114 protein-coding genes and 1 pseudogene (2 of these 115 only partly in view) are annotated in these 109599 nt (G+C 71.7%); 53 read left to right on the top strand and 62 right to left on the bottom strand.

What is annotated here, in order from left to right; genetic code table 11:
* Positions 1 to 172 carry the 5' end (the start) of an MSMEG_1061 family FMN-dependent PPOX-type flavoprotein gene (locus ACIRSS_RS22045; RefSeq protein WP_400897726.1) on the bottom strand. Its footprint begins 467 nt before the window's first position, so 172 of the gene's 639 nt are visible here — the first part of the coding sequence; its start codon is at positions 170 to 172; its stop codon lies off the left edge, out of view.
* A gap of 67 nt (positions 173 to 239) precedes the next feature.
* Between ACIRSS_RS22045 and ACIRSS_RS22050 the strand changes: the two genes are divergently transcribed.
* On the top strand, positions 240 to 857 hold the full coding sequence (locus ACIRSS_RS22050) for a TetR/AcrR family transcriptional regulator (protein ID WP_400897728.1): 618 nt from the start codon (positions 240 to 242) through the stop codon (positions 855 to 857).
* 4 nt (positions 858 to 861) lie between these two features.
* Here the strand turns inward: ACIRSS_RS22050 and ACIRSS_RS22055 are convergent, their stop codons facing one another.
* The 3 genes from ACIRSS_RS22055 to ACIRSS_RS22065 all read right to left on the bottom strand — a co-directional run bounded on the left by ACIRSS_RS22055 (position 862) and on the right by ACIRSS_RS22065 (position 3492).
* The gene (locus ACIRSS_RS22055) at positions 862 to 1758 is read right to left on the bottom strand and encodes a hypothetical protein (protein WP_400897730.1); all 897 of its coding nucleotides are present in this window, start codon (positions 1756 to 1758) and stop codon (positions 862 to 864) included.
* A gap of 91 nt (positions 1759 to 1849) precedes the next feature.
* Complete coding sequence (locus ACIRSS_RS22060; protein WP_400897732.1) at positions 1850 to 2656, bottom strand: NAD-dependent epimerase/dehydratase family protein; 807 nt, start codon at positions 2654 to 2656, stop codon at positions 1850 to 1852.
* A 26-nt stretch (positions 2657 to 2682) separates the two neighbouring features.
* Positions 2683 to 3492, bottom strand: a complete 810-nt coding sequence (locus ACIRSS_RS22065) for an IclR family transcriptional regulator (RefSeq protein ID WP_400897734.1) — start codon at positions 3490 to 3492, stop codon at positions 2683 to 2685.
* Between the two features lie 153 nt (positions 3493 to 3645).
* Here ACIRSS_RS22065 and ACIRSS_RS22070 point away from each other — a divergent pair, with 153 nt between their 5' ends.
* The 7 genes from ACIRSS_RS22070 to ACIRSS_RS22100 all read left to right on the top strand — a co-directional run bounded on the left by ACIRSS_RS22070 (position 3646) and on the right by ACIRSS_RS22100 (position 14044).
* Positions 3646 to 5151, top strand: coding sequence for a sodium:solute symporter family protein (locus ACIRSS_RS22070; protein WP_400897737.1), 1506 nt, complete (start codon positions 3646 to 3648; stop codon positions 5149 to 5151).
* A gap of 52 nt (positions 5152 to 5203) precedes the next feature.
* Entirely contained in the window at positions 5204 to 6139 is a 936-nt protein-coding gene (locus ACIRSS_RS22075; protein ID WP_400897739.1) for a 5-dehydro-4-deoxyglucarate dehydratase, read from the top strand.
* Complete coding sequence (locus ACIRSS_RS22080) at positions 6139 to 7395, top strand: glucarate dehydratase family protein (RefSeq protein WP_400897741.1); 1257 nt, start codon at positions 6139 to 6141, stop codon at positions 7393 to 7395. Before ACIRSS_RS22075 ends, ACIRSS_RS22080 begins: the two co-directional genes overlap by 1 nt.
* Positions 7396 to 7399: 4 nt before the next feature.
* On the top strand, positions 7400 to 8527 hold the full coding sequence (locus tag ACIRSS_RS22085; protein WP_400897743.1) for a hypothetical protein: 1128 nt from the start codon (positions 7400 to 7402) through the stop codon (positions 8525 to 8527).
* Positions 8528 to 8542: 15 nt separating this feature from the next.
* A complete protein-coding gene (locus ACIRSS_RS22090) occupies positions 8543 to 9997 on the top strand; it encodes an aldehyde dehydrogenase (NADP(+)) (RefSeq protein WP_400897745.1) in 1455 nt (484 codons plus the stop codon).
* A 149-nt stretch (positions 9998 to 10146) separates the two neighbouring features.
* Positions 10147 to 12507, top strand: a complete 2361-nt coding sequence (locus tag ACIRSS_RS22095) for a polysaccharide lyase 8 family protein (protein WP_400897747.1) — start codon at positions 10147 to 10149, stop codon at positions 12505 to 12507.
* 67 nt (positions 12508 to 12574) lie between these two features.
* Entirely contained in the window at positions 12575 to 14044 is a 1470-nt protein-coding gene (locus ACIRSS_RS22100) for a flavin-containing monooxygenase (protein ID WP_400897749.1), read from the top strand.
* A 171-nt stretch (positions 14045 to 14215) separates the two neighbouring features.
* On the opposite strand, the gene ACIRSS_RS22105 is transcribed toward ACIRSS_RS22100, so the two are convergent.
* The 6 genes from ACIRSS_RS22105 to ACIRSS_RS22130 all read right to left on the bottom strand — a co-directional run bounded on the left by ACIRSS_RS22105 (position 14216) and on the right by ACIRSS_RS22130 (position 21578).
* A complete protein-coding gene (locus ACIRSS_RS22105; protein WP_086684836.1) occupies positions 14216 to 14338 on the bottom strand; it encodes a ribosomal protein bL36 in 123 nt (40 codons plus the stop codon).
* Between the two features lie 75 nt (positions 14339 to 14413).
* A complete protein-coding gene (locus tag ACIRSS_RS22110) occupies positions 14414 to 15583 on the bottom strand; it encodes a VWA domain-containing protein (RefSeq protein WP_400897751.1) in 1170 nt (389 codons plus the stop codon).
* Positions 15580 to 17760, bottom strand: a complete 2181-nt coding sequence (locus ACIRSS_RS22115) for a DUF5682 family protein (protein WP_400897753.1) — start codon at positions 17758 to 17760, stop codon at positions 15580 to 15582. The genes ACIRSS_RS22110 and ACIRSS_RS22115 overlap by 4 nt, the downstream gene beginning before the upstream one ends.
* Complete coding sequence (locus tag ACIRSS_RS22120) at positions 17757 to 18842, bottom strand: AAA family ATPase (protein WP_400897755.1); 1086 nt, start codon at positions 18840 to 18842, stop codon at positions 17757 to 17759. Before ACIRSS_RS22120 ends, ACIRSS_RS22115 begins: the two co-directional genes overlap by 4 nt.
* Positions 18839 to 20224: a DUF5691 domain-containing protein gene (locus ACIRSS_RS22125; protein WP_400897757.1), complete on the bottom strand. Its 1386-nt coding sequence runs from the start codon at positions 20222 to 20224 to the stop codon at positions 18839 to 18841. Before ACIRSS_RS22125 ends, ACIRSS_RS22120 begins: the two co-directional genes overlap by 4 nt.
* A gap of 34 nt (positions 20225 to 20258) precedes the next feature.
* A complete protein-coding gene (locus ACIRSS_RS22130) occupies positions 20259 to 21578 on the bottom strand; it encodes an SWIM zinc finger domain-containing protein (RefSeq protein ID WP_400897759.1) in 1320 nt (439 codons plus the stop codon).
* 101 nt (positions 21579 to 21679) lie between these two features.
* Between ACIRSS_RS22130 and ACIRSS_RS22135 the strand changes: the two genes are divergently transcribed.
* A complete protein-coding gene (locus tag ACIRSS_RS22135) occupies positions 21680 to 22183 on the top strand; it encodes a PadR family transcriptional regulator (RefSeq protein ID WP_400897761.1) in 504 nt (167 codons plus the stop codon).
* Positions 22183 to 22782, top strand: a complete 600-nt coding sequence (locus ACIRSS_RS22140) for a GyrI-like domain-containing protein (protein ID WP_400897763.1) — start codon at positions 22183 to 22185, stop codon at positions 22780 to 22782. Before ACIRSS_RS22135 ends, ACIRSS_RS22140 begins: the two co-directional genes overlap by 1 nt.
* On the opposite strand, the gene ACIRSS_RS22145 is transcribed toward ACIRSS_RS22140, so the two are convergent.
* The 3 genes from ACIRSS_RS22145 to ACIRSS_RS22155 form a co-directional block, all read right to left on the bottom strand.
* Positions 22767 to 23030 carry a hypothetical protein gene (locus tag ACIRSS_RS22145; RefSeq protein ID WP_400886749.1) on the bottom strand — a complete coding sequence of 88 codons (264 nt, stop codon included), beginning with the start codon at positions 23028 to 23030 and terminating at the stop codon, positions 22767 to 22769. The genes ACIRSS_RS22140 and ACIRSS_RS22145 overlap by 16 nt on opposite strands.
* The gene (locus ACIRSS_RS22150; RefSeq protein ID WP_400897765.1) at positions 23030 to 25096 is read right to left on the bottom strand and encodes an AMP-binding protein; all 2067 of its coding nucleotides are present in this window, start codon (positions 25094 to 25096) and stop codon (positions 23030 to 23032) included. The genes ACIRSS_RS22145 and ACIRSS_RS22150 overlap by 1 nt, the downstream gene beginning before the upstream one ends.
* A gap of 265 nt (positions 25097 to 25361) precedes the next feature.
* Entirely contained in the window at positions 25362 to 26294 is a 933-nt protein-coding gene (locus ACIRSS_RS22155; protein WP_400897767.1) for a helix-turn-helix transcriptional regulator, read from the bottom strand.
* Positions 26295 to 26390: 96 nt separating this feature from the next.
* On the opposite strand from ACIRSS_RS22155, the gene ACIRSS_RS22160 reads away from it, so the two are divergent.
* Positions 26391 to 26771 (top strand): VOC family protein, encoded by a 381-nt coding sequence (locus tag ACIRSS_RS22160; protein ID WP_400897769.1) that lies wholly within the window; start codon positions 26391 to 26393, stop codon positions 26769 to 26771.
* On the opposite strand, the gene ACIRSS_RS22165 is transcribed toward ACIRSS_RS22160, so the two are convergent.
* Positions 26725 to 27165 (bottom strand): hypothetical protein, encoded by a 441-nt coding sequence (locus ACIRSS_RS22165; RefSeq protein WP_400897771.1) that lies wholly within the window; start codon positions 27163 to 27165, stop codon positions 26725 to 26727. The two genes, ACIRSS_RS22160 and ACIRSS_RS22165, sit on opposite strands and share 47 nt — an antisense overlap.
* An 86-nt stretch (positions 27166 to 27251) precedes the next feature.
* Between ACIRSS_RS22165 and ACIRSS_RS22170 the strand changes: the two genes are divergently transcribed.
* From ACIRSS_RS22170 to ACIRSS_RS22195, 6 genes are read left to right on the top strand one after another with little or no spacing between them, the layout of a single operon-like run.
* Entirely contained in the window at positions 27252 to 28103 is an 852-nt protein-coding gene (locus ACIRSS_RS22170; protein WP_400897773.1) for a helix-turn-helix transcriptional regulator, read from the top strand.
* Complete coding sequence (locus ACIRSS_RS22175) at positions 28100 to 28288, top strand: DUF397 domain-containing protein (RefSeq protein ID WP_400897775.1); 189 nt, start codon at positions 28100 to 28102, stop codon at positions 28286 to 28288. The genes ACIRSS_RS22170 and ACIRSS_RS22175 overlap by 4 nt, the downstream gene beginning before the upstream one ends.
* 49 nt (positions 28289 to 28337) lie before the next feature.
* Positions 28338 to 29087, top strand: a complete 750-nt coding sequence (locus ACIRSS_RS22180) for a 3-hydroxybutyrate dehydrogenase (RefSeq protein ID WP_400897777.1) — start codon at positions 28338 to 28340, stop codon at positions 29085 to 29087.
* A 35-nt stretch (positions 29088 to 29122) separates the two neighbouring features.
* Entirely contained in the window at positions 29123 to 30451 is a 1329-nt protein-coding gene (locus ACIRSS_RS22185; RefSeq protein ID WP_400897779.1) for an MFS transporter, read from the top strand.
* Position 30452: 1 nt separating this feature from the next.
* The gene (locus ACIRSS_RS22190) at positions 30453 to 32321 is read left to right on the top strand and encodes a helix-turn-helix domain-containing protein (protein WP_400897781.1); all 1869 of its coding nucleotides are present in this window, start codon (positions 30453 to 30455) and stop codon (positions 32319 to 32321) included.
* A 42-nt stretch (positions 32322 to 32363) separates the two neighbouring features.
* Positions 32364 to 33098 (top strand): SAVMC3_10250 family protein, encoded by a 735-nt coding sequence (locus ACIRSS_RS22195; protein ID WP_400897783.1) that lies wholly within the window; start codon positions 32364 to 32366, stop codon positions 33096 to 33098.
* Here the strand turns inward: ACIRSS_RS22195 and ACIRSS_RS22200 are convergent.
* Positions 33087 to 34235 carry an MFS transporter gene (locus ACIRSS_RS22200; protein WP_400897785.1) on the bottom strand — a complete coding sequence of 383 codons (1149 nt, stop codon included), beginning with the start codon at positions 34233 to 34235 and terminating at the stop codon, positions 33087 to 33089. The two genes, ACIRSS_RS22195 and ACIRSS_RS22200, sit on opposite strands and share 12 nt — an antisense overlap.
* A 30-nt stretch (positions 34236 to 34265) precedes the next feature.
* On the opposite strand from ACIRSS_RS22200, the gene ACIRSS_RS22205 reads away from it, so the two are divergent.
* Entirely contained in the window at positions 34266 to 35276 is a 1011-nt protein-coding gene (locus ACIRSS_RS22205) for a LacI family DNA-binding transcriptional regulator (protein WP_400897787.1), read from the top strand.
* Here the strand turns inward: ACIRSS_RS22205 and ACIRSS_RS22210 are convergent.
* Positions 35266 to 36159: an NADP-dependent oxidoreductase gene (locus tag ACIRSS_RS22210; protein WP_400897789.1), complete on the bottom strand. Its 894-nt coding sequence runs from the start codon at positions 36157 to 36159 to the stop codon at positions 35266 to 35268. The genes ACIRSS_RS22205 and ACIRSS_RS22210 overlap by 11 nt on opposite strands.
* Positions 36160 to 36232: 73 nt before the next feature.
* Here ACIRSS_RS22210 and ACIRSS_RS22215 point away from each other — a divergent pair, with 73 nt between their 5' ends.
* The 3 genes from ACIRSS_RS22215 (at position 36233) to ACIRSS_RS22225 (ending at position 39097) form a co-directional block, all read left to right on the top strand.
* On the top strand, positions 36233 to 36769 hold the full coding sequence (locus tag ACIRSS_RS22215; protein WP_400897791.1) for a TetR/AcrR family transcriptional regulator: 537 nt from the start codon (positions 36233 to 36235) through the stop codon (positions 36767 to 36769).
* 73 nt (positions 36770 to 36842) lie between these two features.
* Positions 36843 to 37022, top strand: coding sequence for a hypothetical protein (locus tag ACIRSS_RS22220; protein WP_400897793.1), 180 nt, complete (start codon positions 36843 to 36845; stop codon positions 37020 to 37022).
* On the top strand, positions 37019 to 39097 hold the full coding sequence (locus tag ACIRSS_RS22225) for a TOMM precursor leader peptide-binding protein (protein ID WP_400897795.1): 2079 nt from the start codon (positions 37019 to 37021) through the stop codon (positions 39095 to 39097). The genes ACIRSS_RS22220 and ACIRSS_RS22225 overlap by 4 nt, the downstream gene beginning before the upstream one ends.
* On the opposite strand, the gene ACIRSS_RS22230 is transcribed toward ACIRSS_RS22225, so the two are convergent.
* On the bottom strand, positions 39094 to 40296 hold the full coding sequence (locus ACIRSS_RS22230) for an alpha/beta hydrolase family esterase (protein ID WP_400897797.1): 1203 nt from the start codon (positions 40294 to 40296) through the stop codon (positions 39094 to 39096). The two genes, ACIRSS_RS22225 and ACIRSS_RS22230, sit on opposite strands and share 4 nt — an antisense overlap.
* Positions 40297 to 40485: 189 nt before the next feature.
* On the opposite strand from ACIRSS_RS22230, the gene ACIRSS_RS22235 reads away from it, so the two are divergent.
* From ACIRSS_RS22235 to ACIRSS_RS22245, 3 genes are all read left to right on the top strand, one after another.
* On the top strand, positions 40486 to 41814 hold the full coding sequence (locus ACIRSS_RS22235; protein WP_400899756.1) for a 3-hydroxybutyrate oligomer hydrolase family protein: 1329 nt from the start codon (positions 40486 to 40488) through the stop codon (positions 41812 to 41814).
* Positions 41815 to 42089: 275 nt separating this feature from the next.
* Positions 42090 to 42539, top strand: coding sequence for a hypothetical protein (locus ACIRSS_RS22240; RefSeq protein ID WP_400897799.1), 450 nt, complete (start codon positions 42090 to 42092; stop codon positions 42537 to 42539).
* Positions 42540 to 42602: 63 nt separating this feature from the next.
* Positions 42603 to 43187 carry a dihydrofolate reductase family protein gene (locus ACIRSS_RS22245; protein WP_400897801.1) on the top strand — a complete coding sequence of 195 codons (585 nt, stop codon included), beginning with the start codon at positions 42603 to 42605 and terminating at the stop codon, positions 43185 to 43187.
* On the opposite strand, the gene ACIRSS_RS22250 is transcribed toward ACIRSS_RS22245, so the two are convergent.
* Genes ACIRSS_RS22250 through ACIRSS_RS22260 form a run of 3 tightly spaced genes read right to left on the bottom strand, consistent with a single transcriptional unit; the run spans position 43162 to position 46272 of the window.
* Positions 43162 to 44157, bottom strand: a complete 996-nt coding sequence (locus ACIRSS_RS22250) for a hypothetical protein (protein ID WP_400897803.1) — start codon at positions 44155 to 44157, stop codon at positions 43162 to 43164. The genes ACIRSS_RS22245 and ACIRSS_RS22250 overlap by 26 nt on opposite strands.
* Positions 44154 to 45395, bottom strand: a complete 1242-nt coding sequence (locus ACIRSS_RS22255) for an MFS transporter (protein ID WP_400897805.1) — start codon at positions 45393 to 45395, stop codon at positions 44154 to 44156. Before ACIRSS_RS22255 ends, ACIRSS_RS22250 begins: the two co-directional genes overlap by 4 nt.
* 4 nt (positions 45396 to 45399) lie before the next feature.
* Complete coding sequence (locus ACIRSS_RS22260) at positions 45400 to 46272, bottom strand: alkaline phosphatase family protein (RefSeq protein ID WP_400897807.1); 873 nt, start codon at positions 46270 to 46272, stop codon at positions 45400 to 45402.
* Between the two features lie 236 nt (positions 46273 to 46508).
* Here ACIRSS_RS22260 and ACIRSS_RS22265 point away from each other — a divergent pair, with 236 nt between their 5' ends.
* From ACIRSS_RS22265 to ACIRSS_RS22290, 6 genes are all read left to right on the top strand, one after another.
* A complete protein-coding gene (locus ACIRSS_RS22265) occupies positions 46509 to 46763 on the top strand; it encodes a hypothetical protein (RefSeq protein WP_400897809.1) in 255 nt (84 codons plus the stop codon).
* Positions 46760 to 47713: an FAD:protein FMN transferase gene (locus tag ACIRSS_RS22270; protein WP_400897811.1), complete on the top strand. Its 954-nt coding sequence runs from the start codon at positions 46760 to 46762 to the stop codon at positions 47711 to 47713. Before ACIRSS_RS22265 ends, ACIRSS_RS22270 begins: the two co-directional genes overlap by 4 nt.
* Positions 47713 to 48270, top strand: a complete 558-nt coding sequence (locus ACIRSS_RS22275) for a ferric reductase-like transmembrane domain-containing protein (RefSeq protein WP_400899758.1) — start codon at positions 47713 to 47715, stop codon at positions 48268 to 48270. Before ACIRSS_RS22270 ends, ACIRSS_RS22275 begins: the two co-directional genes overlap by 1 nt.
* Entirely contained in the window at positions 48267 to 49400 is a 1134-nt protein-coding gene (locus ACIRSS_RS22280; protein WP_400897813.1) for an NADH-ubiquinone oxidoreductase-F iron-sulfur binding region domain-containing protein, read from the top strand. Before ACIRSS_RS22275 ends, ACIRSS_RS22280 begins: the two co-directional genes overlap by 4 nt.
* Positions 49397 to 49591, top strand: a complete 195-nt coding sequence (locus ACIRSS_RS22285; RefSeq protein WP_400897815.1) for a ferredoxin — start codon at positions 49397 to 49399, stop codon at positions 49589 to 49591. The genes ACIRSS_RS22280 and ACIRSS_RS22285 overlap by 4 nt, the downstream gene beginning before the upstream one ends.
* A 72-nt stretch (positions 49592 to 49663) precedes the next feature.
* On the top strand, positions 49664 to 50428 hold the full coding sequence (locus ACIRSS_RS22290) for an SIR2 family NAD-dependent protein deacylase (protein WP_400897817.1): 765 nt from the start codon (positions 49664 to 49666) through the stop codon (positions 50426 to 50428).
* Between the two features lies 1 nt (position 50429).
* Here ACIRSS_RS22290 and ACIRSS_RS22295 read toward each other — a convergent pair whose 3' ends face one another.
* Positions 50430 to 50810 (bottom strand): MerR family transcriptional regulator, encoded by a 381-nt coding sequence (locus tag ACIRSS_RS22295; RefSeq protein WP_400897819.1) that lies wholly within the window; start codon positions 50808 to 50810, stop codon positions 50430 to 50432.
* A gap of 73 nt (positions 50811 to 50883) precedes the next feature.
* On the opposite strand from ACIRSS_RS22295, the gene ACIRSS_RS22300 reads away from it, so the two are divergent.
* On the top strand, positions 50884 to 51210 hold the full coding sequence (locus ACIRSS_RS22300) for a hypothetical protein (protein WP_400897821.1): 327 nt from the start codon (positions 50884 to 50886) through the stop codon (positions 51208 to 51210).
* Here the strand turns inward: ACIRSS_RS22300 and ACIRSS_RS22305 are convergent.
* The 6 genes and pseudogenes from ACIRSS_RS22305 to ACIRSS_RS22330 form a co-directional block, all read right to left on the bottom strand.
* Positions 51207 to 52412 (bottom strand): glycosyltransferase, encoded by a 1206-nt coding sequence (locus ACIRSS_RS22305; protein ID WP_400897823.1) that lies wholly within the window; start codon positions 52410 to 52412, stop codon positions 51207 to 51209. The two genes, ACIRSS_RS22300 and ACIRSS_RS22305, sit on opposite strands and share 4 nt — an antisense overlap.
* A gap of 103 nt (positions 52413 to 52515) precedes the next feature.
* Positions 52516 to 53129, bottom strand: a pseudogene (locus ACIRSS_RS22310) (aldehyde dehydrogenase family protein); the annotation flags it as partial.
* Positions 53053 to 53868, bottom strand: a complete 816-nt coding sequence (locus ACIRSS_RS22315; protein ID WP_400897825.1) for an aldehyde dehydrogenase family protein — start codon at positions 53866 to 53868, stop codon at positions 53053 to 53055. The pseudogene ACIRSS_RS22310 and the gene ACIRSS_RS22315, both read right to left, overlap by 77 nt.
* Positions 53869 to 53904: 36 nt before the next feature.
* Entirely contained in the window at positions 53905 to 54216 is a 312-nt protein-coding gene (locus ACIRSS_RS22320; RefSeq protein ID WP_400897827.1) for a hypothetical protein, read from the bottom strand.
* A gap of 196 nt (positions 54217 to 54412) precedes the next feature.
* Entirely contained in the window at positions 54413 to 56125 is a 1713-nt protein-coding gene (locus tag ACIRSS_RS22325) for a serine/threonine-protein kinase (RefSeq protein WP_400897828.1), read from the bottom strand.
* Positions 56126 to 56169: 44 nt separating this feature from the next.
* Entirely contained in the window at positions 56170 to 57129 is a 960-nt protein-coding gene (locus tag ACIRSS_RS22330; protein ID WP_400897830.1) for an SDR family NAD(P)-dependent oxidoreductase, read from the bottom strand.
* A 102-nt stretch (positions 57130 to 57231) separates the two neighbouring features.
* Between ACIRSS_RS22330 and ACIRSS_RS22335 the strand changes: the two genes are divergently transcribed.
* Positions 57232 to 57777, top strand: coding sequence for a DUF6069 family protein (locus ACIRSS_RS22335; protein ID WP_364464553.1), 546 nt, complete (start codon positions 57232 to 57234; stop codon positions 57775 to 57777).
* A 2-nt stretch (positions 57778 to 57779) separates the two neighbouring features.
* Positions 57780 to 58205: a nitroreductase/quinone reductase family protein gene (locus tag ACIRSS_RS22340; protein ID WP_400897832.1), complete on the top strand. Its 426-nt coding sequence runs from the start codon at positions 57780 to 57782 to the stop codon at positions 58203 to 58205.
* Positions 58206 to 58231: 26 nt separating this feature from the next.
* On the opposite strand, the gene ACIRSS_RS22345 is transcribed toward ACIRSS_RS22340, so the two are convergent.
* The 6 genes from ACIRSS_RS22345 to ACIRSS_RS22370 form a co-directional block, all read right to left on the bottom strand.
* Complete coding sequence (locus tag ACIRSS_RS22345) at positions 58232 to 59035, bottom strand: ABC transporter permease (RefSeq protein WP_400897834.1); 804 nt, start codon at positions 59033 to 59035, stop codon at positions 58232 to 58234.
* On the bottom strand, positions 59032 to 60003 hold the full coding sequence (locus tag ACIRSS_RS22350) for an ATP-binding cassette domain-containing protein (protein ID WP_400897836.1): 972 nt from the start codon (positions 60001 to 60003) through the stop codon (positions 59032 to 59034). Before ACIRSS_RS22350 ends, ACIRSS_RS22345 begins: the two co-directional genes overlap by 4 nt.
* Positions 60004 to 60081: 78 nt before the next feature.
* Entirely contained in the window at positions 60082 to 60591 is a 510-nt protein-coding gene (locus ACIRSS_RS22355) for an OsmC family protein (protein ID WP_400897838.1), read from the bottom strand.
* 82 nt (positions 60592 to 60673) lie between these two features.
* Positions 60674 to 62959, bottom strand: coding sequence for a M4 family metallopeptidase (locus ACIRSS_RS22360; protein ID WP_400897840.1), 2286 nt, complete (start codon positions 62957 to 62959; stop codon positions 60674 to 60676).
* 316 nt (positions 62960 to 63275) lie between these two features.
* On the bottom strand, positions 63276 to 63791 hold the full coding sequence (gene msrA / locus ACIRSS_RS22365; protein WP_400897841.1) for a peptide-methionine (S)-S-oxide reductase MsrA: 516 nt from the start codon (positions 63789 to 63791) through the stop codon (positions 63276 to 63278).
* A gap of 91 nt (positions 63792 to 63882) precedes the next feature.
* Positions 63883 to 64089, bottom strand: a complete 207-nt coding sequence (locus ACIRSS_RS22370) for a tautomerase family protein (RefSeq protein WP_400897842.1) — start codon at positions 64087 to 64089, stop codon at positions 63883 to 63885.
* A gap of 116 nt (positions 64090 to 64205) precedes the next feature.
* Between ACIRSS_RS22370 and ACIRSS_RS22375 the strand changes: the two genes are divergently transcribed.
* Together ACIRSS_RS22375 and ACIRSS_RS22380 are read left to right on the top strand one after the other, a co-directional pair.
* Complete coding sequence (locus ACIRSS_RS22375; protein WP_400897843.1) at positions 64206 to 64877, top strand: TetR/AcrR family transcriptional regulator; 672 nt, start codon at positions 64206 to 64208, stop codon at positions 64875 to 64877.
* A gap of 130 nt (positions 64878 to 65007) precedes the next feature.
* Entirely contained in the window at positions 65008 to 65391 is a 384-nt protein-coding gene (locus tag ACIRSS_RS22380) for an STAS domain-containing protein (RefSeq protein WP_400897844.1), read from the top strand.
* Between the two features lie 238 nt (positions 65392 to 65629).
* Here ACIRSS_RS22380 and ACIRSS_RS22385 read toward each other — a convergent pair whose 3' ends face one another.
* On the bottom strand, positions 65630 to 66496 hold the full coding sequence (locus tag ACIRSS_RS22385) for a LysR family transcriptional regulator (protein ID WP_400897845.1): 867 nt from the start codon (positions 66494 to 66496) through the stop codon (positions 65630 to 65632).
* An 87-nt stretch (positions 66497 to 66583) separates the two neighbouring features.
* Here ACIRSS_RS22385 and ACIRSS_RS22390 point away from each other — a divergent pair, with 87 nt between their 5' ends.
* Positions 66584 to 67030, top strand: coding sequence for a nuclear transport factor 2 family protein (locus ACIRSS_RS22390; protein WP_400897846.1), 447 nt, complete (start codon positions 66584 to 66586; stop codon positions 67028 to 67030).
* Position 67031: 1 nt separating this feature from the next.
* Here ACIRSS_RS22390 and ACIRSS_RS22395 read toward each other — a convergent pair whose 3' ends face one another.
* Together ACIRSS_RS22395 and ACIRSS_RS22400 are read right to left on the bottom strand one after the other, a co-directional pair.
* Positions 67032 to 67337: a hypothetical protein gene (locus tag ACIRSS_RS22395; RefSeq protein WP_400897847.1), complete on the bottom strand. Its 306-nt coding sequence runs from the start codon at positions 67335 to 67337 to the stop codon at positions 67032 to 67034.
* 35 nt (positions 67338 to 67372) lie between these two features.
* The gene (locus ACIRSS_RS22400) at positions 67373 to 67600 is read right to left on the bottom strand and encodes a three-helix bundle dimerization domain-containing protein (protein WP_400897849.1); all 228 of its coding nucleotides are present in this window, start codon (positions 67598 to 67600) and stop codon (positions 67373 to 67375) included.
* Between the two features lie 150 nt (positions 67601 to 67750).
* On the opposite strand from ACIRSS_RS22400, the gene ACIRSS_RS22405 reads away from it, so the two are divergent.
* On the top strand, positions 67751 to 68671 hold the full coding sequence (locus ACIRSS_RS22405) for a hypothetical protein (protein WP_400897851.1): 921 nt from the start codon (positions 67751 to 67753) through the stop codon (positions 68669 to 68671).
* 81 nt (positions 68672 to 68752) lie between these two features.
* Positions 68753 to 69178: a L,D-transpeptidase gene (locus ACIRSS_RS22410; protein WP_400897853.1), complete on the top strand. Its 426-nt coding sequence runs from the start codon at positions 68753 to 68755 to the stop codon at positions 69176 to 69178.
* Here ACIRSS_RS22410 and ACIRSS_RS22415 read toward each other — a convergent pair.
* Together ACIRSS_RS22415 and ACIRSS_RS22420 are read right to left on the bottom strand one after the other, a co-directional pair.
* On the bottom strand, positions 69133 to 69591 hold the full coding sequence (locus tag ACIRSS_RS22415) for a hypothetical protein (RefSeq protein WP_400897855.1): 459 nt from the start codon (positions 69589 to 69591) through the stop codon (positions 69133 to 69135). The genes ACIRSS_RS22410 and ACIRSS_RS22415 overlap by 46 nt on opposite strands.
* Positions 69588 to 70043 carry a hypothetical protein gene (locus ACIRSS_RS22420; RefSeq protein ID WP_400897857.1) on the bottom strand — a complete coding sequence of 152 codons (456 nt, stop codon included), beginning with the start codon at positions 70041 to 70043 and terminating at the stop codon, positions 69588 to 69590. Before ACIRSS_RS22420 ends, ACIRSS_RS22415 begins: the two co-directional genes overlap by 4 nt.
* Before the next feature lie 111 nt (positions 70044 to 70154).
* Here ACIRSS_RS22420 and ACIRSS_RS22425 point away from each other — a divergent pair, with 111 nt between their 5' ends.
* Entirely contained in the window at positions 70155 to 71516 is a 1362-nt protein-coding gene (locus tag ACIRSS_RS22425; protein ID WP_400897859.1) for an NAD-dependent succinate-semialdehyde dehydrogenase, read from the top strand.
* A 38-nt stretch (positions 71517 to 71554) separates the two neighbouring features.
* Here the strand turns inward: ACIRSS_RS22425 and ACIRSS_RS22430 are convergent, their stop codons facing one another.
* The 13 genes from ACIRSS_RS22430 to ACIRSS_RS22490 form a co-directional block, all read right to left on the bottom strand.
* The gene (locus tag ACIRSS_RS22430) at positions 71555 to 72649 is read right to left on the bottom strand and encodes a tyrosine-type recombinase/integrase (RefSeq protein WP_400897861.1); all 1095 of its coding nucleotides are present in this window, start codon (positions 72647 to 72649) and stop codon (positions 71555 to 71557) included.
* Positions 72650 to 72960: 311 nt separating this feature from the next.
* On the bottom strand, positions 72961 to 73173 hold the full coding sequence (locus ACIRSS_RS22435; protein WP_400897863.1) for a helix-turn-helix transcriptional regulator: 213 nt from the start codon (positions 73171 to 73173) through the stop codon (positions 72961 to 72963).
* Positions 73174 to 73187: 14 nt separating this feature from the next.
* A complete protein-coding gene (locus ACIRSS_RS22440) occupies positions 73188 to 74783 on the bottom strand; it encodes a replication initiator (RefSeq protein ID WP_400897865.1) in 1596 nt (531 codons plus the stop codon).
* A complete protein-coding gene (locus ACIRSS_RS22445) occupies positions 74783 to 75169 on the bottom strand; it encodes a hypothetical protein (RefSeq protein ID WP_400897867.1) in 387 nt (128 codons plus the stop codon). The genes ACIRSS_RS22440 and ACIRSS_RS22445 overlap by 1 nt, the downstream gene beginning before the upstream one ends.
* Entirely contained in the window at positions 75166 to 76719 is a 1554-nt protein-coding gene (locus tag ACIRSS_RS22450; RefSeq protein WP_400897869.1) for a cell division protein FtsK, read from the bottom strand. Before ACIRSS_RS22450 ends, ACIRSS_RS22445 begins: the two co-directional genes overlap by 4 nt.
* Before the next feature lie 333 nt (positions 76720 to 77052).
* The gene (locus ACIRSS_RS22455) at positions 77053 to 77304 is read right to left on the bottom strand and encodes an AMED_5909 family protein (protein WP_400897871.1); all 252 of its coding nucleotides are present in this window, start codon (positions 77302 to 77304) and stop codon (positions 77053 to 77055) included.
* On the bottom strand, positions 77285 to 77551 hold the full coding sequence (locus ACIRSS_RS22460) for a hypothetical protein (RefSeq protein ID WP_400897873.1): 267 nt from the start codon (positions 77549 to 77551) through the stop codon (positions 77285 to 77287). Before ACIRSS_RS22460 ends, ACIRSS_RS22455 begins: the two co-directional genes overlap by 20 nt.
* Positions 77552 to 77797: 246 nt before the next feature.
* Positions 77798 to 78250 carry a hypothetical protein gene (locus tag ACIRSS_RS22465; RefSeq protein ID WP_400897875.1) on the bottom strand — a complete coding sequence of 151 codons (453 nt, stop codon included), beginning with the start codon at positions 78248 to 78250 and terminating at the stop codon, positions 77798 to 77800.
* 35 nt (positions 78251 to 78285) lie between these two features.
* A complete protein-coding gene (locus ACIRSS_RS22470; RefSeq protein WP_350602121.1) occupies positions 78286 to 78450 on the bottom strand; it encodes a hypothetical protein in 165 nt (54 codons plus the stop codon).
* A 211-nt stretch (positions 78451 to 78661) separates the two neighbouring features.
* A complete protein-coding gene (locus ACIRSS_RS22475) occupies positions 78662 to 79219 on the bottom strand; it encodes a flavoprotein (protein WP_400897877.1) in 558 nt (185 codons plus the stop codon).
* Between the two features lie 4 nt (positions 79220 to 79223).
* Positions 79224 to 80459 (bottom strand): helix-turn-helix domain-containing protein, encoded by a 1236-nt coding sequence (locus ACIRSS_RS22480; RefSeq protein ID WP_400897879.1) that lies wholly within the window; start codon positions 80457 to 80459, stop codon positions 79224 to 79226.
* Positions 80460 to 80517: 58 nt separating this feature from the next.
* Positions 80518 to 82395 (bottom strand): pentapeptide repeat-containing protein, encoded by a 1878-nt coding sequence (locus tag ACIRSS_RS22485; RefSeq protein WP_400897881.1) that lies wholly within the window; start codon positions 82393 to 82395, stop codon positions 80518 to 80520.
* 632 nt (positions 82396 to 83027) lie between these two features.
* Positions 83028 to 84314: an ABC transporter substrate-binding protein gene (locus tag ACIRSS_RS22490; RefSeq protein ID WP_400897883.1), complete on the bottom strand. Its 1287-nt coding sequence runs from the start codon at positions 84312 to 84314 to the stop codon at positions 83028 to 83030.
* Between the two features lie 126 nt (positions 84315 to 84440).
* On the opposite strand from ACIRSS_RS22490, the gene ACIRSS_RS22495 reads away from it, so the two are divergent.
* Complete coding sequence (locus ACIRSS_RS22495; protein WP_400897885.1) at positions 84441 to 85463, top strand: LacI family DNA-binding transcriptional regulator; 1023 nt, start codon at positions 84441 to 84443, stop codon at positions 85461 to 85463.
* Between the two features lie 102 nt (positions 85464 to 85565).
* Entirely contained in the window at positions 85566 to 85934 is a 369-nt protein-coding gene (locus ACIRSS_RS22500; RefSeq protein WP_400897887.1) for a DUF742 domain-containing protein, read from the top strand.
* On the opposite strand, the gene ACIRSS_RS22505 is transcribed toward ACIRSS_RS22500, so the two are convergent.
* Positions 85921 to 86751, bottom strand: a complete 831-nt coding sequence (locus ACIRSS_RS22505) for an alpha/beta fold hydrolase (RefSeq protein WP_400897889.1) — start codon at positions 86749 to 86751, stop codon at positions 85921 to 85923. The genes ACIRSS_RS22500 and ACIRSS_RS22505 overlap by 14 nt on opposite strands.
* 21 nt (positions 86752 to 86772) lie before the next feature.
* A complete protein-coding gene (locus ACIRSS_RS22510; RefSeq protein ID WP_400897891.1) occupies positions 86773 to 87396 on the bottom strand; it encodes a TetR/AcrR family transcriptional regulator in 624 nt (207 codons plus the stop codon).
* Positions 87397 to 87428: 32 nt separating this feature from the next.
* Between ACIRSS_RS22510 and ACIRSS_RS22515 the strand changes: the two genes are divergently transcribed.
* The 7 genes from ACIRSS_RS22515 (at position 87429) to ACIRSS_RS22545 (ending at position 96255) form a co-directional block, all read left to right on the top strand.
* Positions 87429 to 88289 (top strand): SDR family NAD(P)-dependent oxidoreductase, encoded by an 861-nt coding sequence (locus tag ACIRSS_RS22515; protein ID WP_400897893.1) that lies wholly within the window; start codon positions 87429 to 87431, stop codon positions 88287 to 88289.
* A 105-nt stretch (positions 88290 to 88394) separates the two neighbouring features.
* Complete coding sequence (locus ACIRSS_RS22520; protein WP_400897895.1) at positions 88395 to 89723, top strand: purine-cytosine permease family protein; 1329 nt, start codon at positions 88395 to 88397, stop codon at positions 89721 to 89723.
* An 11-nt stretch (positions 89724 to 89734) separates the two neighbouring features.
* Positions 89735 to 91276: a hydantoinase/oxoprolinase N-terminal domain-containing protein gene (locus ACIRSS_RS22525; RefSeq protein ID WP_400897897.1), complete on the top strand. Its 1542-nt coding sequence runs from the start codon at positions 89735 to 89737 to the stop codon at positions 91274 to 91276.
* A complete protein-coding gene (locus ACIRSS_RS22530) occupies positions 91276 to 92346 on the top strand; it encodes a DUF917 domain-containing protein (RefSeq protein ID WP_400897899.1) in 1071 nt (356 codons plus the stop codon). Before ACIRSS_RS22525 ends, ACIRSS_RS22530 begins: the two co-directional genes overlap by 1 nt.
* Complete coding sequence (locus ACIRSS_RS22535) at positions 92343 to 93446, top strand: DUF917 domain-containing protein (RefSeq protein ID WP_400897901.1); 1104 nt, start codon at positions 92343 to 92345, stop codon at positions 93444 to 93446. The genes ACIRSS_RS22530 and ACIRSS_RS22535 overlap by 4 nt, the downstream gene beginning before the upstream one ends.
* Before the next feature lie 28 nt (positions 93447 to 93474).
* Positions 93475 to 94545: a DUF917 domain-containing protein gene (locus tag ACIRSS_RS22540; protein ID WP_400897903.1), complete on the top strand. Its 1071-nt coding sequence runs from the start codon at positions 93475 to 93477 to the stop codon at positions 94543 to 94545.
* A 234-nt stretch (positions 94546 to 94779) separates the two neighbouring features.
* Positions 94780 to 96255: a helix-turn-helix domain-containing protein gene (locus ACIRSS_RS22545; protein WP_400897905.1), complete on the top strand. Its 1476-nt coding sequence runs from the start codon at positions 94780 to 94782 to the stop codon at positions 96253 to 96255.
* Here the strand turns inward: ACIRSS_RS22545 and ACIRSS_RS22550 are convergent, their stop codons facing one another.
* The 3 genes from ACIRSS_RS22550 to ACIRSS_RS22560 are packed head-to-tail and all read right to left on the bottom strand — an operon-like array spanning position 96256 to position 98872.
* On the bottom strand, positions 96256 to 98043 hold the full coding sequence (locus ACIRSS_RS22550; RefSeq protein WP_400897907.1) for a hypothetical protein: 1788 nt from the start codon (positions 98041 to 98043) through the stop codon (positions 96256 to 96258).
* Complete coding sequence (locus ACIRSS_RS22555) at positions 98043 to 98357, bottom strand: hypothetical protein (RefSeq protein ID WP_400897909.1); 315 nt, start codon at positions 98355 to 98357, stop codon at positions 98043 to 98045. The genes ACIRSS_RS22550 and ACIRSS_RS22555 overlap by 1 nt, the downstream gene beginning before the upstream one ends.
* Entirely contained in the window at positions 98354 to 98872 is a 519-nt protein-coding gene (locus tag ACIRSS_RS22560) for a YbaB/EbfC family nucleoid-associated protein (protein ID WP_400897911.1), read from the bottom strand. Before ACIRSS_RS22560 ends, ACIRSS_RS22555 begins: the two co-directional genes overlap by 4 nt.
* A gap of 182 nt (positions 98873 to 99054) precedes the next feature.
* Here ACIRSS_RS22560 and ACIRSS_RS22565 point away from each other — a divergent pair, with 182 nt between their 5' ends.
* Positions 99055 to 100065 carry an aldo/keto reductase gene (locus ACIRSS_RS22565; protein WP_400897913.1) on the top strand — a complete coding sequence of 337 codons (1011 nt, stop codon included), beginning with the start codon at positions 99055 to 99057 and terminating at the stop codon, positions 100063 to 100065.
* On the opposite strand, the gene ACIRSS_RS22570 is transcribed toward ACIRSS_RS22565, so the two are convergent.
* Entirely contained in the window at positions 100062 to 100526 is a 465-nt protein-coding gene (locus ACIRSS_RS22570) for a hypothetical protein (RefSeq protein WP_400897915.1), read from the bottom strand. The two genes, ACIRSS_RS22565 and ACIRSS_RS22570, sit on opposite strands and share 4 nt — an antisense overlap.
* A 101-nt stretch (positions 100527 to 100627) precedes the next feature.
* Here ACIRSS_RS22570 and ACIRSS_RS22575 point away from each other — a divergent pair, with 101 nt between their 5' ends.
* The 3 genes from ACIRSS_RS22575 to ACIRSS_RS22585 all read left to right on the top strand — a co-directional run bounded on the left by ACIRSS_RS22575 (position 100628) and on the right by ACIRSS_RS22585 (position 103177).
* On the top strand, positions 100628 to 101317 hold the full coding sequence (locus tag ACIRSS_RS22575; protein WP_400897917.1) for a response regulator transcription factor: 690 nt from the start codon (positions 100628 to 100630) through the stop codon (positions 101315 to 101317).
* Positions 101314 to 102591 (top strand): sensor histidine kinase, encoded by a 1278-nt coding sequence (locus ACIRSS_RS22580; RefSeq protein ID WP_400897919.1) that lies wholly within the window; start codon positions 101314 to 101316, stop codon positions 102589 to 102591. Before ACIRSS_RS22575 ends, ACIRSS_RS22580 begins: the two co-directional genes overlap by 4 nt.
* Positions 102592 to 102664: 73 nt before the next feature.
* Positions 102665 to 103177 (top strand): hypothetical protein, encoded by a 513-nt coding sequence (locus ACIRSS_RS22585; RefSeq protein ID WP_400897921.1) that lies wholly within the window; start codon positions 102665 to 102667, stop codon positions 103175 to 103177.
* Between the two features lie 56 nt (positions 103178 to 103233).
* Here the strand turns inward: ACIRSS_RS22585 and ACIRSS_RS22590 are convergent, their stop codons facing one another.
* Positions 103234 to 103794: a DinB family protein gene (locus ACIRSS_RS22590; protein ID WP_400897923.1), complete on the bottom strand. Its 561-nt coding sequence runs from the start codon at positions 103792 to 103794 to the stop codon at positions 103234 to 103236.
* Positions 103791 to 107060 carry a glucodextranase DOMON-like domain-containing protein gene (locus ACIRSS_RS22595; protein ID WP_400897925.1) on the bottom strand — a complete coding sequence of 1090 codons (3270 nt, stop codon included), beginning with the start codon at positions 107058 to 107060 and terminating at the stop codon, positions 103791 to 103793. Before ACIRSS_RS22595 ends, ACIRSS_RS22590 begins: the two co-directional genes overlap by 4 nt.
* Before the next feature lie 122 nt (positions 107061 to 107182).
* Between ACIRSS_RS22595 and ACIRSS_RS22600 the strand changes: the two genes are divergently transcribed.
* Positions 107183 to 107593, top strand: a complete 411-nt coding sequence (locus tag ACIRSS_RS22600; protein WP_400897927.1) for an ATP-binding protein — start codon at positions 107183 to 107185, stop codon at positions 107591 to 107593.
* 3 nt (positions 107594 to 107596) lie between these two features.
* Here ACIRSS_RS22600 and ACIRSS_RS22605 read toward each other — a convergent pair whose 3' ends face one another.
* From ACIRSS_RS22605 to ACIRSS_RS22615, 3 genes are all read right to left on the bottom strand, one after another.
* Positions 107597 to 108322 (bottom strand): ANTAR domain-containing protein, encoded by a 726-nt coding sequence (locus ACIRSS_RS22605; protein WP_400897929.1) that lies wholly within the window; start codon positions 108320 to 108322, stop codon positions 107597 to 107599.
* Positions 108323 to 108518: 196 nt separating this feature from the next.
* Positions 108519 to 108821, bottom strand: a complete 303-nt coding sequence (locus ACIRSS_RS22610) for an STAS domain-containing protein (RefSeq protein WP_400897931.1) — start codon at positions 108819 to 108821, stop codon at positions 108519 to 108521.
* A protein-coding gene (locus tag ACIRSS_RS22615) for a SpoIIE family protein phosphatase (RefSeq protein WP_400897933.1) crosses the window boundary here: on the bottom strand, positions 108818 to 109599 show its 3' end. Its footprint extends 3301 nt past the window's final position; only the last 782 of its 4083 coding nucleotides appear in the window; its start codon lies beyond the right edge, outside the window; it ends in the stop codon at positions 108818 to 108820. Before ACIRSS_RS22615 ends, ACIRSS_RS22610 begins: the two co-directional genes overlap by 4 nt.

Below are 109599 nucleotides of genomic sequence, written 5' to 3' on the forward strand. Positions count from 1 at the left end.
CGGAGGTGGCCAGCGCGAGGAACGGCGAGTGGGCGATGAAGCGGCGGGCGTGCTTGTCGATGTGGTCGAGCTTCTTGCCCTCGAGCATCTCTTCGGGCGCGCCCAGCCGGCTCCGGACCTCGGCCATGGATACCCGCCGGTACCGGCGGGTCAGCGTGTTTGTGCTGGTCATGCCATAATTATGAGCAAATACTCAGGTCTTGACTACTCGCTTTCCACGCTCACCGGAGGGAGGGGCTGTGACGCCGGACCAGCGCCGCATCCAGCCACGTAAACAGCCGCGCCAGGTCCGCGCCGAGCTGACCCGGCAGCGGATCCTGACCGCGGCTGCTCACGTTTTCGCCGACCACGGCTACGCCGCCGGCACCACCAACCGCATCGCCGAGCAGGCCGGGATCTCGATCGGCTCGCTGTACCAGTACTTCCCGAACAAGGACGCGATCCTGGCCGAGCTGCTGATCCGCCACCTCGACGACGGCACGGCGGCCGCGGCGAAGGTCCTGACCGGCCCGCTGCCGGATTCGATCGAGGAGACCTTCCGCGTCTTCGTCCGGCTCGCCGTCGAAGCCCACCTCGACGACCCGCACCTGCTGCGCATGCTGCTCGAGCAGGCCCCGCGGTCGAACGAGCTGCTCGAGCGGATCGGCCGGGTGAAGCGGGACATGGTCGGCCACACCCGCGCCCTCCTGGAGGGCCACCCCGAGGTGCGCGTCGCCGATACGGCCACGGCGGCCCGCCTGGTCATCGCGACGGTCGAGCTGGCCGTCCACGACCTGCTGGCCGAGCCCGACCCGATCGACGCCCGGCGGCTCGAGGACGAGATGGTCGCGATGCTGACCCGCTACGTCAAGGGGTGAACGGTCAGGCGCGGGCGCGCCGGAGGCGTTCGGCCGCCTGGACGCGGACGGCCTCGCCGCACACCGGGCGATCGCCGTGCAGTGCCTCCCACCGTGCGTTGTGCACGGCCGTCCAGAGGCTCGCCGCCCACGCGATCTCCAGCTCCTCGGTGGTGAACCGGCGGCCCCGGAGTTCCTGGTAGGCGGCCAAGAACGCGGCGGAGCTCGCGACGGGAGCCAGAGCCGGCGGCGAAGCGTTGGCGAACGTCGCCGAGGCCGCTCCCACGAGGGCGGCTTCCGGTTGCCACGCCAGGCTGTCCCAGTCGTGCACGGCCCGGATCTCGCCGTCGTGCCAGCGGAGGTTCTGGGCCTCGAAGTCGGCGTGGCCCAGCACGCACGGCAGATCCGCGGCCAGCAACCGCTCGCCGGCCCGCCTCGCCGTCTCCACGACGTGCGCGGGCACGGCGCGCTGGTCCCGCTCGTCCAAGAACCCGATCGCGGGCCACAGCCCCGGATCCCGGTGATCCCAGCGGGCCCAGCGCGGGTTCGGCAACGGCGGCGGCACGACGACGTCGGCCAGCTCGCTCATCAGCCACGCGAACACCGCCGCGTAGCGCTCGGCGACGTCCGGGGTGTCGCCGGGCAGCAGCTCGCCGCCGGGCAGGAGCTCTTCCGCGTGGACGGCCAGCGAGCCGACCCTGGTGACCGGCGTAAGCGGCCGCGGGCAAGGGAAACCGCGCTCCGCCAGCCGCGCCTGGGCCGCGACGCAGGACGCCTCCCGGCCTTCGTCGTCGCGCGCCTTCACGACGACTTCGCGGCCGTCGGCCAGCCGCAGCCCGGTCACCTCGGACAGCGACTTGCGTTCGAAGAGCACTTCGGCCGGGACGCTTCCGAGGTGCTCCGCGCACCAGGACCGGATCACCGGTCGGTCGTGGGACGCCAGGTGGTGCGGCAGGGCGAAGAGCTTCTTGTCGTTCGGCGGCCGGAACAGGATCTCCCCCCCCCCGCAACGGTCAGATCGGGTTGAACACGCCCAGCGGAGCGGTGCAGAACGGGCCGCCGACGTACTCGGCCGCGATCCCCGTCGGTGCGGGCTTCGACGCCAGCTGGTCCGCGTACACCTCGGCGTCGTCCAGGGACTTGTAGCCCAGTGCCTCCGCCTCCTCCAGCGAGTAGATCCGGCGCGTGTTGTCCGAGACGCCCCAGATCAGCCGGTACCCCGGCGACGGCGCCGCGAGGCACGCCTCGAACAGGCGGGCGCCGTCGTCCGGCGAAAGCCACGTCGTCAACCCGCGCGGGCCCAGCGGCAACGGCGTCTCGAAGCACGAGCCGATCCGGATCACGATCACGTCCATGCCGAACCGAGAGTGGTACAGGCTCCCGAGCGCCTCGATCGCCGCCTTCGAGACGCCGTAGTACGTGTCCGGGCGCGGGGACGAGTCCGCCGGCAGGTCCGAATCCACCCGGCGGAAGCCCACCGCGTGGTTGCTCGACGCCAGGATGACGCGCGGAACGCCCGCCGCCCGCGCCGCCTCCAGCACCGTGTGCGTTCCGTTGATGTTGACGTCGAGCGTCGCTTCCCACGAGTTCTCGCGGCTGTGCCCGCCGAGGTGGATCAGCGCGTCGACGCCTTCGCACGCCGAAGCCATCGCCGCCGCGTCGGTGACCGACGCCGTCACGATCTCTTCGGAGGCGTCCGACGCCGTCTGCGGGACGACGTCGAGCAGGCGCAGCACGCGGCCTTCGCGCTTCAAGCGGGGGCGCATCAGGGTGCCGACGACACCCGCCGACCCGGTGATGAGCACGCGCTGGTCCGTCATTGTGGTCCTCTCGGTAAGGGCGGCGGTCAGCGAATGCCGGCCCGGCGCAGCTGCTGCCCGAGCTCGGCGGTGATTTCGGCGAGCAGCTCGCCGACGCGCTGCGCGTCGGCGTCGGTCACCTGGGCGATCGGCATCGAGCAGCTGATCGCGTCCGTGCCCGGGATCCGGTAGGGGATCACCGCGGCGACGCACCGGACGCCCAGCGTGCCTTCCTCGACCTCGGAGGCGTACCCGCGCTCGCGGGTCGCTGCGCACTCGGCGTGCAGGCCTTCGAGCGTGGTGATGGTGTTCGGGGTCAGCGCGGTCAGCGACGCCGGCATCAGCGTCTCGATCTCCTCGTGCGTCAGCTCGGCCAGCAGCGCTTTGCCCAGCGCCGTCGCGTGCGTGGGCAGCGTGCGCCCGACGCGGGAGACGAGGTGCGTCGACCGCTGCGACTCGCGCGTCTCCAGGTAGACGACCTCGGTGCCGTTGCGGCGCGCGAAGTGCGCGGTGAAGCCCGTCTTCTCCCGGATCCGCTCCAGCGCCTCGGTGGCGAACGGGACGACGGCGTCGCGGTCCAGGTACGCCGTGCCGCAGATCAGCGCGCGGACGCCGAGGCGGTAGCGGGCGGTGTTGGCGTCGGCCTCCAGCCAGCCGGCCTCCAGAAGCGTCCGCAGCAGGCCGTGCAGCGACGAGCGCGGGAAGCCCGTGCGCGCGTGCAGATCGGACAGCGACAGCCAGACGTCGTTGGCCGCGAACGTCTCGATGAGGTCGACGGCCCGGCGCGCGGACTTAACGCCGGACGACTCGGCGGGAGCGCCGTCGGCCGCGGCCGGGTTGTCCACCTTCTGCGGCATTTGTGCGCCTCCGTCCGGCCGTTGACTTGTGACTCCGGCCATATTAGCGTCCCGAACAACGTTCTTATGGATGAACATAATCACTATAACAGACTCCGTTCATAGATGTGAACAGGTGAACCACATCGACGTGGACGCGGAAGGGAGCCTGCGGTGCACGCACTCGACTGGACGATGGTCTGCGCGTACTTCGCGCTGATGATCGTGATCGGCTGGTGGTCGCACAAACGGGTCAGCGACGTGAAGGACTTCTTCACCGCCGGCGGCAAGATGCCGTGGTGGCTGGCCGGCATCTCGCACCACATGTCCGGCTACAGCGCCGTGCTCTTCGTCGCGTACGCGGGCGTCGCGTACACCAGCGGCGTCACCGTGTACTTCTGGGGCTTCGCCAGCATCGGCATCGGCGTGGGCATCGGCAGCTGGCTGTTCGCCGCGCGCTGGAACCGGTTGCGCTCGAAGCTCGGCGTCGCGTCGCCGCTGGAGTACCTCGCGAAGCGGTACAACGTGCCGACGCAGCAGGCGCTCGCCTGGAGCGGCAGCCTGCTGAAGATCTTCGACATCGCGGCCAAGTGGTTCGCCGTCGCGACGCTGCTGCACGTCTTCGCCGGGCTCGACTACAACCTCGGCATCCTCATCACCGGCGCGGTCACCCTCGTCTACTGCACCATCGGCGGCCTGTGGGCCGACGCGCTCACCGACTTCGGCCAGTTCGTCATCCAGGCCATCGCCGCGATCGTGATGATCGTCGTCGTCCTCGGCAAGCTGGGCGGGATCTCCGCGCTCTGGACGATGTGGGACAAGCTGCCCGAGAACCACGTCAACCCCGTGACGTCCAAGTACACCACGATCTTCCTCCTGGTCTACGTGCTCGTGAAAACGCTGGAGTACAACGGAGGCATGTGGAACCTGGCGCAGCGCTACATGGCGGCGCCGAACACCCACGAGGCCCGGCGCGGCGCGCGGCTTTCGTCGGCGCTGTACCTTTTGTGGCCGCTGGTGCTCATGTTCCCGATGTTCGCGGCGCCGCTGCTCATCCCCGGCATCAAGGACCCGACGCAGTCCTACGCCATCATGACGACGACGTTCCTGCCGCCGGGCCTGATCGGCCTGGTGCTGGCCGGCATCTTCTCGCACACCATGGCGATGGTCTCCTCCGACGCCAACGCGATCTCCGCGGTGATCACCCGCGACATGATCCCGGCGATGGTCCGCCGCACCCGGCAGTGGACCGACGTCCAGGGCCTGAAGGCCGCCCGGATCACCACCGTCATCTTCGTGGCGCTGACCATGCTGGTGGCCACCCAGGCGCAGAACCTCGGCGGTGTGCTGCAGATCGTCGTCAACTGGGTCGCCGCGCTGATGGGCCCGATCTCGATCCCTCTGCTGCTGGGCATGCTGCCGTGGTTCCGCAAGTGCGGCCCGCGCGCGGCGCTGGTCTCCTGGGCGGGTGGCCTGATCGACTACGCGCTCGTGTACTACGTCTTCAACGCCAACCAGACGGTGCTGGTCGCGACGCCGATCCTGGTCTCGCTCGCCCTGTACGTCGGCCTCGGCCTGCTCGCCCCCGAGCGCAGCGCGGCCGCCGATGAGATCGTCGACACCGTGAACGCCGACGACGACGTCGACCGCACGAAGGAAGGCACGACCGTGCCCGCTTGACCGACGCCGGTCCACCCCCGGCCGCACCCGACAAACGGAGAGCAGAGAACAGATGGCACAGACCGAGATCGCGCTGGACGGCCTGCTGGCGTTCCCCTTGACCCCGTTCACCGAGAACCTCGAGGTCAACCTCGACGCGCTCGCGGAGAACGTGGAGAGCCACATCGCGGCGGGCGCCGGCGCCCTGTTCGTCGCGTGTGGCACGGGGGAATTCAGCTCGCTGTCGCCGGCCGAGCACGCCGCGGTGCTCGCGAAGACCCGTGAGGTCGCCGCTGGCCGGGTCCCGGTCTGGGTGGGTGCGGGCGGGGGTGCCGCCTCGGCGCGCGCGGGGATCGCCCTCGCCGAGGCCGGCGGCGCGGACGGCGTGCTGCTGCTGCCGCCGTACCTGGTCACCGGCCCGCCGGCGGGCCTGGTCGACTTCGTCCGCTACGCCGTCGGCGACTCGTCGGTGCCGGTGATCGTCTACCACCGCGGCACCGGCGTGTACACCGCGCAGACCGCGGCGGCGCTGCTGGACATCCCCTCGGTGGTGGGGCTCAAGGACGGCTACGGCGACGTCGAGGTGATGACCCGGATCGTCACCACCATCCGCGCGCTGGACACCGAGCGGGCGCGGAACTTCCTGTTCTTCAACGGGTTGCCGACCGCGGAGGTCTCGGCCAAGGCGTACGCCTCGATCGGCGTCGCCCGCTACTCCTCGGCGGTGCACTGCTTCGCGCCCGAGATCGCGCACCGCTTCCACCGGGCGCTCGGCGAGGGCGACACCCGCGTGATGGACGCGCTGCTGACCGGCTTCTACCTGCCGCTGGTGGCGCTGCGGGACGAGACGCCGGGCTTCGCCGTCTCGCTGGTGAAGGCGGCCGCCCGGCTGCGTGGTGACAAGGTCGGCCCGGTGCGGCCGCCGCTGGTCGAGCCGACGCCGGAGCAGATCCACCGGCTCGAGAAGATCGTGGAGGACGGCTTCGTCACGCTGAAGGCGCTGGGCTGATGAAGATCCTCGATGTGGTGCTGACGCCGGTCGCGTTCGCCGACCCGCCGCTGCTCAACGTCATGGGCGTGCACGAGCCGTTCGCGCTGCGCAGCGTCGTCCAGGTGAAGTGCGAAGACGGGATCGTCGGGCTCGGCGAGTCCTACGGCGACTCCGCGTTCCTCGGCGAGGTGCGCAAGGTCCTGCCGCAGCTGCGCGGCCACGACGTCTTCGACCTGCCCGGCCTGCAGCGGCTGGTCGCGCAGGCGTTGTCGGGCACGGTTTTGACCGACGCGCACGGGCTGATCGGCGGGTTCTCCATCCGCAAGACCGTGGCCAGCGTGTACTCGCTGTTCGAGGTCGCCTGCCTGGACGCGCAGGGGCAGTACCTCGGCCGCCCGATCACCGACCTGCTCGGCGGCAAGGCGCGCGACGCCGTCGAGTTCTCCGCGTACCTGTTCTACAAGTACGGCAAGCACGTCGACGGCCGTGAGGACTCCTGGGGCGAGATCACCACGCCGGAAACCCTGGTGGGCTCGGCGAAGCGGATGATCGACGAGTACGGCTTCCGTTCGATCAAGCTCAAGGGCGGCGTCTTCGAGCCCGCGCAGGAGGTCGACGGGATCCGCGCGCTGGCCGAGGCGTTCCCCGGGCACCCGCTGCGGATCGACCCGAACGGCGCGTGGACTCCTGCGACCGGCATCCGGGTCGCGTCCGAACTGGACGGTGTCCTGGAGTACCTCGAAGACCCGACGCCGGGTATCGAGGGCATGGCGCAGGTTGCTGCCGAGGCGTCGATGCCGTTGGCCACCAACATGTGCGTGGTGAACTTCGGCGACATCGACCCGGGCTTCCGGGCGCGCGCGATCGGCGTTCTGCTGTCGGACCACCACTTCTGGGGCGGCCTGCGGGCGACGCAGTCGCTGTCGACGACGTGCGAGAGCTTCGGCGTCGGCCTGTCGATGCACTCCAACAGCCACCTCGGGATCAGCCTCGCCGCGATGGTCCAGGTCGCCGCGGCGACCCCGCACCTGACCTACGCCTGCGACACGCACTGGCCGTGGAAGGTCGAGGACGTCATCGAGCCGGGCGTGCTGGAGTTCCGCGAGGGCGCGGTGGCGGTGCCGACGACCCCCGGGCTGGGCGTCAAGCTGGACGAGGACGCGCTGGCCCGGCTGCACGAGAACTACGTCCGATGTGGACTGACCAAACGGGACGACGTGACCTACATGCGCGAGTACGTTGCCGGTTTCGAGCCGAACACGGCGAGGTGGTGACCCGGTGAAGGTGACCGGATACGCCTACCCCTGGGACGTCCTGGAGTCCGGGTTCATCTCGCGGGCCCGCGACCTCGGCGTCGACGAGGTGGCCGTCGCGCTGTCGTACCACAGCGCGCGTGCGGCGACGCCGTGGTCGGCTTCACGCACCGCCGTCGTGGCGCGGCACGCGGCGTTCTACCGGCCGCTTTCCGATGGATGGGGCGCGTTGCGTCCGTCCACTCCGGACTGGGTGTCGGCGGAGGACAGTGGTGGTGACGCGGTCCGGCTGCTCAACGAAGCCGGGATCCCGGCGGCCGCCTGGATCGTGCTGACCCACAACTCCCAGCTCGGCTACGAGCACCCGGACGTCGTGGTCCGCAACTGCTTCGGCGAGCCGTACCCGTGGGCGCTGTGCCCGTCGCGGCCCGCGGTGCGCGAGTACGCGGCGACGCTGACCGCCCAGGCCGTCGCCGGGCTGGAGCTGTCGTCGGTGATCCTCGAGGCCTGCGGCCCGCTCGGCGCGGTGCACCAGCACCAGCACGAGAAGACCGACGGCGTCTGGGCGCCCGCGGTGGCCCGGCTGCTGTCGATCTGCTGCTGCGACGCGTGCGCTGCCGCGTGGGACGTCGACGCGGACACCGTCCGGGCCCAGCTCGTCGAGGAGGTCCGGCGGCTGATCGCGACCGGCGACCTCGGGGTGACGGCCGATGGCTTGCCGCCGTCGTTGACCTCGATGCTGCTGCGGGTCCGGCAGGAAGCGACCGATGCCTTGCGGGCCGCGGTGCTGGCGTCGTTGCCAGCGGGCGTCCGGATCGTGCTGCACGGCGCGCTCGACCCGTGGGTCACCGGCGCGCTGCCCGGGCTGACGCCGTCCGCGGCGGACGACGTCGACGCGGTCGTATTGTTCGGCTGGGCGCCCGCCACGGGTGCCGAGGCCGTCGCGGCGGCCCGGGAGGCCCTGCCCGAGCGGGTCGCGATCGGCAGCTACATCACCGCGGTCGCCGCCGCGCCGGTGCCGGACGTCGCCGGGTACGTGGGCGAGCTGGCCAAGGCGGGCGCCGCGGAGCTGCACCTGTACCACCTCGGCCTGGCCGGTCCGGGTCGCTGGAGCGACCTGGGCTCGGCCACCGCCGCCGCCCATGAGAACTGAGGAGCTGTTCCACCCATGAGCCAGGCCACTGACGCAGCCACGCTCGAGAAGATCCTGGCGGGGGCCGCCGCGGCCGCCCGCCCCGCCGCCGCGGCCACCCCGGCCGAGCGCGCCCGCTGGCTCGTCGCGGCCGCCGACGCCCTCGACGCCGCCGCCGACGACCTCGTCCCGCTGGCCCACAGCGAAACGCACCTGCCGGCCACCCCGCGGCTGGCGGGCGAGCTGAAGCGCACGACGTTCCAGCTGCGCCTGTTCGGCGAGGTGCTCACCGACGGCGAGTTCCTCGGCGCGACCGTCGACCACGCCGACCCGGACTGGCCGATGGGCCCGCGTCCGGACATCCGCCGCGTGAAGACCGCGATCGGCCCGGTGCTGGTGTTCGCGGCGAGCAACTTCCCGTTCGCGTTCAGCGTCGCCGGCGGTGACACAGCGTCCGCGCTCGCCGCCGGCTGCCCGGTGGTCCTCAAGGCGCACCCCGGGCACCCCGAGCTGTCCGCGCTGACCGGCCGGATCCTGCGCGAAGCCCTGGTCGGCGCGGGTGCGCCCGAGGGCATCTTCGACGTGATCTTCGGCCAGGAGGAAGGCGTCACGGCGCTGAAGGACCCGCGCATCGCCGCGGCGTCGTTCACCGGATCCATCCCCGGCGGGCGCGCGCTGTTCGACATCGCGAACGCGCGGCCGCGGCCGATCCCGTTCTACGGAGAGCTGGGCAGCGTCAACCCGGTCGTCGTCACCGAGGCCGCGATCGCCGCGCGCGGGGAGGCCGTCGCGAAGGGCTACGCCGGGTCGTTCACGCTCGGCGCCGGCCAGTTCTGCACCAAGCCGGGCCTGCTGTTCCTGCCCGAGGACCACAACCTGACCGCGGCTTTGCGGGACGCGTTGGACGGGGCCGCGGCCCAGCCGATGCTCAACGACCGGATCGCCGCCGGCTACGATTCCAAGCTTTCTCTGCTGAAGGAGGTCCCGGGCGTCGAGGTCGTGTCCGCGTCGGATTCCGCCGCGCCCGCGTTCACCCCGACGCTGCTGGCCACCACCGGCAAGCAGTTCCTCGAGGGCGGCGACACCGTGCACGAAGAGTGCTTCGGGCCGGCGTCGCTGATCGTCACCTACGCCGACCAGGCCGAGCTGCTGCGCCTGCTCGACGTCATCGAACCGGGGCTCACCGCCACGATCCACGGCGAGGAGTCCGATGCGGACTGGATCCGGCCGGTGCTGCCGGCGCTGAGCCGCATCGCCGGCCGGCTGCTGTGGAACGACTGGCCCACCGGTGTCACGGTGAGCTGGGCCCAGCAGCACGGCGGCCCGTACCCGGCCACGACCGCCCCGACGACGACGTCCGTCGGCACCGCCGCGATCGAGCGGTTCCTGCGCCCGATCGCGTGGCAGGGCTTCCCGGACGCGCTGCTGCCCGAACCCTTGCAGGAGGCCAACCCCTGGCAGCTGCCCCGCCGCACCGACGGCTCCCGCTGACCCGGCGGGGCGCCTCCCGTGGGGGCGCCCCCCGTTTCCACTCTATCGCTCGGCACCGACAGTTTCCGGCGCCGAGCACCGAATCCGCCGCCGCACAACTGAATCCCCTTTCCCCGCAAGCCGAGGATGTCTTCCTGGGAGGCATTGCCATGCCCGTGAACCGGAGAAACGCTCTGCGCGGCGGCGCGCTGGCGGCCGCTTCGACCGTGTTGCTCACCCGTCCCGCGTTCGCTTCCGCGGCGCCCGCGCTCACCCCGGCCGCGAGCGGGGTGCCCGCCGCGACCGCGCCGATCGTCGCCGCCTACCGGCAGCTGCAGACCGGCATCAACCGGCCGTCGCCGGAACGCGCCGAGGCGCTGGCCAACCTGGGCCGCGTCGCCAAGGCGTACAACGCGAGCCTGTCGGTCGCCGGCGGTGGTGCTCCACTGTGGACGGACCTGCCGCTCGGCCCGGGCAGCGACTACACGACCTCGATGTACGCGCGGCTGCGCGCGATCGCCGTCGACTGGGGCACCCCGGGCGGCGCGCTGTCCGGCGACCCGGTGGTGCTCGACCGGATCAAGACCGCGCTCGAGCTGATCTACGCCAGCCAGTACAACGAGAACGTCGGCGAGATCGGCAACTGGTACACCTACGAGATCGGCATCCCGTACTACCTGCTGCACACGCTGTCGGTGGTCGCCGACCAGCTCACCGCCGAGCAGCTGGCCCGCTACCTCGCGCCGGTCAAACGGTTCGTCGGCAACCCGAACCTGCGGGCCAACAACGCGTCGGTGATCGAGACCGGCGCGAACCGCGCCGACAAGGCCCTCATTTCGATCGTCTCCGGCGCGATACTGGGCGACACCGCCTGGATCAAGACCGGCATCGACGCGCTCACCGACGTCGCCGGCGGGGGAGCGGCGAGCGTCGTCGCCAAGCTGGACCGCGCGGCCGGCGACGGCTTCCACGTCGACGGCTCGTTCATCCAGCACGACACCATCCCGTACCCCGGGCACTACGGCATCGTCCTGCTCACCGCGCTCGCCGGCGCCATCCACGTCACGGCGGGCACCGAGTACGCGCTGCCGCAGCCGGTGAAGGACAAGATCTACGCGCTGGTGGCGGACAGCTTCGCGCCGTTCGTCTACGCGGGCGCGTTGATGGAGCCGGTGCGCGGCCGGATGCTCTCGCGCCAGGGTGAGACCGGGCACGACATCGGCCACCAGCTGACGGTCGCGACGCTCGTGCTGGCCCGCACGGCGTCCGGCAAGACGAAGACCGACCTCAACGCGCTCGCCGCGAAGTGGATCAAGGAAGGGACGTACGCGCCGTTCCTGAAGATCCCGGATCCCGAGCGGTTCGCGCCCGGCCCGGACCTGGTGGCGACCCCGGGCATCGAGTTCGCGCAGGACATGCTGGCCTCGGGCGCGCGACCGGCGCGGGTCACCGCGACGCACCGCGTCTTCGGCCAGCAGGACCGGATGGTGCACGTCACCGACGACTGGTCGGCGTCCCTCGGCGTCAGCTCGACGCGGATCTCGCGCTACGAGTCCATCAACGGCCAGAACCTCAAGGGCTTCTACGTCGGCGACGGCGTGCTCTACACGTTCCTGCCGAACGCCAAGGGCCACTACACCGACGCCTACTGGCCGACGGTCGACCCGCTGCTGCTGCCGGGCACGACCGAGAACGACGGCCCGGTCGACCCGAAGTTCGGCGGCGTACCGGTCGGCCCGAACGCGCACACCGGCGGCGTCCGCTGGGACGCGCGCACCGGCGCCTACGCGCTCGACTTCAAGTCCTGGGACGGCTCACTGGTCGCGAAGAAGTCGTGGTTCTTCACGCCGTCCGGGATCGTGTGCCTCGGGGCCGGGATCACCAGCACGTCCGCGAGCGCCGTGCGCACGACGATCGAGAACCGCAACCTCGGCGAGGGCGGGCGCGGGTCCTTGCTGGCCGACGGCCGCCGCGTCCCGACCGATCTCGGCAAGGCCTCGGCGCTGCGTCGTCCGCGCTGGCTGCACTTGGAGAACGTCGGCGGGTACGTGCTCCTGGACGACGCTTCGGTGACGGCGCTGCGCGAAGACCGCACCGGCGCGTGGCGCGACATCGACACCGGCGCGAACACCAAGGGCACCACGACGCCGAACACGCGCCGGTACCAGAAGCTGGTGCTGGAGCACGGCGTCAAGCCGGTCGACGCGACCTACGCGTACGCGGTGCTGCCGGGCACTTCGGTGATCGGCACGCTGACCGAGTCCTGGGCGTGTCACGTGCTGACGAACACCTCGGTGGTGCAGGCGGTCCGCACGGGCGACGGCACGGTGCTGGCGAACTTCTTCGCCGCCGGCTCGGTCGGCGACGTGCGGGTGTCCGGCCCGGCGTCGGTGGCGGTCGGGCGGCGTGAGCTCGCGGTGTCGGACCCGACGCAGACGCAGGACAGCGTCACGGTGACCGTGCGCGGCAAGGCCGTGACGGTACCGCTGAAGGGCACCTTCGGCGCGACTTCGCTGGTGCCGCTGCGGTAGGCCTCCCCGCCGGACCGGTGCCCCGACCCGGTCCGGCGGGGTCCCCACCTCGGTTAGGCTGGTTTTCATGACCGAACACCTCGACGTCCTGATCGTGGGGGCCGGGCTGTCCGGGGTCGGCGCGGCGTGCCGGCTGCAGGAACGGCTGCCGGGCAAGACGTACGCGGTGCTCGAGGCGCGTGACACGATCGGCGGAACCTGGGACCTGTTCCGGTACCCGGGCATCCGGTCCGATTCGGACATGTTCACGCTCGGTTACCCGTTCCGGCCGTGGAAGGACCCGAAGGCGATCGCGGACGGCCCGTCGATCCTGTCGTACATCCGCTCGACGGCCTCCGCACACGGGATCGTCGACCGGATCCGCTTCGGCCACCGCGTGGTGCGGGCGTCGTGGTCGTCTTCGTCGGCGCGGTGGACGGTCTCGACCGAGCACGGCGCCACGTTCACGTGCCGGTTCCTGTACCTGTGCAGCGGTTATTACTCGTACGAGTCCGGGCACGTCGTCGACTTCCCGGGGCGCGCGGACTTCGCGGGCGAGATCGTGCACCCGCAGCACTGGCCCTCGTCGCTGGACTACACGGACAAGCGGGTCGTGGTGATCGGCAGCGGCGCGACGGCGGTGACGCTGGTCCCGGCGCTGGCGTCGCGCGCTTCGCACGTGACGATGCTGCAGCGGTCGCCGTCGTACATCGTGGCGCGCCCGGGCCGGGACGCGCTGGCCGACCGGCTCCGGGCGCTGCTGCCGGAGAAGCTCGCGCACCGGTTGGTGCGCGGCAAGAACGTGGTCATGGGAACGCTGTTCTTCCAGCTGATGCGGCGGTTGCCGCGCCGTGCCGCCCGGGCTTTGCGTGACCGGGTGGCGGCGCAGCTGCCGGCGTCGATCCCGGTGGACCCGCATTTCGTGCCGTCGTACGACCCGTGGGACCAGCGGCTGTGCCTGGTGCCGGACGCGGACCTGTTCCGGGCGCTGCGGTCGGGCAAGGCGGACATCGTGACGGACCGGATCGCGCGGTTCACGGCGTCCGGAGTCTCTTTGGAGTCGGGCCGTTCGTTGGCTGCGGACCTCATCGTGACGGCGACCGGACTGCGGCTGGTGGCGTTCGGCGGGATTACGCTGACGGTCGACGGCCGGGTTGTCGAGCCCGGGGACCAACGCGCGTACAAGGGGATGATGTTCGGCGGCGTGCCGAACTTGGCGTGGTGCGTGGGGTACACGAACAATTCGTGGACGCTGCGGGCGGATCTGACGTCCCAGTACGTGTGCCGGCTGCTGGCGTACCTGGATCGGCGCGGGTTCGCGTTCTGCGCGCCGGACGCGGAGTCGGCATCGTCGGCGGGCCGGCCGCGGCCGATCGTGGACCTGGCGTCGGGGTACATCAAGAGGGCCGCTCCCGGCCTGCCGAAGCAGGGTGAGAAGCGGCCCTGGATGATGCGCCAGAACTATCTGCTGGACTTCGCGGACATGCGGCTCGGCCGGGTCGACGACGGAGTGATGCGCTTCGGCCACGCGGAAGACCGGGCGGCCGCGGCGCGGTGAGCGGCAGGTTTCGGCCGGCGGCGCTCGCCCTGCGGCGTGCGCAAGGTGGCGGGCCGGTCGGCGCGGCCACTGCAGCCCCTTCGCCAGCCGACCGCTGCGATCGCCGCGCGATCGAGCCGAAACGGGCGGCCGGGCCACCTGGCCCGGCCGCGTGAACCCCCTGCCGCCTCGTCAGCCCTGGCGGGCCTTGTTGCGCGGGTTGTCCTTGTTGATCACCAGCACCTTCGTCCCCCGGCGGATGACCTGGGCACCCGGCTGGCGGGCGAGCGAGCGGATCGAGCTGCGGACCTTCATGGCGAGCCGTCCTTCCTGCGGGCACTGCGTCCCACGTCCCGTTCAACCACCCGGCGAAGAGTTTCATTCCGCAACTCAGCTGGTCTCCCGGGCCACCCAGGACTGCAGGTCGTCGCCTCGGACGGCGGCCGCCATCAGCTCGGGGAACTGGTCCGGTGTGCACGCGAACGCCGGCACTCCCAGCTCGGCCAGGGCCGCCGCGTTCTCGTGGTCGTACGACGGCGCCCCCGAGTCCGAGAGTGCCAGCAGCGTCACCACCTGGACTCCCGCGCCCACCAGCTCGGCGATGCGGTGCAGCAGCTCGTCCTCGTCGCCGCCCTCGTACAGGTCGCTGATCAGCACCAGCAGCGTCTGCTCGGGCCGGCCGACCAGGCCCTGGCAGTACGCGATCGCCCGGTTGATGTCCGTGCCGCCGCCCAGCTGGGTGCCGAACAGCACGTCGACCGGGTCGGCGAGGTGCTCGGTCAGGTCCGCGACCTCCGTGTCGAACGCCACGAAGGACGTCCGCAGGGCCCGCATCGACGCCAGCACCGCGCCGAACAGCCCCGAGTACACCACCGACTCCGCCATCGACCCCGACTGGTCGACCGCCAGGATCACGTCCCGCTGCACCGCCTGCTGCCGCCGGCCGTAGCCGATCAGCTGCTCCGGCACGATCGTGCGCAGCTCGGGGGAGTAGTGCTTGAGGTTCCGGTGGATCGTGCGCGCCCAGTCGACGTCGCCCGGTCGCGGACGGTGCGTGCGCGACGCCTTGTCCAGCGCCCCCTTGATCGCCGCGCGCGTGCGCTCGGCCAGCCGCTCCTCCAGCTCCTCGACGACCTTGCGGACGACCTGGCGCGCGGTCTCCTTGGTCTCCTCCGGCAGCACCCCGTTCAGCGACAGCAGCGTGCCGACCAGGTGCACGTCCGGCTCGACCGCCGAGAGCAGCTCCTTCTCCAGCAGCATCCGGGTCAGCCCGAGCCGGTCGACCGCGTCGCGCTGCATCACCTGCACGACGGTGCTCGGGAAGTACCGCCGGATGTCCCCCAGCCAGCGCGCGACCCGCGGCGCCGACGCGCCCAGGTTCGCGCTGCGCGGCCCGCCCGCGGCCTCTTCGTCCGGCTTGTCGTAGAGGGCGGCCAGCACGGCGTCGACCCCACTGTCCTCATCGGACAGCGGGGCGTCGGCCAGCCCCGACCCCTCGCCCGCGCCTTCGGCACCGAGCACCAGCCGCCAGCGCCGCGCGCGTTCCGTGTCCGCGGTCATGCCCCCACCCCCAGCAACGTCGCCAAAACGGGCAGCACGCGCTCCGCCCGGTCCTCGTCCAGTTCCTCGGCCACCGCGACGACCGCCGCGGTGCCGTCGAGGCCCGCCGCCCGGTGCCCGATCGCCCGTTTCTCGGGTCCGCTGAACGCACCGAACGTGCGGCGCAGCAACGGAAGCACCTCGGTGAAGACGTCGGCGGGGATCGCCGAGAGCCACGCGTCGATCACCCGCAGCAGGCCTTCGTCGTGCACCAGCAGCAGCGCGCCGCCGTCGAAGAAGCCCTCGACGTACGCCGCGCCCGCCGACGGCGCGATCCCCGGCGTGAGTGCGCGGCCCAGCCGCAGTTCGATGTCGAGCGCGTCGAGCAGCCCGGCGTCGTGCAGGATCCGGGTGAGGCGCCCGGCCAGCAGCGGCGGCAAGGACGGCCGTTCGGCCAGCCGCGCCAGGGCCGAGAGCCAGCGTTCCTTGGGCTCCTCGCCGAGCAGCGACGTCGAGTCGTGCACCCCGTCGACCAGCTGGGCCATCCGGGCCGCCGCGTCGTCGTCGATCCCGTGCGTCGCCGGCGGCAGGCCGGCGCAGATCCGGTCGAGCATGCGGTCGGCCACCGCGCGCAGTGCGCCGGTGTCGGTGCCCCGGACGTTCCCGTAGCGCGTCGCCCGGGCCAGCGCGGGCAGCGCCGACATGAGCCGTGCGACGTCCGCGTCCGCCGCCGCCCGCGCGTCGAGCGCCGCCAGCGCCTCGGGCAGCGCCTCCGGCAGGTCGGCGAGCAGGCAGTTCTCGACGGCCGTGGTCACCTCGTCGAGCGGGGGCGTGCCCTCGACGGTGCCGCGGACCGCGGCGGTCGCCGCCGACGGCACGGTCGTGCCGTACACCGCGGCCGCGACCAGGTCGACCTCGAACGCCGGTTCCCAAGCCAGCGCCCACGTCTCCCGGAACGTGCCCTTGTTCCGCCGCGCCGACGCCTCCCGGCTGCCCCACTCGATGCCGAGGATCCGCAGCCGGTGCAGCAGCTTCGACCGGTCGAGGCCGCCGGGTGTGCGCAGGTCGAGGTCGAGCTCCTTGACGACGGGATCCTTCTTGAGCCGCAGGCGTTTTGCCGTCGCGGTGAGGTCCGCGGCCAACGGCGGCTGCGGCACCCGGTCGGGCACCTCGCCGAGCCGTTCGCCGACCACCAGCCGCCGCGTGACCAGCTCGACCTGCACCTCGTCGCCGCCGCACAGCACCGACCGGGTGGCCTCGGTGACCTCGGCCAGCCCGGCCGACGACCGCCCGCGCAGCGTGGCCAGGGTTTCGGCCAGCCGGACCGCCTCGATGACGTGCGCGGTCGAGACGGGCAGGTCCTCTTCGCGCAGCACTGCCGCGACGCCGGCCAGCCAGCGCGTGGTGACGTCTTCGGGCGTGGTGAAGAGGTGGTGGTACCAGCCGGGGGAGCGCACGCCCGCGCCGTAGCCACTGGCCGTCGCGAGGCGGCCGTGGGTCCACGGAACCCAGGTGCACGCGACCTTCCGCTTCGGCAGTCCTTTGAGGACGGTCTGGTCGTGCGACGCGGGCGGTAGCGGGTCGGCCATCGCGGGCACGTGCCAGGCGCCGCAGACGACGGCGATGTTCTCGAAGCCGTCCTTGCGGGTGCGGCGCAGCACCGAGCGCATGTAGGCCTCGCGCCGCGCTTCGCTGCCCCGGGGCGGTTCCTCGTCTTCGCGCACCGCCGTCATCGCGTCCGCGATCACCTCGAACGGGTTTTCGTCGTCACGCCGCGACTCGACGACGTCGTCCCACCAGCGTTCCGGGTCGTCGTAGCCGCCGGCCGAGGCCAGCAGCGCCAACGGGTCGACCGGCGGGCCGGCGTGCTCGTCCGGGCCCGCGGCGAACGTGTGGGCGGCCGGGAGGTCGCAGAACCGCACGGGAATCCCGGCTTCGCGCGCGTACGCGAGCGCCTGCCACTCCGGGCTGAAGACGGCGAAGGGCCAGAACGCGGCGCGCGAGACGTCGTCGGTTGCGTACGCCAGCAGCGCGACCGGCGGCTGCATGGCCGGGTCTTCGGTGAGCTCGACCAGCGCGTCGGCTTCGGGTGGGCCCTCGATCAGCACGACGTCGGGCTCCAGTTCGGCGAGCCGCTTCGCCACGGCCCGGGCGGATCCCGGGCCGTGGTGGCGGATGCCGAGCAGGTGGGTGGTCACGAGATCTCCTGGCCCGCCCGGTAGAAGTCGGCCCAGCCGTCGCGCTCGCGGACGACCGTCTCGAGGTACTCGATCCAGATCGCGCGGTCGGCCACCGGGTCCTTGACCACCGCGCCGTGGATGCCGGCCGCGACGTCGTGCGGGCGCAGCACACCGTCGCCGAAGTGCGCCGCCAGCGCGAGGCCGCCGGTCAGCACGCTGATCGCTTCCGCCGTCGACAGCGTGCCGGACGGCGACTTCACCGCCGTGCGGCCGTCTTCGGTGCGGCCCGAGCGCAGCTCGCGGAACACCGTGACCACCCGGCGGATCTCGGCCAGCTCGGCGGCCTCGACGGGCAGCCGCAGCGACGTGCCCAGCTCGGCGACCCGCCTGCTGACGATCTCGACCTCCGCCTCGGCGCTGTCCGGCAGCGGCAGCACGACGGTGTTGAACCGCCGCCGCAGCGCGCTCGACAGCTCGTTGACGCCCTTGTCGCGGTTGTTGGCCGTCGCGATCAGGTTGAAGCCCGGGCGCGCCTGCACCTCGGTGCCCAGCTCGGGGATCGGGAGCGTCTTCTCGGAGAGGATCGTGATCAGCGAGTCCTGGACGTCGGCCGGGATGCGGGTCAGCTCTTCGAGGCGGGCGAGCTTGCCGTCCCGCATCGCGCGCAGCACCGGGCTTTCGACCAGCGCGGCGGCGCTCGGGCCCTCGGCGATCAGCCGGGCGTAGTTCCAGCCGTAGCGGATCGACTCCTCGGACGTGCCCGCCGTGCCCTGCACCAGCAGCGTCGAGTCGCCGCTGATCGCGGCCGAGAGGTGCTCGGACACCCACGTCTTCGCCGTGCCGGGCACGCCGAGCAGGAGCAGCGCGCGGTCGGTGGCCAGCGTCGCGACGGCGACCTCGATCAGCCGCCGCGGGCCGACGTACTTCGGGGTGATCACGGTGCCGTCCGGCAGCGTGCCGCCGAGCAGGTACTCGACGACGGCCCACGGCGACAGGTTCCAGTTGGGCGGCTTGGCCCGGTCGTCGGCGGCGGCCAGCGCGGCCAGCTCGGCGGCGTGGTCCTGTTCGGCGTGCGGCCGGAGGACGGTGGGGGCGGTCATGCGAGCTCCTCGTACATTTCGCGGCGGAAGTTCAGCGTTTCGGTGAGCGCCCGGCGCCACGGACCGGCGTCCATGGTCAGGCGGGTGGTGGCCAGCGGGTGGCGCAGGCACTCCGGCGGGACGGCGCGGGCGATCACGACGGCGGCGTGCGAGACCAGGCGGTGGTCGGCCTGGCGGGCGATCCAGTCGAGCAGGGCGGTGCCGAGCTCCTTCGTCCACGGCCGGGGCAGCTCGTGCACCAGCCGCGCGAACGATTCGACGGGCAGCCGGCCGATCAGGTGCCCGACGGTGGCGGCCTGGCTCGCCGGGCCGAGCACGCCGAGCAGCGGCGGCGTGGTGCGGCCGCCGGGGTCGGCGCCGATCAGGGCTTGCGCCCAGGTTTCGTCGCGCTGGCGCAGGGCGGCGGTGGCCCAGGAGTCGCGCAGGACGCCGGCCGGGCAGCCTTCGACGGTCATCCGGACGACCTCGGCAGGCGGGCCGAACTCGGTCCAGAAAGCCAGCGGAGCGGCCGCGACGAGCGTGCGCAGCCGGACGGTGCCGTCGCCGCGTTCGCCTTGCGGGACGGTGATTTCCAGGACCCGGCCCCGGCGGCGGACCAATGGCCGGAGGCGATCGGCCATGCTTTCGCCGTACCGCGTGCCGGGCAGGCGGCCGAGCAGCTCGGCGGCCCGTTCCCGGACGGCCGCGGCGCGGTCGGCGAGGGCGGCTTCGAGGAAGTCTTCGTCCACGGCTTCGAGGTGGCCGGCGAGCACGCCGAGGAAGTCCGACCGGACGTCGGCGGGTTCGCTCTTCCAGGACGCGCGGAGGGCTTCGCGGGCCGCGGCGGGGTCTTGGGTGAGCGTGGTGGCGAGCCAGCGGCGGCGCTGGGCGAGGCTGCCGTACTGCCAGACGTCCTTGCCCGCCTCGGCCGGCGCGCAGAGGAAGGCCCAATCGGGGTTCCGCTGCCCGAGCCAGGCCCCGACGGGCCCGGCGACGGCGACGAGCGGCCCGCGCAGGGCGGCCTTGCTCCGCGCGGCTTCGGCGAGCAGGGGGAGGGTTTCCGGCGGGACGCGGTAGTCCGTGCCCGCGACGATCCCGAGCCACTCCAGGAGGAGGTCGGGATGGCTGGCGGCGAGCAGGCGGGCCAGGCGTTCCCGGGCGAGGGGCGGCACGAAGGGCCGTTCGTCCGGGGCCGCGACGGGCAGCGGGCGGACGTCGCGCAGGGGCTGCCGCCCGGCCCGGCGGTAGGTGGTGAGGACGGCCGCCGCGGCGAGGAGCTGCTCGGCGGGATCGTCGCGGTCTCGGACGAGCTCCTGGACCGCGGGCGGCTGGGTGGCGGGGTCGAGCGTGCGACGGCGGGTGCCGAGGAGCGCGGTGCCGACGAGGTCTTCCCAGGCTTTCACGGCCGCACCTCCTGCTCGTGGGCAAGGGAGAAGTTCACAGCCGCACCGCCCGGTCCTCGTGCCAGCACGTCAGCGGGCGCAGACCCGCCGGGCTCCACTCGCCGGCCACCGTCAGCGGCCGGCCCGCCGACATCGCCAGCAACGACCACGGGAACGCGTACGGCACCAGCGGCACCGCCGTTCCGTCCTTTTCGGACAGACACCAGCCGCTGCCGTGTTCCGCCGGCGTCACGCCCGACAGCAAGACCGGCCAGCGCTCCAGCCACGGATCCGCCGCCATCGCCCGCGCGTAAGCCGCCAGCGCGTCGGAAATCGACCCGCCGGACGCCGACGGGGCCGCCAACGGGATGCCACGCTCCACCACCAACGCCCGCAACGGTGCCGCACCCGGGTAGAACGCCAGCTCCGCCGTCAGCAAATGCCCTGGTGGCAACGAAGAATCCAGCGGACGGCCCGGCGGCGCGAACGACAGCACCAGTGCGTCCCGGCCCGTGTCACGGCCGCGCAGCCACGTCCGGCGGGTCAGCAGCCGGTCGTTCTCTTCGTCCGCCGCGCCCGTGATCAGCCACTCGTCCGATACCCGCTCGCCCTGCTCGAGCACCCGGGCCGTCTCGACCGAAAACCCCAGCCGGGTGCGGACCGTTTCCGCCAACGGCAACGGCAGTGCGGCCAACCGCGTCGCCGAGTCCGCCAGCAGGTACACCAGCGACAGCTCACCCAGCAGCGCCTCCGGCCAGTCGCGGCGGCCCACGATCCCCGCCGCCCGGCGCAACCCGCCCGCCAGACCGGACGCCTGCGCGTCCACCATCCGCGCCGCCACCGTGCGCAGCTCTTCACCGCCGCTGCGCTCGAACCCGGCGAAACCCGCGCCGATCCGGTCGGTCAGCCAGATCTTCAGCTCCGCGACGCCGCCTTCGACCCGCGCTGCCCGCTCCGAAGCGCGTCGAGCGGCCGCTTCCTCGTCCTTGGGGCCGGCCGCCTCCGCGCGTTTCTCCGCCTTGCGAGCGCGGTCGGCGCGTTCGGCGAGCCACGTGTGCACCCACTCGGGTGGTTCGGCCGGCGGCACCTTTCCCGCCGCCCACACCAGCAACAGCCCGAGCGCGTGCTTGCACGGGAACTTCCGGCTGGGACAGGAACACCGGAACGCGGGCTCGGCGAGCTCGACGCACGTCTGGTACGGCGTCTTGCCACTGCCCTGGCAGAAGCCCCACACGGCGTCTTCGGACGCACCCGCGCCCGACCACCTCGCCGGCGCGGCCAGCGCCCGGCCCGCCTTCTCCGAAGCGGGATCCGGCGCCAGCCCGGCCACGCGTTCCGCGGTCCACGGCACCGCCGTCACCACCTGTCCCCCCACTGTCGCCCTCGCTTTCCGGTACTCGCTGAAGCATGCCAGCACCCACCGACAATTTCCGGAAGCCTTGACGAACCGAGCTATTCCAGCACTAGAATATCGACGTGCTGACCGACGCGGAACTGACCGTCCTCGGCCTCGTCGTCGAGCGGCCGAGGCACGGCTACGAGCTGGACGAAGTCGTGTCCGAACGCGGCATGCGCGAGTGGACCGCCCTCGGCTTCAGCTCGATCTACTACGTCCTCGGCAAACTCCGCGACCGCGGCCTGGTCGCCGAGGTCGCGGAAGAACGCGCACACGCCAAGGCCAAGAAGACGTACACGGCCACCGACGCGGGCCGGCGGGCCTGCGCGGCGGCCGCGGAGGCGGCGGTCGCCGAACTCCGTCCGGTGCACCCGCCGGTGCTGGTCGGGCTGGCCAACAGCCCGGCGATCCCGCCCGGCCGGCTCGCCGCCGCGCTGGCCCGGCGCGCCGAAGCCGTCGAGGAACGCCTGGCCGAAGTGCGCCGAGCCGCGGAAGCCGACGCCCCGCCGTTCGTCCGCGCGATCTTCGACTACTCCATCAAGCAGCTGGAAGCGGAAGCCGCCTGGCTGGAAGGACTGCCCTGATGCCCTACGACGTCAAGAAGGACCTGAAGCAGCTGTACGCGCCGAAGAACACCGACTGGGCGCTGCTCGACGTGCCCGAACAGCAGTTCCTCGCGATCGACGGCCAGGGCAACCCGAACACGGCGGAGAGCTACAAGAAAGCCGTCGAAGCGCTCTACGCCTTCGCGTACACGATCAAGATGACGGCCAAGCGCACCGGCCAGGACTTCGTCGTCGGCCCGCTCGAAGGCCTGTGGTGGGCCGAGGACTACACGGCGTTCACCGTGCGCGCCAAGGACTCCTGGCGGTGGACGATGCTGATCTCCCTGCCGGGACACGTCGGTGAGGAAGCCGTCGAAGAAGCCCGGGAATCGGTGCGGCGCAAGAAGAAGATCGACCCGCCGGTCCGCCTCGAGAAGCTGCACGAAGGCCGCTGCGCGCAGGCGCTCCACATCGGCTCGTACGACGACGAAGGCCCGCTGCTCGCCCGCCTGCATGACGAGTTCCTCGCGGAGCACGGGCTGAAGGAAACCGGCCTCCACCACGAGATCTACCTCGGCGACCCGCGGAAAACCGAGCCCGCGAAGCTGAAGACCGTGCTGCGTCAGCCCGTCGGCTGATCGAGCTCGGCGAGGCCGCTTTCCCACCGCGCCCGCCGCTGCTCGGACGTCTGCTCCCACCACGGCTCACCGCGCTCGCCCAGCGCCACTTTCGCCGTCTGGGTGCGTGCGCGGTCCTGGACGCGCCGCGCCGCCATCAGGTGCTTCTGCAGGCGGTCGCGGACGTCGTCCGGGATCTCGGGGTCCGTCGCGCGCCACCGGCGGCCGTTCACGACGATGTAGCGGCCGTCCGGGGTGTGCTCGGGCATCAGTACTCGCTGCTGACCGGCCAGGTGTCGTCGTGCAGGAGGCGCTTGAGGATCTTGCCCGTCGCGTTGCGGGGGAGGTCCGGCACGAAGTACACGTCGCGCGGCACGGCGAACCGGGCCAGCCGCTGGTGGATGTAGGCCCGGATGTCCTCCGCGTGCAGCGAGGCGCCGCGCCGCGGGACGACGTACGCCGCCAGCCGCTGGCCCCACTCCGCGTCCGCCACGCCGACCACCGCGGCGTCGTGCACGCCGGGCAGCGCCACCAGCGCCTCTTCCACCGGACGGGGGAACACGTTCTCGCCGCCGGACACGATCATCTCGTCGGCCCGGCCGGTGACGAACAGGCGGCCCGCCGCGTCCAGGTAGCCGACGTCGCCGGTGGCCATCAGGTCGGCCGCGCGCGCCGGGTCCTTCCCGTTCGTGTAGCCGTCGAACAGCATGTCGTTGCCGACGAAGATCTGGCCTTCGCCGCCGGGCGGGACGGGCTTGCGGTCCTCGTCGAGGATCGCGACGCGCGTACCGAGCGGGCAGCGCCCGGCGGTGCTCGGCGCCGCGCGCAGGTCGGACGGGCCGGCGATGCTCGCCCAGGAGACCTCGGTCGAGCCGTAGAAGTTGTAGAGGACGTCCCCGAAGGTGTCCATGAACTGCGTGACGAACGAGCCGGACATCGCCGACCCGCTGCTCGCGACGATCCGCAGCGACGACAGGTCGTAGCGCGCGCGGACCCGCTCGGGCAGGTCCATGATGCGCTGCAGCATGATCGGCACCGCGAACAGCGCGTCGCACTTCTGCTCGGCGATCGCGCGAAGTGTTTCCTCGGCGTCGAACTTGCGGATCAGCGCGAGCGACGCCCGCAGCGCCATGCCGAGCTGCATCGCGGCCAGGCCCCAGCTGTGGAAGAGCGGCGCCGCGACCAGGATCCGGTCGCCGGCGCGCAGCGGGATGCGGTCGAGGATCGCCGCGGCCGTCCCCATGCCCTTCGGCGTGGGGCGGCGCGCGCCCTTCGGCGTCCCGGAGGTGCCGGACGTCAGCACGACCACGCGGCCCGGTCGGTCGACGGGCTTGGGCGGGTCGGCGGGGGCGGCGTGGATCAGCTCGTCGACGGTCGGGTAGCCGGTCTCGGCGTCCGGCCAGGTGCTGATCCGGGCGAACTCGCCCGGGACGTTCGCGATGGTCTGCGCGAACTCGTCGTCGGCCAGCACGGCGGCCGGCTGGTGCTCGGCGAGCACGTCCTTGACCGAAGCCGCGGACAGGCCGGTGTTGAGCAGGATCAGGTCGGCGCCGAGCTTGCTGGCGGCGACGAACGACTCGACCATCGCGGCGTGGTTGCGGCACATCAGCGCGATCCGGTCGCGTTCGCCGACGCCGAGCTCGCTCAGCCCGTTCGCGAGCCGGTCGCTGCGCTCCTGGACCTGCTTGAAGGTGCGGAGGCTGCGCTCGTCGTGCAGCGCGGGCTCGTCCGGGACGCGGGCCGCCGCGGCCTGGTAGCCGCCGGCGATGGTGGCGCCCCACTGCGCGAGGGAGCTGAGCTGGCGGGCGATCTTGTCCGGCCGGCCCGCGGACAGGACGCCGGCGCGCACCAGGACGCTCGTGGTGCGCAGCTTGGTGGCCTTGTTGCCGTCGCGGTCGGCGTCGGGGTCGGCCTGCCCGGCGAGGTGCAGGTCGAGGCGCCGGGCGAGTGCGCGGACGTCCTTCTTCACCGACGACACCAGATCGGTGTGCGACGGCGGCAGCATCATCCGCACGAACAGCTCGGTCTTGCCGCCGGCCAGCGGTCTCAGCTCGAGCGAGACCCACGTGCCTTCGTCGGGGACGCCGCACCACACGACGTGCTCGCCCGGCCGGTACACGACGGCCTGGACCTGCGCCTCGATGATCGGCCCGCGTTCGGGCGCGATCCGGATCACGCCCCGGGGCCCCCGGCCGCGCGCGGCGTGCTCGACGATCTCGCACCCGGCGATCTCCGGCACGAACCGCGAATACCACTCCGGCGAACCGACGATCTGCCACACCACATCCGGCGTGTGCCCGACCACGGCGCTCGCCTCGACTACATCGTCACGCATCGTCTGCCCTCACCGCAGGGGATCACCGAACACACGTTCAGGTCACGGAGACGTCACAGTAACAGCAAACGGGTGATCCGGGATACTCCGAACGGCCAGATACCGGAGAGTAACGGACACTCGTAGTAGGTCTTCCTAGCGTCCACTGTGGAGTGATTAACGCCGTTCACCGAGCATAACGGCCACGGGGAGTGTGCGCAGGGTTGTCGGCAACGTCTTGAACGACTCATTGATGACCTCTGACGATTTGAACGGCCTGTTCCTGTCATTTCGGGGCATACCGGGCAATCAGCTCACGGCCGAGGCGGGCGAGCTCGGCTTTCACGGACTCCGGCGACTCCACCTCGACCAGCGCACCCCAGCCCGCCAGCTCCTGCGCGATCATGATCGGCGCCGGTGCGGCGACCCGCGCGCGGACGCGGTCGCCGGGCAGGTCCGCGACCCGCTCGCAGTGGCGGCCGAACCGGTCGCGCAGCACGCCGAAGTAGCGGCGCTCGAGCACCACGTCCGCGGTGAGCAGCGACCGGCGCTTCTCGATCTCCTCGACGACCTCCGCCCAGACCTTCGCCAGTTCGAGGTCCGCCGGGCGGTCCGCGGCTTCCTCGGTCGGGGCGGGCTCGACGATCCGGTCGACCCGGAACGTCCGGCGCCCGGCCGGAGTCCCGGCGACGAGGTACCAGACGTCGTCCTTGTCGACCAGCCCCCACGGGTCGACGAGCCGCTCGCGCCCGCTGTAGGTGAACCGGACGCGCCGGCGCGCGATCACCGCGTCCCGCAGCAGCTCGACCACCGGCGGCCGGTCCTTGACCCGCTCGCCCCAGCCGGCCGGGTCGACGACGATCGCGTCCGCGGCGGCCTCGGCGTCCGGACGGAACGTCCCGGGCAGCGCGCCCATCAGCTTGCGCAGGGCCGACTTGACCTCTGGGGAGGCGGCCGCCGCGGGGCCGGCCAAGAGGAAGAGGGCCTGCGCCTCGCGCGCGGTGAGGCCGGACAGGTCGGTGCGCGCGCCGCCGACCAGCTGCCACCCGCCACCGCGGCCGGGCTGCGGGTAGACGGGCACGCCGGCCGTCGAGAGCGCTTCGAGGTCACGGCGAGCGGTGGCGACGGAGATTTCCAGCTCGGCGGCGAGTTCGGCGGCCGTGACCCGGCCGCGCGTCTGCATCAGCAGCAGGGTGGCGACAAGACGGTCGGCGCGCATGGACGAAGTGTCGCAAACAAAGTGCTCACTCGGTGAGCACTTTGACTCCGCATGATGGCTCCAGATCGCTTGAGAGGAGCAGACATGCTGCGAGGAATGGCCACCGTTTCCTACTTCGCCGACGACCACGCGGCCGCGCAGGCCTGGTACACCGCGTTCCTCGGCGTCGAGCCGTACTTCCAGCGGCCCGGCTACGCCGAGTTCCGGATCGGGGACTACCAGCACGAACTCGGGCTCATCGACCGGAAGTACGTCCCCGCGAGCATGGGCGGTTCCAGTGGGGAGATCGTCTACTGGCACGTCGACGACCTCGACACGACCGTCGCCCGCCTGCACGAGCTGGGCGCGAAGGAGTACGAGCCGATCACCGAACGGGGGCCCGGGTTCGTGACGGCGTCGGTCGTCGATCCCTTCGGGAACGTCCTCGGCGTCATGACGAACGCGCACTACCTCGCTGTGCTGGCGGAACGCTCGTGAGGCGGTAAGCCTCCTTCACGCACTTGTCGCACCGCTCGTGCCGGACCGTCTTCTCCGCGGGATCCGTTCCGTAGAACGGGAAGCAGCCCGCGCCGCAGCTCGCGTAGTAGATCAGGCCGAGGCGGACCTCGCCGCGGCCGACGTAGTGCGCGAGACGGCGGCGCGGCTCCGGTCCGCACTCGGGGATCCAGCCGTGCGCCGGAAGGCGGGCGGCGGCGATGTCGTCGAGCGCGCCCGCGCGGCTGATCAGGTCCGCGCCGAGGCAGGTGAGGCGCTCGCCGAGGTCGCGCATGCCGTCCGCGCGCAGGGGTGGGCCGGCGAGCCAGGCGACGTCGCCGGGGAGCGTCGCGGCCAGGTCGCGCAGACGGGTCAGGAGGGCGTGGTCCGGGTCCATGACCTGCAGGAAACCTGACGCGGATTTGTGACACCAGCCGACGAGCGGCCGCGGGAACTGTCGGACCCCGGTGACAGAATGCGCTCATGGCGACACCCTTCGCGACACCCCGGGCGAGAGCGCTCGGCTTCGGGCTGCGTGAGTCGAGGATGGCCCGCAACCTCGGCGTGCGTGAGCTGGCGAGGTTGATCGGTGTGCTGCCGCAGGAGCTGAGCAATTGGGAGTACGGGAAGCGGATTCCCAAGGAGGAGCAGGTGGCGTTGCTGATGGGGGTGTTGGTCGTGGAGCCGGGGGAGCGGGCCCGGCTCCTGGAGCTGGCCCGAACGGCGCGCGAGCCGAGCTGGCTGGAGAAGGTGGTGCCGGGAGTGGCGCCGAGCGCGGGGACTTACGCGGAGTACGAGCGGGAGGCGCACGCGATGTTCGATTGGGAACCCGCGGTGATCCCGGGCTTGCTCCAGACGCCGGACTACACCCGAGCTTTCCTGGCGGCCGGCGGGTTGCCGGCGGATCGGATCGCGACGGTGATCCAGGCGAGGCTGGCCCGGCGCCAGGTGCTTACCCGGCCGCACCCGCTCGACTACCACGTGCTGGTGGGCGAGGGGGCCTTGCGCGGCGAGGTCGGCGGCGCGCAGGTGATGGTGGAGCAGCTTCGGCACCTCCGGCAGGCTTCGGTCCGGAGCAATGTCAGGGTGCAGGTCTTGCCGACCCGGAGCGGCGCGCATGCCGGGCTGTACAGCAACTTCGCGGTGCTCGACTTCCCCGCGCTCCCGCCGATCGTCTTCGTGGAACTCTTCCAGGCCAGTGCTTACCTCTACGATGACGATCAGGTGGCCGGTTACCGCAAAGCGGCGAAAGACATGGCGGCGCTGGCGATGAGCGAACGCGAGAGTGCGGAGTTCATCGGGGAGGTGATCGCCGACTTGGGAGGGAACCCATGACCGTGTGGCGGAAGTCCAGTTACTCGGGTGAGGACAAGTGCGTCGAAGTGGCGCTCGGACCTGCGGCAAAAATCCGCGACACCAAGGACCGCACCGGCGGCACCCTCGAAATCTCCACCCGATCGTGGGATGCCTTCCTGACCGACCTATGTCGCCCGGCGCCACAGGATCTTCGTCAGGTGTAGTTCCCGCGCACATAGCCCGCGACCCGGGTCACGCTTACCGTTCCCGTCCATGACCAGCGATCTGGACGGGCGCACCGCCCTCGTCACCGGCGGGGCCTCGGGCATCGGCCTGGCCTGCGTCCGCGCGCTCGCCGCGGCCGGGGCCAAGGTGCACGTCGTCGACTTGGACGCCGCCAAAGCCGAAGCCGCCGCCACCGAGGTCGGGGGCTGGGCGCACGCCGCCGACCTCACCGATCCCACCACGATCGATGCCCTCCCCGCCGAGGTCGACGTCCTGGTCAACAACGCCGGGATCCAGCACGTCGCCCCTCTCGAAGACTTCCCGCCGGACGTCTTCACGCGCATCCAGTCCCTCATGGTCACCGCTCCCTTCCTGCTGATCCGGCACGTGCTCCCCTCGATGTACGCGCGGGGGTGGGGCCGGATCGTCAACATGTCGAGCGTCCACGGGCTGCGGGCCTCGCCTTACAAAGCCGCGTACGTCGCCGCCAAGCACGGGCTCGAAGGCCTCTCGAAGGTCGCCGCCCTCGAAGGGGCCGCGCACGGCGTCACGAGCAACTGCGTGAACCCCGGGTACGTCCGCACCCCCTTGGTGGACAACCAGATCGACGCGCAGGCCATCGAGCACGACATCCCGCGCGAGGACGTCGTCTCGGAAGTCCTCCTCAAGCGCGCGGCCATCAAGAAGCTCATCGAAACCGACGACGTCGCTTCCCTGGTGACGTGGCTGTGCTCGCCGCACGCCGGCCACGTCACCGGGGCGTCCATCCCGCTCGACGGCGGCTGGACAGCCGCTTAAGAAACCCGCTAAACCACAAGGAAGTGGAGCCCGCAGTGAGCCAACCCCACCGGTCGGCGATCGCCAAGATCGTCGGCGCGAGCCTGATCGGCACCACCATCGAGTGGTACGACTTCTTCCTCTACACCTCGGCCGCCGCCCTCGTCTTCAACAAGCTGTTCTTCCCGACGGCGAACCCGCTGACCGGCACGCTGCTGGCGTTCCTGACCTACGCCGTCGGGTTCCTCGCCCGCCCGATCGGCGGCCTGGTGTTCGGCCACTACGGCGACCGGCTCGGCCGCAAGAAGCTCCTGATCGTCAGCCTGGTGCTGATGGGCGGCTCGACGTGCCTGATGGGCGTCCTGCCGACGTACGCGAGCGCGGGCGTCGCCGCTCCTCTGCTCCTCACGCTGCTTCGCCTGGTCCAGGGCTTCGCGCTGGGTGGTGAGTGGGGCGGGGCCGTCCTGATCGTCTCGGAGCACGGCGACGACCGCCGCCGCGGCTTCTGGGCGAGCTGGCCGCAGTGCGGCGCGCCCGGCGGCAACCTCCTCGCGACGGCCGTCCTGGCGATCCTGTCCGCGACGCAGTCCGACGCGACGTTCATGTCGTGGGGCTGGCGCGTCCCGTTCCTGCTCTCGGGCGTGCTGCTGCTGATCGGGCTGTGGATCCGGCTGGCCGTCGCGGAGTCGCCGGTGTTCCTGGCCGCGCAGAAGCAGGCCGAGAGCCGCACCGAGAAGCACGTGCCCGTCGTCGAGGTCTTCCGCGACAGCTGGCGCCAGGTGCTGATCACGATCGGCGCGCGAATGGCGGAGAACGTCTCGTACTACGTGATCACCGCGTTCATCCTCGTGTACGTCACGACCGGGCTGCACCTGCCCAAGGGCGTCGGCCTGACCGCGGTGCTGATCGGCTCGGCCGTGCACTTCGTGGCGATCCCGTTGTGGGGCGCGCTGTCCGACCGCGTCGGCCGCCGGCCGGTGTACCTCTTCGGCGCGATCGGGATGGCGTTGTGGGGCTTCGCTTTCTTCGCGCTGCTGGACACGAAGTCGTCGCCGGTGATCGTGCTGGCCGCGACCGTCGGGCTGGTGCTGCACGGCGCGATGTACGGCCCGCAGGCCGCGTTCTTCGCCGAGCAGTTCCCGACGCGGGTGCGCTACACCGGCCTCTCGGTCGGCGGGCAGCTGTCGTCGATCGCCGCGGGCGCCGTCGCGCCGCTGATCGCCGTCGCGCTGTTCTCCGCGTGGGGCAGCACCGTGCCGGTGTCGCTGTACGTCGCCGCCATGTGCGTGATCACGGTGGTCGCGCTGCTCGCGGCCCGCGAGACACGCGGCGAATCGCTGCACGACGACGACGTCCAGGCGGAGACGGCGGCCGTTTCGCCCTAGCATGACGGCCGTGACCGGATCGACCGACGCCGTGCGCCGGCTGCTCGACCTGCTCGCCTCCGGGGCGAGCAGCGAGCAGCTGGCGCACGTCGTCGTGGCCGCCCGCGCCGAAGGCACCCTCGGCGCGGCCGACCTGGCCGCGCTGGCCAGCGCGGGGGAGCTGGCGCTGCGGATCCGCGAGACCCTCGCCGAGCACCGGCGGCGCGAGGCCCAGCTCGGCGCGCTGTTCGACACGGCGAGCGAGCTCGCCGGACTGTCCGATCCGGACACCGTGCTGCGGTCGATCGTCCGGCGGGCGCGGGCGCTGCTGAACGTCGACGTGTCGTACCTGTCGCTGAACCGCGAGGCCGAGAACAAGACGTACGTGCGGGTCAGCGACGGGTCCGTGTCGGCGGAGTTCCAGCAGATCGTGCTCGGCATGGGCGAGGGTCTCGGCGGGCTGGTCGCGCAGACCGCGCGGCCGTACGCGACGGCCGACTACTTCAACGACGACCGGTTCAAGCACACGCGGCACATCGACTCCGGCGTCAAGGACGAGGGCCTGACCGCGATCCTCGGCGTCCCGCTGGCCATCGGGCCGAAGGTGCTGGGCGTGCTCTTCGCGTCCGACCGCGCGACGCGGGAGTTCAGCCCCGACGAGGTGGCGCTGCTGTCGTCGCTGGCCGACCACGCGGCGATCGCCCTGGACAGCGCGAACCTGCTCGACCAGACACGCCGGGCCGTCGCCGAGCTCAACGAGGCCAACGCGACGATCCGCGCGCACACCGAGGCGATGGAACGCGCCCAGGACGCCCACGACCGGCTGACCGACCTGGTGCTGCGCGGCGGCGACCTGCCGGACGTCGCGGCGGCCGTCGCCGGGGTGCTGCACGGCGACCTCACGGTGTACGACGCCGACGGCACGCTCCTGGCCAGCTCGGCGGCGCCCGCCGCGCTCGACCCGGACGCGCTCGCCGCGGCCCGCGCCGCCGGCCGGGCGGTGTCCACAAAGGACACCTGGGTGTGCGGGGTGCAGGCCGGTCCCGAGCTGCTCGGCAGCCTGGTGCTGGCCGGTCCGGACGGGCTCAGCGACCCGGACCGGCGGCTGTTCGAACGCGCCGGCGTCGTGACGGCGTTGCTGCTGATGCTGCGGCGGTCGGTGGTCCGGGCCGAGGACGAGGTCCGCGGCGAGCTGCTGACCGACCTGCTCACCGCGCCGGACCGCAACCCGCGGGCGCTGCTCGCGCGGGGCCGCCGGCTGGGGATCGACCTGTCGGCACCGCACGCGGTCCTGGTCGCGCACGCGGACGGCGGTTCGCGGCGGCGGCTGGCGAGCGCGGCCGCCCGGCACGCGACGCTGGTGGGCGTGCACGCGGAGGAGGTCGTGCTGCTGGGCGCGGGCGACCCGGACGAGCTGGCGCGGCGAGTGGCGGCCGACCTCGGCGCGGCGACCGGCCGCCCGGTGACGGTGGGAGCGGCGGGCCCGGCGAGCGGCCCGACGGCGATCGCGTCGGCGCACAGCGAGGCGGCCCGGTGCGTCCGGGCACTGCTCGCGCTGGGCCGGACCGGCGAGGGCGCGGCGATGGCGGGGCTGGGGTTCCTCGGGCAGTTGCTGGGCGAGCACGCGGATCTGGACGGGTTCGTCCGGCAGACGCTGGGACCGGTGCTGGACTACGACGCGCGCCGCGGGACCGAGCTGGTGGCGACGCTGCGGGCGTACTTCGCGAGCGGGTCGCAGCTGGCGCGGACGAAGGACGTGCTGCACGTCCACGTGAACACGGTGGTGCAGCGGCTGGAGCGGGTGGCGTCGCTGCTGGGGGAGGACTGGCAGGCCCCGGACCGGGCGCTGGAGATCCAGCTGGCCTTGCGGGTGCACCGGCTGGGCGGCTGAGGCAGGCTGCTTCGGCGGAGCCCGGTCCGGCAAGATATCGGGATGCGCGAACTGGTCTACGTCTCCGACGCCAAACTGCGGCAAGTGCTGCCCGGCTTGCCGAAGGCGTCGGCGTTCAGGGGACTCGAAGGTTCGCTCGAGCTCAAGGGACCGGTGAGCACGGGCGCCAAATTCGAGAAGAAGGCTGCGAAGGAGATCGACCAGTCTCTCGGGAAGGCCGTCGACACCTTGGAGAAGTCCTCACGAGCGCCCTTGTGGTTCGCCGACCCTGAGGTCCGCCCCGGTACGTGGACGCATTTCGAGGCGCCGATGGCCTACCGCGTCATTTCCTTCCACGGGGGAGAAGCGCTGGTGTTCGTCGATGCCGATGCCGCGACCCCGGAGTATCCGACCGGCGGTCGGCTGCGACTGCTGCTGCACGGCTCCGCGCCCCATCTGCTCGAGACCCGATCTGGTCCGGATCGCGAATCCGGCGGACGACTCCGCGGCTCACGGTGGCACGAGTTCGCCGAGATGATGCGGCTGTTCCTGACGGACGACGCCGCGGCGAAGGATCCGGACGCCGCGAAAATCATCCAGGACTACAGCGAGTTCTACGCGAGCCGCATCTGGGAGGACGTCCAGAACCTGACCCGAACCCTGCAGCCCGAGTACACGGCGGCGTGGATGGCCGGCTACGCGCGAGTGACCGCGCGCATCCCGACTGCCGACGGCGTGGTCTTGGCTGCGTCCCCGCTCTATGTCGAACACATCGACTCGCCCGGCTCAGGCGGCTGAGGCGAACGCCTTCGACCGCCACACCACGAGTGCCGACGTCAGGCCGCCGACCGCCGCGATGAGGACCGCGACCGGCAACACCCCGTGGTCCAAGCCGAGCCCGCCCAGGGCGGCGCCCAGCGCGATGCCGATCTGGAACGCCACGATGTACACCGCCGACGCCAGGTCCGGGCGGTCCTTCGCCACCCGCAGGACCGCCGCCTGCAGCACCACGCCGATCCCCGCCGCCGGGCCCGCCCACGCCACGATCGCCGTCCCCGCGACGATCGGGCCCGGGGACACCAGCAGTGCCAGCATGCACGCCGCCAGGCCCGCCGTCGTGACCAGCGCCGTCGCGCGGGGGTGGTGGTCGATGTGCCGGCCGATCAGCACCAGGCCGAGCATGCCCACGGTGCCGTAGGCGAAGAGCAGGGCCGAAGTCGACGGGCCGGTCAGGTGGACGTACCGCGTGATCAGCGCCGTGACGTACGTGAACGCGGCGAAGTGGCCCGTCACGACCAAGAGCGTCGTCACGTTGACCGGGAACAGCGCTCGGTCGGCGACGATCCGGGAGCCGCGTACCGGCGCCGAAGCGGGCATCGGGCCGACCGTCACGCGGATGACCAGCGCCGTCACCGCCGCGACGGCCGCCACCGCCAGGACCGCGAGCCGCCAGCCGAGGGTCGTGCCGAGCCACGAACTCACCGACAGCCCGAACAGGAACGCCAGGGAGTTGCCCGCGAACGCCACCGCCGTCGCGCGGCCGCCCTGGCCCGGCCCGAGCAGGCGGGCGGCCATCGACGCGACGACCGACCAGAACACGCCGTGGCCCGCGGCCGCCACCAGCCGGGCCGCGATGGCGACGCCGTAGTTCGGCGCGACCGCCAGGACCACGTTGGACACCACGACCATGCCGAGCGTGACCAGCGCCGTCGTCCGGCGGTCCCAGCGGGACGTCAGCGCGACCAGCGGCACCACCGAGACCGCCACGACCAGCGCGTACCCGGTCATCAGCAGCCCGATGGCGGAGTCGCCGACCCGCAGCCCGGACGCGAGCTGCGGCAGCAGCGCCACGGGCAGGTTCTCCGAGGTCACGGACACGAAGCAGGCGGCGCTGAGCGCTCCGAGGGCCACCCTCGTCCGGGGTTCGACGAGCATTGTTTAACGATACACAGCTAGGGTGGCCCCATGTCCAGACCGACGATGGCCGACGTCGCGCGGCGGTGCGGGGTCTCGGCGATGACCGTGTCGTACTGCTACAACCAGCCCGACCGCGTCGCGCCCGAGACGCTGCGCCGCGTCCGCGAAGTCGCCGCCGAGCTGGGCTACCGCGGGCCGGACCCCACCGCGCGGTCGCTGCGCCGCCGGCACAACGGCGCCATCGGCGTCGTGCTCGGCGAGCACCTCGCCTACGCCTTCGAAGACCCGCAGGCCCGCCGGTTCCTCGCCGGCGTCGCCGAGGTCTGCCGCGAGCGCGGCAGCGGCCTCAACCTGATCCCGACGACCGGCGCGGAGGACGACGTCGAGCGCGTCCGGTCGGCGTCGGTCGACGGCTACATCGTGTGGACGACCGTCGACGACGACCCCGTGCTCGACGTCGTGAGCGGGCTCGGCAAGCCGGTCGCGATCCACGGCGGCCCCGCCTTCGCCGGAGCGCGGGTGGTCACCATCGACAACCGCGCGTCGGCGCGGGAACTCGCCGCACGCACCTTCGCCGGCGCGAGACGGCCCGCGGTGCTCAGCTTTCCGTTCGACCGCGACCGCCGGACCCGGCTGGAAACCGCGCCCGCACCGGAAACCATCGCGTTCCCCGTCACGCGGGAGCGGCTCCTCGGCATCTACGACCACCTCGGCGACCCGGGCGGCTTGGCGGTGGCGGTCGTCGCCCGCAACGACCGCGACGAAGCCGCGAAGCAGGCCGACGCGCTCCTCGACACCGAGCCCGACGCCGTGATCGCCATGAGCGACCAGCTCGCGTTCGCCGTCCTCGACGCCGCCCGCCGGCGCGGCCTGCGCGTGCCCGAGGACCTCGCGGTCGCCGGATGGGACGACGACCCGGACGCCGAGCGCGCCGGGCTCACGACCGTCGCGCAGTCGCTCTTCGACCAGGGCCGGGACTGTGCGTTGATCGCGTTGGGCTCGCGTGAGCCCGGCCGGCCGGCCGAGTGGACGACGATGGTCCGGGCGTCTACTCGCTGACCCGCACGACGAGCTTTCCCCGTCGTGGCCCGCGTTCGGCGGCGGCGTGCGCGGCGGCCGCGTCGGCGAAGACCGCCTCGACGGGCACGCGGAACCGGCCCTGCTCGAAGAGCTTCGCCGCCTCGGCGAGGCCGTGGCGACCGTCCGGTTCGCCGCCCAAAGCGCCGGTGGATACGCGAACCCCGTGGGACGGGCCGCTGAAGTCGGCGAGCGTGACCACCGACGACGGCGTCCCGGTCAGCTCGATCAGCTCCGGCAGCGAACCCTTCCCGGCGACGTCGAGAGCCGCGTCGACCGGGCCCGGAACCCGCGCCGGCAAGCAGGGCCCGTACGAAATCGGGGTCGCGCCCAGGCTTTCGACGAACTCGAGGTCGCCGGCCGTCCCGAACACCCGCGCGCCCCGGGCGAGCGCCAAGCCGACGACGAGGCTGCCGACGCCGCCGGACGCGCCGTCGACCAGCAGGGTCGTGCCGGCCCGGACGTCGAGGAGGTCGAGCGCGCGAGTGGCCGTCTCGATCCCGGAGGCCGCCGCTCCCGCCTGCTCCCACGGCATCGACGGCGGTTTGGGCGCCCAGAACGCCAGTACGGCGAACTCGGCGGTCGCCCCGCCGAGCCGGGCGACGTCGACCGCGCCGAACACCTCGTCGCCGACCGCCGCGCCCGGTCCCGCCTCGTCGACGATGCCCGCCGCGTCGACGCCGGGGATGTGCGGCAAGGCGATCGGCGAGCGCGACTTCCCCGCGCGGATCGCCAGGTCCACCGGGGATACCCCCGCCGTGCGCACGCGGATGCGCACCTCGCCCGGGCCCGCGTGCGGCTCCGGGAGCTCGCCCGCCGACAGGACTTCCGACGGGCCGAACCGCTCGAACCGGGTTGCGAACACGATCACTCCTCCACCACCGCTGACCACGCCTACGCTAGGAAAGATCAGCGGCGCCGAACGGGAAGTGAGAGCCGTGGCCGACGAACTGACCCGGAAACGCCGGGTGGACGCCGAACACAACCGCCGCCACCTCGTCGCGGTCGCGCACACGGCCTTCGCGCGCCACGGCCCGGACCTGCCGGTGCGGGAGATCGCGCGCCGCGCGGGCCTGGCCCCGGCGACCGTCCACCGGCACTTCCCGAGCCGCGCCGACCTCCTCGCCGCCGTGCTCGACGGCCAGGTCGACCGGTGCGAACGGCAGCTGCGGGCCGCGATGGCCGACCCGGACAGCCGTCGGGCCCTGACCCGCACGTTCCACCGCTTCGGCGAATGGCAGGCCGAGGAACCGGGGCTGACCCGTGTCCTTTCCGGACCGGAGTTCGCCGGCCGCCGTCGCGCGCACGCCGAGGCGTTCGCGCGGCTGGTGGAGCGGGCCCGCGCCGACGGCGTCCTCCGGCCCCGGGTGACGGTCGACGACGTGCGGCTCGCGTTGACGGCTTTGACGTCGGCGCGGACGGGCGAGTCGGCGCGGCGGCTGACCGCGGTGCTGCTGACCGGCCTGCTGAACTGATTCGCCCGTCCGGCCCTGGCGGAACCCGGCCGCCCGGATGAGGATGGCCCGACGAACCGACCAAGGAGGACTCGTGAACGAGTTCGAAAGCGCGCTGGCGGCGGCGTTCGGGACCGGGCCGCTCGAGGTGCCGGGCCTGTCGGTCGTCCCGCTCGACGGCCGCGCGACGGGCGGGACCCAGCTGCTGTCGGTGTGGGGCTCGGTCAGCCCGTGCCTGACCGACGGCCCGGAGCGGCGCACGACCACCGGGTGACCGACCCGGTCGGCTTCAAGCGGCACCTCACCACGGCGGTGGTGCCCGGGGACGCGGTCTACGCGCTGTCCGAAGACGGCACCACGGCGCTCAGCGGGCCGCACGTCGAAGCGCTGGTCCCGTTGCTCGACGGCACGCGGGACTTCGCCGCCCTCCGCCGTGACCTGCCCGAGGACGTCCCCGCCGAAGCAGCCGCCGGGGTGCTGAACCGGCTGGCCGGGGAAGGGCTGATCGGCCTGCGGAGGCCCCGCACGGCCTACTGGGACGCGGTCGGGGTCGAGCCGGCGGCCGGCACGGTCGCGGTCGTGGGCGCGGATCCCGCGGCTTTCCGTGCGGCCGGGCTGACGGTCGTCGACCGGGACGCCGACTTGACCGTGGTTCTGTGCCGGGACTACCTCGATCCGGCACTGTCCGAAGTGGACGCCGAGCACCGCGCGACCGGACGGCCGTGGCTGCTCGCCAAGACCGTCGGCACGCGGGTGTGGATCGGCCCGTTCTTCACCCCGGGCGACGGTCCCTGCCTGCACTGCCTGGCGACGCGGCTGTGGGGCAACCGGGCGGCCGAGGCCCACGTCCGGGACGCGCTCGGCTTGCCCGGCCCGCTACCGCGGCCCGAGGTCACGCTGCCGGCGCTGTCCGCCGCCGCGGTCGGCTTGGTCGCCCTGGAAGCGGTGAAGTGGCTGGCCGGGCAGCGATATCCGGGTCAGCGCGCGCTGTGGACGTTCGACAGCCGGGACCTGAGCGGGGAACGGCACGAGGTGCGCGTCCGACCGCAGTGCGCGTCCTGCGGGAACCCGGAACTGGTGCGCGAGCGGACCCGCCGGCCGGTGGTGCTCGACGGCCGGCGCGCGGTGCCGCCGGAGCAGGTGCTCGAGACGTATCGGCACCTGGTCAGCCCGCTGACCGGCGTGGTCAAGGAGCTGCGCCGGGACGGGCCGGCGTTCTTCAACTCCGTCCGGTCCGGGCCGAACGTCGTGCCGGGTCTGCGGGGCGCGGCCCGGCTCGCGTCGGCGTTGCGCGCGGAGAACGGTGGCAAGGGCGTTACGCCGCTCCAAGCCGAGGCCGGCGCGTTGTGCGAAGCGCTCGAACGGCACAGCGCCCGGTACGACGGTGACGAGGAACGGGTGCGCGCCGGCTTCCGTGCACTGGGCGACAAGGCCGTGCACCCCGACACCTGCCAGCTCTTCCACCCGCGGCAGTACGCCGACCGGGAACGCCGCAACGCGCGGCACGGCCCGTTCCAGTTCGTGTGCGACCCGTTCGACGAGGACGCCGAGCTGGATTGGACGCCGGTGTGGTCGCTCACCCGCGGCGAGCACCGGCTGTTCCCGACCGCCCTGCTGTACTTCGGCGCGCCCGGGCCGGCCTCCGTCGTCGCCGACTCGAACGGCAACGCGGCGGGCAGCACTCTCGAAGACGCGGTGTGGCGAGGGATGCTGGAGGTCGTGGAACGCGACGCCGTCGCGCTCTGGTGGTACAACCGCACCCGGCAGCCGGGCGTCGACCTGCCCGCCGACCCGTGGACCACCGAGCTGCGCGAGGTGTACGCGGGGCTGGGCCGCGAGGTGTGGGCGCTGGACGTGACGTCCGACCTCGGCGTGCCGGTGCGGGCCGCGGTGTCCCGGCGCACCGGGCCACCCGAAGAGATCATGCTCGGCTTCGGCGCGCACCCCGACCCGGCCGTCGCGCTGCGGCGCGCGTTGACCGAGCTGAACCAGCTCATGCCCGCGGTCCTCGACGGCCGGCTCGGCGACGACCCGGACGCGGCGCGCTGGCTGCGGGACGCGTCCGTGGCCGACCACCCCTACCTGCTCCCGGCGCCGTCCGCGGCCGGCGCGCCGACGGACGTCCTTCCGGTGCGGGCGAAGTTGGCGCGGGCCGGGCTGGAGGTGTTCGTGCTCGACCAGACGCGTCCGGACATCGGCCTGCCGGTGGTGAAGGTGCTCGTCCCGGGGATGCGCGGGCTCTGGGCGCGGTTCGCGCCCGGCCGGCTCTACGACGTGCCGGTGCGGCTCGGCCGGCTGGCCGAGCCGCGCGGCTACGACGACCTCAACCCCTTCCCGATCTTCCTCTAGCACTGCCCGTCGGCGAGGACCCAGTAACCCGGGGACGTCTCGCGCAGGGCGTGCGTGGTGAACGTGTTCCACAGGCCCATGGCCTGGTTGGAGCCGTTCGCGTACGTCTGGCCGCCGCTCTGGTGCGCGCGGCCCGCCTGCGTGTGGGCGTAGTTGCTGGCGTTCACGCACGTGCCCGGCGGCTGGGTGGGTGTCGTCGTCGTGGTCGTCGTGGGCGGCGGCGGAGTGGTCGTGGTGCCGCCGGAAGCCAGGCCCCAGAACACGCCCGTGTAGTAGCTGGAGCAGATGCCCGCGAGGAAGTACGCGCCGGTGCTGCCGCACTGCGTCGCGCCGGTGCCCGGGTCGACGGCCGTGCCGTGGCCCATGCCGGCGATCGAGTACAGCTGGACCTTGTCGGCGTAGTTCGTCAACGTCGTGCCGCCGGGCAGCGACTGGGTGCTCGTCGGGGTCTGGGAGACGCCGTGCACCGCCGTCCACTGGTCGCGCAGCTCGGTGCCGTTGACCGGGTAGACCGTGTAGTCGCCGGTGCCCTGCCAGATCGCGACGCGCGGCCACGGGCCGCTGTAGCCGGGGTACTGGGCTTTCGCGCGGGACGCCCACTGCGCCGGCGTCAGGTTCTGGTCGTTCTGCTGGCAGTTCGTCGCTTCGGTGACGCTCGTGGCGCACTGCGCGGGCAGCCCGGCGTCGATGCCGCCGCCGGCGAAGACGTCCGGGTAGGCCGCGAGCAGGTCCGCGGTCATGCCGCCGCCCGCCGAAAGCCCGGTGACGAAGACGCGCGAGCGGTCCGAGGAGTGGTCGGCGATCGCCTTGTCCACCATGGACTTGACGGACGCGGCCTCGCCGTTGCCGCGGGTGTCGTCGGCGGTCGAGAACCAGTTGAAGCACTTGAGCGAGTTGTTCGATGTCGACTGCTGCGGGAACACGACCTCGAAGCGCCACTTGTCCGCCAGCTCGGGCCAGCCGGAATGGGCGTAGTAGTCCGACGCGCTCTGCGTGCAGCCGTGCAGGGCGACGACGACCGGGCGGCCGGTTTCGAGGCCGGCCGGCGTGTAGGTGTACATCGCGAGGGCGCCCGGGTTGGCGCCGAAGTTCGCGACCTGGACCAGGGACGACGGCGGCGGGTCGGCGCTCGCCACCCCGACGGTGGTGAGCACGGCGGCGGTGATCGCGGCGAGTCCGGCGAAGGCGAGCTTGCGCATGGGGGAGTCCTTCTCGTCGTTGAGAGGGTTTCCAGCGACGCTAGGACGGTCTCGTGGCCTGGACCATGTGGCCGTCCACCACATCCGGGCGGCGATTCATGGTGACCGGCGGGGTGGCTCCCGCCGGGCGCACGCGCTTGGGTTCTGGGGCATCGAGACCGGAGGTGGACCGTGCGCAGATGGCTGGTTGTGGTTCTGGCGGGGGCGCTCGCGGCGGCGCTGCCCGCTTCGGCGTCGGCTTCGGCCGGGGGCTGCCGGGTGGACGTGCCCGGCGCCGAGAAGTCCGTTTCGGTGTGCCTGGACGACCTGACGACGACGGGCACGGTCGCGTCCGGCCACACGGTCGCGGCGGACTGGGCCGGGCTGACGTCGGCCGGGCTGCCCACCTACGGAAGCGTCCCCGGCGTCCAGGTCGACGGGTACTTCCCGGACACGTCGACGGCGAACACCAACAACGGCTGGAACCACGACTCCCAGTTCGTGCTGCGGCTGCCGGCGCACTGGAACGGCGGCCTCGTCGTCTCCGGCTCGCCGGGCGTGCGTCGCCAGTACGCGAACGACCGCGCGATCGGCGACCAGGCACTGGCCGAGGGCTACGCGTTCGCCGCGACCGACAAGGGCAACACCGGCGCGGCCTTCTACGAGGACGGCGTCCGGCCCGGTGACGCGCTGGCCGAGTGGAACACGCGCGTCACCCAGCTGACGCTGGCCGCGCGGGCCGCCGCGGTGTCCCACTACCGCCGTCCGGTGACGCGGACGCTGGCGGCCGGGCTGTCCAACGGCGGCTACCTCGTGCGGTGGCAGCTGGAGAACCGGCCGTGGCTCTACGACGGGGGCGTCGACTGGGAGGGGACGCTGTGGCGTGCCGATGGGCCGAACCTGCTGACGTTCCTGCCGCCGGCGCTTCGCGCGTACCCCGCTTACGCGGCGGGGTCGGCTTCGGCGCATCAGTCCATTTTGGACGCCGGGTTCGCGCCGGGGTCGGAGTTCCTGTGGGACTACCACTACCGCGTCTACTGGGACCTGACCCAGCGGATCTACCGCGAGGAGGTGGACCCGTCGTTCGACGGCGCGCTGTCGGCCGGAACCCCGTTCTGCGCCTCGGGAACGCCGTCGTGTGACGCCGACTACGAGTACGCGTCCCGGCCCGCTTCGGTGGCGCGGGCGGTGGAGCGGATCTCGCTGACCGGGCGGATCGGCAAGCCGCTGCTCACCCTGCACGGCACGCTCGACACGCTGCTGCCGATCACTCGCGATTCGGACGTGTACGACCGGATGATCACGGCGGCGGGGCGCGGGGCGCTGCACCGGTACTACCGGGTGGAGGGCGGCAACCACGTCGACGGGCTGGTGGACGCGTACCCGGACCGGCTGCGGCCGCTGGGCCCGTGCTTCCGCACGGCGTTCGACGCCCTGGGCGGCTGGCTGCGCGGGGTGCGTCCGCCGGCTTCCGGAACGATCCCGCTCCCGATGGGCGCGACCCCGGCGGACCTGGCCCGCAGCTGCTCTCTGGGCTGACCCCGCTGTTCGTGAAGGCCACCTCGCAGTTCGGCGAGGTGGCCTTCACGATTTTCCGCGGACTGCGCCGAACGAAAGTGAACCGGATCCCGCCGGGGGCCGTACTACCCAGTGAGGGGCTTGTTCCGGGCTACCCGAAAACCGGCCTTGACCTGCTGTTTCACCGCCGGACGGGGGAACCCGTCCGGCCGCTTGCGGGAGCGTTGCCCCTCGTTCATGATGGGGCTCCGGGGTCCGCGAAACATTCGTTCACGTCGAATATCCAGGTGTCGGCCATGCTTCGGAAGAACCGCAAGTCCGGAAGTGAACGCCATGCTGCTACCCGTCGCCGGGGCCTCCTGATGGCCGCGGATCTGTCCGGTTTCGCCATCGTCGCCGGCCTGCTGCTCCCGGCGCTCGCCGCCGCGGCGTGGGCCGTCGCGCTCGAACGCCGTCCCCGCCGCACCGTCCCGGACACCGATCCGGACTGGACGGTGGCCGGTATCCAGGCTCGTCTCCGGTTCGAACAGGTGGCCGAAGCGGGCACGATCGCGTTGCCGACCCTGCCGATCCCGCGGCAGACCGGCCGCGACTCGTCCCCGGACCAGTTGCCGTGGCGGGTCCCGCGCACGCTCCCGCCGCCACGGCCGCCATCGGGGCGCTTCCTCGCGCCGCGGCTGGCGTTCGCGGCGCCGGACACCGAGCTGATGCACCGCATCCTCGACGGCCTGCGCAACATGGACTGACCGCGCTGTCGATCCCCGGGTCCGCCGTTCGTACAGGAGGTGACACGAACGGAAGGACACCCGATGCGCTCGATCCACGTCACCATGAACGTCACCCTCGACGGCGTCGTGCAGGGCCTCGGCCGGCCCGACGAAGACACCCGCGGCGGCTTCGCCCACGGCGGCTGGGGCACCCGCTACCAGGACGACGTCCTGGCCCAGGAGATGGCCGCGGGCATGAGCCGCCCCGGTGACCTGCTCTTCGGCCGCCGGACCTGGGAAGACTTCATCGGCGCCTGGGCGCACCGCGAAGACGGCAACCCCTTCACCACCCACTTGAACGCCGCCACCAAGTACGTCGCCTCGACCACCCTCGACGACGCCGGCGCGTGGCAGAACTCGATCCTCCTGCCGGGCGAGGCCGAGAAGAGCGTCGCCGAGCTGAAGGCCGGACCCGGCCGCGACCTGTCCGTCATCGGCAGCGCGTCGCTCGTGCGCACCCTGCACGCCGCCGGCCTGGTCGACCGCTACACGCTGCTGATCTTCCCGCTCACCCTCGGCTCCGGCCACCGTCTGTTCGAAGGACCGGCGCCGCTCACCGAGTTCACGCTCACCCGCAGCGTCACGACCACGAAGGGCGTCATCATCGCCCACTACCGGCGTCAGTGAGCGTCGCCGGGGACTCGGCCTCCGGGATCAGCAGCCGGGGCGCGCCCGAGCCGTCGGCCGGGACCGACCAGACGTCCGCGTGGCCCGGGCCGCGGGGCACGCCGTAGCCGATCGTGTGGTCGTCGAGCCACGCCGGCTGGTCGTCGACGCTGCGGGTCTCGGCCAGCGGCGTCACCTTCGACGTAGCCAGGTCGAGCACCGACAGCCGCCACCCGCGAGCCGGGTCACCGTCCACAGCGGACTTGAACGCCACCCGCGTCTGGTCCGGCGAAAGGGACGGGCACTCGACGTTCTCCCGCAGCGTCCGGACCGTGTGCGCGGCGAAGTCGCCCGCGACGAGGTACCGGCGGCCGGCCGTCGACATCGTCGCGTAGAAGTGGCGGTCGTCGCGGGTGAAGGTGACGCCCCAGAAGTTGAGGTCCGCCGCCTGGTACGGCTTGCCGTCGAGCGTCACGGCGTAGTCCTCCAGGGTCCCGGCCAGGTCGCCGGTCGCCGTGTCGAGGATGCCGGCGCGGGTGGAGAACATGCCGCCGTTGTAGGAGTCGCCGGTGACGAACACCGTCCACGCGACCATCCGGCCGCTCGCCGACACCCGCGCCCGGTTCGGCAGCCCGACCAGCGGGATCTCGCGCTTCGACGTCAGCCCGGCGTCGAGCACCACCAGCTGGTAGGTGGTCAGGTCGCCGTCCGGGCGCAGGCAGAGCCCGGTGCCGCCGGCGGCGTAGACGCGGCTGCAGGACAGCGGCGACACCGTCCGCGCGCCGCCCGGGTCGGTGGCCGACACCGAGGCGACGTGCCCGCGGTCGGCGTCGGCGGTGCTGCGGAACAGCAGCCGCGGACCGGGGGAGAGGCTCACCACGCCGGTCGCCGAGACGTCGTGGCTGCGCGCGCTCGCGAAGCCGACGTACGCCACCGCCGCCCCGGCCAGCACGAGCACCCCGGCGACCGCGATCAGGATCCGGGTCTTCACGCGGCGACCTTCCGGGGCGAGAGGACCACGAACGTGACGGCGATCGCGACCACCGCCCCACCGGCGGCGACGCCGATCGCGAGCCCCGCGCCCCAGAACTGCCACGCGAGTCCGAAGAGGACGGACGAGGCGAAGTACGCAAGCGCTTGCGCCGTCTGCACCAGGGAAATCCCCGTGGTGCGCAACGACTCCGGCAGCAGCGGACCGGCCAGCGCCATCAGGACGCCGTCGGTCGCCGCGTAGAACGCGCCGTACAACGCCAGCGCCAGCACGAACAGCGGCCAGCCGGACACCGGCCCGGCCAGCAGCAGGTAGACGAGCGCGAGCGCGCCGTAGCCGCCGAGCACCACCGGGAGCCGGCCGACGCGGTCGGCCAGCGCGCCCAGCGGCGCGGCCAGCAGGAGGTAGCTCAGGTTGGTGCCGACGGCGAGCAGCGGGAACCAGCCGGTCGCGATGTCCTCCTTGTGCTGCAGCAACAGGTAGACGAACCCGTCCCCGACGGTCGCCAGCCCGAGCACGCTCGCGGCCACGAGCAGGCGCCGCACGCCCTTGCCGCGCAGCAGGGCCGCCGCGGCGCGGGGCGAGACCGGGTTCGCCGGCCTCGGCGTCCGGCGGTCGCGGACGAACAGCACCAGCAGCAGCACGCCGATCGCGGCGACGCAGAAGCTGACGACGAACACGGCGTTGAACGCTTCGGGGTTCGTCGCGCCGACCGCGGCCAGCACGGCGAGCGCGACCAGCGGCCCGGCGAACGCGCCCATGCTGTCCATCGCCCGGTGCACCCCGAAGGCGCGGCCGAGCAGCGGTTCGGGTGCCGACAGGGTGATCAGCGCGTCGCGCGGCGCCGTCCGCAGGCCCTTGCCGGTGCGGTCGAGCGTGATGACGGCGCCGATCGCGGCCGCCGAAGAGCCGGCGGCGAGCAGGCCGAGCTTCATCACCGCGGACAGCGCGTAGCCCGCGCCGGCGACGACCTTGCGGCGGCGGACCCGGTCGGCGACGTACCCGCCGACGATCCGCAGGAGCGCCGTCGCGCCGGTGTAGAGGCCGTCGACCAGGCCGTACGCGGCCGGGCCGAGGTGCAGCCCGAGCACGAGGTACACGGGCAGGACCGCGGTGACCATCTCGGAGGAGACGTCGGTGACCAGGCTGACGGCACCGAGCGCGAAGACGTTCGCGCCGACCGCCGAGAGCTTCCCCTTCGTGGTGTGCTCTCGGCGGCCGATGGTGGCGAGGTACACGCGGTTACTGCCAGACGTCGAGGATCGGCGACTTGCTCGCGGCGCCGCCGATGCCCGGCAGGCCGTAGGACGCCTCGATCGTGCGCAGCACGGTGTAGTGGTTGATCGATTCGCTGTAGCTGCCGACCTGGACGTGCGCGCCGGTGAAGCTGGTGAAGATCTGGTTCACCGACGTGCCGCTGTCCTCGTCGAACGTGGTGATCAGCAGGCTGTTGTGCGTCTTGGCCCACTGGGCGTAGGCGTCGAGGTGGTTCTTCAGCCAGGTGTCGCCGGTGCCGATGGAGCAGTCGTGCATGTCATTGCACATATCAGGCGTGACGAACGAAACGGTCGGCAGCTGGGTGAAGTCGGACGGGAAGCTCGAGTAGCGGAGGTTGCTCGTGGCCGGGACGTTCGAGAAGTCGACCCAGCTGTTGTGCTTGCGCCGGTAGGTGCCGCTGGAGCAGCCGGTGTAGCCGTCCGAGGGCATGGCCTCGGAGTAGCCCGTGAAGGACTTGCCCGCGTCGAGCAGCTGCCGGCCGAGGTTGGCCTTCGCGCCGAGGTCGGCCGGGCAGGTGTCGTCGGTGACGCCCTGAGTCGCGCCCGAGAAGAGGGCGACGTAGTTGGGCTGGCTCGGGTGGGTGATCGCGAAGGAGTTCGTGAACTTCGCGCTCTGCGAGGCGAGGGTGTTGAAGTAGGGCGCGCTGGAACTGCCGTTGATCGAGGAGTACTTCTTGTTCTCGAACATCACGAGGACGATGTGGTCGAACGCCGGCACGGTGGCCGCCGTCGGCTGCACCGCGGGCTCCTCCGTCCGGGTGACGACCGTGGTCGTGATCGCACCGGCCGTGACGAGGGCTGCGGCGGCGAACACGGCGAAGATCCGCTTGCGGATCATGGGTCCTCCAGCGTGTGGTGGGTGAGGGCGCCTCATGATGCCCAGGCCGGAGGTCCGGTGCGTGCCGTGTCGTGGTCCGGTTCGTGAACACCAGGGAACCTCCGGCGGACAAGGGAAAGAGTGGGTCAACGATTTTCCGGTGTCAACCTCCTTTGGTAGGTGTCCACTGTGGACAGCCAGGGACTTGACAGGTCGCTCCCAGGCCGTTCAAAGGAACGGCACCGAGACTCGATCGCATGGACCCCTACACGACAGGCGGCGCGGCCCGCCGCGAGCACGGCCGCCGCAAGGCCGCGCTGGTCACGGCGACGGTGGCGGTGCTCGGCGCGGCCACGGCCGGCGCGATCGGCTTCGGTCTCTCGACGGCTTCCGCGGACTCTTCGACCACGTCGACCACCACTTCGACCGGCTCCCAGGACCAGCTGCAGTCATCGGACAGCGGGCTGAGCTCGGGGTCGGGCAGCGCGCACACGGGCTCGGGTGCGTCGTGACGACGGCGGCTCGCGCGTTCCCGGCCCTGAGTACGACGGCGGAGGTGGTGGTCACCGACCCCGGCCGGCTCGGCACGGCGGTCGACCTGCTGGAGGCGGAGCTGGCCGCGATCGACCTGGCGTGCAGCCGGTTCCGGGCGGACTCGGAGATCTCGCGGCTGCACGAGACGGCCGGCCGGCAGGTCCGGGTGGGGGCGTTGCTGGCGGAAGCGCTGGCAGCGGCGCTGCGCGCGGCCCGGTTGACGGACGGGCTGGTCGATCCGACGGTCGGCGCGGCGGTCCGGGCGCTGGGTTACGACCGCGACTTCGCCCTGCTCACGGACGCGCTCGTGAGTGGGAAACAGCCTTCTAACCCTGTTTCACACTCACGACCGGTACCCGCGCCGGGCTGGCACCGCGTCCTCTTCGACCCCGCGCAGCGCCTCGTCGTCCTCCCGCGGGGCGTCCACCTCGACCTCGGCGCCACGGCGAAAGCCCTCGCCGCCGACCGCGCCGCGCGGCGGATCCACGCCTCGCTCGGCTGCGGGGTCCTCGTCAACCTCGGGGGTGACCTGCGCACCGCCGGCCCGGAACCCGCCGGCGGCTGGCAGATCGCGCTCGGCGACGACCACGCCGAGGCCGTCGTCCGGCCCGACACCACCGTCGCGCTGCACCGGGACGGCGCCCTCGCCAGCTCCGGCACCACCCGGCGGCGGTGGCGGCACGGCGGCCGGACCGTGCACCACATCGTCGACCCGCGCACCGGGGACGCCGCCGAACCCCGGTGGCGCACCGTCTCCGTCGCCGCCAAGTCCACTGTGGACGCCAACACCGCGAGCACCGCCGCCGTCGTCCTCGGTGAGGACGCGCCCGGCTGGCTCGCGCGGCGACGGCTGCCCGCGCGGCTCGTCGGCGTCGGCGGCGACGTCGTCACGACGCCCGGCTGGCCGTGCGAAAGGAAAGCCGCGTGATGTGGTACTTCAGCCGCGCGACCGGTCTCGTCTCGCTCATCCTGTTCACCGCTGTCGTCGTCCTCGGCGCGCTGGGGGCCGGCCGGTTCGCGACGCGGGCGTGGCCTCGCTTCACCGTCGCCGCCGTGCACCGGAACCTCGCGCTGACCAGCGTCGCGTTCCTCGTCGCGCACATCGCGACGGCGATCCTCGACGGCTACGTTTCGCTGAGCTGGCTGGACGTGCTCGTCCCGTTCGGCTCGGGCTACCGGCCGCTCTGGGTCGGGTTCGGCGCCGTCGCCGTCGACCTGCTGCTCGCGATCGTCGTCACCAGCCTGCTGCGCACGCGCATCCCGCCGCGGGCCTGGCGCGCCGTGCACTGGCTGGCCTACCTCTGCTGGCCGGTCGCGCTGGTGCACGGCTTCGGCATGGCCGAAGACGACGCCGCGTACGGCTGGATCGTCGCGCTCGACGTGGTGTGCGTGCTGGCCGTGCTCGGCGCCGTCGCCTACCGCGCCACCCGGCAGGACGCCGACACCGCGACCCGCAAGCTCTCGCCGCTCGGAGGCACCCGATGACCATCCTCCCGCCCCACCGCCTCGACCTGGCCGGGCACCGGCGCCGCAACGGCGTCGTCCCGTGGGTCGCCTACCACGGCGAAGACGGCCGCGACCGGCTGATCGAAGCCGTCGCCGCGGCGGACCTGCGCGGCCGCGGCGGCGCGGGCTTCCCGACCGCGCGCAAGCTGCGGGCCGCCCGGAAGCCGCGCTCGATCGTCGTCGCGAACGGGTGCGAAGGCGACCCGCTCAGCCACAAGGATGCCGCGCTGCTCACGCTGTCGCCGCACCTGGTCCTGGACGGCCTGCAGCTCGCCGCGCACGCCATCGGCGCCGGCGAGACTGTCCTTTGTGTACACCAGGGGAGCCCGGTGCTGCCGGGCGTCCGCGCGGCGCTCGCCGAACGCGACGACCGCGTGCCGGTGCGGGTCGAGGAGATCCCGCGCCGGTACGTCGCCAGCGAGGAGACCGCGCTCGTCCACCACCTGACGTCGGGCGACGCGCGGCCGCTCGGCAAGTCGCCGCGGCCCGACGAACGCGGGGTGCGCGGCCGGCCGACGCTCGTGGACAACGTCGACACGTTGGCGCAGCTGGCGTTGGTGATCCTGCAGGGCCCGCAGCACTACTGCGCGGCGCGGGTCGATCTGGTCACGGTGACCGGCGCGGTCCGGCGGCCGGGGGTCGTGGAGGTGCCGGCGGGAGCGTCGCTGTCGACGGCGCTGGCCGCGGCGGGCGGCGAGGCCGAGCCGCTGCAGGCTGTGTTGTCCGGTGGCTACGGCGGGACGTGGACGGCTGACTTCCGGTCCGGGCTTTCGGGGATCTCGGCGGTGTACGCGCTGCCCGCGCGGGCGTGCGGCCTCGAGTACACGGCGAAGGTGCTGGCGTTCCCGGCGGCGGAGTCGGCCCGGCAGTGCGGGCCGTGCATGTTCGGCCTCCCGGCGATCGCGGCGGACTTCGCGGAGCTGTTACGCGGCGGCGGTCCCGCGACGGCCCGGCTGGCCCGTCGGTTGCCGCTGCTGAGCGGTCGCGGGGCGTGCGCGCACCCGGACGGCGCGGCGCGGCTCGCGACGAGCGCGTTGCAGGTGTTCGGTCCCGACGTAGCGGCGCACTCGGCCGGCGGCCGGTGCCGGGTCCTGGAGCGTGTCGCGTGAGGGTGACAGTGGACCCGATCGGGTGCCGAGGGCACGGGCTGTGCGCGGATCTGCTGCCGGAGTCGGTCCGGTTGGACGAGTGGGGCTATCCGGTGGTGGCGCCGGGACCGGTGCCGCCGGAGCTGGTAGCCGAGGCCCGCCGAGCGGCGGCGGCCTGTCCGGCGCTGGCGTTGCGGCTGCGGAAGGACTGAGCGTCAGTCGACGATCTCCTCGGCGGAGAAAACGGGTCGTCGAAGCGCTCGGTGGTCGTTAACCTCCGTTGCATGGAGCTCATCGACCGGATCCGCGGTGCCCGGCTTGTCGGCGTGCTCACCGGCGCCGGGATCTCCACCGCCTCCGGCATCCCCGACTACCGCGGCCCCGATGGCGTCTGGACGCGCTCGCCGAGTGCCGTCAACGCCTTCACGCTCGAGAACTTCATGGCCGATGCCGAAACGCGCCGGGAATTCTGGCGCAGCTACCGCGGTCACGCGGCCTGGCGCGCCGAACCGAACGCCGCCCACCGTGCCCTAGCCGAGTTGGACGGGGATGGCGTCGCCGTGCGGGTGCTCACCCAGAACGTCGATGGCCTGCACCAGAAGGCCGGCCTCGCCGCGCGGAAGGTCCTCGAACTGCACGGCAGCATGCACACCACGCGCTGCACCGGCTGCGCGGCCCGGCTTCCGACCACCGACGTGCTGGAGCGCGGCGACGACGACCCGCGGTGCCCGCGGTGCGGCGGGATCCTGCAGCTCGACGTCGTCCTTTTCGGACAGAACCTGGACGGCGAAGTCCTCGGGCGGGCGCGGAACGTCGCCGCGGCGAGCGAGGTGTTCCTGGCCGTCGGCAGCTCGCTGCAGGTGGAGCCGGCCGCGTCGCTGTGCACGGTCGCCGTGCGGTCCGGGGCGACGCTGGTGATCGTCAACCGGCAGCCCACACCGTACGACGAGGACGCCGCGTTCGTCCTGCGCGACGACATCGAGACGGTCGTGCCGGAGCTCTGCGCGGCGGTCCGCGAGGCTCGCGGGTCCGCCGGCCGCCTGGGGTGAGTCACACCAGCCGCGCGTCGCCGACCAGGCGGCAGCAGCCCGACCGGCAGTCGTCGAGGCTGTCCGCCGCCTTGCGCCTCAGCCGCTGCAACTGCGCTATCCGCTCGTCCAGCCGCGCGACGACCGCCTCCAGGCGCCAGCGTTCCGTCTCGCACGTCGCGTCGCCGGTGTCGTGCGCGCGCAACGCGTCGACGACCTCGTCGAGCGTGAAACCCAAGTCCTGCAACGCCTTCGCCGAACGGATCCGCCCGGCCGCCGACGCCGGGAACTCCCGGTAGCCCGACGGGCGGCGCTCCGCGGGCGGCAGCACGCCGCGGCGTTCGTAGAAGCGGACCGTGTCGACGCTGACCTCCGCCGCGCTGGCGACCTCGCCGATCTTCATGCCGGTTCTCCCTTGACTCTGGAGTCGAGTCCAGACTTTAGGGTCGGCATCCGAAGACCACAAGGAGGCCGTCATGCAGATCCCGCCCGCGTCGACCCCGATCGCCTGCGACATGTCGAACGCCCGCGACACGCCGGAGGAACGGCTGGCCGAGTACCGCCGGCTGTTCGCCGAAGCACTCGTCGCGCGGGAGCGGACCGCCGTCGGCATCCGGTTCCGGTTCCGCGCGGAGCCGGGCGTCGAGGAGTGGGTCCGCGACCTCGCCGCCCGCGAGAAGGCATGCTGCCCCTTCTTCGGCTTCGACATCGCCGCCGAAGAAGGGGAAATCCGCTGGGACGCGGCGGTTCCCGACACCGACGAGGCCCGCGCCGTCCTCGAGGACTTCTACGCGCTGAGCTAGGCGGACGCGAGCGGCACCGTCGTCAGCAGGTGGCGAGCCGCGACGCTCGCGCCGTCCCCGCGCACCCGGCCTGAGAACGCCTTCGCCCGCGCCGCCACTTCGGGCCGCAACGCCACTTCGAGCGCCGAGGTCAGCGAAGAAGCCGTCGGCACGCCCGGGTCCGTCGCCGCGCCGAGGCCGAGCGAATGGACCCGGCCCGCGAAGTAGTGCTGGTCGTACATCTGCGGCACGACCACCTGGGGCGCGCCCGCGCGGGCGGCGGCCGTCGTCGTGCCCGCGCCGCCGTGGTGGACGACCGCGGCCACGCGCCCGAACAGCGCCTGCTGGTTGATCTCGCCGATGCCGAGGCAGTCCGGTGCGTCGGCGGCGACGAGGTCCGCCCACCCGCGGGCGACGACCGCCCGGCGGCCGTGCGCCCGCGCCGCGGCGAGCGCGGCCTCCGCGACCTCGGCCGGTGCCCGCATGCTGCCGAACCCGAAGTACACCGGCGGGTCGCCCGCGTCGAGGAACGCCAGCAGCTCGGCCGGCAGCGGCCGCCGGTCCGGCCAGATCCACGCCCCCGTCTGGACGACCCGCGGGTCACCCGGCTCGGGCCACGGCGCCAGCGCGGCGTCGGCGGCGAGCCACGGCCGGTCCGTGAACACGTGTCCCGGCAGGTCGTCGACGGGCGCCTGGCCGGCGGCCGCGCGGTGTTCGTTGACCTTGCCGCCGAAGAAACTGTTCCAGCGCCGCGCGTCTTCGTCCCACAAAGCGCGGTTTTCCTTTTCCCCGGGCGTCCGCCACGGCATCGGCGGCGGCGCGTGCCGGTCGGACGGCAAGGTGATCGGGCAGAAACTCGTGTAGACGTAGGCGGCGCCGGTCCGCTCGGCGATCGAGCGGGTGGCGAACTGGAGGGCACCGCCGGCGACGAGGACGTCACAGCCCTCGGCGGCCACGGAGATCGTCTCGAACTGGGTCGTGACGGTGTCCTCAGTGGACTTCCGGATCTGCTCGGGTGTCGGCTTCACCCGGGGCGCCTTCGCCGTCGCGCGCACTTCGGGGCCGATCGGCACGACGTCGAAGCCCAGCTCGTCGAGCCAGTCCCGGAAGTCGGGCGGCACGCACAGGCGGACGTCCTGCCCGAGGGCCCTCAACTCCGAGGCCAGCGCCAGCACCGGCTGCACCTCGCCCCGCGACCCGATCGTGGACAGCAGCACACGCATGAGAATCCCCTCGGCGGAAAATGGTGAGCCCGAATTGTGGACCCGCCCCGGGGTCTTGCCGCAAGCCCCGGGGTCCGCTATATGTTGAAGTGGGGAGAGGGAATCACCCCAAGGTGCACGGGTCCCGGGTGCCGCCGGTCAGTTCGACCCACACCGCCTTGTCCTCCAGGTACTCGTCGATCGCGTGCACGCCGGTCTCGCGTCCGAGGCCCGAGTTCTTCACCCCGCCGAACGGCACCGACGGCGCCACCACCCGGTACGCGTTGATGCACACCGTTCCGGCCTTGAGCTTCGCCGCGACGCGGTGCGCGCGGTACGACCGTCGACGACGGCGTCACGCCGGTCAGCACCGTCGGCCGCACGAACAGGCCGCCGAGCGCCGGTTCCGCCCCGCCGCCGCAGACGACCGTCGCGCCTTCGGCCTTCGCGGTCTCCAGGGGGTGCAGCACCTTCTCGTACTGCGGCGCGTTGGCGACCGGGCCCATCTCGGTGCCCGGCTCGTTCGGGTCGCCCAGCCGGATCGCTTCCGCCCGCTCGGCGACCAGCCGGACCAGCTCGTCGTGGACGTCGGCGTGCACGATCAGCCGCGAACCGGCCATGCACGTCTGGCCCGCCGTTGGCCGCGGCGGCGAGGTCGGCGTCAAGGAACACCACCTGCGGCGACTTGCCGCCCAGCTCCAGCGTCACCTTGTTGAGGTTCTCGGCGGCCGCGAGCGCGACCGCGCGGCCGGTGGCGGTCGACCCGGTGAACGCGACCTTGTCGACGCCCGGGTGCCCGGCCGGTGATCAGCTCGGCCAGCCCGAGCGTCGATACGGGCGAGTGCTCCGACGGCTTCACCACGACCGTGCACCCGGCGGCCGGCGCGGGCGCGAGCTTCCAGGTGAGCAGCAGCAGCGGCGAGTTCCACGGCGTGATGGCCGCGACGACACCCACCGGTTCGCGGCGGGTGTAGACGAGGTAGTCCGGGTTCGGCGCCGGGATCTGGCGGCCTTCGATCTTGTCGGCCAGGCCCGCGAAGTAGTGGTACCAGCCGCCGAGCCCGGTGAGCTGGCCGATCATCGCGCGGTAGAGCTTGCCGGAGTCGTTCACCTCGAGCCGCGCGAGCCGCTCGGCGTGCTCGCCGATGAGGTCGCCGAGCCGGCGCAGCAGGGCGGCGCGCGCGAAGCCGGTGGTCGCGCCCCACTCGCCGTCGAGGACCGCGCGGGCCGCCGCCTTCGCCGCCGGGGTCCGCCGGGTCGTGGTGGACCTGACGACGGCCACGGCGGCCGGCTGCGCGGCCCGAGGCACGCACCTGATCATCGCGATGCCGCGCGGTGTCGAGGCCGAGATCAGGGACCCGGTGCAGGTCAGGCTGCTGTTGCGCAGCTTCGAACCTTGGCAGGACGCGGGCTGGCTGACCCGCACGGCCGCGCCGGCCAGCGATTTCGCCTGCGATTCCATCACCCGGGCTGTCATCCCTTTGCCGAGGAGCGGTTTTGTGGTGCGGGAAAGTCAGGAGATCTCGATGCTCTCGCCGGTTTCGGGAACCGTTTCCCGCGTCAGTTCTTCGGCGAAGATCGTATCGATCTTCCGGGACGCGGTCCGCAGTTTCGTCACGCTCGCGACGAGCAGCAGGAGCACGGCGGCGGGGACGACGAGCAGCACGGGCGGCCAGCCGGCCACGACGACCGCGCCGGTGGAGATCATTGCGAACGCGAGGAAGAGCGTCCTGGCGACGACTCGCGGCCACGCGGGGAGCGGCTTGGCGTGCCGCCCGCGACGTGTTCCGTAAACCGGCCGCGCGAGGGCAGCGTGGACGCTCATCAAGACCTCCGTGGAGTCGGGTTCGGGGTTTCCCGGCGGGAGTGCCGCGGCCGGAACGCGACCGGGCGGACACGTGGTGTTTGTCGGGCCGCGGCGGGTTCCGGTTACGGCTCGTTATTGGTTCGAGTCCGAATTCGGGAAAACAATTCCGCGCTATTCGCGGACGGTTTCCGGCACTAGGGCCGTTGGACCCGGATCAGGCCCGGCCGGAGGTCCCGGGGCCCTTGCCCTTGCCGTGGTTGCGGGTGCGCTGCGGGTTGGCGGGCTTCCCGGGCTTCGGCTTGTCGTCGTGGGTCACGGCGGCGGGTTCGAGGTCAGCGGACTCGGGGGCGCGGGGTCCCGGGGTCCCGGAGGCGGCGAGGGGTGCGGAGGACGGGGGAGCGGGCGCGGGCGAACTGGGTGCCGGCGGCTGGGCCGGGGTGGTGGTACCGGAGTCCGCAGAGGAGAGGACGAGAGCGGAAACGGCGACCACGGCGGCGGCGGTCAACCCGGCGGCAGCGGTGAACCGGCGGCGGTCCGCGGGTTCACTGGCCGGCGAAAGGCCGATTGCGGCGAGGACTTTCCGCGGGCCAGCCGGGAGAGGCGCGCTGGTGTCGCTCAGAGTGGGAGCGAACGGGCGGTGGTGGGGCGGGGTTCGGTGGCCGGAGCCGCTGGCCGTGGGGGCGAGTGGATCGTGGCCGGCGCCGGGAGCGCCGGAGTCGGTTCGGTGACCGGAGCCGCCGGCCGTGGGGGCGAGCGGGCCGTGGCCGGCGCCGGGAGCGCCGGAGTCGGTTCGGTGACCGGAGCCGCCGGCCGTGGGGGCGAGTGGATCGTGGCCGGCGCCGGGAGCGCCGGAGCCGCTGGGCGTGGAACCGAGCGAGCCCTGCCCGCCGGAGCCGTCCTCCGCGGCATTGAAACCACCGGCACCACTAGCCGCCGCGCCGAGCCGTTCGCGCTTGCCGCCTCCTGCCGGGGCCGCGCGGTGGCGTCTTCTCAACACCTCGCCCAACCTCCCCGAAGGCCACGGGAGCGCCGGGACCGGGGCGTGCAGCAGCTCGCGGACCTCCGCCGCCGTCGGGCGGTCGGCCGGCTCGCGCCTGGTCATGCGGCGCAACGTGTGCGCCAGCGAGGGCGGCAGCCCCTCCGGAATCCGGGGGGCCCGGGTCAGCCGGGCCATCGCCGCCTCGACCATCGTGCCCGAGTACTCGCGGCGGCCCGTCACGCACTCCAGGAGGATCAGCCCCAGCGCGTACACGTCCGCCGGCGGCCCCGCCCGCTCGCCGCCGACCTGCTCGGGCGCCAGGTACGCCGCCGTGCCGGGGACCACGCCCGTGCCCGTGATGTGCGTCGTGTCGAGGGCGTGCGCGATGCCGAAGTCCCCGATCAACGGGCCGTCCGCGGACAGGAACACGTTGGCGGGCTTGAGGTCCCGGTGCACGACGCGCCGCGCGTGCACGTGGGCGAGTGCCTCGGCCAGCCCGTCGGCCAGCGCCGTCACCTCGGCCACCGGCATCGGGCCGCCCAGCAGCCGTTCCGCCAGGTTCTCGCCCTCGACGAGCTGCATCACCAGGTACGTCCGGCCGTGCTCGGTGCCGCTGTCGAGCAGCGCGACCACGCCCGGGTGGGTGATGCTGCCCTGGATGCTCATCTCGCGCAGCCGGCGCCGCTGGTCTAGCGCGACGGTGTCCCGGTCGTAGATCTTGACGGCGACCTCGCGCTCGAGCCGCAGGTCGTAGGCCCGGTACACCCGCGCCGTCCCGCCGCTGCCGACCAGCCTGCCGACCTCGTACCGCCCGGCCAGCAAGCCGGGCGGACGGTCGTCGAGGGAACGCGGGGCGGCGGTGAACTCATCGATGGCGAAGCGCGCGCACGTCACGTCGTCCGCGTCGCCCATCGGCGCGTTCCCCGTTCTGCCGGCTTCGTCGGCCACGGCCGCGATGTACCCCGAACCGGTGGCCGGCAAACGTCAGAAGATCACGCGAAAGCGTCCACTCCGGTCAGCTCCGCCGACAACGTCCACAGGCGACGCGCCTCCTCGCGGTCGACGGCGTACCGGCGCACCCCCGACTCGGTCATGCCGACGGCGTCTGCGGGGGACAGCTCGGCGACGTCGCAGTCCTCGAGGTACAGCCCGCCCAGGTCCGCGAGCTGCGGGGACGTCGCGGCCCAGACCGTCGTCGCCGCGCCCTGCTCCGGCGTCTTGAACTTCACCAGGTAGTTCCCGGCCTCGTCGATCCAGCCGCGCTCGATCATCTCCTCCCGCGGGAGGTGCCGCTGCAGCGGCGTCATGATGCCGCCGGGGTGCAGCGCGAACGCGTGGACGCCCTTCTCCGCGCCCAGCTCGTCCAGCCGGACGGCGAAGAGGACGTTGGCCGTCTTGGCCTGCCCGTAGGCGGCCCACTTGTCGTAGCCGCGTTCGAACTGGACGTCGTCCCAGCGGATCGGCGAGTAGTGGTGGCCGCGCGAGGACAGGGCGACGACGCGGGCGCCGTCGGCGACGGCCGGCCAGAGGCGGTTGACCAGGGCGAAGTGGCCGAGGTGGTTGGTGGCGAACTGGGCTTCCCAGCCCGGACCGACGCGGGTCTCCGGGCAGGCCATCACGCCGGCGTTGTTGATCAGGAGGTCGATCGGCCGCCCGGTGGCGAGGAAGCGCTCGGCGAAGGCGCGGACGCTCTCGAGGTCGCCCAGGTCCAGCTCGTCGACCTCGACGTTCTCGAAGCCGGCGAGGGCTTCTTCGGCGGTCTCGCGGCGACGGGCCGGGACGACGACGTGCGCGCCGGCGCCCACCAGGGCGCGGGTGGTTTCGAGGCCGATCCCGGAGTACCCGCCGGTGACGACGGCGAGCTTGCCCGTGAGGTCGACGCCTGCGACGGCTTCGGCGGCCGTGGTGGTGGCGCCGAAACCCGAACCGATCTTGTGCTGTGCGGTGGTCATGCCCCGACGCTACGAGCTGGAGTGCACTCCAGCGCAAATCGCGGACGCGGCCGAAAGAGGGGACAATCGGGAGCGAGAGGCAGCCGACCCAGGAAGGCTCTGATGTCCGACTACTACGGGAACCAGCCCCAGGACGTCCGCCCGGGGATCGACGCGCGCCGGCTGTGGGCCGGCGGGGTGGCGACGGCGGTGATCGCGGCCCTGCTCGCGGTGGTCGGGTTGCTGATCGCGCGCGGCGTCTTCGAGGTAGAAGTGCTGGCCCCAAAAGGCGAGGGCGTCTGGGGCAACGCGAGCACCACGACGTACGCGCTGGTCGCCGCCGCGGTGGCCCTGCTCGCCACCGGGCTGATGCACCTGCTGAGCGTCGCCACGCCGGCGCCGTCCCAGTTCTTCGGCTGGATCATGGTGCTGGTGACGCTGATCGCGGTGGTCCTGCCGCTGACGTTGACGGTCGCGCCGAGCGCGAAGATCGCCACGGCCGCGATCAACCTCGTCATCGGGCTCGTCATCGCCGCGGTGGTGAACAGCATGGCGGCCAGCGCCCGGACGCTGCACCGGCGTCGCACCAGCCAGCAGAACGCGGCGCCGCCGCCGACCCGCCAGTACCCGCAACAGCAGCCCCCGCCGACCCGCTACTACGACCAGTGACCATGGACACGGTCGACGTGCGGGAGACGAACCGCCGCGTGATCGAGCAGTTCCGCGCGGGCGGCGAGGTGGACGGCATGCACCGCGAGCGGCTGGCGCTGCTCACGACCACGGGCCGCCGGTCGGGGAAGCCCCGCACGGTCCCGATGATGTACCACCGCGACGGCGACCGGCTGCTGGTGGTGGCGTCGAACATCGGGGCGCCCCGGCACCCGGATTGGTACTTGAACCTCGCGGAGGACTCGCGGGTGAAGGTGGAGGTGGACGGCCGCGAGTTCGCGGCGGAGGCGCTGCCGCTGCTGGGGGCGGATTACGTGCGGACCTGGGGGGAGCTGGAAAAGCAGTACCCGTTCTTGGCGGACCACCAGGCCAAGGCGCGGGAGGCCAAGCGGGTCATCCCGATCGTGGAGCTGTCCGAAGAGGACTGACCGCAGTCAGTCCTCTTCGGACGGTCCTACTTGCTCGCCACCCGGCGGTACTTCGCCGTCGCCAGGGGAGCGAACACCGCGATGATCGCCACGCAGCACAGGATCGCGTACAGCGCCGCGTTCTCCGCCGGCCACCCCGTCGGCGCCGGGCCGAAGCGGTTGCCGAACAGATCCCGCGTCGCGTTGATCACCGCCGTGAACGGGTTCCAGTCCGCGATCGCCTTCAAGAACGGCGGCAGCGTCTGGGTCGGGACGAACGCCGACGAGATGAAGCTCAGCGGGAACATCCAGATCAACCCGAGGCTCTGCGCCACCTCGACGCTGCGCGCCGCCAGGCCGATCAGCGCGCCCACCCAGGACAACGCCCACGCGAACATCAGCATCACCAGGTAGCCCAGCAGCGCGTCCCAGAAGCTGCCGCGGATGCGCCAGCCCACGATCAGCCCGCACGCCGACATCACGACCAGCGCCACCACGCTGACCACCAGGTCCGACGTCGTCCGGCCGAGGACCACCGCGATGCGGGACATCGGCAGCGAGCGGAACCGGTCGATGATGCCCTTCTGCAGGTCGTTGGCGAAGCCGATGACCGTGAACGCCGAGTTGAACGCCACCGTCTGGGCGAAGATCCCCGCGATGAGGAACTCGCGGTACGCCGCGCCGCCCGCTTCGCCGCCGATCGCGTTGCCGAAGACGTACGCGAACAGCAGCACGAACATGATCGGCTGCAGCGTCGCCGCCATCAGCCAGTCCGGGTTGCGGCGGACGTTCATCAGGTTGCGCCACGTGATGATGCCGCCGTCGGAAATGCCCTTCGCGAGCGCGTTCACTTGGCCACCTCCTCGGCCGCCGAAGCGCCGTGGCCGGTCAGGGACAGGAAGACGTCGTCGAGGGTCGGCCGGTGCAGGGCGACGTCCTGGACGGCGATGCCCTGGCCGTCGAGCCGGCGCAGGGCCTCGATGAGCGCCTTCGGGCCGGTGTCGACGAGGATCTCCGCGCGCCGCGTGTGGTCGTCGCCGGAGGGCTCGCCCGTCCCCACCTCGCGCAGCACCGCCAGCGTCGCCGGCAGGTCCGCGGCCGAGGCGACGACCAGCTCCAGCCGCTCGCCGCCGATCTGGGCCTTGAGCTCGTCGGCCGTGCCGCGCGCGATCACCCGGCCGTGGTCGATCACGACGATCGAGTCGGCGAGCTGGTCGGCCTCTTCGAGGTACTGCGTGGTCAGCAGCACGGTCGTGCCGTCCGCGACCAGCTGCTTGATGACCCCCCAGGTGTCGAGCCGCCCGCCCGGGTCCAGGCCGGTGGTCGGCTCGTCCAGGACGACGACGGCCGGCTCGGCGACCAGCGCGCCGGCCAGGTCGAGGCGCCGCCGCATGCCGCCCGAGTAGCCTTTCGCCGGCCGGTCGGCGGCGTCTTCGAGCGCGAACCGCGCCAGCAGCTCGCGGGCGCGCGAGCGGGCCGCGGACTTCCGCCGGCCGTACAGCCGCCCGACCATGTAGAGGTTCTCGAACCCGGTGAGGTTCTCGTCGACGGCCGCGTACTGCCCGGACAGCCCGATCCGCTGCCGCACCTCGTCGGGCTGGGTCAGGACGTCGTAACCGGCCACGCGCGCCGAGCCCGAGTCCGGCCGCAGCAGCGTCGTCAGGATGCGGACCGTCGTGGTCTTCCCGGCGCCGTTCGGGCCGAGCAGGCCGAGCACGCGCCCGGCCGGGATGTCGAGGTCGACGCCGTCGAGCGCGCGGGTCGACCCGTAGGTTTTGACGAGCCCGCGCACTTGGACGGCGCTGTCCGGTTCCGGCATGGCGGTTTCCCCTCTCGGTGACCCCGCCAAGCTAGGCCAGCGCGTCCGGTTTGTCCTCCGGGTTTCTCCCTGAGCCGGTCAGTTCGCCGAAAGCGTGACGGCGAACTCCGGCGGCGTCCGCAGCGTCTGGAAGACGACGCAGTAGCGCTCGGTCAGCTTCTTCAGCGTGGCGAGCTGGTCTTCGGAGGCGTCGGTGTCCAACGCGAACGACAGCCGGATCGCGCGGAAGCCCACCGGGGCGTCCTTGGCGACGGCGAGGGTGCCGCGGAAGTCCAGGTCGCCTTCGGCGCGCACGCGGCCGCCGCGCACCTCGAGACCCAGCGACGTCGCGACCGCCCGCAGCGTCACGCCCGCGCACGCGGCGAGCGCTTCCAGCAGCATGTCGCCCGAACAGGCCAGGCTGCCGTCGCCACCGGTCGCGGGGTGCAACCCGGCTTCGACGACCGCGCGGCCGGTCTCCACCTTGCAGGAGATCCCGAGGGCGTCGAGCTCGGCGTCGGCGTGCAGCGTGACGAGCGCGCTCTCCGGCTGCTCGCGGTACTTGTCCTTCAGCGGCGCCTGGGTCGCGCGCAGCTCTTCGGTGTCCATGGGGGGATTCTGCCCCGGAAAACGGAGAAGCGGGGAGACCGGAAGCCCGGTCTCCCCGCTTCAGCGGTTCAGTGCTTCAGCTTCAGCTCAGGGTGACGGCCACGTCGTCGATGACGAACGAGGTCTGCAGCGAGCTGTCTTCGGTGCCGCTGAAGTTCAGCGCCAGGGTGCTGCCGGCGGCCGACGAGACGTCGATCGTCTTGAGCGCGTACCCGGAGGCCTTGTTCAGGTTGGAGTAGCTGCCCAGCGTCGCGCTGCCGTTGGAGACGGTCAGCTTGTCGTAGGCGGTGGTGGTGGTCGTTTCCGCGGTGTCGATGTGCAGGTAGAACGTCAGGCTGGCGTGGCAGCCCGCCGGGATGCTCACCGACTGGGCGACGGACTCGGTGTGGGTCGAGCCGTAGCCGTCGAGCCAAGCGGAGTACGTGCCGCCGTGCGCGGCCTCACCCGAGGACGCCCACTGGCCGATCGCGCCGGTGGTGCCGGTCCAGCTGCCGCTGCCCGATTCGAAGCCGCCGTTGACGATCTTCTGGCCGGAGCAGCCGCCGGTGGTGCCGACGGTCCAGGTGAACGACGCCGTGCCGGTCTTGGCGGCCGCGTCCTTCGCCGTCACCGTGACGTTCGAGGTGCCCGCGGTGGTCGCGGTGCCCGAGATCGTGCCGGTGGAGGCGTTGATGGACAGGCCGGCCGGGAGGCCGGTGGCCGACCAGGTGTACGGCGCGGTGCCGCCGGAAGCCGACAGCGGGAGGTTGACCGAAGCGCCGGTCACGGTGGACTGGTTGCCCGGGTTCGAAACCGTGACGGTGCCGGTCGCCGAGCACGTCGGGTCACCCGACTGCGCCGGCACGCTGATCGCGTCCCACGCCGCCTTGACGGTGTTGAACTCGGTGCAGCTGCCCGGGAACAGGTTCTTCGCCGCGGTCAGCGTCCAGGTGCGGTACTTCAGGTACGAGGCGCCGCTGGTCTTGAGCAGCATCGCGTTGTAGAAGATCTTCACCGCGTTCTGGACGCCGATGCCGGTGATCGACGAGCTGTTGCAGGTGGTGCTGGTCGGCTGCCCGTTGGTCGGGTTGGTTCCTTCGGCCAGCAGGTAGAACCAGTGGTTGCCCGGCCCGGCCGCGGCGTGCACCTCGGTGCTCGGGATCGAGCTGTCGTAGCAGTTCTTGTCGCCCAGCGCCGACGGGTTGTACATGTTGCGGATCGGGCCGGAGCCGACCAGGTTGATCTGCTCGCCGACGAGGAAGTCCGGCACGTCGTAGGGAGAGGGCTCGTTCGCGAACCACTCGGTCGAGGCGCCGAAGACGTCCGCGACGAACTCCTGCGTGCCGTTGCCCGAGATGCCGCCCGGGGTGTGGTCGTCGATGCCGTGGCCGTGCTCGTGCGCGACGACGTCGATCGAGCCGATCCACTGGTTCTGCGAGTTGTGGCCGATCTGGACCTGGGTGCCGTCGTAGTAGGCGTTCTCGTCCGCCAGGCCGACGCGGATCGGCCAGCCGCCGCCGTTGCCGTCGAAGCTGTTGCGGCCCAGCCACTGCGAGAGCATCTTGTTCTCGGTCTGGGCGGCGAACAGGGCGTCGACGCAGCCGGTTTCCTTGTTCGTCGCGGTGCCGTTGCCCCAGCTGTCGGTCGTCTTGCTGAAGGTGGTGTTGTTCGCCGCGTCCTGGCAGGACGTGTTGGTGATCGTCGGGTCCTTCAGCGTGTAGGTCGAGCCCGAGTGCGTCGTGTCGAGGTGCACCGGGTTCGGGCCGTTCCACGCCGAGGTGCCGTCGCCGTGCAGGACGTGCTCCTGCGTGTGGAGCACCTTCCCGGTGGCGGCGTCGACGATGACGTCGAGCCGGCTCGGGCCTTCGGCGTCGCGGCCGACGACGGTGCTCTTCCACGCCAGCGTCGGCTTGCCCAGCGCGAAGACGACCTGCTGCGCGGGGCTGACGCTCTCCACCGCGGACAGCTGCTGCCGGGCGGTGGCCTCGGCCGCCGCCTTCGTCACCTTCCCGGAGGTGGTGGCCAGGTTGATGGTCTGGTCCTGTGCGACGGAGGTGCCGAGCACCTGGCCCGTCGAGTTGGTCGCGACGACGAAGTCGCCGCCGACCACCGGCAGGCCCTTGTAGCTGCGCTCGTACGGGATGTACTGCAGCCCGTTGGTGGCGGAAATCGCTTTCTGGGCCAGGAAGACGTCGTCCGCGCTGGCGTGCAGCGCGGCCGGCCTGCTCGCCACCAGGCCGGCGGCCGCGGTCGCGGCCTGGGCCACGGCGCTCGGGGCCGCGTTCGGGGTGGCGTTCGGGGTGGGTTGGGCCTGTGCGGTGCCGGTGATGCACAGCGCGCCGACGAGTACGCCGGTTGCTGCCAAGACGACAGGACGTCTCAGATCCATCGAGGAATTCCCTCCGGGCAGGGTGAACCAGGCCCGGGGTCGAGGCCGGGCCGGTCAAGGGGACGAGAGGTACTGCTGTGGAACGGAAATCAGAATCCGGTGCCGGAGCCTCGTGAACAAGCGACTAACGTACGGTCTTATCCACCGGACGCAATAACTCCCAAAAAGGACATTTCCCGCCATTGGGATTTCCGGTGTCGTCCGTCCACTCAGGACTGGACGGAGATCACCGCCGTTCGGGTGATCTTTCCCGCGTCCGAACGGCGAAGGCCCCTTCGCCGGGGTTCGGCGAAGGGGCCTTCTTGGTACGACTGTGTCAGGCGGTCGTCTCGCGCTTCGGGAGCTTCCAGCCGGGGCGCACGAAGTGGCACGTGTACCCGTTCGGAATGCGCTGCAGGTAATCCTGGTGCTCCGGCTCGGCCTCCCAGAAGTCGCCCACCGGGCTGACTTCGGTGACGACCTTGCCCGGCCACAGCCCGGACGCGTCGACGTCGGCGATGGTGTCTTCGGCGACGCGCTTCTGCTCGTCGTTTTCGAAGAAGATCGCCGACCGGTAGCTCAGGCCGATGTCGTTGCCCTGGCGGTTCTTCGTCGTCGGGTCGTGCACCTGGAAGAAGAACTCGAGCAGGTCGCGGAACGTCGTCCGCGCGGGGTCGTAGACCACCTCGATGGCCTCGGCGTGCGTGCCGTGGTTGCGGTAGGTGGCGTTCGGGACGTCGCCGCCGCTGTAACCGACCCGGGTCGAGATCACCCCGGGCTGACGGCGGAACAGCTCCTGCATGCCCCAGAAGCAGCCGCCGGCCAGGACGGCCCTTTCGGTTGACGTGGTCACGGCGTCACTCCTTCTCCTCGTGTGGTGCTGCCACCTGTACAACTTCGGTGGTCAGCCGATGATTCCACGAGGGTGTTACGGAAGCCTGACGTCACCCCGCCTGCAGCTTCGCGAGGGTGAGCACCTCCCCGCCGATGCCCCAGCCGCCGTCGGCGACCTCTTCGACCAGCACCATCGTGTTCGCGCGGGCGCGGTCGCCGTAGAGCTCGGCGTAGAGGTCGGTGACGCGGGTGACGACGAGCTCCTTCTGCTCGGCGGTGAGGGTGCCGGCGGGGACCTTGAAGTTGGCGAACGGCATGAGCGTGTCCTCCGGTATCGATGTTCTCGGGTTGACGAGAGCGACGTTAACACGACTGCCGGACCGTCGCTACCCTCATCTTGATATCGCTGGTATCCGCTGGTAGCGTCGTTGTCGTGGACGTGCGGACGCGGATCCTGGAGGCGGCGGCCGAGCTGCTGGCGCACTCGGGCGAGTTCTCCACGCGGGCGGTCTGCGAGGCCGCGGGGGTCGGCGCGCCGGCGCTGTACCGGCAGTTCGGCGACAAGGAGGGCCTGCTCGCCGCCGTCGTCGACCACGCCTTCGAGGCGTACCTCGCCGGGAAGCGGGCCGCGAGGCCGTCCGACGACCCGGTGCGCGACCTGCGCGACGGCTGGGACAACCACGTCGCCTTCGCGCTGGAGCACCCCAACCACTACCGCCTGCTGTACGCGGGTCTGTCGACCCCGCCGGGGGCGGCGGCCGAGGCGCACGGGCTGCTCCTCGCCGTCCTCGAGCGCTGCGCGGCGGCCGGGCGGTTGAAGGTGCCGCCCGCGCTGGCCGCGCAGATGGTGATGGCGGCCAACGCCGGCGTCGCGCTGTCGATGATCACGCGGCCGGAGCTGAACCCGGATCCGGAGTTTTCGTTGCGGGTGAGGGAAAGCGTACTCTCCGGCGTGCTGGCCGAGGCGCCGCCGGAGCCCGGCGACGTCGCGGTGACGGCGACGACGCTCGCCGCCCGGCTGAACGGGGAGACGCCGCTGTCCGCGGCCGAGCTGACGATGCTGCGGGAGTGGCTGGGGCGGTTGAGCGTCCACAGTGGACGCTGAGCCGGACGGCCCCGCCGGTTGGGCCGTTCGCTTGCGTCCCCGGCTTTCTTCGCTTTCTGCACGGCCCGTACCGGGCGGCGGTGGGACGATGAGCCGGGGCCGCCCCGATCCGGCCCCGGGGAGGCGCGCGATGCGTGAACACGACGGAGCCGTCTCGGAACGGACCAGCGGCGTGCTGGTCATCGAAATCCGCGGTGAACTGGACATCGACACCGTGCTGAGGTGGACGACGCTGATCGAAGCGGCCCTCTGCGAACTGCCCGCACCGCACTTGCTGGTGCTGGACCTGTCGACGCTCGAGTTCCTGACGGCGCGCGGCGCCCGAGGGCTGCTCGACGCGATGGACTCCTGCCGGGACCGTGGGATCACGGGCTGCTTGATCGTCAAGCCGGGGAGCGTGGCCGACCGGGTGGTGCGGCTGACGGGGTTGGGGGACCGGGTCCGGGTGTTCCCGAACCGCCTGTCGGCGATCGCGGCCAGCCAGCCGGTGGCGATGCGCTGGCTCCCAGGCTGACGCCGGCTGTCTGTAACGGGCGGCCGGTTGCGGTGGCTGGGCTGACCCCAGCCGCCGGTTGCGGTGGCCTGGCCGACCCCGGCCGCCGGGTGCGATGCCTGGACTGAGCTCGGCCGCCGGTTGCGGTGCGCGGTTGCGGTGCCCGGGCCGACCCCGGCCGCCGGTTGCGGTGCTCCGGTCGCCGGGCTCGTGCCGGCTGCTCGGTCGCCGCCGGCCGGCGATTGACCCGCGCCGCCGGTCAGGCCGGTTCGCGTACCAGCTCGGCCGCCGCCTCGGCGAACGCCTGCACCCGCGCCGTCGCAGCCCCTTCGCGCCAGACGAGACCCCACTCCAGCCGGGGCGCGTCGCTCAACGGCACGTACGCCACGTCGGGCCGTGGGTAGTAGCGCCGGAGGTGCGCGCCGACCGGGAGCACTCCCTCGCCGGCGCCCGCCAGCGTGAGCAGCTCCTGCAGTCCCGCTCGCGGCCGGGTCACCGCGGTGGGCGCGTGCTCGTCGAGCCACGGGTCCGGCAGCGCGCAGCGCAGCACCGTCACCCGTTCCAGTTCGGCGACAGGCACCGTGTCGCGCCGCGCGAACGGGTGAGTCGCCGCCATCGCCAGGAACCGCCGCTCGCGTACCAGCACCGGGCCGGTGACCAGGCCGGGACCGTCGAGCGGGAGCCCGGCGAGGACGACGTCCACCTCGCCTTCGCGCAGCCACGGCAGGACCTCGGCCGGGCGCACCTCGCGGAACTCGACCTCGCACCCGGGCGCTCGCCGCCGGAACAGCTCGGCGACCCCGGCCAGCAGCTGCCCGCCCGCGGCGTCGCCGAACGCGACGCGCAGCGTGCCGGTGACCCCGCGTCCGGCCTCGACCGCCCGGGCCAGCGCCGACGAGACCGCCGCCCAGGCCGGCCCGAGGTCGGCGAGCAGCTGCCGCCCCACCGGCGTCAGCTCGACGCGGCGGCTGGTCCGGGTGAACAGTGGCGCGCCGACCCGCCGTTCCAGCTTCCGGATCGTCTGGCTGACCTGCGCGGTCGACACGCGCAGCCGCTCCGCCGTGCGGCCGAAGTGCAGCTCGCCGGCCAGCGTCAGGAACGACTCGATCTCGCGCGTCTCGGCCATCCAGCCCCCAGCATCGTTAACCCTCGCTTCACGATCGTGGCACAGAAGCGCGTTGATCGGCTTCGCGGGCGCCGCGAGGCTGGCGGCATGGACTTCACCGACCGCACCGAAATCGTCGACGCGCTGTACCGCTTCGGCCTCGGCCAGGACCTCAAGGACCGCGAGCTGTTCGCGTCGTCGTTCGCCGCCGACGCCGAGCTGGACTTCCGGCCGGCGGCCGCCCGCTGGGGCGCCGAGCCGCCGCTGATGACGGGCCGCGACGCGATCGTCGACACGATCCTCGCGCTGTTCGAGGGCCGCGTCGACACGACGCACCAGGTGACCAACCCGCGCGTCAGCGTCGACGGCGACACCGCGCGGCTGACGGCCCTGGTCGAGGCCCAGCACCTGCTCAGCGCCGACCACGGCACGCACGCGCTGCTGAAGAACCGCTACGACGTCGACCTCGTCCGCGCCGGCGACCGCTGGCTCATGCGCCGGGTGGTGATCGAAAACGCCTGGTACACCGGCGATCCGGCCGCCATCTTCGGGTGAGCTATTCCCCGCGCATCGAGCGGCGGATCTCGGCCAGCCGGTCCTTGGCCGCCTGGTCGCGGTCGGCGATCTGCTTGTCGAGCGTCTCGGCGGTGGTGTCGGTGCCCAGCCCGGCCACCTCCACCGAGCCGACCGAGGTGTTGTAGCGGTTCTCGATCTTGTCCCGGACGAAGTCGAAGCTCGGGACGCCGCCCGTGCTGTAGTCCGGGTCGGGCAGTGGCGGCGAGGGGACCGCGATGGCCGCGGTGGGCGTCTCGTCGACGATCTCACCGTCCAGGACGTTCGGATCGTCTTCGGGTTTGGTCATCGTCGCCTCCTCGCCGCCGGCCGGCCCTTCCGACCTTAGCGCCGATGGCGGCCCGGCGGCTCGGCCAGCGACTCGCGGACGGCCCGTTCGACGAGGATCGGGACGAACGCGTGGATCCGGGCGTCGTCGAACCGGTGCCGCTCCCGTTCGACGAGGGAGTGGACCTCCACCCCCGTGTAGTCCTGCCGCAGCCGGTCTTCGACGATGTCCAGCTGCAGATCGAGCTGTTCGGACGCGATCGTGTCGAGCGTCTGGGTAGTCATGGCAGGTTGAGTACCGCACGAGAAGAACGACAGATGAACTGAAGATGAACGACAGGTGAGACTCGGCCAGTGGGTAATTCGGCCGTGGGGCGGCTCGGCCCGGGTGGGAAATGCTCTACGCGCACAGCCGGTGTCCGGAGGGAGCAGACCATGAGTGCCGGGGCCTACCGCGCCGAAACCACGGAAATGGGGACGGTCGCCAAGGCGGTCGAGGAAGTGGGGTCGTCGTTCCTGTCGACCACCCGCGACCTGGAGGGCCTGGTGCTGGACGCGTTGTCGTTCGCCGGCATCGGCAGCGGGGTGGCCGCCGCGAACTCGGCGTTGCACTCGACGCTGGGCAGCGCGCTGCAGAAGTTCCTGAGCCTGATCACGAACGTCAACCAGAACGTCCAGACGGCCGCGAACGCCTACAACGCGGCCGACTCCGACGTCGCCCAGGCCTACGGCGGCGGCCAGGCGCAGGGCGCGCAGGGCGGCGGGGGAGCGGCGGCCGCGGCGGCGCCGCAGCAGCTCGACCCGCGCGTCGTCGACTCGATCATGCGCTCCGAAGGCGCGACGGGCGAACAGGGCGGCGTGCCCGAGGCGTACGGCTTCCGGCAGAACATGCACAACGGCTACGACCGGATCATCGCCGCGCGCGAGCAGTACGGCATCGGCAGCGCGGAGGAACGCGCCGTCGTCTCGGACCTGATGACGGCGAACGCGCGCACCGCGGGCGCGCTGAACTTCACCGACCCCGGCACCCAGGCCGCGATCATGTCGGGCGCGCACATGCGCGGCGCCGGCGGCGTCCGCGCGATCCTCAACCACATGGCGGGCGACGACATCGTCCGCAGCTCGCGCACCCTCAGCGACACCGCGATCCAGCACGCGCAGGGCCTCACGCCCGAGCAGTTCCAGCAGGAGTTCCACGACGCGCGCATCGAGTACGACCGCCAGGTCTACGGCGACACGACCACCCGCCAGGGCGGGCACACCGCGAACTGGTGGGACCGCTACGGCAACGGGCTGACCCAGCGCTACGACCGCGAGCAGAACGAGTTCCTCGGGTTGTCGCAGCCGCGGGAGTGATCGCGGGTTCGAAGATCGGGAAACTGGGCACCCTACATCGCGTAGCCGAACGACAACGGGAGGCACGCGATGAACCGGAGGATGATCGCACTACTGGGCGGGGTCGCCGCGATGGCGGGGACCGTGGCGTTCGCGGGTACGGCCGAAGCGGCGTCGACGCCGTGCAGTGCCGAAGCGAAGGCCTGTGTCCAGCGCAGTTCGAATACGGCGTGGCTGACGGACGGCGCCGGGAACGTCACCTACGGCGGCGTCCCGATCACCGTCGGACTGCCTAAGTACCCAACGCCGCTGGGCAAGTTCCACGTCCAGTACAAGGACATCGACCACTACAGCAAGCAGTACAACGGGCCGATGCCGTACTCGGTGTTCTTCACGAACACCGGCGTGGCGTTCCACCAGGGCAGCCTGAAGGTGAAGTCCCACGGGTGCGTGCACCTTTCGCACGCCGACGCGGTGACGTTCTACAACTCGCTGCAGCCGGGTGACGTCGTCGAGGTCGTGCGCTGATCCGTCCCTTGTGGACGGTCGAGCAGCGCGCCGGCGACGGCGCCGAACACGAGGTGGTCGAGGACCTGCGGGGCGTGGGGAAGCGCCCGCACGGCCGGGTACGTCCGGCCGGCTACGCAGAGGTCCAGCGCCGCGATCGCGAGCCCGGCCGCCGCACCCCGGAGCGGTCGGAGGCGGTGGCGACGGGCGATCGCGGCGAGGACCCCGGTCCAGAAGGTGGACACCAGGACGTGCGCGACCAGTCCGGCGACGATGCCGGGCCGGTCGCGCCGGCCAGGTAGCAGGCTGCCCGCCGCGCGGGTCGCGGCCAGGACGTCGTGGCCTTCGAGTAGCGCGTGGGCGGTGGAGGGAACGCCGCTGACGATCGCGGCGACGGCTCCGGCGCGGGCGGCCCGGCGGAGCGGCTCTTTCACGTCGTTCCGGGGTGCGCGCTCGCCAAGTACGCGGCCATGCGGATCCGCAACCCGCGGACGTGCGGCAACGCGATCGTGAACTCCGTAGCGGGCCGGTAGCCCGGCCATCGATCTCCGTGCGTGCAGGGACCGGCGAAGTAGACGAAGCCGTCTTCGTCGTCGAAGCGGCCGGGGGACCAGCGCGCGGCGTCGCCCGCCCGGCGGTCCGCGCACGCGGCGCGGGCGATCCAGTACGTCTCGTGCTTCATGACGCGGCGCAGCTGCGCGGCGAACCCCGGCAGGTCGTCCTCCGGCAGGCCGAGACCGCGCGCGCTCCAGACCCGCGGGGCCCGGTCGGCGGAGCGCGCAGGGCAGCCGAACGTGACCTCACCACCCGCGTAAGCGCGGGTCCAGCGCATCTTTTCCGTTGCCAGTGCGGCGAATTCGAGTCCGCCGGCGATCTCCAGCGTCATGGGGGAACGATAGTCGATCACACGCGGACGGGTACCGCCGCGCGGGTGTCGATCACTGATCCCATGGTGTATACAGTATGCAGTAGGCTACCGTGGGCAGAGGAGACCGCCATGTACTCAGTCACCAACCCCGCCACCGGTGAACTCGTGGAGGAGATCCCGAACGCGACCGACGAGGAGGTCCGCGCCGCGATCGACCGCGTCCACGCCGGGTTCGCGGCCTGGCGCACCCGGCCGGTCGCCGAGCGGGCGGCGATCGTGCTGTGCGCGGCGGAGCTGTTCGCCGAACGCGCCGACGAGCTGGCCGCGATCATGACCCTCGAGATGGGGAAGCGGATCAACGAAGGCCGCGGCGAGGTCGGCGTGGTCGTCGACATCTTCCGGTACTACGGCGAGCGCGGGCCCGAGCTGCTGGCCGACGAGCCGCTCACCCTCCGCGGCGGCGAGGCCGTGCTGACGAAGGAGCCGATCGGGGCGCTGCTGGGCGTCATGCCATGGAACTTCCCGTGCTACCAGGTGGCCCGGTTCGTCGCGCCGAACCTGGTGCTGGGCAACACGATCCTGCTCAAGCACGCGTCGATCTGCCCGCGTTCGGCGGCGGCGATCGAGAGCGTGCTGCGCGATGCCGGTGTGCCTTCGGATGCGTATGTGAACGTGTTCGCGTCGAGCCGGCAGGTTCCATGGATGCTCGCGGATCCGCGTTTGGTCGGGGTCTCGCTCACCGGGAGTGAGCAGGCCGGGATCTCGGTGGCTGCGGAAGCGGGGCGGAACCTCAAGAAGTGCGTTCTGGAGCTTGGGGGGTCCGATCCGCTGATCGTGCTGGACACCGATGATCTCGACGAGACGGTCAAGGTGACGGCTACCGCCCGGATGCGCAACTGCGGCCAGTCGTGCAACGCGCCGAAGCGGATGATCGTGGTGGGCGAGTTGTACGACGAGTTCGTCGATCGGTTGGCCAAGCGGGTCGCGGAGTACTACGTGCCGGGTGATCCGGCTGATCCGGCTACGACTTTGCCGCCGTTGGCTTCAGTGGCGGCGGCGGATGAGGTGGCCGGTCAGGTGGAGACGGCGATCCGGGAGGGGGCGACGCTGCGCGCGGGCGGCCGTCGAGTACCGGGCGGCGGCGCTTATCTGGAGGCCACGGTGCTCACGGACGTGACCCCCGACATGGCGGCGTACCACGAGGAAATCTTTGGGCCGGTGGTGCTGGTCTTCCGGGCTGAGACCGAGGATGAGGCTGTTGCCTTGGCCAATGACACGCCGTTCGGGTTGGGGGCCAGCGTGTTCGGAACTGATCGGGAGCGCGCTGTTCGGGTGGCTCGGCGGATCGAGGCCGGGATGGTTTATCTCAACAAGTCGGGTGGGTCCGAGGCGGATTTGCCCTTTGGGGGGATCAAGCGGTCGGGGATCGGGCGGGAACTGGGGGCGTTGGGGATTGAGGAGTTCATGAACAAGAAGCCCATCCGCCTCTGACCTGCTGTTTTATTGCGTTTTGCTCCGCCAGGCCGTCGTCAGGCCGTCTCGGAATCCTGGGCCGTCTGCTGCGGCCGGCGGGGCTTGAACACCCGGTTGGTCGCCGCCCGAGCCCGCTTGTGGCTCGACGGGACGAGATGCGTGTAGATCTGGAGCGTGTAGCCGGGATCGTGGTGGCCGAGGTACTCGGCGACCTCCTTGATCGACACGCCGTTGGCGAGCATCGTGGACGCGAAGAAGTGGCGCATCGCGTGCATCCCGTCCCGGCGTTCGACGTAGTCGAGTCCCGCACCCGCGAAGGCTGGCCGCCAGACGTGGTACGTGAAATTGGCACCCTTGATCACGTTCCTGATCGGCTGCCCCGCGTAGACGCTGCGCTTGGTCGTCCGGGCGATCAGAACGCGCACGGTCTCCGGCCGGCCACCTGGTTCGAGCCAGGGGAGCGTCAGCGTGACCGGCTCGAAGGTGGCCATGTAGTCGTCGATGTCATCGAGCACGCCTTGTCCGAGCGGCACCACCCGCGTCTTGCCACCCTTGGGTGGGGAGAACACCGGCTGAGTGCCGATCCACCGGATCTGACGCTGAACGTTGACGATCATCTCTTCCCGGTCGACGTCGTCCGGGCTGAACCCGAAGATCTCCATCTGCCGGAGTCCGAGGCCGGCCCCGAGCGGCACGGTGACGGTGTACTCGGCGGGCAGCGCGAGCCGCACCGCGCGGACCCGACTGTCCGGCCACGGGATGACCTTCCGCTGGACGGGCTTGGGCCGCTTGACGCTCTTCGCCCGGCACGGGTTCGCCCGGATCTTCTTGTCGTCGTAGGCCGCCTGGAGGATGGCCGAGACGGTGTCGAACAGCACCGCACGCGTGGACGCCATCAGGCCGCGTCCGCCTTCGCTCTTCGGCCGTTCCAACCAGTCGAGCCAATCGCGAATGGTGTCGGTCTTCGCGGCCACCTTGAGTGGCTTGTCGCCGAGGAACGGGAAGATCCCGGTCTTGAGGTGGTTGCTCACGGTCTGCCGGGTCCCCGCGTCGGCGGACTGGCCCTTGCGCCACTGGGCCGTGTAGTCGCGGAACTTCTCTTCGCCGGACTCGGCCGAGATGTACTCACCGGCGAGCACGTCGTGTTGCATCTTGGTCAGGAAGGTCTTTGCTTTCGTGAGTTGCTTGTCCGGAAAGGACTTGCTTCGTTCGTTGCCCTCGGGCTCGTAGTACCGGACCTTGTACCGGTCGCCCTTGCCGAACAGTTCGGTCTTTCTCGCGGACCGGGTGACCCTTGGCGTTGACGACTGGCTTACCTGTCTCGTCCTTCTTCTGCCGCCACCATCGGTCCTGAACGTGGCCTTTCATGAACTCACTTTTCTCTTTGTTGACAGGAAAACTCGCCTACCCCATGCCTCTCGGTTGAGGCATGGGGTAGGTCCTCGTCGTGGGTTGTTGACCGCTATGCGGCTTCTGTCGAACCGTTCAGACTGTCGATCCACTGGCGCACCGTCTCCGGGTCGTACCGAACGTGCTTTCCCAGTCGCACCCACTGCGGGCCGTAGCCCTTGAAACGCCAGTCCCGCAGCGTTTTCACGGGAATGCCGAGGAATGTGCCCAGATCATCCGGAGTCCACAGTCCCTCGACGCTGACGACCTTCACCCGTGCTTCCATTGCTTCCCCCTTTGTCATGCAGCGAGTCCAGTTGCCGAAGTTTCGGGAGGTCTCTCCGCCGCCAGTAGCGCCCGGTCGTACTGGGCCTTCCACGTGATCCGCTCCGCGATCGCGCGCATCACCAGGTGCGGCCGGGGCGGTACCTGCGGGTCCCCGGGCTCGACCTTCCGCCAGACCTGCTGCGACCGGTCGACCTCCGGCTTCTCGATCCCGACCGCCGCGAGCGCCTGGAGCACGAAGGCCCGCCGGTCGGCCTTGTGGTCCACCAGCGTCTTGCCCGACCACTTCCGGGACACCAGGACACGGCGGCCGGGCAGCCCGAGCGTGGTCCGCCGGTGAGCGCGGCCCTTGCAGTGCCCCGGGGTGGTCTTGCCCGTGACGCCCTTGGGCTGGACGCCGTAGAGCAGCCAGACCGCGCAGCGCGGCGAACACGGCGTGACCGACAACTCGGCGTGCAACCGGTCGTGATGATCGGCCTGAGCTGCGCTGTCCGCCTCGACCACCTCACCGGTGGACTTGGTGAGGTACTTGGTTAGGTAGCCGATGTGGCGGCCGGCCTCTTCGGTGCCGCCGAGGATGCCCTTCGAGTGCACCTGGCGGCCGAACCGGACGACGTGCGCCGGCTGCTCGACTGCCTCCACCGCGTCGTCCCACCGGGTCAGCGGCTCACCCGTCTCGGGATCAACAAAGCCGGTATCCGGGCCGTCCCAGACCGGAGGGCGATCGGCGTAGACGATCTCGTCGTGGGAGGGCCACCAGACCTGGTGGTAGGTGGCTTCGGTGACCTGGCGGATCACGTCGTGCGGCACCGAGCCCCGGATAGCCGCGTGCAGGTGCGGGGCGGCCCGACGCTGCGGCTCGACGGTGGCGAAGTACTGCGCGTCCCAGCCGACAACCCGCCGGAGGTTCTGCCACCACCGATCCACCAGCGCCGAGAAGTGCACCGCATCCCGAGCCGCGCGTCGGTAGTCATAGCGGGACGGGTCGAGCGGCGAGCCATCACCACGAACTGGCCCGTAGGTGTCGCAGGTCAGGGTCACGAACATCGACGGCCGGAACTTCCCCGCGAATTCCCGACCGACCGTCGTCTTGCTGACCTTCCGCCGAGGCAGGTTCGGCGCGTCCTGCCGCCGCTTGGTTGACCGCTTCACGACCCGCTTGGTCGGCAGGTCGAGGGCGGGCAGCCGGCGACGCATCCCGAGTTGCCGAAGTTCCGCATCAACCCCGGCGACTTCCTCCCGCAGTTCCTCGGCCTCCGCCTGGTCGTGCTCGGCCACCTCCCGGTACGCGGCCACGAGGTCGGCCCGGTAGGTCAGCAGCTCCTTCTGATCCTCCGAGGGCGGAGCAGGCGTGAGGTCGGGCTCTTCGGTCATGTGCCAGCCTTCGCGGCACTGGGCCTGCCGAAGCGCCTTCGCCTTCCGAGCGCACGGCAGGCACACCGACTCGACCGTGGACCCGCACGGCACGGGCACGTATTGCAGTTCGCCGGTTTCCGTGTCGCCGACTTCCATCGTGAACGGGCGGACGCAGACGCCGTGCTTCTCCGCCGTCGCCCGGATCACGTCGGCCGCGAGCGGGGTCCGCATCCGCTCCGCGCGTGTCTCGCTCATCAGGCCGCCACCTCCCCTGGTGTCGACCAGCCACGCAGCAGGTAGACGGGCATGTCCTGCTTCGCTCCGGCCGGGAGGTCGGGGAACGTGCTCGGCTCGAACGGAACCACGCCGAAGACGCGGACGGGGATGCCGCAGGGTGTCCGGCCGGTGATCGACAGGTGCACCCACTTCCCGTCCCGCAGCCGCCACAACTGCGCCGAGACGTCCTCGGGCGTGTGCGCCCACACCACCAGCGCCCGGGCGACCTCGGACAGGCCATCGGCATCGACCTGGACCTTGATCGGGCTCGACCAGGCGTTGACGTCGACCGTGGCGACCGGCGGCAGCTGGTGGGAGTCCAGGTGATCGCGGATCGCGTCGAGGAAGATCATCAGCCGGTTCACGCGGCCACCCCTTCACCGCCGTGCCGCAGATCCGCGACACCCCCGTTAGTCACGTACGCCTCCAGCGCCTTCACGGTGCTGTCGGAGACCCACCCAGCCCGGATGCGCAGCGGCTCGCGAATGCCCTCGCCCCAGACGTAGCCCACACCGGCCTCCGAGTCGCCGATCCGGTTCGCCCACGCCCCGCGCTCGTACGCGCCGTCACCGAGGACCATCCCGACGTGCGTCTTGGACGTGACCCGCAGGCACACCCGGCGGGTGAACAACTCCCGCACAGGAACGGTGTCCTTGGTCGGCTCCTGCACGTAGCCACGGACCGAGATCCCCAACGCCCGCCCCTGCGTCGTCAGCAGCGCGACACGCTCCACAATGGCCTCACGGGTCTTGCGGTCGGTGTACTTGGTCAGCGCGCCGATCTCGTCGAACTCCAGCAGCTCCAACGGATACTCCGTCGACACCGGAACGGTCCGCAGCCGCCCGGCGAACGTGCGTTTGCGGGATTCCATCTCCTCCACCAGGCCGTCAAGTAGCTCGACCGCGTCCTTCCCTCCGACGGCGTAGCGGGTGAAGATCCCACGTCCGTATGCGAGTTCCATGCCCTTGGGGTCGATGCCGGACATGCGCACCACCCCGGCCCGGATCGCCGAGGCCGCCGCGACGAGCGGGCACCACATGACCGAGTTCTTGCTCGCCCCGGAGGCACCGGCGGTCAGGCAGCGCGCGCCGGAGCCCAGCAGCGGGACCCACCAGTCACGGCCGTACTCGGTCCGCCCGGCCCAGACGTTGCGCAGGTCCACCCCGGTCGAGTCGACGCCGTCCGGAACCTGGGGGCCGGCCACCCCGCCGCTGAGCAAGTCGCGCCGCTGGAAGTCGATCGAGACGACGTTCGGGGCTAGCTCGCGGACCTGGCAGCGAGCGACCTTCCGCGCGACGGCCAAGGCACGGGCGGCCTCGTCGAAGTCCTCCGGCTTCTGGCCGGCCACGAGTTCGACCCGCACCTCGTCCCAGGAGGCCCCGGAGCGGACGCTGAGCACCTTGGGCAGTCGGGTGCCGGAGCGGGTCGAGGTCGAGCGGGAGAGCGTGCGTCGGCGGCCGACGAGGTTCACGTTCACCACCACCGGCAGCGCCTCGTCCCGCGCCGACAGGCCGCAGGCGTGCAGCCACTCCGGCAGCTTCCGGCCGTAGACCGCCCACCGGGCCCACCATGAGCGCAGGGACCGCCAGCACCACTGGTCGAACGAGACGGCGTCGATCACCCACCACGTCAGCAAGACGGCTGTGAGGCCGCCGAGGGTGATCGCCAGGGAGAGCCAGCCGGCCAGCTCGCACCAGGCGTAGACCGCGACCACGACGAGGCTGGTCCGCCACCGGGTCACGACCTGCGCGAGCATCCAGACCACGGCCTTGCACAGCCACCACAGGGCCACGAACACCACGACCGCCGCAGCCAGGGCTTCCAGGATCGAGGCCAGGGCGCGGCCGATCTTGTGCAGTACCCACACACCCAGCCCGAGCCCGGCCAGGGCCACTACCGCGAATCCGGAAGTCATCACCGACCACCCCGCTTCACGTCGACGTTCAGCGTCAGCATCCCGAGGCAGGGGGCGCACTTGGTCTCGTCGGGCAGGAGTTTGGCGAATCGTTTGCAGGAGGCGCAGCGCGTTCGGGTGACCCCCGTTGACGCTCGCCGGTTGTCGTCGTTTAGCGTTGTCATTGTTCACTTCCGCTGGTTGTGGACAGCGCAGGAGCGGCAAGGTTGGTAGCCAGGTTCCGCTTCTGCGCCTTAACGGATCACACGCACCCGCAACAGGACGTGCTTCATCGCCGCACGTCATAGCGTGCGTTTCGCTACTACTGTTGACTTACTGGTCGTCTACATGCGACTAATCAGCGGGCGTCCCTTCCGCCTGAAGTTCCGCCGAGATCTCACCCGCCTTCCGCTCTTCGTATCCGGCCCAGTACAGCGCCTCGTGGTGATGGCCCCGGTCGACGTCCGCGACGGCCTTGTACAGCCGCGCGTTGCCGAGACGGAACGCCAGCCACACCGACGGGTTCGCATCGCTCGGTGGCCGGCGGTCCATCACGACCTCGTGGGCATCGCGCAGCGTCTTCGGCTCAACCTTCCGCACGGTCATGCCTCTCCGCGCGGGCTTCCAGCAGGGCCGCCAGGTCCTCGGCGTGGTCGCGGAGCCGGCGCAGGAACACCGCGCATCCCGTCCAGGCAGTCTGGTCCTCCGGCGGCACCAGCGTCACCACGCACAGCCCACCAGCCAGCACCAGGACCGGCGGATGTGCCGCGCCCGTCCCGGTCTCCTCCACCGTCACCTCGGTACCCGCGCCCACCGTCCAGCGCAGCCCCAGCCCCGCCCACGTTGCCGTCATGTCGTTCCCATTCCCGGGCCAGGTCGGCGAAGCCCTCGGCCGCCGACTCCAGCGCCGCCACGCACCACCACGGCAACCCGCGCACCTGTGCCAGCTCGTGCCACGCCCGAGACACCCGCCGAGCAGCGTTCGCCGTGTTTGTCGCACTCGCCGGCGACAGCACCGCACGGCCGTGCTCCCACGCGGCCATGTAGTCCCGATACGCCTGCTCCCACGCCTCGACCCGCTCGCGGAAGCCCACCACCGTCACGCTGCCTTCGCCGTCTCACCGGACCCACCGGACCGAGACGGCTTCGCGTTGCCGGCGGTCTGCTTGAACCCGGTCGCGCGGAACACGTACGACTGGTACTTGAACTCGCCCTGCCCCGCCACGCGCGGCTCAGCCGTCAGGCCGTCCAGCTCGATCGGCCGCATCCCAGGCAGCGCCTCCAAAGTGGTCGGCACCGGCTGGACGTCGGCGAGCAGCGTGATCTCGAACGAAGCCCGCTTCGCCCGCGTCTCGGCCGGGTCGGTGACCATCACCTTCCACTGCCGCTTACCCGTCACCTCGTCAACCCGCTGCCGCACCGGGCGATTGGCAGCCCGGTCCTCACGCGACTGATACTCGTTGTCCGGCGACACCTCACCCACCATCACCAAACCCTGCGGAAACGCGTCATCGAAGTCGATCCCGAACCGGTGCCCCTTGTCGATAGCCATGCTGAATTCCCTTTGCTCGTATGGATTTCTGGCGCTCAGTCGCGCTCTTCCGACCACTGGTCGCCGAGAGGAGAGGAGTAGGTGCGGGTGCGGTTCTGCGTCTCGCACCACTCGCCGAACTCGTTCGCGGCCACGGCGAGGCTCCGCGCGAACCGCGCGGTGTCCATCAGGCCGCCGATCCGAGCCGGTACCTGGATCATGATCGCGGTTTCATCGCCCCCGGCCACCAGCTGGCGGACTCCCGGGGAAGGTGACACGACGGCAGCGCCGTATCCGACGAGGGGCTGAATCACCACGTGAATGCCCATGTACTCTCCCGATGTCTCGGCTTCCGCGCGTCCGATTGGGCGCGCTGGGACCAGGAGACACCCGGGTGGGAGAGATCACCCGGACAAACTGTCCGGGTGGGTACTAGCGGTCGGCCGGAACGGCCTTCTCGATCGCGTCCAGCATGGCTGACCAGGGCAGATCCCGGCCAGGAGCGGACCGCGGTTCATGCAGCTGCCAGATGTCATCACCGTAGAGCAGGTCTACCCCGACGCGCCGCAGGTTCTCGATGTGCATGCTCCAGAACGGCTGACGCGCGTGGGCCGCGTTGACGCGCGGGAACACGATGACCGGCAGGTTCAGCGTCCCGATTGCTTCGTTGACCTGCGTCAATGCCTGGTTGTCGGCGATGCCGAGGGACATCTTCGCGACGAAGTTCGCCGAGGCCGGCGCCACCAGATAGCAGCTCGGGGCCGGATGCGGACTCTTCTGCGACGGCGACCGGGGCTCGACCCGCACCGGGTAGCCGGTGGCCTGCTCGATCTCGTCGAGCTGCCCGGTCTCAGCCAGCCACCGGCCGGCGGTGGGGGTCACGGTGACCGCGACCGTCCAGCCCGCTGCCTGCGAGGGCTTGATCAGGCACGGAAGCAGGTCTTCGACCCCGCCGGCCCCGGAGGCAACCAACCCAAGAACACGAGGCATGCAGCTACCTCACCGCGCCGCAGCGCTCAGCCAGCGCGAGCAGCGCCGAGGACTTGCCAGCCTTGGCCGGTGCGCGCCGGTACATGGACCGCACGACCTCCCGGACCATGGTGTTGTGCCGGACGATGGTCGGCGACTTCCGCTCGGCCTCCAGGAGTACTTGAAGGGCGTCGTCGTCCTTCGCGAGCAGGCTCAATGCCCGGGCGAAGTCGACTAGGTGCGTGACCTGGCGTTCCACGGGCAGGTGGTCGACGTTGACGCGCGGCGCGGTCTCGATCACCTGGTTGACGTCGCCGAGGTCCAGGGCAGCCGACAGCCGATGGAGCTCGACGTTGGCCGGCCCGAATCCGGTCTGCCAATAGTTGGCGTCCACGCCCAACTGGTCAGCAGCGGTTTTCGCATGACCGAGGAAGTCGTTCGCGGTGGTCCGGTCCTGGTGTCGCGCCGCCGCGACAGCGGTACGGAGGTAGAGCATCCCGTAGAGACTCAGCGCGGCCGGATCGCCCTTGGCCATCCTCGGCAGCAGCCACTTCGCCGCGACGTCGCCCAGCTCAAGCGCGTCGTCGAACCGGCCTACGGCCAGGAGTGCATGCGTGCCGGAGCGGGCGGCCGAGGCCAGAACTAGCGGATCATCGGAGTCGTCCGCCGCCTGCATGGCGCGTTCGGCCGCGATCCAGGCGAGGTCAGCCTCACCGATCTTGCTCAGCGTGGTCGCGGCCAGGTGGTGCACTCGCGCCGAGATGGCCGCGCAGGCCCGCTTGTATCCGGCATCGTCGGCGGAGGCTGGTTCCATCGCCTGCGTGGTCTTGATCAGCACAGGCAGTGCGGTGACGACCCGTCCCAGGTCGCCCTTCTGGTAGCTCGACCAGGCACCTTCCACCAGTTGCCGAACAGGCTGCGGGTCAATGTACTCGGGTGACATGGCCGAGGAGAACAGCGTCCGTGACAGTCGGCGGGGAGCCATCAGCGCATCCCGGATCGCCGGGACGTCGTCGTGTTTGTCCTGCTCTTCCATCAGCACAGGTTCGCCGAGCAGGTCACCCAGGGTCACCCGCAGCGCCCGCGCCAGGTCGGCCAGCACGTCCAACCTGCGGATGTCTCGCTCACCGCGCTCGATCTTGCTCAACCAGTCCTCAGTACGGCCCACCAGGTCAGCAAGCAACGCCTGCGACAGCCCACGCCGCCGCCGGTAGAACGCGATCCGCTCACCGATGCTGAGCTGGTCACCCGCACCACGCATGACACGATACTAACAGTGGGCGGAGTAACGTCTAGCTGCAACGGTCAAACCGATCTATCTAGCGAACTAGTCTCGCCCAACTACCTGAATGACGTGTTTCCGCCAACAGGGCATCGTCGACACGCCACCTGGCCGGCCACATCTCCGAGATATCCGTCCGTGGTAACCGTGCAATCGCACCGTCAAATCTTGGACCGGTCTCGAATTTTGCTTCAGCAAAGCTGATGCGCGAAGCAAAACTTGCGCCATTGAATCTAAGGCTCGACATGAATCTGCCTCCTTGGAAATTGGCGAGGCCATGGAAAAATGCATCATCAAATCTCGCGTCTGCTCGGAACGTCGCGCGTTCGAATCGGCATTCATGGTCACCAAATTCGACAAATCTGAACCAGCAGACCTGCCTGAAGGTTACGCCAGTGAAATGAACTTCTTTAAGGAAAACGACGCCGTCAAATCTGATCGATTCATGAAATGTTGCACCCATAAAGGAAGTTAGATTTGAGAAGAGGGTGCCCTCAAAAGTTATGGAAGACCAGAAAGTGGTGTCCCAAAACTTGCAAAAGTTGCCAAAATGGACGCCTTCAAATTTGGATGCAGCGTCGAAGGCGGCCGAGGTGAAGTCGCATTCGGATTCAAATGCGCAAGCATTGAACGTGGTTTCGCCTTTGAACTTCACGCTCTCGAAAGCGGTAGGTGCGATGAAGCGAGATTTCTCAAAGGATGCATTACCCTCAAAAATCGCGTTGTCAAAGGTGCAGGCATCTCTAAAGGTCGCATCGCCAAACTTGACTTCATCTATGAAATGGCATTCGGAGAAATTGACGCCGTCATCAAATCTAGAGGCCCAAAAGTGGGCAGAACTCTTGAATACCGCCTCGCTGAAGTCTGCGAGTCCCTGGATGTGTGCATCATCCAGCCATACATCCTCTTCGAAAACTGTTCCCGAGAAGTCTGCTAACCCGACGAACTGAGATCTTGTGAATGTTGCCTTTGATACATGGCAGGAACTAAGGTCAAAATCAACTAGTGTAGCTTCCGTCAGATCAAGCTCCATGCCGTCCCAGAATCTAATGTTTCGCGCCCTGCCAAATCTATTCTTGTCGGCATAAAGATGGTCGCTCAGTATGGCCTGGGCGGTTAGTCGAACTTGAAGCTCTTGGCGTTTGACTTTCAGACTTGAAGGATGGCGATCCCGACTAGGAAAAATTCTACGCCGCCGATTCACGATTTCTCTCGGGAGTCGATTCGGTACACTTGTAAGATTTGGCGGGCAAGTAAATGGCATGCGGAGATAGGCGCATATTATCTTGACGATTGTCTGCCTGTGCTCAGGATTGTCTTGGGCGAGACGCTCCAAAGAGTGAAGACTTGCCATTCTTACCACGGGATCCTTGTCGGCGCCGAGTTGCTCTGCCGCCTTGGTGTACAGTTCCGTTACTCGACGCTCAGTTGCATCTTGTTCTGTATGCTCTTGAGTTCTCTCGGTTAGCCATTGTCGTCGTGCATTCAAGCCAAGCGCGATAACTGCACCGGCGCCTGCGCCGACCGTAAGACCAGTCTTTATTGACTCAAGCTTTAGTGTCGGGTTACCGGCTCCGCCGGCTGGAGTCGAAACGTTTGCTAGTAACCAATTGATAGCAATCCATGTAACGCCAGCAACTACGACCACGCAAGCGGCAATAACCCACCATCTAATTGGTCGAACCGCGTTCCTTTTATCAATCGACGCTGACGGCGAAAAGACGCGACGTGCACCTGATATGCAGCTTAAAGTCGCTACAATAATGACACTGATGTACAAGATCCAGTGGCGGAACCAGTCGCCGGAAGGGAACCAATCGGAAGAAACATTTAGCGTGTACCAAGCGCCACAAAAAAGTATAACTCCAACCAGGAGAAGAATGAACCCTTCGCCTCTATAAGTACGCTGTCGCATCCGGCCATCCTCTGCCTCGACGCCTTAATAGCTGCCGAATTCCGCTCTATGGGATCAAGGCGCGCCGCCAGCGGCGGCGCGCACGTCACCACCCGTGCGGCGGGCCCGCCCTCATTCGACACGGACGGCCTGGCGCTCCGCTTCGGCCGCCGGTCGCCGGGCGGCCCGCCGGAAGGCTGGCCGCGTACGCGCGCCGCCGCAAGCTGGTTGATCCACTCGTCCCCATACGGCCAGAGACGTCGGCGAGTCGATCAGTGTTACGCCGGATCAGGCCACGATCGGGTGACCGCTCCCTCGTTAGCGATCGTTTAACACCGGCCGACCGCCATCAAGGGCGCCTACGGCGTCGCTGCGCGATGGGCGCAAGCACCCACCCTTGATACCGGCCCTCCGGCGCTAATGGCAGCGGGGACGAGGAAGACCGGGGAGGTCTGCCACCAGGCCAGACGAGCACATGGGCAGCGAGAAGCCAGGCCGTCTACAGGCCGTCAGACGTCCAGACAGGCCCGGACGCGACCGGACGCAAAAGAGCAGGTCAGAGGCGGTGTGCCCAAGTACGTCGCCAGGCCCGTTGACCGCCCGGATAGTTCATGAACAAGAAACCCATCCGCCTCTGAACGCCAGTCGCAGGCTCAGGGGATGATGCCCTTCGAGTTCAGTGCGTCCGTCAGCCGGTCGCGTAGTTCTTGTGCCGTTGCCTGGACGTCTATCTCCGCCGGGGGTGACAGCACCTTGGAAATCACCGTCGACAGGTTCTGGTATGCCGGGGTCAAGGGGCGGACCGCCGCGTCCGTCAACGCCGCCTGGATGTCGCCCTTCATCGGGTACTGGTCGGCCATGGTCGGGTTCTCCTTGGGGTCCGGCGGCTTTGCCGGGTCCAAGGGGGCGTTGTCCTGGTAGATCGAGGCGATGCTCGGCGGGATTCCGTCCACCAAGGCCTGGTACTTCTGCGAAGTCGCGTTTCGCAGGCACAGCGCCGCCTCGAACGCCTCCGGCTTGTGCTGCGAGTACGTCGATACCGCCAGGTTGAAGCCGCCGATCGTGACGCGGCTGGGCTGGCCCGGTGCCACCGAGGGGTACCTCGTCCACTTGAAGTGCGGCAGGTCCTGGGGCTTCTCCTTCGCGTAGGACGCGTACACGAACGGCCAGTTCAGCTCCGTCGCCGCCTGGCCGCGCTGGAACGCCTGGCGGATGTCGTCTTCCTTCTGGTTCGTCAGCGACGGGTCCGTGATGCCGGCCGTCGTGAGCTTCTTCAGCAGCTCCAACGCTCGCACCGCGCCGTCGTCCATCACCACGGACTTGCCGTCGTCGGACAGGATGTGGCCGCCCGACGAGGCGACCAGCGTGTTGTAGAAGACCACCAGGCCTTCGTACTGCGCGCCGGTGAACACCACCTGGTACGGCTTGCCGGCCGCCTTCAGCTGCTGCGCCTGCGTCATCAGCTCGTCGAACGACTTCGGCGGCGCCGGCGTGATCCGGTCGTCGTACCAGAGGAGCTGGACGTTCGTGTTCTTCGTCGCGCCGTACAGCTTTCCGTTCCACTTCGCGGTGGCCAGCGGCCCGGGCAGCACGTCGCGCGTGGCCGCCGCCGCGTTCGCGCCCGTCCACTCCTCGGCCCAGCCCGCTTCGGCGAACTCCGGCACCCACGTGACGTCGAGACCGAGCACGTCCAGCGAGGTGTCGCCCGCGGCGAGCCGGCGGACCATCTGCTCGCGCTGGCCGTCCGCGCCGCGCGGCAGCTTGTTGTAGACGATCTTGTACCGGCCCGCGGCCTCCTGCGTGCACCGGTCCACCACCGTCTGCAGGTGGTCCTCCGGCGAGATGTACAGGTTGATCGTCAGGCCGCTCGCCGACGAGCACGCGGCCAGCGCGCTGGCGGCCAGCAGGGTCGCAGCGGTGAGCGGGAGGAGCTGGCGCATGTCGGCCTCCTTGCGGACAGGCGACGCCATTGCAAGCGCTTGCATCGATGATTAGCCTTGATCAAGCCGGGTGTCAATGGCTGAGACGCGGATGGTTGCAAGCGCTTGCAACGAACGGGGCAGGAGATGCCGGACAAGCTCGACGACGTGGCGCGGCTCGCGGGCGTCTCGGCGGCGACCGTGTCGCGGGCCCTGCGCGGGGTGCCCGGGGTCGCCGAGCGGACCCGGACGCGGGTGCTCGCGGTCGCCGCCGAGCTCGGCTACGCCGTCTCGCCCGCCGCGTCGAGCCTGGCCACCGGGCGGACCGGGACGGTCGGCGTGATCGTGCCCTACGTCGACCGCTGGTACTTCGCGCGTCTCATCTCCGGGGTCGAGCGGGTGCTGCGCGAGGCCGGGATGAGCATGCTGCTCTACAACCTCGGCGACGACCCTGGCCGCGCGCGGTTCTTCGCCGGCCTGCCGCTGCGCCGCCGGGTCGACGCGGTCCTCGTGCTTTCGCTGCCGCTGCGGGAATCCGAACGCGAACTGCTGCAGGGGCTCGGCACGCCGGTCGTCACGATCGGCACCGAGGAGCCCGGCGCGGACTCCGTCGGGATCGACGACCACGGGGCGGCGGTCACCGCGATGCGCCACCTCGTCCAGCTCGGCCACCGCGAGATCGCGTTCATCGGCGAGAGCGCCCCGATCCCGCTCGGGTTCACGGCGCCGCTGCGGCGGCTGGCGGCCTACCGCGAGGTCTACCACGGCGTCTGCCGGGAGGACGGCCGCGTGCCGGACCCCGCGTTCGAGACCGGCGGCGGGTTCACCGTCGCGGGCGGGGAACGCGCGATGGGCGCGCTGCTCGGCCTGCGCCGCCGGCCGACCGCGGTGTTCGCCGCGTCGGACGAAATGGCGTTCGGAGCGCTGCGGACGCTGCGCCGGGCCGGGCTGCGGGTGCCGGCGGACGTCTCGGTGCTCGGGTTCGACAATCACGACCTCGCCGACCTGCTCGAGCTGAGCACGGTCGCGCAGCCCGTCGCCGAGCTGGGCGAGCGGGCCGGACGCCTGATCCTGGCGCGATTGTCCGGCGGAAAAATCGCGACATCGCCGTCGATTCTCGGGACACGACTAGTCCTTCGCGGCAGTACCGCCCCACCACCGGGGCGTTGACCTGCGCTTTTTCCGGCGTTGCTCTGTTCGGTCGATTGCGGCCTACTCGATCATTAGGTCAAATAATCGCCGACAAGGATTAATCGCCGTGAGGAGCTGGCTGTGCACTGGGGGTCCGTGCTCGAAGAAGGCGGGGCGGGGATGGTCCGCCCGTACTTCCGCACCCATGGCCGCACGCGTCCGACCCGGGACCTCCCGATCGAGACGCTCGTGTCGATCACCCAGCGGGGGCGGGCGGTCGTGCGGGGGAGCACGACGGAAGAGACGGAGATCTGCGCGCTGCTGCGGACCTCCCAGTCGGTCGCCGAGGTCGCGGCGCGGCGGCGGATCCCGCTGGGGGTGGCGCGGGTCCTGCTGTCGGACCTGGCCGATCGCGGGCTGGTCGCGGTGCACAGCGCGCGGCGCGGGTCGGGCAACCGGCCGAGCCTCGAACTGATGGAACGCATCCTCCACGGCCTCAGCCGGCTGTGAACTCCCGGACCAGCCGCGCGAACTCCGCCGGCTGGTCGAGCGGCAGCAGCGTGTAGCTGTCGGCCACCTCGGCGAGCTTTCCCTTCGGCAGCAAGGCGGTCAGCCGCTTCCCGTGCTCCGGGGGCATCACGCGGTCCTCGCTCGCCCAGGCGACCAGCACCGGCCGGTCGAACGACGGCAGCCGCTCGGCCACCTCCTGGAGAACCCCCGGGGTCGCGGCGAAAGCCCGCAGCATGCGAACCGTGTCCCGTCGGACGTCCGCCTGGCTCAGCACTGGCCGGAGCCAGCCCGCGGACACCGCGTCACCGCGTTTGGTCAGCCAGCCGAACGCGATCGGGAGCCGCCGGACCGCGCGCAGCCGCATCTGCTGCATGAACAGCCCGAACAGCGCCGGCGACAGCTTTCCCGTCAGGAACAGCGTCTTGCCGGTGAGCCCGGGCGGGAAGTTGTCGAACGCGTCGCACGACGCCAGCACGACCCGGCTCACCCGCGCGCAGCCGTCCGCCATGACCAGCTGGACCAGTGCTCCGCCGGTGTCGACGCCGACCAGCGTGACGTCCCGCAGGTCGAGGCGCTCGAGGAACTCGGTGAGCAACGCGGCGATCCCGGGCAGCGACAGGTCGGCCTCGGGCCGCATCGGGTGCCGGTGCGCGCCCAGCGGCAGCGTGGGGACGACGCACCGGTGGCCCGCCAGCGACACGACCGCGCTTTCCCACAACGTGCCGTCCATCAGCAGGCCGTGGACGAACACGAGCACGGGGCCCGGCCCGCCCGTGTCGGTGTACTCGACGGTTCCCGCCCCCAGCTCGATCTCCATGCCAGAAGTGAACCACGCGGTTCACAAAGTGTCGAGAGCTTCTTCGCGCTCGACCGCGCGCAGCAGCGCCTCGAACCCGGCGGCCGCGCCGGCGCCGTCCGAGCTGGTCAGCAGGTCGACGAGGAAGCCACGCAGGGTCGCCAGGATCATCGACGCGACCTCGAACTTCCGCCGCTCCGGCCAGTCCGCCGGGCAGAACGACACCAGCGTCGGCAGGTACTGCTGGGACGCGCCGTGCCCGAGCGCCGCGTACCGGCCGGGGTCGTACATCGCGAGGCCCATCGCCTGGTCCAGCACGCGCCGCAGCTGCGTCTCCTCGTCGCGCAGGCTCTCCCACGCCGCGCGGACGCGGTCGGTCAACGTGGCGGGGGAAGCGGCGATCGCCGTCAGCGCGTTGCCGATCCGCCGTTCCCGCAGCGCGAAGACCACCTGCCGGAGCAGGTCTTCGGCGCTTTCGAAGTGGTAGAGCAGCACCTTGTGCGTCGTCCCGGCCGCGCGGGCGGCACGCCGCAGCGAGAAGCCGACGAGACCGTTCTCGGCGACGTCGTCGGTGATCTTCGCCAGCAGCTCCCGGCGGCGCGCTTCACCCCGGGGTGACCCCGTCGATCGCCGGTAGCCGGCCCGTTCGCCGGTAGCGTTGTCCACGCGGGACAGCTTGGCACGGGGAAGGGAATTCGATGCGGGTGCTGGTGACCGGCGGCAACGCGGGAATCGGCTATTTCGTCGCGGAGCAGCTGGCTTCGGCCGGGACGGAAGTGGTGATCGGGAGCCGTGACCCGGCGAAGGCGGAGGTCGCGCGCACGGCGATCCGGTCGCGGGTCGCCGGCGCGCGCGTCGGCCACGTCCGGCTCGACCTCGCCGACCTGGCCCAGGTCGCGACCGTCGACCCCGGACCGCTCGACGCCGTCGTCTGCAACGCCGGGGTCATGCTCGACCACCCGCCGCGCCGCGAGACGCCGGCCGGCCACGAGCTGATGTTCGGCACGAACCACCTCGGTCACTTCGCGCTGGTCGCCCGGCTGCTGCCGGAGCTGGCGCCGGACGCGCGGATCGTCACCACCGGCAGCTTCGCGGCGAAGTCCGCGAAGCTCGACTTCGCCGACCTCCAGAGCGAACGCGACTACGTCCCGAAGCGCGCGTACGAACGCTCGAAGCTGGCCCAGATGCTCTTCGCGCTCGAACTCGACCGGCGGCTGCGCGAAACCGGCTCGAAGCGGCTGAGCGTCGTCGCTCACCCTGGTGGCGCGCTCGACTCGCTGACGCCGTCGCGCCCGCCGGTGCACGTCCGCACCCCCGGCCAGTGGCTGCGCGGCCTGCCGGCCCGGGCTCTCCTGCAGGGCAAGGACGCCGGCGCGCGGCCCGCCGTCCGCGCGGTCCTCGGCCCGGACGTCGCCGGCGGCCAGCTGTGGGGTCCGCGCGTGTTCGGCCTGCGCGGCCGGCCTCGCCTCGAAGAGCGCTGGGCGAACCTGACCGACGACGCCGCCCGGCGGCTTTGGGACGAGAGTGTCACGCTGACCGGGCTGGACCCACTGGTCTGAATGCACAGTGCCGAGGTCGTGGCTGTGCACATCGCACGGTGACGCCGCCGGGACCGCTGCTTACGGTGCGGGGAACCGTTCCCCTTCCCGGATTAGGAGGTCGGCGTGGCCTCAACAGTCGGTGTCGATGACTATGCCCTCACCAGAGTGCCGGACCACGCCCGGTACTCGTGGTGGTCGGTCGCCGTCCAGCGGTTCGGCCAGGTGTCCGCCCTGTCCCAGTTCCTGCTCGGAGCCACCGTCGGCTTCGGGATGAGCTTCTGGCCGGCGGTCCTGGCGTTCACGCTCGGCTCGGTCATCCTGGAGCTCATCACCATCCTCGTCGGCGTCATCGGCGTCCGCGAGGGCCTCTCGACGTCCATGATCGCCCGCTGGACCGGCTTCGGCCGCGGCGGCTCGGCGCTCATCGGGCTCGCCATCGGGATCAGCCTCATCGGCTGGTTCGGCATCCAGTCCGCGGTGTCCGCGCAGGGTCTCGTCTCGCTCATCGGCGGCCTGCCGGAGTGGGGTTGGGCGCTCGTCTTCGGCCTGCTCGTCACCGCGATCGTCGTCCGCGGCTTCCACTCCATGGCCTGGACGGCCTACCTGACCGTCCCGGCGTTCCTGATCCTCGTCGGCTGGTCGATCATCTCCGAGCTGACCCGCCACGACCTCGGCGCGCTCGTGTCGTCGGCCCCGCCCGGGCCGTCGCTGAGCCTGCTGCAGGGCACCACATTGGTGGCGGGTGGCTTCATCGTCGGCGCCGTCATCACGCCGGACATGACCCGCTTCAACCGGTCCACTTCGGACGTCGTCAAGCAGACGCTCGTCGGGATCACGCTCGGCGAGTACGTCATCGGCCTGTCCGGTGTCCTGCTCGCGCACGCCGTCGGCAGCGCCGGGATCACCACGATCGTGACGTCGTCGGTCGGCTGGGTCGGCCTGCTGATCGTCATCGCCGGCACGATCAAGATCAACGACTGGAACCTGTACTCGTCGGGTCTCGGCGTCGTGAACTTCATCGGCACGGTGTCCGGGCGCAAGGCCCACCGCGGTCTGGTGACCGCCGTGCTCGGCGTCGCGGGCAGCCTGCTCGCCGCGGCCGGGATCCTCGCGAAGTTCACCGACTTCCTCACCGTGCTGGGCGTCGCGTTCCCGCCGATCGCGGGGATCATGGTCGCCGAGTACTTCGTCGTGAAGAAGTGGCGCGGGGACCTGGAATCGGCGCGGGCGCGGGGAACCGTGCCCGAGGACGCGCCGGTGTGGGTGCCCGCCACGCTCGTCGTCTGGGTCGCCGCGGCGCTCTTCGGGAAGTTCGTCGAATGGGGCCTGCCGAGCATCAACTCGCTCGTCGTGGGCTTCGTCCTGTACGTCGTCGCCGGGAAGCTCGGCCTGGTGCGGGGGATCGGCAGCAGCCGGACCGCCGACGCCGCTCCCGCCGTCCAGTCTGCTTAAGGAGAATCTTCGTGCGCATCGGCATCGACGTCGGCGGCACCAACACCGACGCTGTCCTGCTCGACGGCCGTCAGGTGCTCGCCTCGGTCAAGACCAGCACGACCGCGGACGTCACCTCGGGCATCGTCGCCGCGATCGACGGCCTGCAGCGGCAACGCGCGTTCGACCCGGCGGCGGTGCGGGCGGTGATGATCGGCACCACGCACTTCATCAACGCCCTCGTCGAGGCCCACCGGCTCGCGCCGACCGCGGCCGTCCGGCTGAGCCTGCCGGCCGGGGCGTCGCTGCCGCCGATGGTCGACTGGCCGCAGCGGCTCGTCGACGCGGTGTCGGGGCGCAGCTACCTGGTCCACGGTGGACACGAGTTCGACGGCCGGCACATCGCGGAGCTCGACGAGAGCGAGCTGCGCAAGGCCGCCGACGACATGGGGGAGGCCGGGGTGCGCAGCGTCGCCATCACCTCGGTCTTCTCCCCGGTCAACGCCGAGTTCGAGGCCCGCGCGGCCGAGATCATCGGCGCGCAGCTGCCGGACGTGGCGATCTCGCTGTCCCACGAGATCGGCCGGATCGGCCTGCTGGAGCGGGAAAACGCGACGGTGATCAACGCGGCGCTGCGGGAGCTGGCCGCGCACATCGTCGACGGGCTGTCCGCGTCGGTCACCGGCGCGGGCATCACCGCGCCGCTGTACCTGAGCCAGAACGACGGCACGCTGATGGACGTCGACTTCGCCCGCCGCTACCCGGTGGCGACGTTCGCGTCCGGGCCGACGAACTCGATGCGCGGCGCGGCCGTGCTGTCCGGTTTGGACACCTGCGCGGTGGTCGACGTCGGCGGCACGACGTCGGACGTCGGCGTCCTGCGGCAAGGCTTTCCCCGTGAGGCGACGACGGACGTCAGCGTCGCGGGCATCCGCACCAACTTCCGGATGCCGGACGTCCTGTCGATCGGCATCGGCGGCGGCAGCCGGGTGCGCGGGAACGTCACGGTGGGGCCGGACTCGGTCGGCTACGAGCTGACGTCGAAGGCCCTGGTCTTCGGCGGGGACACGCTCACCGCGACCGACATCGCGGTCGCGGCGGGCCGCGCCGACATCGGGGACGCGTCACTCGTGTCGCATTTGGACCGCGCGCTGGTCCGGGCGGCGCTGGACCGGATCGCCGCGGACGTGTCCGATGTGGTCGAACGGATGCGGACGTCGGCCGAGCCGCTGCCGGTGGTCGCGGTCGGCGGTGGTTCGGTGCTGCTGCCGGACGAGCTGGCCGGCTGCGGCGAGGTGCACCGGCCGGAGAACTACGCCGTGGCCAACGCGATCGGCGCGGCCATCGCGCAGATCGGCGGCGAGGTCGACCGCGTCTACGTGATCGAGCCCGGCCGTCGTGAGTCCGTTGTGGACGAAGCCAAGCAGGAGGCCGTGGACCGGGCGGTTGCCGCGGGCGCGTCGCCGGCGTCGGTCGGCATCGTCGACTTCGACGAGGTGCCCATCCCGTACCTGCCCGGCAACGCCACGCGCATCCGCGTCAAGGCCGTCGGCGACCTGCAGCTGGGGGCGTGATGCGCGAGATCACCGAGCACGACCTCGACGACATCGCCCGCGGTGCCGCCATCCTCGGCACCGGGGGCGGTGGCGACCCGTACATCGGCCGGCTGCTGGCGGCCTCGGCGGTCCGCTCGCACGGGTCCGTGCCGCTGGTGCCGCTGGCGGAGGTGCCGGACGACGCCGTCGTCCTGCCGGTCGCCATGATGGGCGCGCCGACGGTCATGGTCGAGAAGCTGCCGTCGGCCGAGCAGGTCGGGCTCGCAGCCCGCACGCTCGCCGCGTACCTGGGCAAGGAGCTGACGCACATCGCGTGCGCCGAGGCGGGCGGGGTCAACTCGCTGATCCCGGTCGTCGCGGCCGCGCAGCTGGGCCTGCCGCTGGTCGACGCCGACGGCATGGGCCGGGCCTTCCCGGAGCTGCAAATGGTTTTGCCGACTTTGTACGGCATCCGCGCGACCCCGATGTCCATCGCGGACGAGAAGGGCAACCGCGGGGTACTGGACACTGTGGACAACCGGTGGGCCGAGCGGCTGGCCCGGTCGGCGACCATCGACATGGGCTGCTCGGCGATGATCAGCAACTACGCGATGTCCGGCTCGCAGTCCCGGGAGTCGCTGGTGCCCGGCACGCTCAGCCTGTGCGCCGAGCTGGGCGCGCTGGTGCGGGCCGCGCGCGCCGCGCACGAGGACCCCGTCGCGCGGGTCGTCTCCCGGCTGGGTGGGCGGCGGCTGTTCAGCGGCAAGGTCGTCGACGTCGCCCGCCGGACGGTCACCGGCTTCGCCCGCGGTGAGGCTCGACTGTCCGGAATGGACGGAGACACCGGTGCGGAACTGGTGCTGCGCTTCCAGAACGAGCACCTGGTGGCCGAGCGCGACGGCGTCGTCGAGGCGTCGGTGCCCGACCTGATCTGCACGCTGGAACGCGAGTCCGGCGAGGCCGTGACGACCGAGGGACTGCGGTACGGCCAGCGCGTCACGGTCATCGCCGCGCCCGCCGACCCGCGCTGGCACACGCCGGAGGGCATCGCGCTGGCCGGGCCGCGGTACTTCGGCTACGACATCGACCCGATCGGAGTCGCCGGGTGAGCTGGACCCTGACCGAAGCCGACCTGCCCGACCTCGCCCGCGGCGCCGCCGTGCTCGGCACCGGCGGCGGTGGCGACCCGTACGTCGGACGGCTGCTCGTGCGCGAGGCGATCCGCGAGCACGGGCCGATCACGATCCTCGACCCGTCCGAAGTGGACGACGACGCGCTGGTCGTGCCGACGGCGCAGATGGGCGCGCCGACCGTGGTGCACGAGAAGCTGCCCAACGGCGCCGAGCCGGTGCTGGCGCTGCGGACGCTGGAGCGGCACCTCGGCCGGTCGGCGGACGCGACCATGCCGATCGAGTGCGGCGGCATCAACTCGATGATCCCGCTGATCGTCGGCGCCCGGCTCGGGCTGCCGGTGGTCGACGCCGACGGCATGGGCCGGGCGTTCCCCGAGCTGCAGATGGAGACGTTCGGCGTCTACGGCGTCACCGGGTCGCCGATGGCCATCGGCGGCGAGCGCGGCGAGACGACGGTGATCGACACCGGCGCGGACAACAAGCGGATGGAGTGGCTGGCCCGCGGCGTCACCATCCGGCTCGGCGGGGTCGCGCACATCGCCGAGTACGCGATGAGCGGCGCCGACGTGAAGCGGACGGCGGTGCCGCAAACGCTTTCGCTGGCACTGACCGTGGGCCGGACGATCCGGGAAGCGCGGGAAGCCAACGAAGATCCCGTCGAGTGGCTGGCTTCGGCGTTGCGCTCGACGCCGTACCAGCACCTGCGCGTCCTCTTCCGCGGCAAGGTGTCCGATGTGGAGCGCCGGACCGAGGCGGGCTTCGCGCGGGGCCGTGCGGCGGCGGTGTCGTTCGACGGTTCGAGCAAGCTGGAGATCCTCTTCCAGAACGAGAACCTGCTGGCCACTGTGGACGGTACCGTGCGGTGTCTCGTGCCCGACCTGATCTGCGTGCTGGAGTCCGCGACGGCCGAGCCGATCACCACCGAGACGCTCCGGTTCGGCCAGCGCGTCACCGTCGTCGGCATCTCGACACCGCCGCTGATGCGGACGCCGGAAGCCCTGGACACGTTCGGCCCGGGGGCGTTCGGGTTGCCGCACCCGTTCGTGCCCGTCGAACAGATCGGCGCGGAGACGTAAGCGGCCGGCTCGTCTACTGTGGTCAGTCATGCGCATCACCGCCGGTGACGTGGCCGCCCTCGAACGCGGGGTGGCCCTGCTCGGGTCCGGCGGTGGCGGGGACACCGTCACCGCCGCTGTCCTGCTGCGCCGGCTGCTCGCCGACGGCCGGGCGCTCGACGTTTCGCCGGTGGCCGGCCTGGCGCCGTCGGCCCGGGTGGTGCCGATCGGCGTCGTCGGCGCGACGGCGGCGTTCACCGAGAAGCTGCCGGGCGGCGACGAGTTCGCGTCCGCGGTGGCGGCGATCGAACGGTGGACGGGCGAGCACGCCGACGCGCTGATGTCCATCGAGATCGGCGGCCTCAACGGGCTGCTGCCGCTGGTCGTGGCCGACCAGCTCGGGCTGGGGTACGTCGACGCGGACCTGTCCGGCCGCGGGCTGCCCCGGCTCGACCAGTTTTCGGTGGCCGCGACCGGCCGCGGGGTCGCGCCGGCGGCGCTGGCCGAGCCCGGCGGGCAGGTGGTGGTGCTGGCGGCCGGCTCGGACGTGGTGATCGAGCGGGGCACGCGGGCGTTCCTGGCCAGCTCGGGCGGGTGGGCGGCGTTCGCGCTGGCCCCGATCCCGGCGGGCGAGCTGGCGGCGTGTTCGGTGGGCGGGACGACGAGCGGGGCGCTGGCGCTCGGCCGCCGGGTGCTGGCGGTGGGTGAGAGCCCGCCGCGGGAGGCGCTCGAAGCGGCGTTGGCGGGCTCGGTGCTGGCGCGTGGCCGGGTCATCGAGGTGGCGCGGCACCCCGGCCCCGGCCGGCACGGCAGCCCGGGGTTCGGCCGCGGCAGCGTCACGCTGGCCGACCACCGCGACGGCGCGCTGCTGAGGGTGGAGATGGAGAACGAGTACCTGCTGGCGTTGCGCGACGGGGCACCGGTGGCTTCGACGCCGGACGTGCTGTCGGTGCTGGACCACCGGACGGGGGTCCCGGTGTCGTGCGACGCGATCCGCGCGGGGGTGGAGGTGGACGTGGTCCGCCTGGCGGCGGCCGAGTTCTGGACCGACCCGCGCCGGTTGCCGGTGCTGCAGCCGAGGGCGTACGGAATCGACTGCGACCCGGTGGGGTTCCCGTGAGCGCGCCGAGGCCGGCCCGGGCGTTGCCCCGGTGGGCCGAGTCCGGCTGCGGTGGGGCTCCCGTGAGCCGGCGGTGGAGGCCGGCCCCGGCGGCCGGGTCCGGCCGCGGTGGGTCTCCCGTGAGCCGGCTCCGGCGGGTGGGGCTCCCGTGAGCCGGCAGTGGACGTTGGCCCCGGCGACCGAGTCCGGCTGCGGTGAGGCTCCCTTGACCCGGCTCCGGCGGGTGGGGCTGCCGTGAGCCTGCGCCGAGTTCTTGCCCTTCCCGGCTGGTCCGAGCACGTTCGCGTGCTCGCCGGCGCCTCCGGGCTGGACCGTCCACTTGCGACCGTTCAAGCCACTTTGGACGCTTCCCACCTCCCCGCGGCCGGGGAACTCGCCGTGGTCGCCCGGCCGATCGCCGGGACCGACTGGCAGATCGATGCCCTTCTTCGCCGTTGCGCCGATGCCGGGGCGGCCGCCGTCCTGCTCTCCGGGACCGAGCCGCTCAGCGCGTCGCGGCTGCTTGCCGATCGGCTGGGCGTTCCGCTCCTCGTCACGTCCGCCTCGCCGCTCGACCTGCTCGTCGAGGCTCGGCTGCTGCTCGCCGCGCCCGAACTCGATCGGGCCGAGCTGCTCCTCGCCACCCACCGCGCGCTCGGGGATCGGCTGCGGCCGCCCGAAGAGGTCGTCGCCGTGCTGCGACGGCTGTTGCGCTCGCCCGTGGCCGTGCTCGACGACCGGGGGGTGCCGCTCGCCGGGGAGGTCGGCGGGCGCGTCCGGCTGGACGAAGCCGTGCCGCAGCGGACCGAGCTCGACGACGGCGTCCTGCTCGCCCACCCCGTCCTGCTGCAGCGGCCCGCGATGTGGCTGGCCGCCGAGCTGCGGGGGACCGAGGCCGCGCGGGCCGACGTCGTGCCGCCCGCGCTCGCCGTCGCCGCCGGGGCGCTGCAGCGGTGGCTGCTGGCCAACCGCCTGGAGCTGGAACGCGACGCGCGCTCGCGCACCGCGTTGCTCGGCGACCTGCTGCGCCTGGACACCGAACCCGGCGCCGACCTGCGCCGCCGCGTCGCCGACGCCGGCTGGCGGCTCGGCGGCCGGCACGTCGGGCTGCACCTGGGTGTCCCGGCGTCCGTCGACACCGTCGCGCGGACCCAGGAGGTGCTGCGGGCGCTGGACGTCGAGGCCGTCGTCGAGCACGGCGACGGCTGGACCGGCTGGGTCACCTTCGACCACGAACCCACGGCGGAGCGGGTGCGCGCGCTGGCGACCCGGCTCCAGGCGGCGCACCGGACGTTGCGCCTGGGCGCGCACATGGGCGTCGGACGGCCGCACCCGCGTCCGGAAGGGCTGGCCGCGACGGTCGCGGAAGCCCTCGACGCCGCCCGCCTCGCCGCGACCCGGCCCGAAACGGGCCACTTCCTGCACGTCGACCAGCTCGGCATGGCCCAATTGCTGCTGGAGTGGACGCGCACGGACACGTTCGAACCGGCCGCGCGAGCGCTGGTCGCGCCGCTGCGGTCGGCGCCGGGCGACCTCGTCCGGACGCTGGCCGCCTACCTGGACGCGGAGTCGTCGATCGCCGAGACCGCCACGGTGCTGGGCGTGCACCGCAACACCGTGGCGGCCCGGATCGCGCGGATCGAGCAGCTGCTCGGCGTGGACCTGTCCCGCCCGGACGAGCGGCTGGCGCTGCACCTCGCGTCCCGGGCGGTGATCCTTTCGGGCGAGTGACTAGTTGTCGTCCCCGCCGGTGACGTTCCCGATGCTGGCGGGCACGCCCTTGATCATGTCGACGACGGTCTTGCCCGCCAGGCCCGATTTACCGAACCACGGGTCGGTCATGATCTTGATGGCCGACTCGAACTTCTCGGCGCCTTCCTTGCCGAAGACCTTGCCGAGCTGTTCGACCGAGAAGTTGTTGATCTTGTCGAACTTCGCCAGGATCTCGGGCGTGACACCGTCCACTTTGGACAGCTTGTCCTTGATGACGGCGGTCATCTGGTCGGTGAACGGCTTGTGCGGCTTGGGATCCGCGGTGGGCGTGGGGTCCGGAGTGGACGAAGACGGCGCGGGGTCGGGCTTCGCCGGCTCCGGCTTGGGGTCGGGGGTGGCCGGCTCCGGCTTCGGCTCCGGGGTCGCCGAGGAGGGCTTGGGTTCCGGGGTCGCCGAGGAGGAAGAAGGTGCGGGCTCGGGTTTCGGTTCCGGCTTGGGTTCTGGAGTGGCCGAGGAGGGCTTGGGCTCCGGGGCCGCCGAGGACGACGGCGCCGGTTCCGGCTTGGGCTCGGGTTTCGGCTCGGGCTTGGGTTCCGGCTTCGGCTCGGGCTTCGGCTCAGGGGTCGCCGAAGACGATGACGGTGCGGGCTCCGGTTTCGGCTCGGGCGTGGGCTCGGGTTTCGGCTCCGGCTTGGGCTCGGGCTTGGGTTCCGGAGCGGCCGAGGAGGGCTTGGGCTCCGGCTCGGGCGTGGCCGAGGAAGACGACGGCGCCGGTTCCGGCTTCGGCTCGGGTTTGGGCTCAGGCTTGGGTTCGGGCTTGGGCTCCGGCTTCGGTTCCGGCGTGGCCGACGAGGGCTTGGGCTCCGGAGTCGGCGAGGAGGACGACGGCGCCGGTTCCGGCTTCGGCTCGGGTTTGGGCTCCGGTTTGGGCTCCGGAGTGGCCGACGACGGCTTCGGCCCCGGGGTCGCGTCCGGCTTCGGTGCCGCCGGCGGCTTGGGCGTCGGGGTCGGGGTCAAGCTGCTCGTCGGGGGCTTCGCCCCGGCGATCTCGTCCCCCGCCTTGCCCATCTTCGCCAGCGCCTTCACCAGGTCCGCCAGCTTCTTGCCCAGCTGCATCAGCTTCGTGCCGATCTTGCCCAGAGCCGTGGCTACCGTGCCGATCGTCGTCGTGATGAACAGCGCGATCGATGCGCCGAACGTCACCGGGGCGAGCGCCGCCGCGATCAGGGCGCCCTTGATGATCGTCGCCAGGAGCATCGCGATCAGGTCGCGCAGGATGCCGCGGAACGCGCCGACGATGCCGCCCGCGATCATCATGTTCTTGCCGGCCTGGTCGAGGTAGCCGCCGAGGGAGGTCAGCTGCTCGGTGACCGCGTCCATGTCCTTCTTGAACTGCTCCGCCGCGTTGCCGGACCAGTCCTTCATGAGCGTGGCGAGGGCTTCCTGGTGCTGCTGCGACCACCCTTCGAGCTTCTTCTTCTCGGCCTTGAGCGCCTCGCTGGCCGCCTGGATGCCGATCGGGTCGCCCATCAGGATGTCCAGCGGCCACCGCAGGATCGTGATGTGCTCGATGAGCCAGCCGATCCCGGCCGTCAGCAGGCTGCCGATCGGGTCCAGCACGAGACCGATGGTCTCCAGCGCCATGCCCGCCGCGCCGATGCCGATCGCGACCTTGTCGTTCTCCTTGACGGCCTTGTCCAGCCCGACCGCCGCTTCGAAGAACCCGGCCCCGGCGGCGGCGTTGTCCTTGTTGAAAAGGTCGGAGCCGTGGAGGCTGACGTCCTTGCTCTGGTAGTCGTCGCCCACTATTCGAACCTCACGATCGAGTCGACGGCGTCTTGTTCGCCCGCCTGGTAGCGCTTCGCGGCTTCGGCGACCTTGTCCGCGAACTCGCCGATGGTCTTGGCGTAGTCCCCGAACTGGTGGTGCGCCTTGTCGGTCCACGTGCTCGCGCCCGCCGCCATCAGCTGGCACGCCGGGTTGATGCCGAACATGCCCGGGTCGCAGGTCATGCCGCCGACCAGGTCCGCGGTGCTCTGCAGGTTGCTCTGCAGTTCGTCGAGGTGCTTGCCGAAGGTGGCCAGGGGCTCCGAGTCGACCCTGAACCCGCCGCCGCTCACCAGGGGTTCGATTCGTCGTCGAAGCGGTCGTCGGCCGGGGGACGGCGACGCGGGGCGGGGCCGGCGGCCGGCGGTGCGGGCGGCCGGGCCGGGGGAGCGGCGGGCGGCGGCGGAGGGGGCTCGACGGGGCTCTCCGGCGCCGCGAAGTCGCCGTCCGGCGGCGGGTCCGGCGGCAGGAACGACCGGACCATGTCGGTCGACTCGCCGTCGCCGTTGATGGTGGCGAAGGAGTCCGCGACGCTGCGGGCCGTCCGGCGCTGCGCTTCCCGCACGGTGCCCATGATCGCCGCGGTCAGCCGCGCCGGGCCCAGTTCGCACGCCCGGTGCCCGAGCTCGAGGTTCGTGAGCGCGCCGTTCGGCGCGAGCGTGACGGTGACCGCGCCGTCGCGGGAGCGGACCGTCGCACCGGCTGCGGAAAGCGCTTCACTCAGCGCGGCCGCCTTCGACTGCATGTCCCGGACCTGCCGCTCGAGCAGCAGCTGGAAGTCCTCGCCTGGCCCCAGGTTCGGTTGCACGAATTCGACTCCTCGCCACGCCGGGGTGCGGGGCGCCGGCCCCGTGATCGCGCCAGATTAGCGCACACCGGACATTCATCTGGTGATCGTGCGCAGTATGCCTGGATGACTCCCCGATGTTGCCCGCGAATGCCTCGATCGGGTTTGACCCGGACCACGCTCCGGGTTGCACGATCGGGTGCATGACACGATTGGACGACTACCGGGCGCTCGGCCGCTCCGGGCTGCGGGTGTCCCCGCTGGCCCTGGGCGCGATGACCTTCGGCACCGGACCCTTCTGCGCGGACGACGACACGGCGCGGAAGGTCTTCCGCGCCTACGTCGAGGGCGGCGGCAACTTCGTCGACACGGCGGACAACTACAGCGCCGGCCGCAGCGAGGAGCTGGTCGGGGAGTTCCTCCGCGACGTCGATCGCGACGACGTCGTGCTCGCCACCAAGTACTCCGGACCCGAGTTCCGGGACGGCGCCCCGTATTCGGACCCGCGCCGGCGCAGCAACGGCCGCAAGAACATGGTCGCCTCGCTGGAGGCGTCGCTGCGGCGGCTGCGCGTCGACCACGTCGACCTGTACTGGCTGCACGTCTGGGACGGCTGCACCCCGGCCGAGGAGGTCATGGCGGCGTTCGGCGACCTCGTGCGCGCCGGGAAGATCCGCGCCGCCGGGCTCAGCGACGTCCCGGCCTGGTACGCGACGAAGGCGGCGATGCTCGGCGGCCCGCCGGTGACCGCGCTGCAGCTGGAGCATTCGCTGCTCGAGCGGGCGATCGAAGCCGAATACGTGCCCCTGGCCCGTGAGTTCGGCATCGCGATCCAGCCTTGGGGCGCCATCGGCGGCGGGTTCCTGTCCGGCAAGTACACCCGCGAGGGCACGGGCACCGGCCGGCTCGCCGGCGGCGCGGCCTTCCGGTCGCTGCCCGAGGCGCGCTGGGCGATCCTCGACGTCGTCCGCGAGGTCGCGGCCGAGGCCGGCGCGACGCCCGCCCAGGTCGCCCTGCACTGGGTGACCCGCCGGCTGGGCATGCCCGCGCCGCTGATCGGCGCGCGATCCCCCGAGCAGCTCGCGGAGACGGTGGGCGCGCTCGCCCTCGACCTCACCGACGCCCAACTGGACCGGCTGACCGCGGTCAGCGCGCCGGAACTGCCGTTCCCGCACCGGATCCTGGCGCGCCTCAACGCCGGCCTGCCGGGCTAACCCCGGCCGTGGTGGCCTTCGTCGGCGACGGTGTCGGCGTGCGGCTCGCCGTCCTGGCACGTCACCACGACCACGTTCTCCGTGCCGCCGTTCTTGAACTTGACCGACGCCGTGGCGGCCGGGCCGCGCGAGACGTCGTCGGCGCGGAAGCCCGGGTCCGGGCTCCACGAGAGCAAGGTGACCCGGCCGCCCGCGCACGTGGCGACGATGGTGCCGCCGGGCACGGTCAGGCCGCGCGGCGCCGGGGCGGCGCTCGACGGCGCGGTCGTGACCGGTGGCGTCGACGTGGTGCTCGACGGCACGGTTTCCAGGGCGCGGGCGACGTCGTCGGCGGACAGCGGCTGGTTCTGCGGGCCGAGGATGCCGGCGCCGACGACGTCGAGGGCCACCGTGCCGGCGCCCGCGGTGACGGCGGCGGCCAGCAGCCAGCCGGCCGCCATCAGCACTCCGCGCCTGTTCACCCGTCCACTGTGCCATCCGGGCGGGTTAAGGCACGGCTAAGGCGGCCTTAGCGTTCGCCGGGAACCCGGCGAAGCGGCGTCGCGTGTGTAGCCTCCCGAGCATGGCGACCGTGCTGCTCGTCGAGGACGACCCGACCATCCGCACGGCCGTGCTGCGCGCGCTGACCGAGCGCGGGCACGCGGTGACGTCCGCGCCGACCGCGATGGCCGGGCTCCAGGCGGCCGTCACCGACCGGCCCGACGTCGTGCTGCTCGACCTGGGCTTGCCCGACCTCGACGGCCGCGAGGTGCTGCGGATGGTGCGGGCGGTCAGCGCGGTGCCGATCATCGTGGTCACCGCCCGCGGCGCGGAGGAGGAGATCGTCCGGCTGCTCGACGCGGGTGCCGACGACTACGTGGTCAAGCCGTTCGGCGGTGCCCAGCTCGACGCGCGGATCCGCGCGGTGCTGCGGCGCGCCGAGCCGGAGGAGACGACCGCGCCGGTGGTCGTCGGCGGCCTGTCGGTCGACGCGCGGACGCGCGAGGCGTCGCTCGACGGCGCGCCGCTCGACCTCACCCCGCGCGAGTTCGACCTGCTGCACTACCTGGCGAGCCGGGCCGGAACCGTGGTGAGCAAGCGCGAACTGCTCGCCGACGTGTGGAAGCTGCCCTACGCCGGCGCGGACAAGACCGTCGACGTCCACCTGTCGTGGCTGCGGCGCAAGCTCGGCGAAACCGCGCAGGAGCCGCGGTACCTGCACAGCGTGCGGCGCGTCGGCGTCCGGCTGGCCGAACCGGGGGCCGGGGCGTGAGGAAGCGGCTCGCGGTGCTGGTCGCGGCCGCGATGAGCCTGGTGCTCGTGGCGTTCCTGGTGCCGCTGGCGATCCTGCTGCGGTCGGTCACCGCGGACCGCGCGGTCACTGCCGCCACGGCGAAGGCGCAGTCCCTGACGTCCCTGGTGGCGACGGCCGACGCGGTGACGCTGCGGCCGGCCGTCGACCAGCTCAACACGACCGCCGGTCACCCGGTGACGGTGTTCTTGCCGGACGGCACGGTGCTCGGCGCGCCGACCCCGCGCACGCCCGGCGTCACGCTGGCCGCGGCGCAGGGCGCCAGCCTCACCGTCGACGACGACGCGGGCCGCGAAATCCTCGTCGCGGTCCAAGGGTTGCCGCGCGGGACCGCCGTCGTCCGGGCCTTCGTCGACCGCGCGGAGCTGACTCGCGGGCTGGGCGCGGCGTGGCTGGTGCTGGCCGGGCTCGGCGTGGTGCTGCTGGCGCTCGGCGTGGTCGTCGCCGACCGGCTGGCCCGGTCGATCGTGCGGCCGGTGCACGAGCTCGCGGCGGTGTCGCGGCGGCTGGCCGAGGGTGATCTGGACGCGCGGGCCGTGCCCGGCGGGCCGGGGGAGGTGCGGTCGGTGGCGGCCGCGCTCAACCTCCTCGCCGCGCGGATCCGCGACCTGGTCCGCCAGGAACGCGAGGCCGTGGCCGACATCTCGCACCGCTTGCGAACGCCGTTGACCGTGCTGCGGCTGGACGCCGAGTCGTTGCGCGACCCCGCCGAAGCCGACCGGATCACCGGGCACGCGGAGAGCCTGGAACGCCAGGTCACGGCGTTGATCGACCAGGCGAGGGCCCGGGACTCGGCGCCCGGCTCGTGCGACGCGGCTTCGGTGGTGGGCGAGCGGGCGGAGTTCTGGTCGGTGCTGGCGCAGGACCAGGACCGCGCGGTGACGGTCGAGGTCGCGCCGGGCCCGCTGCCGGTCGCGGCCGGGCCGGCCGAGCTGGCCGCGTGCCTGGACGCGTTGCTGGGCAACGTCTTCGCGCACACGCCGGAGGGAACCGCGTACGCGATCCGGTTGACGGGGACGCCCGAAGGGGCGCGTCTGGAGGTCTCGGACGAGGGGCCGGGGTTCGACCTCGACGACGTCGAGCGCGGCGCGAGCGGGGCCGGGTCGACGGGGCTCGGGCTCGACATCGCGCGGCAGACGGCCCGCGCGTCCGGCGGGACGTTCACGGTGACGCGCCGGCGGCCGCGCGGGGCGCGGATCGTGCTGGAACTCGGGACGCCGTTAGGGATGCCTTAAGCCCCGCGCAGCGCGCCGCTATCCGCCGGTGCGTGAAGCTTCTTTCGTTGGCAGGGAACGAAAAGGAGCAGACATGCGCAAGATTCTGGTGATCGCGGCGGCCGGCGCGGCGCTCGCGGTGGGCGGCACCACGGCGGCCCTCGCGCAGTCCGGCGCGGACGACGGCACGCGGGTGCCGACGACGGCGACCTCGGCCGCCACGGAGACCACGCGCGGCAGCGGAGCCACGGAAACGAGCGCGCCGAGCACGTCCCCGAGCGCGACGGCGCCGAGCACGTACCCGACGCGCACCCACGACCTCGGCGACGACCACGGCGGTCGCGGTGTCGAGCCGGGTGACGACCGTGGTGGTCGTGGGGTCGAGCCGGGCGACGATCACGGTGGTCGCATCGAGCCCGGCGACGACCACGGTGGCCGCGGGGTCGCGCCCGGTGACGATCGCGGCGGTCGCGGCGTCGAAACCGGCGACGACCACGGTGGCCGCGGGGTCGAGCCCGGCGATGACCACAGCGGTCGCGGCACCGAGCCGGGCGACGACCACGGCGGGCACCACGAGGGCGGCGACGACCACGGCGGCCGCCGCTGAGCCGGCTGTCCACACCGGACCGGGTGCGGCACTTCCCCGGGGAAGTGCCGCACCTTTCAGGACCCGGCGGCCTTCGCGACCCGCTCGATCTCCGCGTACCGCTCGGACCAGAACTCGCGGTCGCGGACCGGCGCGCTGGTCGCCCCGTCGAGCTGCTCTCGCAGGATGTCGGCGTGCCCGGCGTGCCGGGTCGTCTCGGTGAGCACGTGGACCAGGACGTTGAACAGCAGCACGTCCGGCCGCGGCCACCACGGCACGTGGCCGGGCGCGTCGACGGGCAGTGCCGCGATCGTCGCGTCGGAGTGCGCCGCGGCGCGGCGGTACCGGTCGACGATCTCCGCACGCGTCTCCTGCTCGGTGGCCCAGAAGTCCCGGCCACGCGCCTCGGTGTCGTCCCAGCGGGGCAGCGGCTCGGGGAACGGCCGGCCGAACACCTCGCCCAGGTACCGCGTCTCCCACAGCGCCAGGTGCTTCACCAGGCCGAGCAGGTTGGTCCCGGTCGCGGTCAGGGGACGGCGGACGTCGTACTCGCTCAGCCCGTCCAGCTTCCCCAGCACGGCCTCGCGGGCCTCGCGCAGATCGTCGTGCAGGTACTGCTTCGCGAATTCGCCGATCACCCGACCGGCACCCCGCGCACCGTGACCGGCCCCCGCGTCGGGTCCAGCTCCGCGGCCTGGTCCACTCCGGACGGCGTCAGCACGTCGACCGCCTTCGGGGCGGTCGCCGGGTCCGCCGCGCAGATCGGCGCGGTCCCGCCCGCGGCGCACAGGCCGAACGTGTACTGCCCCGCCGTCGGCGTGAACGGCCGCGCCTGGTCGGGGGAGTTGCCGTCCTGCCCGGTGAGCACGACCGCGAACGTCCAGCCGGCCGCCGGGGTCCCGAACGCGGACTTCGCGACGCTCACCGTGATGTACCGCGTGGCCTGCGAAGCCTGCACCGACGGCGTTGCCAGCGAAGCGCCCGAAGCGTCGACGAGCGCCGGATCCGCGAAGCCCTGGACCTCGATGCGCCGGCTCCAGGCATCGGAAGCCGCGATCGTGTACGCCCGGCTCGGGAACGGCGCCGCGGTCGACGTCACCGTCGCGGCCGGGTCGTGCGCGTAGATCGTCAGCAGCTGCGCGCCCAGCGGAGAGCCGAACGTCGGGGACAGGTCACGGATCTGCGTGCGGAACACCAGGTTGGTGCCCGAGTCGATGACCTGGAACCGCTGCAGGTCGAACGCGCCGGCGTGGAAGTCGCCGGCCGTCGGGTACGTATAGGTGCCCGGGCCGTTGTCGTCGCCGTCCGGGTCGGCCGCGTCGAGCAGGACCGTGCCGGTGACGAAGTCCGAGCTGATCGTCTTCTGCGCGTACCCGGTGCCGCCGCCGGCCGTGGCGGCCGCCGTGACGACGTTCGCGCCCAGCGGGGTCGGCACGGTCGCGCCGAACTTCCCGTCCGCGGCGGCCCGCACCGACAGCACCGAAGTCGTGCCGGCGTCGGTGTTCGAGACGGCCAGGTCGACCTGGCTGCCCGCGGGCGCGGTGCCGGTGACGGCCGCGGTCCCGGTGGACACCGACGCGGGCGCGTCGAGCGTGACCGCCAGCGCCGCGGGCGGCCCGTGCGTGACGTACCGGGCGCGGACGTCGGCGGGCTGCTCGGGCAGCCGGCCGTCGTCGAGGGCCCGGGCCAGCCGGACCGACTGCGACTGCGCCCAGCTCAGCGGCGCGACCGAGCCGGCGGGCTGCCCCGGCGCGAAGCCGATGGACGCCGTGCGCGGGTCCGAGCCGTAGGGCGACGCCGGGACCGCCGGGTTTTCCCACGTCTGCTCGGGAATCAGCCCGGTGCCGCCGGTCTGGGCCCGCATCGCGCGCAGCAGTGCCGCCGCGCCGGCGCGGTCGCCGGTCTGCACGGCCTGCTCGCCGCGTTCACCCGCGAGCACCGGCCAGAGGTGCCCGGACCCGGTGTTCGGCCCCGGCCACGGTGCCCCGGTCGGGGCGCAGTTCGTCGGGTCCGGCTCGTAGCAGTCGCCGTAGCCGTCTTCGCTGCCCGCCGCGGACGTCCCGTAGCGGTACCAGCCCGGGCCGGTCGGCGTGTCCCGCTTGATCACGCGGTCGACGACGCCGAGCGACGCGATGACGTCGGGATCGTTCGCCGGCAGCACGCCGAGGCGGGTCAGCTCGAGGAACCCGGCGTCGACGACCGCGCGCTGGTCGGCGTCGATCGAGCCGTTGCCGAGGTTGTAGATCCACTCGGAGTCCGGATTGCCGTTCTTGGTCAGGCGCAGGAAGTACCGGCCGCCGTACGGTCCGGTGGACGTCACGGTCCAGCCCTTGATGCCGCGCTGGAAGTGGTCGGCGGTGGCCCGGTAGACGCGGGCGCGCGCCGGGTCGCCGTTGCGGTCGGCGATCACCCCGGCCGCGACGAGCCCGGCGATCTCGGCCGCGATCGTCGAGGGGGAGTAGCCGCCCTGCTCTTCCCAGCGCTCGGAGCCGAACGCCGGCCCGTGCGCGACGACGAAGTCCGCGGCCGCGCGGATGTGGTCGGTGTACAGGGTCCGGTCGCGGTCGAGCCCGGCCTGCAGCGCCATCAGGATCGGGTACGCGCTCTCGTCGAGCTGGTCACCGCCGGAGTCCGGGGCTTTCTTGCCGTTCAGCATGGAGTTGCGCGGGAACCGGCCGTCGGGCTGCTGCTGGCGGGAGAACAACCACCGCACGCTCGCCCGCGCGGTTTCGCGGTCGCCGGCGGCGAGCAGGCCCGAGAAGCTTTCGTAGAGGTCGCGCGCGAAGATCTCGCGGTACGAACCGAAGTAGACGGGCTTGCCGCCGGGCGCGTCCCCGGCGGACACGGCCTGCCCCCACGGGCTGCCGAGCGACGCGACCACCGCGCCCGGGAACGTCTTGTCCTCACTGGCCTTCAGCACGTTGGCCGACTGGTAGTAGGAGTCGGAGTCCTTGCCGCGCACGGGAACCAGCCCGTTGTCGTAGTCACGCCAGCCGCGCGCGTACTCGCGGTAGCTCTCGTCGAACGGCGTGCGCAGGCTCGCGCCCGCGGTCCGGACCGCCGCGCTCGCGTCCGCGCCGAAGCCGAGCGCCAGCACGGCCGGGCGGCGCGGCTGCAGGTCCAGCTGCGCGGTCTGCACGACGTTGCCGTTGACCGCCGACGCCGTCTGATCGGTCAGCCGATGGTCGCGGTCGAGCTGGGCCAGCCCGTCGCCGGCCGTGCCGACGAACCCGCTGGACGTGCCGAGGAACCGGCGGTCGGCGCGCAGCGCGGCGGCCAGCGGGGTCGCGTAGTCGCGGGCCGGGGCGCTGGACACCGTGTTCGGGTCGGCGCTGACCAGCGCGGACGTCGCCGCGTCCACCGAAGCCGTGTCCCCGCCGCCGTTCGCCGGGCCGCCACCGCCGTTGCCGTTGACGCTCGCGTCGAACCGCACGTAGACCTTCAGATCGCGGCCGGACCCCTGGAGCGGGTCCAGCCGGGTCCGGATGAGCACGCCGGTGCGCGCGGGGTCGGTCAGGTACTCGGTGACCAGCCGGTACTTGCCGTTGCGCGGGGTCGAGGTCACCTCGCAGGCCATCCCGCCCGCGCTGGTGCGGACGGTGTAGGTCATGTCCCGCGCCTGCAGGTCGGTGAACGTGCGGCCGTCGGTGACGGCGAACTGCAGCGTCTCGACGTTCGTGTTGTCGATCACCGGCGCGTAGACGTCGGACAGCACGCCGCCCGCGACCGTGAACCACGCCTTGCTGGTGGTGTTCCGGGCGGTGCCCAGGCAGTCCTTGCGGGCCAGCCCGAAGTGCGAGACCGCGCCCGGTCCGGAGGCCGGGGCGGCGACCGCCGCCGGAGCGGGGAGGAGGGCGGCGGCCAGCGCCGCGCACAGCACCACGGACCACGTCGACCGAGTCATCCGCACATCCGATCACGCCCGCTCGCGGCGCACCAGGTCCGAAAGCAGCAGGGAATCCGTTACCCGTGATTGAGATACCGAACCGGTGGGTAGCAAACCCACAGTCCCCCGGGGAGGTGAACGTGGAAGAGCACGGAGCGGACGGGTGGCGGTACCGCGGCACGATTTCGCCACGGACTCTGCCGAGCTTGCGGCGGCACCTGGTTTCATGGCTGCGCAGACGCGCCGGCGACGAGGTCGGGCGGCAGGCCGACGACGTCGTCCTGGCCTGCTGGGAAGCGATGGCCAACGTGCTGGACCACGCCTACCACGGCCGGCCGGGGCTGATCGACGTGCGCGCGCGGATCGACGAGGACGTGCTGGTCGTGACGGTCGCCGACCAGGGGCGCTGGACGTCGGTCACCGAGCGCGCCGATCGGGGCCGCGGCCTGCGGCTGATCCAGGCGCTGGTCGACGGGCTCGACATGCGCTCGACGGACGACGGCACGGTGATCACGCTGACCTGGCCCTTCCCGGCCCGCCGCACCGCCTGAGCGTCAGTCCGCCGAGGACAGTCCTTCGACGAACCGGGTCGCGACCTCCCGCAGCTTCACGTTGGTGTGCTGCGACTCCGCGATCAGGCGTTTCATGGCGTCGTCGGCGCTCACCCGGTGCACGGCCATCAGGATGCCCTTGGCCTGCTCGATCACCGCCCGCGAGCTCATCGCCGTCTCGAGCTCGGCGACGCGGCGGCGGGCGTTCAGGTAGCGGCGCGTGGAGCGCAGGCCGAACGAGACGATCGTCGTGTAGAGCGCCAGCAGCCGCGAGTCGGTCTCGGCGAAGCCGTGGTCGCCGTAGCCGAAGAGGTTCAGCGCGCCGCCGAGGGAGTCGTCCACGCGCAGCGGCGCGGCGAGGTAGCTGCCGACGCCACGGCCGCGGGCGTAGCTGGTGAACTCGGGCCAGACCGCGCCGGCCGTGACGAGCGGCAGCCGGACGATCTCACCGGTCGCGGCCGCCCGCAGGCAGGGTCCCTCGCCCGCCGCGTACTGGACGCGGTCGATCTCGACGGCGCGCTCGTCGGTCGAGGCGGCGGTTTCCGGCTCACCGTCGCGGATCGCGGTGATGCTGGCCATGTCGGCCCCCGGCACGGCCCGGACGGCTTCGGCGCAGACCGCGCCGAGGATCTCGGTCTCGGACGGCTCGCTCTCGAGGGCGCTCGTGAGGTCCGCCATCGCCGCGGTCAGCTCGTCGAGGTGCTCGGGCGGGATCGGTTCACCGGTCACCGCAGTCACCTCCGTCCCGGCTCATGCGGCGAACGATACCCGCGCCGGCGGTTCGGGACGGAGCGGTGGCACCGGCCCGGCGCTCGCTGTTGAACGTCGTGGGTCGGACGCCGGGGCCACCTGGCGACGGCCGGCGACACAACCCACCGGCGACCGCCGCTCCCGCCCGCTTACCCCGTCGGCCGGTGACCAACCCTCAGCGGATCGTCACTTTCGCGACCTGGGTCAGGCCGGACACGCGCAGGACGCGGTCGAGCAGGCGGGGCGCGATCAGGCCCAGCTGGTGGTCGGCGGCCCGGTCGAACAGGGCGGCGATGCCGGCGCTGTCGAGGTAGGTCACCCCGGTCAGGTCGACGGTCAGCGGGGCCCCGGTCGCCAGTTCGCGCTCCAGCGCGGCGCTGAACTCCCCGGCGTTGCTCGTGTCGATCTCCCCGGTCGCGGTCAGGATCCGGTCTCCGTCGTCGCCCGCGGAGGCGACCAGCGTGAGTGCCGTGGTCACGAACCGATTCTCCATTCCAGCGTGACGGTGGTGCCGGTCGTGTCGTGCCGGACGGCGACCGCGTCGGCGAGTGCCTCCATCATCGGCATCCCGCGGCCGCGCAGCACGTGGTTGTCCGGCGGGGGTTGCTTCCAGTGCCCGCGGTCGGTCACCGTGACGACCAGGTGCGCGCCGGCGAAGCGGGCCGACAGGTGCGCGGTCCCCTCGGCGCCGGGGTAGGCGTGCTCGACGGCGTTCGCGCAGGCCTCGCCCGCGGCGACGAGGACGTCCTGCGCCAGCTCCTCCCCGAGCGAAGCGGTGCCCAGCCAGGCACGCAGCCACTGGCGGGTCGAGGCGAGGCTGTCCGGGTGCGCCGGGAAGTCCAGCTCCAGCGGCGGCACCGACCGGCGGTAGAGCAGCAGCGCGACGTCGTCCTCGTAGCCGTCCGCCGGCCGCAGCCGGCCCATCAGCGTGGTGGCCAGGTCGGCGAGGTCGGCGTCCCGCGCGCCGTGGGCGACCGACGTCGCCCGGTCGATGCCGTCGTCCAGCGCCTCGCGGCGGCGCTCGACGAGGCCGTCGGTGTAGAGCATCAGCAGCGAGCCGACCGGGACGACCGCCGTGGCCTCCGGGCGGTCGGCGGGGACGCGGACCGCGAGCGGCACGCTGCCGCCCGCGTCGAGGAACTCCGCCGAGCCGTCCTGGTGCACCAGCGTGGCGGGCGGGTGCCCGGCGCTGCTGTAGGTGAGCGTGCCGGTGGCGGGGTCGAGGACGCCGCAGAACACGGTGGTGCACAAGGCAC

The sequence above is a fragment of the Amycolatopsis sp. NPDC101161 genome (assembly GCF_044768185.1).
In the GTDB taxonomy this organism is placed as follows: Bacteria; Actinomycetota; Actinomycetes; order Mycobacteriales; family Pseudonocardiaceae; genus Amycolatopsis.

What these genes read in the sequence shown, in the direction of transcription:
- ACIRSS_RS22265 (WP_400897809.1), top strand. Translation starts at nt 46,509, where the DNA reads ATGGACCCCTACACGACAGGCGGCGCGGCCCGCCGCGAGCACGGCCGC.
- ACIRSS_RS22080 (WP_400897741.1), top strand. Translation starts at nt 6,139, where the DNA reads ATGAAGATCCTCGATGTGGTGCTGACGCCGGTCGCGTTCGCCGACCCG.
- ACIRSS_RS22150 (WP_400897765.1), bottom strand. Translation starts at nt 25,096, where the DNA reads ATGCGTGACGATGTAGTCGAGGCGAGCGCCGTGGTCGGGCACACGCCG.
- ACIRSS_RS22595 (WP_400897925.1), bottom strand. Translation starts at nt 107,060, where the DNA reads ATGACTCGGTCGACGTGGTCCGTGGTGCTGTGCGCGGCGCTGGCCGCC.
- ACIRSS_RS22110 (WP_400897751.1), bottom strand. Translation starts at nt 15,583, where the DNA reads ATGACCGCGGACACGGAACGCGCGCGGCGCTGGCGGCTGGTGCTCGGT.
- ACIRSS_RS22530 (WP_400897899.1), top strand. Translation starts at nt 91,276, where the DNA reads ATGCGCGAGATCACCGAGCACGACCTCGACGACATCGCCCGCGGTGCC.
- ACIRSS_RS22260 (WP_400897807.1), bottom strand. Translation starts at nt 46,272, where the DNA reads ATGATCCGCAAGCGGATCTTCGCCGTGTTCGCCGCCGCAGCCCTCGTC.
- ACIRSS_RS22460 (WP_400897873.1), bottom strand. Translation starts at nt 77,551, where the DNA reads ATGACGGCAACGTGGGCGGGGCTGGGGCTGCGCTGGACGGTGGGCGCG.
- ACIRSS_RS22180 (WP_400897777.1), top strand. Translation starts at nt 28,338, where the DNA reads ATGACCAGCGATCTGGACGGGCGCACCGCCCTCGTCACCGGCGGGGCC.
- ACIRSS_RS22095 (WP_400897747.1), top strand. Translation starts at nt 10,147, where the DNA reads ATGCCCGTGAACCGGAGAAACGCTCTGCGCGGCGGCGCGCTGGCGGCC.
- ACIRSS_RS22205 (WP_400897787.1), top strand. Translation starts at nt 34,266, where the DNA reads ATGTCCAGACCGACGATGGCCGACGTCGCGCGGCGGTGCGGGGTCTCG.
- ACIRSS_RS22230 (WP_400897797.1), bottom strand. Translation starts at nt 40,296, where the DNA reads ATGCGCAAGCTCGCCTTCGCCGGACTCGCCGCGATCACCGCCGCCGTG.
- ACIRSS_RS22155 (WP_400897767.1), bottom strand. Translation starts at nt 26,294, where the DNA reads ATGCGCGCCGACCGTCTTGTCGCCACCCTGCTGCTGATGCAGACGCGC.
- ACIRSS_RS22425 (WP_400897859.1), top strand. Translation starts at nt 70,155, where the DNA reads ATGTACTCAGTCACCAACCCCGCCACCGGTGAACTCGTGGAGGAGATC.
- ACIRSS_RS22195 (WP_400897783.1), top strand. Translation starts at nt 32,364, where the DNA reads ATGCGCGAACTGGTCTACGTCTCCGACGCCAAACTGCGGCAAGTGCTG.
- ACIRSS_RS22465 (WP_400897875.1), bottom strand. Translation starts at nt 78,250, where the DNA reads ATGGCTATCGACAAGGGGCACCGGTTCGGGATCGACTTCGATGACGCG.
- ACIRSS_RS22320 (WP_400897827.1), bottom strand. Translation starts at nt 54,216, where the DNA reads ATGAGCGTCCACGCTGCCCTCGCGCGGCCGGTTTACGGAACACGTCGC.
- ACIRSS_RS22100 (WP_400897749.1), top strand. Translation starts at nt 12,575, where the DNA reads ATGACCGAACACCTCGACGTCCTGATCGTGGGGGCCGGGCTGTCCGGG.
- ACIRSS_RS22360 (WP_400897840.1), bottom strand. Translation starts at nt 62,959, where the DNA reads ATGGATCTGAGACGTCCTGTCGTCTTGGCAGCAACCGGCGTACTCGTC.
- ACIRSS_RS22440 (WP_400897865.1), bottom strand. Translation starts at nt 74,783, where the DNA reads ATGAGCGAGACACGCGCGGAGCGGATGCGGACCCCGCTCGCGGCCGAC.
- ACIRSS_RS22350 (WP_400897836.1), bottom strand. Translation starts at nt 60,003, where the DNA reads ATGCCGGAACCGGACAGCGCCGTCCAAGTGCGCGGGCTCGTCAAAACC.
- ACIRSS_RS22240 (WP_400897799.1), top strand. Translation starts at nt 42,090, where the DNA reads ATGCTTCGGAAGAACCGCAAGTCCGGAAGTGAACGCCATGCTGCTACC.
- ACIRSS_RS22470 (WP_350602121.1), bottom strand. Translation starts at nt 78,450, where the DNA reads ATGATCCAGGTACCGGCTCGGATCGGCGGCCTGATGGACACCGCGCGG.
- ACIRSS_RS22190 (WP_400897781.1), top strand. Translation starts at nt 30,453, where the DNA reads ATGACGGCCGTGACCGGATCGACCGACGCCGTGCGCCGGCTGCTCGAC.
- ACIRSS_RS22145 (WP_400886749.1), bottom strand. Translation starts at nt 23,030, where the DNA reads ATGCCCGAGCACACCCCGGACGGCCGCTACATCGTCGTGAACGGCCGC.
- ACIRSS_RS22300 (WP_400897821.1), top strand. Translation starts at nt 50,884, where the DNA reads ATGCAGATCCCGCCCGCGTCGACCCCGATCGCCTGCGACATGTCGAAC.
- ACIRSS_RS22170 (WP_400897773.1), top strand. Translation starts at nt 27,252, where the DNA reads ATGGCGACACCCTTCGCGACACCCCGGGCGAGAGCGCTCGGCTTCGGG.
- ACIRSS_RS22505 (WP_400897889.1), bottom strand. Translation starts at nt 86,751, where the DNA reads ATGGAGATCGAGCTGGGGGCGGGAACCGTCGAGTACACCGACACGGGC.
- ACIRSS_RS22340 (WP_400897832.1), top strand. Translation starts at nt 57,780, where the DNA reads ATGGACACGGTCGACGTGCGGGAGACGAACCGCCGCGTGATCGAGCAG.
- ACIRSS_RS22275 (WP_400899758.1), top strand. Translation starts at nt 47,713, where the DNA reads ATGTGGTACTTCAGCCGCGCGACCGGTCTCGTCTCGCTCATCCTGTTC.
- ACIRSS_RS22495 (WP_400897885.1), top strand. Translation starts at nt 84,441, where the DNA reads ATGCCGGACAAGCTCGACGACGTGGCGCGGCTCGCGGGCGTCTCGGCG.
- ACIRSS_RS22385 (WP_400897845.1), bottom strand. Translation starts at nt 66,496, where the DNA reads ATGGCCGAGACGCGCGAGATCGAGTCGTTCCTGACGCTGGCCGGCGAG.
- ACIRSS_RS22090 (WP_400897745.1), top strand. Translation starts at nt 8,543, where the DNA reads ATGAGCCAGGCCACTGACGCAGCCACGCTCGAGAAGATCCTGGCGGGG.
- ACIRSS_RS22245 (WP_400897801.1), top strand. Translation starts at nt 42,603, where the DNA reads ATGCGCTCGATCCACGTCACCATGAACGTCACCCTCGACGGCGTCGTG.
- ACIRSS_RS22380 (WP_400897844.1), top strand. Translation starts at nt 65,008, where the DNA reads ATGCGTGAACACGACGGAGCCGTCTCGGAACGGACCAGCGGCGTGCTG.
- ACIRSS_RS22435 (WP_400897863.1), bottom strand. Translation starts at nt 73,173, where the DNA reads ATGGAAGCACGGGTGAAGGTCGTCAGCGTCGAGGGACTGTGGACTCCG.
- ACIRSS_RS22290 (WP_400897817.1), top strand. Translation starts at nt 49,664, where the DNA reads ATGGAGCTCATCGACCGGATCCGCGGTGCCCGGCTTGTCGGCGTGCTC.
- ACIRSS_RS22175 (WP_400897775.1), top strand. Translation starts at nt 28,100, where the DNA reads ATGACCGTGTGGCGGAAGTCCAGTTACTCGGGTGAGGACAAGTGCGTC.
- ACIRSS_RS22540 (WP_400897903.1), top strand. Translation starts at nt 93,475, where the DNA reads ATGCGCATCACCGCCGGTGACGTGGCCGCCCTCGAACGCGGGGTGGCC.
- ACIRSS_RS22390 (WP_400897846.1), top strand. Translation starts at nt 66,584, where the DNA reads ATGGACTTCACCGACCGCACCGAAATCGTCGACGCGCTGTACCGCTTC.
- ACIRSS_RS22200 (WP_400897785.1), bottom strand. Translation starts at nt 34,235, where the DNA reads ATGCTCGTCGAACCCCGGACGAGGGTGGCCCTCGGAGCGCTCAGCGCC.
- ACIRSS_RS22480 (WP_400897879.1), bottom strand. Translation starts at nt 80,459, where the DNA reads ATGCGTGGTGCGGGTGACCAGCTCAGCATCGGTGAGCGGATCGCGTTC.
- ACIRSS_RS22105 (WP_086684836.1), bottom strand. Translation starts at nt 14,338, where the DNA reads ATGAAGGTCCGCAGCTCGATCCGCTCGCTCGCCCGCCAGCCGGGTGCC.
- ACIRSS_RS22515 (WP_400897893.1), top strand. Translation starts at nt 87,429, where the DNA reads ATGCGGGTGCTGGTGACCGGCGGCAACGCGGGAATCGGCTATTTCGTC.
- ACIRSS_RS22165 (WP_400897771.1), bottom strand. Translation starts at nt 27,165, where the DNA reads ATGGACCCGGACCACGCCCTCCTGACCCGTCTGCGCGACCTGGCCGCG.
- ACIRSS_RS22280 (WP_400897813.1), top strand. Translation starts at nt 48,267, where the DNA reads ATGACCATCCTCCCGCCCCACCGCCTCGACCTGGCCGGGCACCGGCGC.
- ACIRSS_RS22065 (WP_400897734.1), bottom strand. Translation starts at nt 3,492, where the DNA reads ATGCCGCAGAAGGTGGACAACCCGGCCGCGGCCGACGGCGCTCCCGCC.
- ACIRSS_RS22120 (WP_400897755.1), bottom strand. Translation starts at nt 18,842, where the DNA reads ATGACCGCCCCCACCGTCCTCCGGCCGCACGCCGAACAGGACCACGCC.
- ACIRSS_RS22450 (WP_400897869.1), bottom strand. Translation starts at nt 76,719, where the DNA reads ATGACTTCCGGATTCGCGGTAGTGGCCCTGGCCGGGCTCGGGCTGGGT.
- ACIRSS_RS22400 (WP_400897849.1), bottom strand. Translation starts at nt 67,600, where the DNA reads ATGACTACCCAGACGCTCGACACGATCGCGTCCGAACAGCTCGATCTG.
- ACIRSS_RS22490 (WP_400897883.1), bottom strand. Translation starts at nt 84,314, where the DNA reads ATGCGCCAGCTCCTCCCGCTCACCGCTGCGACCCTGCTGGCCGCCAGC.
- ACIRSS_RS22575 (WP_400897917.1), top strand. Translation starts at nt 100,628, where the DNA reads ATGGCGACCGTGCTGCTCGTCGAGGACGACCCGACCATCCGCACGGCC.
- ACIRSS_RS22585 (WP_400897921.1), top strand. Translation starts at nt 102,665, where the DNA reads ATGCGCAAGATTCTGGTGATCGCGGCGGCCGGCGCGGCGCTCGCGGTG.
- ACIRSS_RS22160 (WP_400897769.1), top strand. Translation starts at nt 26,391, where the DNA reads ATGGCCACCGTTTCCTACTTCGCCGACGACCACGCGGCCGCGCAGGCC.
- ACIRSS_RS22140 (WP_400897763.1), top strand. Translation starts at nt 22,183, where the DNA reads ATGCCCTACGACGTCAAGAAGGACCTGAAGCAGCTGTACGCGCCGAAG.
- ACIRSS_RS22335 (WP_364464553.1), top strand. Translation starts at nt 57,232, where the DNA reads ATGTCCGACTACTACGGGAACCAGCCCCAGGACGTCCGCCCGGGGATC.
- ACIRSS_RS22355 (WP_400897838.1), bottom strand. Translation starts at nt 60,591, where the DNA reads ATGGACACCGAAGAGCTGCGCGCGACCCAGGCGCCGCTGAAGGACAAG.
- ACIRSS_RS22295 (WP_400897819.1), bottom strand. Translation starts at nt 50,810, where the DNA reads ATGAAGATCGGCGAGGTCGCCAGCGCGGCGGAGGTCAGCGTCGACACG.
- ACIRSS_RS22060 (WP_400897732.1), bottom strand. Translation starts at nt 2,656, where the DNA reads ATGACGGACCAGCGCGTGCTCATCACCGGGTCGGCGGGTGTCGTCGGC.
- ACIRSS_RS22410 (WP_400897853.1), top strand. Translation starts at nt 68,753, where the DNA reads ATGATCGCACTACTGGGCGGGGTCGCCGCGATGGCGGGGACCGTGGCG.
- ACIRSS_RS22330 (WP_400897830.1), bottom strand. Translation starts at nt 57,129, where the DNA reads ATGACCACCGCACAGCACAAGATCGGTTCGGGTTTCGGCGCCACCACC.
- ACIRSS_RS22370 (WP_400897842.1), bottom strand. Translation starts at nt 64,089, where the DNA reads ATGCCGTTCGCCAACTTCAAGGTCCCCGCCGGCACCCTCACCGCCGAG.
- ACIRSS_RS22405 (WP_400897851.1), top strand. Translation starts at nt 67,751, where the DNA reads ATGAGTGCCGGGGCCTACCGCGCCGAAACCACGGAAATGGGGACGGTC.
- ACIRSS_RS22315 (WP_400897825.1), bottom strand. Translation starts at nt 53,868, where the DNA reads ATGACAGCCCGGGTGATGGAATCGCAGGCGAAATCGCTGGCCGGCGCG.
- ACIRSS_RS22475 (WP_400897877.1), bottom strand. Translation starts at nt 79,219, where the DNA reads ATGCCTCGTGTTCTTGGGTTGGTTGCCTCCGGGGCCGGCGGGGTCGAA.
- ACIRSS_RS22305 (WP_400897823.1), bottom strand. Translation starts at nt 52,412, where the DNA reads ATGCGTGTGCTGCTGTCCACGATCGGGTCGCGGGGCGAGGTGCAGCCG.
- ACIRSS_RS22395 (WP_400897847.1), bottom strand. Translation starts at nt 67,337, where the DNA reads ATGACCAAACCCGAAGACGATCCGAACGTCCTGGACGGTGAGATCGTC.
- ACIRSS_RS22075 (WP_400897739.1), top strand. Translation starts at nt 5,204, where the DNA reads ATGGCACAGACCGAGATCGCGCTGGACGGCCTGCTGGCGTTCCCCTTG.
- ACIRSS_RS22485 (WP_400897881.1), bottom strand. Translation starts at nt 82,395, where the DNA reads ATGCGACAGCGTACTTATAGAGGCGAAGGGTTCATTCTTCTCCTGGTT.
- ACIRSS_RS22455 (WP_400897871.1), bottom strand. Translation starts at nt 77,304, where the DNA reads ATGACCGTGCGGAAGGTTGAGCCGAAGACGCTGCGCGATGCCCACGAG.
- ACIRSS_RS22430 (WP_400897861.1), bottom strand. Translation starts at nt 72,649, where the DNA reads ATGCAACACGACGTGCTCGCCGGTGAGTACATCTCGGCCGAGTCCGGC.
- ACIRSS_RS22565 (WP_400897913.1), top strand. Translation starts at nt 99,055, where the DNA reads ATGACACGATTGGACGACTACCGGGCGCTCGGCCGCTCCGGGCTGCGG.
- ACIRSS_RS22420 (WP_400897857.1), bottom strand. Translation starts at nt 70,043, where the DNA reads ATGACGCTGGAGATCGCCGGCGGACTCGAATTCGCCGCACTGGCAACG.